Raw genomic sequence first — 109,756 nt, 5'->3', positions numbered from 1 at the left:
TACAGCCAGCTGACCGCTCTGGCGCAGGCCTGCGAGGAGCAGTTCGGTGGTATCGACATCATCGTCAACAACGCCGGTGTCGCCTCTGGCGGCTTTTTCAGCGAGCTGTCGCTGGAGGACTGGGACTGGCAGATCTCGATCAATCTGATGGGCGTGGTCAAGGGTTGCAAGGCATTCCTGCCGCTGCTGGAAAAGAGTAAGGGCAAGATCGTCAACATCGCCTCGATGGCGGCCCTGATGCAGGGGCCGGGCATGAGCAACTACAACGTCGCCAAGGCCGGTGTGGTGGCGCTGTCGGAAAGTCTGCTGGTAGAGCTGCGTCAACTGGAGATCGGCGTGCACGTGGTCTGCCCATCCTTCTTCCAGACCAACCTGCTGGACTCCTTCCGTGGCCCTACTCCGGCGATGAAGGCCCAGGTCGGCAAGCTGCTGGAAAGCTCGCCGATCAGCGCAGCAGATATCGCTACTTACATTCATGACGAAGTGGCCAAGGGCAGCTTCCTGATTCTGCCGCATGAGATGGGCCGTATGGCCTGGGCACTGAAGCAGAAGAATCCGCAGGCGCTGTACGACGAGATGGCCAGCATGGCCGAAAAAATGCGCGGCAAGGTCAAATCGATCAGCTGACCACAGGGTCAGCTATTTTCACCGGCAGGCTTGCCTGGTGTGGCCTCCGGGGGTAGGGTGGCCGCCCCGGCCTGCCTGCCGTAATGACTTCGGATACCTCGTGAAACCAGTCCCTCGGGCCCTACTGCTAGTGGCCCTGGTGCTGGCGGCGATCAATTTGCGCCCCGGCATCACTTCCCTTGCACCGCTGATCGAACGCATCGCTGCAGAGCTGTCGCTGAGTCGCAGCTTCATCAGTCTGACCACGGCCTTGCCGGTGTTGTGCATGGGCCTGCTGGCGCCGCTGGCGCCGCGCCTGGCGATGCGCTGGGGGCTCGAGCGCACCATCGTGCTCTGCCTCGGGCTGATCGGCCTGGCGCTGCTGGCACGTCTGGCCGCGCACCAGAGTGCGGTGTTGATCGGCAGCGCCATTGCCCTCGGCGCTGCCATCGCGGTCGCCGGGCCGTTGTTGTCGGGATTCATCAAGCGTCACTTCGCCAGCCAGATGGGGCGCGTGGTGGGCTGGTATTCACTGGGCATGGCCATTGGCGGGGCCGGTGGCGCAGTGCTCACCGCGCCGGCCACCGCGTTGTTCGGTGACGCCTGGCACCTGGGCCTGGCGGTATGGGCGGCGCCTGCGCTGTTCGGGGTCATGCTCTGGCTGTGGCTGCCCAACCAGGCGGGTGCTGCCAATGAGCAGGAAAGCGGTGGCCTGCCCTGGCGGCGGCCGCGCGCGTGGCTGATCAGTTGCTTCTTCGCCATTCAAGCGGGCTTGTTCTATGCCATCGCGACCTGGGCTGTGGCGCGTTATCACGAAGCGGGGCTGAGCATGCTGCGCAGCAACTCGCTGCTCAGTCTGGCCATGCTCATGGGGCTGCCCAGCTCGTTCCTGCTGCCCTGGCTGGCGCAGCGCTACAACGCGCGTTATCCGCTACTGTTGGCTTGCGGTGCGGTCACCTGCGGTTGTCTGGCGATGGTCACCTTCATGCCGCGTTTCGTTCCGGAACTGTGGGCGGTGATCTTGGGTTTTTCGCTGGGTGGCTCCTTCGCCCTGTCGCTGGTGCTGCCGCTGTACGAGGCCGGTTCGCCAATGGCCGTCAGCCGCTGGACGGCGATGATGCTGTTCACCGGTTACAGCCTGGGTTGCCTGACGCCCATTCTCACCGGCTTGGCGCGCGACCTGTCCGGCAGCTACCGTCTGCCGTTTGCAGTGCTCACTGCGCTGGCGCTGGTGATGACGCTGGTGGCGTGGTTGCTGGGGCGTAGCAGACGTCAGCCTCGCTGAAGAATTGGCAGCAGTTCCTTTCTTGCCCAGGCGTGCTGTGTTAGAAGGCGTTCTGCTTTTTCAGGAGTGCCGGTGTGGAGTCCGAATCCATCGTCTATGGCTGTATCCGCGACTGGCCCTCGGATGACCCCGAGCAACGTCGCCTGCGCCGTGAAACCAATCATGGCGTGCTGGCCGAATTGCCGGCTGGCGAGCTCTGGCCGTTCCTTGGTCGTGAAATGTTCTCCTTCTGCGACCAACCCGGTGCCGGCCTTTACCAGACCCAGGTGATCCACTTCGGCGCCAGCTATGGCGCGATCGAATACGAATGGAACCTGTGGATCGAAGCCTTCGAGGCGCTGCTCAAGCGTCTGTACTGGGCCAGCGCAGTGGTGCATCTGGAAACCGAACTCAACGGTATGCATACCTTTCGCTGGGAGTCCGATAGCGGCTTTCATAGTCCGCAGGAAGGTGGGCTACGCGTGCGTTGCGCTTGGGAGCGCGAAGGCGCCTTGCGCGGTTAGGGGGCGAGAATGATCAACTATCTATGGTTTCTGTTGGCGGCCCTGTTCGCGATCGCCGGTTGCTATGCCTTCTGGATGTGGCTGCGGCTCGATCGCAGCGCCTGGTGGATCGCGCCCGGGCTGCTAAGCCTGGCGCTGTTCGCGCTGATTCTGACCCGCGTCGAAGCCTCTTTCGCCGGCCGCGCTTATGCAGCCTATGGCGGTGTCTATATCGTCGCTTCGCTGGTGTGGCTGGCGTTGATCGAAAAGACCCGGCCAATGCTCAGCGACTGGTTGGGCGCTGCGCTGTGTCTGGCGGGTGCTTCGATCATCCTGCTGGGACCGCGGCTGCACTCATCCTGATCTGCTTATAAGCATCGGAAGTAAAAAGTTCCGTTGTCATCAAATCTTTATATATCGGCAACTGCGCTGAAATAAGCCCTCGCCAAGATTCCCCCCAACACGAACGAGCCCATTGCTCGGGTGTTTTCAACACTTAAAGTCCAACAGGGGAATCCTCGATGATCCGTAAGCACTTCGCCGGTTTCGCAGCCAGCGCCCTGGCTCTGGCCGTCTCCGCCCAGGCTTTCGCCGGTACCGTCACCACTGACGGCGCTGACCTCGTGATCAAGACCAAAGGCGGCCTGGAAGTCGCCACTACCGACAAGGCGTTCAGCTTCAAGCTGAGCGGCAAACTGCAGTGGGATGCTACTCAGTTCGATGGCCTGATGGCCGCTGACCAGAACAAGCCGTTCGACGATACCTTCAATACCTTCATCCGTCGCGGTGAGTTCGGCCTTGAGGGTACCGCCTACAGCGACTGGGATTGGGGTCTGCGCCTGAGCTACGACGAAGCCGATGACACCAGCGTCGACCGTGCCTTCATCGCCTACACCGGCTTGGATATCGGTACCTTCACTGTCGGTCGTTTTGGTGTCGACTATGGTCTGGAGAACTCCACCAGCTCCTCCTGGATCACCGCCATCGAGCGTCCGTTCATGTACGACTTCCTCAATGGGGACGAAGACACCCAGTTCGGCGTGAACTTCAAACACTCTGGCGACAACTATGGCCTGATGGCTCAGGTTGCCACCTACGAAGGTGACAACAACTACAAGAGTGAGGACAACGACGAGCTGTACGGCTATACCCTGCGCGCTCACTGGGCTCCCTACCTCAATGGCACTGACGTCATTCACCTCGCTGCCAACTACCACAACAGCGAGTCCGACGATAACCGTGCCCGCGCTCGTACCCGCATGGGGATTCGCAGCGACAACGACTTCCGCCTGACCTTTGGCGACGTGCGCGTGGCTGACAAGGACGTTGAATGGGTGCTGGAGTCCGGTGCTCAGTTCGGTGCTTTCCGTGCGCAGGCTGAGTACTTCCAGCGTCAGATCAGTGGCGAGACTCTGGCCGGTGCGAAATCCGATGTTGACCTCAGCGGTTACTACGCTCAGGTTTCCTACATGTTCAACGGCGTGCGCCAGTACAAGGCTGCTGACGGTAAGTGGGACAAGCCGGACAACATGAAAGGTTCCTGGGAAGTCTTCGCCCGTTACGAAAGCACCACAATCGATTCCGATGCGGGCGCCATTCCCGGCAACCTGGGCCTGGCCGGTATCGTGGCTGACGACGTGAACGACGAGTTCGAGACCAAGGCCATGGTAGTGGGTGTGAACTACTTCGTGACCCCGTCCGTCCGTACCAGCCTGAACTACATCGATTATCAGGTGGACAACATCAACACCTCTAACCAGGTTGGTGGCAAGAGCGTGCAGGATGACGGCAAGGCAATCGTAGGTCGCCTGCAGTACGTGTTCTAAGCAATACCTTCATCCGTTGCTCCTGATTGAGCCCCGCCAATGGCGGGGCTTTTTTATCGCCAAGTCCTTTGGAGATGTTTCGATGCGTCAAATCACTTTGATACTGGTTGCGCTCGGCCTGAGTTCGACCGTCCTGGCCCAGGATTACAGTGCAGCCAAGCCCGGTGAGTTGCTTCAGGTGCCGCTGCAAGCGTTGCACCCGACCCAGGCTGCGGTTGGGTATGACCAGATCTACTACAAGCTCGGCCGCTTCGCGCAAGAGCGCAATAAACTGTTCGACGAATATTGCGAGGCCAACGGGCAGGGCGAGAGTGCCAATGTGCCAGGTGACGCCGACCTGCGGAAACCGGAAAGTTTCACCTGCCAGGATAAGGTCGGTGCTCGTAGCAGCGAGATGAAAACCGTGGTCATTGGTCCCGAAGGCAAGTTGTTCCTTACCGATGGTCATCACACTTTCACCGTGCTTGTGGAGCATCCCAAGGGTGGCGAAAACCTGAACATGTGGGTGCGGGTGACTGACAACTTCAGTGACAGCGCTGACATGGCCAGCTTCTGGCAACGCATGGCGCAGGCGCGCAAGGTCTGGCTCAAGGACGGCAACGGCCAGGTCATCGATCCTCAACAGATACCGAGCCAGCTCGGTTTGCAGCATCTGGCCAACGACCCCTATCGAGCGCTGGTGTACTTCACTCGCGAGGTGGGTTACGACAAGCCGCGTTCTGGCGAAGTGGCCCCTGAGTTTCTGGAGTTCTATTGGGGCAACTGGCTGCGTTCGGTGATGTCGCTGGATACATATGACCTAAGTGACCGTGGCGATTACCGCGATGCGGTCGAAACTGCTGCGAAGAAGATGGTGGCGCTCGCGCCGGAAGAGGAAGTCGGCAGCAGTGGATTCAAGGCCCGTGAGTTGGGTGTTTATTCGTCGATGGACCGCAAGGAGTTGAACAAGGTGGCCGGCCGCAAGCTCAACTACGCCACCAGCTACAAGAAGGCTCTGGCCGGGAAAAGTTGAAGGCTGTGATTGAAAAGGCCCAGCACTTGGCTGGGCCTTTTCGCGGTTTGTCAGTTGTTCTTTTTGTAGTTGTCCAGGGCCATCTGGATCATCTGGCGAGCTTCGGCGGCGCTGCCATAGCCGTTGAGTTCGACTTTCTTGCGGCCTTCTGGCAGTTGCTTGTAAACGCGGAAAAAGGCCTCGATGCGCTGGCGCTCGATCAAGGGTAGGTCATCGATGTCCTTGATGTTGTCGTAAGTCGGATCGATATCGCTGCTGGGCACGCCAATGATCTTTTCATCCGCTTCACCGCCGTCGATCATCTTCAGATAGCCGATCGGACGGAACTTGATAAGGACGCCTGGATGAAGAGGCTCGCGAGTTAGCACCAGGCCGTCCAATGGGTCGTTGTCGCCACCCAGCGTGCGAGACAGCGAACCATAGTTGGCAGGGTAGACAACAGGCATGGACTGGAAGCGGTCGACGAAAACCAGACCTTCTTCGTTGATCTCGTACTTGGTGAGGCTGCCTGCTGGAATTTCCACCGCCATGTGTACGTTGTTCGGTGCATCTTCTGCCTGGGTTGCGTGAAAAGGATGAGTAATCGACTGCTGGGCGATGGCCGTACCGCTGCCGAGCAATAACGCGATTCCGAGGGCGAGAAGGGACTTTTGCATGGTTAACTCCTTTACAGAGCTCAAAGTTATAAGGGTTGGCCTTCTCATATTGCAGGTGCATTGTTAGAGATATATTGCAGTCTGGCTTCTGGAGCTCAGCTCATGTCCGTCACCATCATCGACTCCCTTCACGCAGTGTCGGCAGAGACCTGGGATGCTCTGTTACCGCAACAACAGCCGTTCCTGCGTCATGCCTTCCTCAGTGCGCTGGAGGACAGCGGCAGCGTTGGCGGTCGCAGTGGTTGGCAGCCCTCGCACCGGCTCTGGTGCGATGAGCACGGCAAGGTGCAGGCGGCGTTGCCGGCTTATCTGAAGCAGCACTCTTACGGCGAATACGTCTTCGATCACGGCTGGGCTGACGCCTGTCGGCGCGCCGGTATCGCCTACTACCCCAAACTGCTGGGCGCCGTACCGTTCTCTCCGGTGACCGGAGCGCGTTTGCTCGGCGACGCCGGTGCGGCTGCCGAGCTGCTCGATGCGTTGGCAGCCGAATTGAGCGATGAAGGCTTGTCGAGCCTGCATATCAACTTCACCAGCCCGGCTTGCGACACTGTGCTGATGCAGCGGCAAGGCTGGTTGGAGCGCATCGGTTGTCAGTTTCACTGGCACAACCGTGGTTATCGTGATTTTCAGGACTTTCTCGATACGCTCAGTTCGCGCAAACGCAAGCAGATGCGCAAGGAACGGGAGCAGGTGGCGGGACAGGGCATCGAGTTCGACAGGCGCCTGGGTCATGAGCTGGGCGAGGCGGACTGGGATTTCGTCTACCACTGCTACGCCAACACTTACCACGTGCGTGGTCAGGCGCCCTATCTGACACGGGACTTTTTCAGCCTGTTGGCCGAGCGCATGCCCGAGATGATTCGGGTGGTGTTCGCCACGCAGCATGGTCGTGCGCTGGCGATGGCCTTCAGCCTGGTCGATGGCGATACCTTTTATGGCCGCTATTGGGGCTGCCTGGCCGAATTCGACCGGCTGCATTTCGAAACCTGCTTCTATCAGGGCATGGAGTTGGCCATCGCCGAAGGTCTGCAACGCTTCGATGCTGGCGCGCAGGGTGAGCACAAACTGATTCGCGGTTTCGAGCCGGTCATCACTCGCTCCTGGCATTATCTCTGCCATCCTGGGCTGCATGCTGCGGTTGCCGAGTTTCTCGAGCAGGAGCGCTCTGGCGTGCGGGTTTACGCTGAGGAGGCGCGCAGTTATCTGCCTTTTCGCCAGGCCAGTGGGGGCTGATCGAGCGATCAGGTTCTCGGCGCAAGGCCGAAACAGCTGTTTGCCGGAAGTTCCCCGTGCCGGAGATTTCTGTAAAAACTCCAGAGCTTTCAGCAAGAAGCCCGCTCACGTCTGCCACTAAATTCCGCCCTTCACTTTCGTTACGACCGTTTTTGTCTGCGTCGATTGGTCAGACCAGCTTTGCTGGGCTAGACCGATAATAGAAGTGCATGCAGCCGAAGTAGGGTGGTAACGCGATTCGGTGGCCGCAGGCGCAAGCCAGGGAGGTCAGGGAAAGTGCTCAGGCACGTGCCGATGCTGTGACGAAGTGGTGGAGATTTCACTGCGCCGGTATCTGCCCCTGAACGTGCTCACCAGACATCGGTGTGACGAGGAAGAGAGACCGGAGCCCGCATCCGCAAAAAACGGGTGCGCTTTGCCAAGCTGGGCACGGTGCCCAAGAACAACAAACGAGAGGGGAGCCCCCCAAATGACAGCTAGTACTCCAATGCTCGTCACCTTCGTGGTGTACATCGCAGCCATGGTGCTGATCGGCTTGATCGCCTATCTGCGTACCAAGAACCTTTCCGACTACATCCTCGGTGGCCGCAGTCTCGGTAGCTTCGTTACCGCACTGTCCGCCGGCGCTTCCGACATGAGTGGCTGGTTGCTGATGGGCCTGCCTGGCGCGATCTTCGTCGCTGGCATCTCCGAAAGCTGGATCGCCATCGGTCTGGTCATCGGCGCCTACCTCAACTGGTTGTTCGTTGCCGGTCGTCTGCGCGTGCAGACCGAGCACAACGGCAATGCCCTGACCCTGCCGGACTACTTCACCAACCGTTTCGAAGACAACAGCCGCATCCTGCGCATCTTCTCGGCGCTGGTGATCCTGGTGTTCTTCACCATCTACTGCGCCTCCGGCGTGGTGGCCGGTGCTCGCCTGTTCGAGAGCACCTTCGGCATGTCCTACGAGACCGCGCTGTGGGCCGGCGCTGCTGCGACCATCGCCTACACCTTCATCGGTGGCTTCCTGGCAGTGAGCTGGACCGATACCGTACAGGCCACCCTGATGATCTTCGCGCTGATCCTGACCCCGGTCGTGGTGATGATCGCCACAGGCGGCTTCGATCCGGCCATGGTCGCCATCGAGGCGGTCGACGCGACCAACTTCGACATGCTCAAGGGCGCGACCTTCGTCGGCGTGATCTCGCTGATGGCTTGGGGCCTGGGCTATTTCGGCCAACCGCACATCCTGGCGCGCTTCATGGCCGCTGATTCGGTGAAGTCGATCCCGGCTGCCCGCCGCATTTCCATGACTTGGATGATCCTGACCCTGGCTGGCGCCGTTGCTGTCGGTTTCTTCGGTATCGCCTACTTCGCAGCGCACCCTGAAGTCGCCGGCCCGGTCGCTGAGAACCCGGAGCGCGTGTTCATCGAGCTGGCCAAGCTGCTGTTCAACCCGTGGATCGCCGGCATCCTGCTGTCCGCCATCCTGGCGGCGGTGATGAGTACCCTGAGCTGCCAGTTGCTGGTGTGCTCCAGTGCGCTGACCGAAGACTTCTACAAGGCTTTCCTGCGTAAAGACGCTTCGCAGACCGAGCTGGTTTGGGTCGGCCGCGCCATGGTGCTGCTGGTGGCACTGATCGCCATCGCTCTGGCTGCCAACCCGGAAAACCGCGTTCTGGGCCTGGTGTCCTACGCCTGGGCTGGCTTCGGCGCTGCGTTCGGTCCGGTGGTGATCCTTTCCCTGCTGTGGAAGGGCATGACCCGCAACGGCGCCCTGGCCGGTATGCTGGTCGGTGCTGCCACCGTGATCGTATGGAAGAACTGGATCGGTCTGGGCCTGTACGAGATCATCCCGGGCTTCATCCTCGCGACCCTGGCCATCGTCATCTTCAGCCGTATCGGTCAGGCGCCGAGCCAGTCGATGCTGAGCCGCTTCGACAAGGCCGAGAGCGAATACAAGTCGGTGTAACTCTGCTGGCTTGAAGCGAAGGCGATGATTGCTACGCAGTCATCGCCTTTTTCGTTTCTGGCTCTAAGATAGGCGCACTTTTTTTAACGGATGCTCTCATGACCAGCAATGACCCGCTCCATGGCCTGACCTTGCAGGCGATTCTCACCGCCCTGGTGGACCGCATCGGTTGGGATGGCCTTGCCCATCAGGTCGACGTGCGCTGTTTCAAGCATGAGCCGAGCATCAAGTCGAGTCTGACCTTCCTGCGCAAGACGCCTTGGGCACGGGCCAAGGTGGAGCAGCTCTACCTGCAGCACTTCAGTTAAGTTCGAGCCCCAGAGCCCGCAAGGCCTGGCGGTAGCTGTTACCGGCCATGCGCAGGCTGTTGTTGTGGTTGGCGCCGTCGATCAGCAGTAACTGCTTGGGCTCGCTGGCCGCGTCGAACAGCGCCTGGCTGAAGCGTGACGGTACGTAGCGGTCATCGCGACCATGAGCGATCAGCACCGGGATGCCGACATCGCCGATCTTGCTCAGTGAATCGAACTCCTGCGACAGCAGCCAGCGCACCGGCAGCGAGGTGTTGGTAACCGCGGCCGCCACGTCGCCCAGATTGGTGAAACTGGACTCGACGATCAGCCCGGCGGCCTGCGCGGCTTCCTCTTCACTTGCCAGCTCGTGCGCCAGGTTGACGGCTACGGCGCCACCCAGTGAATGACCATAGATGAAGCGTTTGTTCGCCTCGGGCTGCAGGCGCACCAGGTGCTGCCAGGCGATCAGGGCGTCCTGGTAGACGCTACGCTCGGAGGGCAAGGCGCCACGGCTTTCGCCGAAGCCGCGGTAGTCCACCGCCAAGACCGAGAAGCCCATGGCATGCAGCTGTTCGATGCGAAACAGCTGGCCGGTCAGGTTCCAGCGTGAACCATGCAGATAGAGCAGCGTTGGGGCATCCTTGCGGGGGGCCGGCCACCACCAGGCATGCAGGCTCTCATCGGCAGTGAGGTCGGGGGATTGCAGTTGCACGTCCTCGACGCCTGCAGGCAGGCCGCTGAACCAGCGGGCGGTGCCGGGCTCGATGCGAAACACCAGCTCGCGCTCGGTCTGCTCCAGTTTGGCGCAGCCTATCGGCAGCAATACCAGTAGGCAGCCCAGAAACATCAGGCTCAGGCGACGACGGCGCAGCAGGGCTAACCAGGGTGAGGGCATCGGCGTACTCATGAACGGCAACGGATAATGCAGCCATGGACTGCATATCCGATGCCGGGTTTCGCCAGGGGCCGGCCGCTGTGGTTACCAGGTATTACCGCCGGCTGATCTGTGGTGGGCTCATCGGCGTATCGCACAGGGTGGCGCTGCCGGCTTCGAGGTAGGGTGCAAGGATCGGCGCCATGCCCTTGAGCACCTGCACCGGCAGCGCCGAGGTGAAGGTGAAGCGTTCGGCCTCGCGTCCTGGTACGAACGCTGTCAGGGTGCCGTAGTGCCGCGGACCGAGAAAGAACACGAAGGTCGCCGTGCGGTTCATCGCGCGCGAACTGATTACCCGGCCGCCAGGGCCGACGCTCTCGATGCGGTTGTCGCCGGTGCCGGTCTTGCCGCCTAGCGTCAGGCTATGGCCGTCCTGTAACTGGAAAGTACCTTGCAAGCGCCGCGCAGTCCCGCCCTCCACCACTTGCGAGAGGGCATTGCGCAATGCAGCAGCTACTTCGGACTGCATCACCCGCTTGCCGCCGTGGATATCCCGTTCGACTCGTGTCTCATAAGGCGTATCGGCGGCGAAATGCAGTTCGTCGATGCGCAGCACCGGCTGGCGAATGCCGTCGTTCTGGATGATGCCCATCAGCTCGGCCAAGGCCGCTGGCCGGTCACCGGAGCTGCCCAGTGCGGTGGCCAGCGAGGGCACCAGATATTGGAAGGGATAACCCAGGTTCTGCCAGCGCCGATGAATGTCGGAGAAGGCTTCGACCTCCAGCATGATACGGATGCGGCTGTCGCGGGCACTCTTGTGTCGACTACGGAACAACCAGCCATAGACTTCCTGGCGCTCGTCGATGCTGGCAGCTACAGCGTCGCTGAAAGTCGCCTGCGGGTTGCTGATCAGGTAGCCCAGCAGCCAGAGTTCCAGCGGGTGGACGCGGGCGATATAGCCCTGATCCGGCAGGCTGTAAGCGCCCGGGCCGTAATCCTGATACAGGCGCGCGATGCGTTGGTCTGTGAGTTTCTCCTGTGGCAGTTGCGCCCGCAGAAAAGCAGCAAAGGTGGCTTCGTCAGCCTGCGGCAGCAGGTAACGGTGCACGGCGCTCAGGCGTACCGAGGTCTGGCGTAGGCCGCTGATGAACGTCTCTAGGCGCTGCGGTTCCGGCTGGCCTTGATACTTGCGCCAGAAGCGCAGAAGGAAGGTGCGCCCCTCCTGATCGGCAAAGCGCTGCAGGTATTCCTGGCGGCGTGGGTCTTTGTCGTCCTTGAGCAGTTCGGCGCTGTTCTGGTAGGTGCTGTAGCGCACCAGGTCACGCATCAGGCGCACGAAGGGCAGGTTGATCGACTCGCGCAGGGATTCACGCAGGGTCGGGTTACGGCCGTTGTCCTCGCGGCGGAAGTTGCCGAAAGTGTGCAAACCGCCGCCAGTGAAGAAACGCTCGTTCGGGTTGGCCGAGTAGCGCCGCTCCAGCGCGGCGTCGAGCATGCTGGCCAGATCCGCCCCCGGGTTGGCTTGCAGGTAGCCCACGGCCCAGCGGCTCAGGTAGTCCTGATCGGCGATGTCGACTTGGCGCAACTCGGCCGGGCTCTTGTTCGCGTGGCGCTGATGCAGCTCGGCGATGATCTCCAGATAGGTGGCCAATACGCGCAGTTTGGCGGTGGAACCAAGCTCCAGCTTACTGCCCTCGTTGATGTCGAAGGGTTGGTCGGTGCTGTCGGTCTGCACCCGTACCCGGCTGCCGGTTGGGGTGCGTTCGAACAGGGTGAAGCTGTAGCGCACTTCCGCGGTTTTCTCCGGTGACAGCAGGCGCTCGCCGAACAGGCCGATCTTGCCGGCGAACTCTGGATCGGCCAGGTTCAGCAGGTAGGTACTGGTCTGCTGCTGCAGGTCGCGTTGCAGGGTGCTGCGTGCGGACAGGTCGAGGCGATCGAGATCGTAGAGTGGCATGCCCAGCAGATTGGACAGGCGCGAGCGCGCCACGCTGATGCCTTTGTCGCTCTCCACTGCGCGCAGATTGGGCTCCTGTTGCCAGTCGCGGTACTGCAGTTTCTGTGTGAGAGCGGCGTCGCGCAGGTCGGCATCGATCAGACCGCCGTTGGCGAGCAGGCGTATGTGGCTTTCGGTCAGCGCCTCCATGTCACGGCGCCCTTGTGCGAGGTAGTAGGAGGGCCGGCGTTGGGCGATCATCAATGACAGCATCTGCCGCAGGGCCAGGCCGCGCTCGGCAAGGCTGGCGTCGGGCGAGCGACGCGGATCGAGCAGGGCGTTACTGCGCTCGAAGTCGGCGCCGTACCAGATGCGCAGGCCGTCAGCCAGGCCGTTCACCTCACCATGACCGGGTGCTGCAGACAGCGGCACACTATTGAGGTAGTCGCGGACGATGCGTTGACGCGCTTCGAGCGTTTCCGGGCCGTGTTGATAAGCGCGCACGCTGGCGGAAATCATCTGCCGCAGCTTTTCTCCTGCGGATAGCGTCAGCCCATCCGGGGAGTGGCGGTACTTCTCCAGTTGCGTGGCCAAGGTGCTGCCCCCGGCGGATTGGTCCTGCACATCGAGCATCTTGCCAAGCTGCGACAGCGCTGCCATGGCGAAGCGTGGCCAGTCCACCGCCGGGTTGGCCAGCGGTTGCGCGGGGTCGAGCAGCTCACGGTTCTCGATGAACAGCAGGCTGCTGACCACCAGCGGCGGGATGCTGGCGAAGTCGGCGTACCCCTGTTGCGGATAGCGAAATTCGTAGAACGGCGTACCGCGACAATCGCTGATGCTCAGGCCACTCTGGCTCTTCTCGGTAAACGGCGGGAACAGGCCGCGGCGACTGTAGGCCATCAATTGTTCGGAGAAACGCGACTGCTCGGTGACCTGATAATCGCGTTGCTGTAGGCGTTCCAGCATCAGTGGCAGGTAGGCATAGCCCTGGCGTTTGTCGAAGGGACCATCGGTCGGGTAGATGATGCGCTCGCTGGGGCCTGGTTCGACCTTGTACGTGAGGTCAGCAGCATAGCGACTGAGCTCGCGTGACTGAAAGTGGGCGCTGCGCGACTCGAACACCAGCAGGGCGGTAACCGCGAGCACCAGCAGGACCAGTAACAGATAGATTGTCAGGCGCCAGTGATGCCTTCCAACATTGGCCGACTTCGTCCTGCCCTGCGTGCTCGCCGAGGAGGTGAGGTCAGGTTGCTGTGGATTACGTTGCCATGATGCGCCCATAAATCACCGGCCTGGCCTGTCAGCATCATTCAAAGCCGCGAGATTGCCTCTTGCCGGATGCTGACCTTGGGCCGGCTGGGCTGCGGTTGTCTCGTCTGTCTTGTTATCAGCTTAGACCCTTGCGCGCCGTCTGGCTGGCCGTTTCCACTCATTGCCTGGGTTGTACCTGGATGATGGGCTGGCCTGCTAGACTCGCTGCAACGCACAGATGCAGGGAATCGGCATGCAGCGCGACCATCGAGAACAGCTCCAGCAAAGCTGGCAGGCCAATGCCGATGCCTGGGCTGCCGCAGTGCGTGAACAGCGCATCGAAAGTCGCCGCCTGGTCACCGATGCTGCGATCATCCAGGCTGTGCTGGCGCTGCAACCCAAACGCGTGCTGGATATCGGCTGCGGCGAGGGTTGGCTGTGCCGCGGGCTGGCCGAACATGGTATCGAACCGGTCGGTGTGGACGCTTCGGCGCCGTTGATCGAGGCGGCTCGTGCAGCCTGCGACGGGCGCAGTCAGTATCGCGTCTGCGGCTATGCCGAACTGGAAGAACACGCCGAGCAACTCGGGCGTTTCGAGGTGCTGGTCTGCAACTTCGCCCTGCTCGAAGAGCCGCTACAGCCTATTCTGCGCAGCCTGCAAAAGTTACTAGTGCCTGGCGGCAGCCTGCTGATTCAGACACTGCACCCCTGGCGTGCCAGTCATGGCGAGCCTTACCAGGACGGTTGGCGGGTGGAGGACTTCGTCGGCTTCGGAGAGGGCTTTCAGGCGCCCATGCCTTGGTTCTTCCGCACTCTGCAATCCTGGCTGACGCTGATCGCTGAAACCGGCTGGCGTCTCGAATGGCTGCAGGAGCCGCTGCACCCCGAGAGTGTTCAGCCGGTGTCCTTGCTGCTGTTGCTCAAGCCGCTCTGATCATGCAACTGCTGCTCAACCTCGATGTTCCCGATCTGCCAGCGGCAGTTGCCTTCTACCAGCAGGCGCTTGGCTTGAGCGTCGGGCGCAGGTTGTTCGACGGAACGGTGGTGGAGATGCTAGGCGCTGCCGTGCCGCTCTATCTGCTGCATAAGGCGGATGCCAGCCAGGCGTGCGCAGAGGCGCACGTGCGGCGCGATTACCATCGTCACTGGATGCCGCTGCATTTGGACCTGGTGGTCGATGATCTTGACTCTGCATTGGCGCGGGCAATCGCTGCTGGCGCTCGGCAGGAGGGTGACATTCATGAGTATGACTGGGGACGGCTGGTCACGCTGAGCGATCCCTTTGGCCACGGCTTGTGTTTCGTGCAGTGGCGCGATGAGGGGTACGACCTGGTAACGACCTGTACGGGAGAAATCGATGCGCAAAATTGACTTGGCCGGCGTACAGGTGCCGGTGATAGGCCAGGGGACCTGGCGCATGGGCGAAGACCGGCACCAGCACGCGCGTGAGGTGGCAGCGCTACGTGAAGGACTGGACCTGGGTTTGAGCCTGATCGACACCGCCGAAATGTATGGCGAGGGTGGCGCGGAGCAGGTGGTGGGGGAGGCCATCGCCGGTCGTCGTGACGAGGTGTTCCTGGTCAGCAAGGTTTACCCGCACAACGCCAGTCTGCAGGGTGTTCAGGCCGCCTGTGAGCGCAGCCTGAAGCGTCTGGGATGCGAGCGTATCGACCTCTACCTGCTGCACTGGCGTGGGCGCTATCCGCTTGCCGAGACGGTCGAAGGTTTCGAGTTGCTGCGAGCTCAGGGCAAGATTGGCGCCTGGGGCGTTTCCAACTTCGACCTGGATGACCTGCTGGAGCTGGATCAGCCGGCATGCAGCGCCAACCAGGTGCTGTACAACCTGGAGGCGCGTGGCATCGAGTATGACCTGATGCCCTGGCAACAGCGTGCCGACATGCCGCTGATGGCCTACTGTCCGCTCAGCCAAGCTGGCGCACTGCTGCACGAGCCTACATTGCTCGAGGTGGCCCAACGGTATGAGGTAACGCCGGCTCAGCTGGCATTGGCCTGGACGATCAGGCAGGACGGCGTGATTGCCATCCCCAAGGCTGTCGGCAGCGCGCACCTGCGCGATAACGCAGCGGCAGCTTCGATAACCTTGAGTGTGGATGACCTGGCCCTGCTCGACGCGGCCTTCCCGCCGCCGCGTCGCAAGCAAGCATTACAGATGGTATAGCAGCGAGCAGCGCTGCCCGGTTGTATGCGCCGTGCTGAGGGCCTGGATTACCCTGGTGCGATCAGTTGGCTGGGTCGGCAGCCAGACGCCCTGCATCCTTGAGCAGTGCCTTGAGGAAGGCATCCTGCAGCTCAGGGTCGTTGCGGGTCAGTTCGATCAGGCTCTGCTCCAGCTCGCTGGCTTCCTCTTCCAGACCCAGATCGGAAAGGCGCTTGACCCGGTGTACCCACTGGGCGACATCGCCACCCTCGAGGTCGTCGAAGATCAGGTCATGCGCTTCACGCAGCTTGCCGCGCAAGGTATGACTGACCATGAGGGTCGTATCGGCGCGTGCGACATCGTCACCAAGGCGGTCTTCGACGCTTAGCTGCAGCGTGTTCAGGCGTGTGATGTCCTGTTCGGTGAAGGGGCTGTCCAACAGATTGAGGCGCAGCACGCCGCTGCTGTCGGTGAGCAGCTCGAACTGCTGGTCACCTGCCTTGACCTGCACAGGACGCTCGGACCAGGGCAGGTTGGTGTATTCCATGCGACGGTCGCGCTGCAGCTCATCGATACTCGCCAGGTTCTGTTCCGCGCGGCCGTTGGACTCGACGTTCATGAACGGGTTGAGGCCGGCCATGCCGTAGCTGATCCAGTCACGGGTCGCGGTTTCCGGCAGGCTGCCGAGCAACACGACGTTGAGTATGTTGGCGCCCACGCCGGCCACCACCGCGACTGCCCCCATCGGTACTTCGTAGATCTCGCGCCAGGGTTGGTAAGGCGTGTAGCGGTCGTAGCGACGGGTCACCTCGAAGGCTGTGACCTCGTAGCTCTTCTGGTCATGCACACGCACGCGGCGCTGCGGTAGCTCCAGCACCTTGGGTTCGCCAGCATCGATCTGCAGTTGGTGATCCAGCAGCTTGCGCTCGACGCGCTCCTCATGCTCGCTACGCTGCGGCAACTGGTTGGCGCAGCCGCTGAGAAAGAGGGCGCCGCACAGGGCGGCGCCGATGAGGTGAAGGTTGTTGCTCGTGTGCATGATGTCTCGGTAAGGCGTGATCAGCGGCTGATACGGGCTTGCAGGAAGGACAGAATGTCGGCCAGCGGCACCGCTTGCGCGTCGGTTTCGGCGCGGCTCTTGTACTCGAGGTTACCCTCGGCCAGGCCACGGTCGCTGACGACCACGCGGTGCGGAATGCCGATCAGTTCCATGTCGGCGAACTTGATGCCGGGGCTGGTTTTCTTGTCGCGATCATCCAGCAGCACTTCGTAACCGGCGGCAGTCAGCTCGGCATACAGCTTGTCGGTGGCTTCGCGAACCTGCTCGGTTTCATAGCGCAGCGGCACCAGGGCGATCTGGAAGGGCGCCAGGGCGTCGTTCCAGCGAATGCCGCGCTCGTCGAAGTTCTGTTCGATGGCTGCAGCCACGACGCGGGATACACCGATGCCGTAGCAGCCCATGGTCAGGGTTACAGGCTTGCCGTTCTCGCCCAGCACCTGGCAGTTCATGGCCTCGCTGTACTTGGTGCCGAGCTGGAAGATGTGACCGACTTCGATGCCGCGCTTGATTTCCAGGGTGCCCTGGCCATCCGGGCTGGGGTCGCCAGCGACGACATTGCGCAGGTCGGCAACCTCAGGCAGCGGCAGGTCGCGCTCCCAGTTGACGCCGAAATAGTGTTTGTCTTCGATGTTGGCACCGGCAGCGAAATCGCTCATCAGCGCTACGCTGCGGTCGATGATGCAGGGGATCGGCAGGTTGACCGGGCCCAGCGAGCCAGGGCCTGCACCGATGGCCGCACGGATCTCTGCTTCATTGGCCATCTGCAGCGGGCTGGCAACCAGCTCCAGGTTGGCAGCTTTGATCTCGTTCAGCTCGTGGTCACCACGGACGATCAGGGCGATCAGCTTGCCTTCTTCGGCAGCGTGCACCACCAGGGTCTTGATGGTCTTCTCGATGGCCAGGCCAAAACCCTGAACCAGTGCGTCGATGGTCTGGGTGTCGGGCGTGTCCACCAGGCGCATGTCTTCGGTCGCAGCGCCGCGCGCTGTCTCACGAGGGATGGCTTCGGCCTTCTCGATGTTGGCGGCGTAGTCGGAGACATTGCTGAAGGCGATATCGTCTTCGCCGGAGTCGGCCAGTACGTGGAATTCGTGCGAGCCGGTGCCGCCGATGGAGCCGGTATCGGCCTGTACCGGGCGGAAGTTCAGGCCCAGGCGGCTGAATACGTTGCAGTAGGCCTGGTGCATGCGGTCATAGGTTTCCTGCAGGGAAGCCTGGTCGGCATGGAAGGAGTAGGCGTCCTTCATGATGAACTCGCGGCCACGCATCAGGCCGAAGCGCGGACGGATCTCGTCACGGAACTTGGTCTGGATCTGGTACATGTTGATCGGCAGCTGTTTGTAGCTGTTCAGCTCGTTGCGGGCCAGATCGGTGATCACTTCCTCGTGGGTCGGGCCGACGCAGAACTCGCGATCATGACGATCCTTTACCCGCAGCAGCTCGGGGCCGTACTGCACCCAGCGACCGGATTCCTGCCACAGTTCGGCAGGCTGAATGGCTGGCATCAGCACTTCCAGTGCGCCGGCTGCGTTCATTTCTTCGCGCACCACGGTCTCGACCTTGCGCAGCACGCGCAGGCCCATCGGCAGCCAGGTGTACAGGCCGGAGGCCAGCTTGCGGATCATGCCGGCACGCAGCATCAGCTGGTGGCTGATCACCACGGCATCGGAAGGGTTTTCTTTCAGGGTCGAGAGCAGGAACTGACTGGTACGCATGTTTGGCCGTTCTGTCGGTTGCTAGGGCTTGGGGTAGGCCGGCATTGTACGGTGCCTATACAGTGGCGTACAGGACGGGCGCAGGCGCGAAAGTGCTACTGCGCGTGCCGGGAGGATTGAAGAGTGGGATTGACTGCACTTGAGGTTCAGAACCTGATTCGTATGGGGCTGCCGATGGCCGAGGATATCGATCTGCGGATCGACCGGCTGGACGAGGAGAGTGTGCTGGCACGCGTGCCTTTTCACGCCAAATTGGTGCGTCCGGGCGGTACGCTTTCCGGGCCGACCATCATGGCGCTGGGGGATGCGGCGATGTATGCGGTGGTGCTGGGGCGTCTCGGTCGCGTGGAGATGGCAGTGACGTCCAATCTCAATATCAACTTTCTGGTCAAACCCAAACCGGTGGATTTGTTGGCAGAGGCGCGAATACTGCGCTTGAGCCGGCGTCAGGCAGTTTGCGAAGTCTCGTTATATTCGCTTGATAATGAGAATGAATTGGTGGCACATGTGACGGGGACTTATGCGTTGCCTCTTTAAAGTACCGAGGCATAAATAAAGAAACCCGGCCAAGGCCGGGTTTCTTTTATACCGCTATCGAGTAGCGCTGAAGTTACAGAACGCTCAGCGGGTATTCGACGATCAGGCGCAGGTCGTTGTTGTCTGAGCCGTTTACCGAGTTGTACGCGCTGTTGGCACGCCAGATGGCGCTACGAACGCGGAACGACAGGTCTTTGGCGGCACCATCTTGAATGACGTATTTGGTTTCGAAGTTGAACTCGTGTTCTTTGCCTTCCTCAGCGAAACCTGCAACGTCGATATTGTCGCCATAGATGTAGCGAGTCATGAAGCTCAGACCCGGTACGCCATACTCGGCCATGTTCAGGTCGTAGCGAGCCTGCCAGGAGCGTTCGTCCTTGCCATTGAAGTCGGAGTATTGCACGGAGTTGGCAAGCCAGACGGTACCGCCGCCGTCTACACCATATTCATAGCCACGATCACCGCTCGAGCGTTGGTGAGCCAGAGTGAAGGTGTGAGCGCCCAGCGAATAGGCAACAGCAAGACTCCAGATGGTGTTGTCTTCGTCACTGGCAGTATTGGTGTAGGACTTGTCGTAGTCGGTCTTGTAGACGTTGAAATCGAAGTTCAGAGCCTGCTCTTCGGCCAGCGACAGGTTGTAGTTGACGTTGCCGTAGTACTTCTTCCAGTAGTCTTCTACGTCGGAAGCATGGAATGCGGCACTCAGATCATCGGTGAACGAGTAGGAAGCACCCACAATATTGGCGTACTTCAGGCCAGCTTCACCTTTGCCGTTGATGTCGTCGCGGCTGGTGCCGGTCTGGCTGCTCAAGGCAGTGAAGCGACCGGCGCTCAGTTCCAGGCCTTCAATTTCGTTGCTTACCAGATAGGTACCGGTGGTGACTTCTGGCAGGATGCGGCTGTCATCGGTCGAGAATACCGGGCTGGCGGTGAACTGACTGCCATACTTCAGAACAGTGTCGGAAATACGGAGCTTGACAGCGCCGCCGACTTCGGTCTGGGTGTCGTCGCCACGGCCTTCATCAGTCTGGGCGAACTGGCCGGTACCGTAGCGGCCACGACCGCTGTCCAGCTTGATGCTGCTTAAGGAGTGCGCGTCAAAGCCGACACCAACGGTACCTTGGGTGAAGCCGGATTCGTACAGCAGGCGGATGCCCAGGCCAGTTTCTTCACGGTAGCCAGCCGGGTTGGCGGAGGTGCTTGCGCCGTTCGAGGCACCGTTCTTGAAATCGCGGTTCATGTAAAGAACGCGGTTGAAGATGTTGAAGCTGCTGTCTTCGATAAAGCCATTCGACTCGGACTGGCTGGACGCCACGGCCATTTGGCTGGTGCCCGCGGCTACTGCCAGGGCGATTACGCTCCACTTCATCACTTGCATCGTGATTGCTCCTTGGGTTTAGAAGAGTTGCGCTGCCCACTGTTTTGTTATATGGACAGCTCTTTCTTTTTGTGTCGGCGATAACTTATAGCACGCAGCCAATATTGGCGATAGTTGCAGTCTATTCATTACGACTTCGTTCATGCTGGTGTCGCATAGCGTGAAGATGAATGTCGCAAATCTATAGCTCTGTACTTGCGTTTCGTTGCGCCGACGCTTCCGCGGTTCTGAGGTGCCTGGGACCGCTTGATTGATCGACTGCACGGCTTGCCGGGCATTGCTTTCACAGTTAGCAAAAGTCGTGCTCAAAACCTGCCTGTCTTGCTAAAACCTTGATTTTTAGGCGCAGGGCAGCGCTCGCGGTAGCGCCGGCGCTGCTTTTGGTGCTGATTCGTCAGGGGTTGTCGAGGCCTGCGGTTAGCTGTCAGCAGGTGCCGTTAGCTCATTGCCTGCGCATTAACCGGTAACGCTTGGCATTGTCCATTACGGGAAGAAACAAAATGGTGCACGCCTGCGGTGCGTATGTGTTCAAGCTGCCTTGGGTTGGTGCGTGGTCGTCGGGTGAACTCTCGGCTGAGCCAGCGTATGCTGCGCGCCATTGCTCCCCTCCCTCTGGGGTTACGCTCTATTAATAAGGAGGATCATCATGTTCGCTCTGGATTCACGCCTTCAGCAGGATTGTCTGGTGATCGGGGACTTTCCCCTGTGTCGTTTGCTGCTGATGAATGACTCCAATTACCCTTGGTTCATCCTTGTCCCTCGGCGTGAGGAGGTCAGTGAGTTGTTTCAGCTAGACGCTGATGATCAGCGACAACTGTGGCAGGAAACCACGCTTCTGGCCGAAACACTGAAGGACATCTTCGAGGCCGACAAGATGAACGTCGCCATGCTTGGCAATGTCGTCAGCCAGTTACATATGCATGTGATCGTGCGTCGGCGGGAGGATGCTTCGTGGCCTGCTCCGGTATGGGGGCGGCATCCGGCGCAGCCTTACAGTGAGCAGCAGGCGGGTCAGGTCGTCGATAAGCTGCGCTCGGTGTTGGCTGAGGACTGTCAGTTCGCCGGAGCCTTTGCATGAGCCTCGAATCGCGAATCATGGAGCTGGAGAGCCGTCTGGCTTTTCAGGATGACACCATTCAGGCGCTGAACGATGAGCTGGTCGAGCAGAGCAAGCGCATCGAGCGGATGCAGTTGCAGTTGACGGTTCTGGCGCGACGCCAGGAAGAGCTGAGTAGCCAGGCGGGTACTGCCGAAGATGAGGCCCCGCCACCGCACTATTGATATGAAAAAGCCCGGTTTCCCGGGCTTTTCTTTGCGTACCGCTCAGCGCCGTGAAGGGGCTGCTGCGATCACGTCTTCAGCCTGCAGACCTTTGTCGCGCTGCATGACCGAGAACTCCACGCGTTGGCCTTCGACCAGGACGCGGTGGCCCTCGCCACGAATGGCGCGAAAGTGAACGAAGATATCGTCACCCGAGTCGCGGGAAATGAAGCCGAAGCCCTTGGAGGTATTGAACCACTTGACCGTGCCGGTCTCGCGATCATCCTGGGGAGCGCTGGTGCTGGCGCTAGCTTGTGGTGCGGGCGGGCGTTGTTCTGTGCTACGCGGCTGCCTGCTCAGTTGTGCTGCAAGGCTCAGCGCCACGGCGATAACCAGGGTCAGCAGCGGCAGCCAGATGGCGGGCTGGCTGCCGATGCTGGGCAGCGGGGCAAGCAGGATCAAGCTCTGTACCACGGCAGCCAATATCAATAGAGCCGAGGACAGCCCCAGCAGTTGTTGGCGCGCGGCGGGGAGAGTCTGTTGCTGCGATGCGGCAAGCAGGTTGAGCAAGCCGGTCAGGGCCAGATAGATGGCATCCGGCGTGGTAAGAAAGGAAGTGGACAAACCGGGTACGGCAGACAGCAGTAGGGCTGCGAACCCTGTCACGAGATGGGCAATCTTCAACATCTTTGATGAACTCACTGATCGAATGATGACTCACGGTGCTGCGGAGAGAGCGCACGTTGCTAATGGCCAGCTGAACGGCCGTGGCGCGCCTGTAAACAAGGTTGGTGGCGCCGCAGGATGATAACGCGGCGCGCGAGGCTATTTAACAGCAAAGCCGAGGGCTTCTCAAATCAAGCGCTTAGCATCGTTTCGCTGGTAATCGGGTGAACCTGATTGCGCCCGGCGCGTTTGGCCTGATAAAGGGCGTCATCGGCGCGCGTGAGCAGCGATTCGAATGTGTCGTCTTCTTCGGCCATGGCGCAGCCGAAGGACGCAGTTATGCTGTCCAGAACCTGGTCTGTGCGCCTGACCTTGATTCTCAGCGACTGAATCTTGTGGCGCAGTTGCTCAGCGAAATCGAGAACTTCGTTGAGGTTGGCGCAGTTGCGCAGCACCACGCAGAACTCTTCGCCACCGTAGCGTGCGGCAAAGGCCTGCGGTGGCAGCAGGTCGCGCAATAGTTGTCCGACGTGTTGCAGTACGCGGTCACCCAATGGATGGCCGTACTGGTCGTTGAACTGTTTGAAGTGATCGATATCCAGAATCACCAGGGCCAGGCCCTGTTGTGATTCGTCCAGTGCGCGTTCCAGTAAGCGGGTAAAAGCATGGCGGTTGAATACGCGGGTCAGGCTGTCGAGCGTTGCCGCAAGATGGGCGCGTTCCAGCTGGCCGCGCAGGTGAGTGATTTCTTGCTGTGCGGCGCGCAGGCGATAGAGGAATTTTTCCTGCTGGTCCTGCATCAGCTGGGTGCTTTCCTGCAGTTCGCTGAGCACGCTGGGTAGGTCATCGATGATGGGCTCCTGCAATGCGCTCAGGCCATGGCTAAGGCTCTGCTGGTAATGTTGGCCGCCGATCACGCTACGTGAGACGTCGCCTTCGATGTCATCGACCAGTTCGATTACCTGCTGCTGGCCTGCGCGAGCTTCTTCCAACTCGCCGCGGATAATGTAGTCGCGGAACAGCCGGCTGGCGGTTTCCGGCGGGAATACGTCGAAGTCTTCGACCACCTTGTCCAGGCGGCGGTTAAGCTCGGGTTCGCTGCCTCTGCTGTAGGTGTACCACAGTGCATAGTGCACTGGGTTTGGTGGGATGTCGTGACGCATCATCAGTGGCACGGCTTGCTTCAGGAGTTCGGCCGCCTCGCGGGTTTCCTCCGGATACAAGTCGATGATGCTGGGCGGTTTGGCTGGCTGACTCATGAATGTTGGAAACTCAATGACGATTGGCCAGAGCATAGATCAGGGCAGGGCTGCATGCCTAATGAAAAGGCCCGGATTACCGGGCCTCTGAGCATCTCAAGCAGCTAGCAGGCTGCGCAGCATCCACGCGGTTTTCTCGTGCACCTGCATGCGTTGGGTCAGCAGGTCGGCAGTCGGCTCGTCGCTGACCTTGTCCAGCAGCGGGAAAATGCCGCGCGCAGTGCGTACGACGGCCTCTTGGCCCTGGACCAGTTTCTTGATCATTTCGTCCGCGCTGGGTACGCCTTCCTCTTCCTTGATCGACGACAGGCGGGAGTACGCGGCGTAAGTGCCTGGAGCTGGGAAGCCCAGAGCACGGATACGTTCTGCGATTGCGTCAACCGCCAGGGCCAGCTCGGTGTACTGACCTTCGAACATCAGGTGTAGGGTGTTGAACATCGGGCCAGTGACGTTCCAGTGGAAGTTATGGGTCTTCAAATACAGGGTGTAGGTGTCAGCCAGCAGGCGCGAGAGGCCTTCGGCGATGGCGGCGCGATCCTGTTCGGCGATTCCGATATTGATTTCCATGGCTTTTCTCCTTTCAGGTGAGCCCAGGGTGTCTATCCCGCAATGTTGATGAGAGCCTAACACGCAGGGCGTCGGGGTGATCTTGGCTTATATCAATGAAAGCGATGATTAGAGGCTATTGATAGCGGACGGTTCAGCTGGGGCCAATAAAGCTTGCCCCTGGCTGGGCGTCAATCTTGTATGCAGCAAAATGCTTGCTGCGCTGAAACTGCTTGGCTGGGGCCGGGCGGAAATCCTCCTGCAGAGCGTTGGGGCAGCTCGTTGCGAGGGGCTTGGTCCATGGTCGTTCTCCAGGCGGGAGGCGCTCTTCATTTATAGAAGGCATCTGCCGGGCGGCTGCGTCATGACGATTTACGCTATATAATCCCGCTCTTTATCGAAGCGCGGCGTACGGTTGGACGTTCGCTGCGGTGTAGCTCCTGCCCAGGGCGTTGGGGGCTGCCTGACCTATCCAAGACCTCAGAGAAGCGAAACACGATCATGATGCGCAGCCACTATTGCGGCCAGTTGAACGAGAGCCTGGATGGCCAGGAAATCACCCTTTGCGGCTGGGTACACCGTCGCCGTGACCATGGCGGGGTGATCTTCCTCGATATCCGTGATCGTGAAGGCCTGGCTCAGGTGGTATTCGATCCTGATCGTGCCGAGACCTTCGCCAAGGCCGACCGTGTACGTAGCGAATATGTAGTCAAGATCACTGGCAAGGTGCGCCTGCGCCCGGAAGGCGCGCGCAACGCCAACATGGCCAGCGGTGCCATCGAAGTGCTGGGCTACGAGCTGGAAGTGCTCAACGAGGCGGAAACCCCGCCGTTCCCGCTCAACGAATACACCGACGTCGGTGAAGAAACCCGCCTGCGCTATCGCTTCATCGATCTGCGTCGCCCGGAAATGGCCGAGAAGCTCAAGCTGCGCTCGCGCATCACTTCGAGCATCCGTCGCTACCTCGATGACAACGGCTTCCTCGACGTCGAAACGCCGATCCTGACCCGCGCTACCCCTGAAGGTGCGCGCGACTACCTGGTACCGAGCCGTACCCACGCCGGCAGTTTCTTCGCCCTGCCGCAGTCGCCGCAGCTGTTCAAGCAGTTGTTGATGGTCGCCGGCTTCGATCGCTACTACCAGATCGCCAAGTGCTTCCGCGACGAAGACCTGCGTGCTGACCGTCAACCGGAATTCACCCAGATCGACATCGAGACCAGCTTCCTCGATGAAAAAGACATCATGGACATCACCGAGACCATGGTGCGCAACCTGTTCAAGGAAGTGCTGGACGTCGAATTCGGCGAACTGCCGCACATGACCCTGGCCGAAGCCATGCGCCGCTTTGGTTCGGACAAGCCGGACCTGCGCATTCCGCTGGAACTGGTGGATGTGGAAGATCAGCTCAAGGACGTCGAATTCAAGGTATTCGCCGGCCCGGCCAACGATCCGAAATGCCGTGTCACCGCGCTGCGCGTTCCGGGCGGGGCGAGCATGCCGCGCAAGCAGATCGACGACTACACCAAGTTCGTCGGCATCTACGGTGCCAAGGGCCTGGCCTACATAAAGGTCAACGAGCGCGCGGCCGGCGTTGACGGTTTGCAGTCGCCGATCGTCAAGAACATCCCGCTGGACAACATCAATGTCATCCTCGATCGCGTTGGCGCTGTCGATGGCGATATCGTGTTCTTTGGCGCCGACAAGGCCAAGGTCGTCAGCGAGGCCCTGGGCGCGCTGCGTATCAAGCTGGGTCATGATCTGAACCTGCTGACCTGCGAGTGGGCGCCGCTGTGGGTCGTCGACTTCCCGATGTTCGAGGAAAACGACGACGGCAGCCTGACCGCCATGCACCACCCGTTCACCTCGCCGAGCTGCAGCCCCGAGGAACTGGAAGCCAACCCGTCCGCCGCGTTGTCGCGTGCCTATGACATGGTGCTCAACGGCACCGAGTTGGGTGGCGGTTCGATCCGTATCCACGACAAGGCCATGCAGCAGACCGTGTTCCGCGTGCTCGGCATCAGTGAAGAGGAGCAGCAGGAGAAGTTCGGCTTCCTGCTCGACGCACTGAAGTATGGTGCGCCGCCCCATGGTGGCCTGGCCTTTGGCCTGGATCGTCTGGTGATGCTGATGACCGGTGCTTCGTCGATTCGTGAAGTGATCGCCTTCCCGAAAACCCAGAGCGCGGCCTGTGTTATGACGCAGGCGCCGGGCATCGTCGACAACAAGTCTCTGCGCGAGCTGCATATCCGCCTGCGCGAGCAACCCAAGGCCGAATAAGCCTGCAAAAGAAGCCTGGAGATCCCAGGCTTCTTCGTTATGGGGTGGGGAGACTCTAGCGCTCTTGCCCCGGGAATTGTGAAAACCGTATAGATGGAGTGAGTTATGGCCGGTCATTCCAAGTGGGCCAACATCAAGCACCGCAAAGGGCGTCAAGACGCCAAGCGCGGCAAGATCTTCACCAAGCTGATTCGTGAGCTGACGGTCGCCGCCAAGCACGGTGGCCCGATTCCTGCGGACAACCCGCGCCTGCGTCTGGCCGTGGACAAGGCGCTGACCAATAACATGTCGCGTGACGTGATCGACCGCGCCATCGCTCGCGGTGCCGGCAACAACGAGGCCGACAACGTCGTCGAGTTCAGCTACGAAGGTTACGCGCCAAGCGGCGTGGCGATCATCGTCGAGGTGATGACCGATAACCGCAATCGTACTGCCGCCGAAGTGCGCCATGCCTTTACCAAGTGCGGTGGCAACCTGGGCACTGATGGTTCGGTCGCCTACATGTTCGACCGCAAGGGTCAGATCAGCTTCGCGCCGGGCGTCGATGAGGATGCCCTGATGGAAGCTGCGTTGGAGGCTGGTGCTGACGACGTGGAAATGGGCGAAGACGGTTCAGGCCTGGTGTCGACCAGCTTCACCGAGTTTCATGCCGTCAACGAAGCGCTGAGCGCAGCTGGTTTCAAGGCCGAGGAAGCGGAGATCGCCATGATCCCTTCGATCAGTGCGCCGATCGCCGATCTGGAAACTGCGCAGAAGGTATTCAAGCTGATCGACATGCTCGAAGATCTGGACGATGTGCAGAACGTCTACCACAACGCCGAAGTGGCCGACGAGATCATGGAGCAACTGAGCTAAGCAGCATGTCGCCCAGAATGCGTGGGATGGGCCGGGCGGCGATCCGCTTTAGGCCACCATGTAGCGTGACCTTGGTGGGCTGAAGCCCGCCCTGCGCCGTCCTGCGGTTTTCTATGCCTGCACCGGTGCGTCACGAGTGACGGCGCATTGGCAGCCCCGTATACTCGCCAACTGGATAAATAGACAGTTGCAGATATGACCCTGATTCTAGGCATCGACCCGGGTTCGCGTATTACCGGCTATGGCGTGGTGCGCGATACCGGGCGCGGTTGCGAGTACGTGGCATCGGGCTGCATTCGTACCGGTAACGGGCCGCTGGCCGAGCGCCTGCAGATCGTCTTTCGCGGTGTCAGCGAGGTGATTCGTACCCATGGTCCGGTAACCATGGGTATCGAGCAGGTGTTCATGGCGCGCAATGCCGACTCGGCGCTCAAGCTCGGGCAGGCGCGAGGCGCCGCTATCGTCGCCGCGGTGGAAGCCGGGCTGGAAATCAGCGAGTACACCGCCACTCAGGTCAAGCAGGCCGTGGTTGGCACCGGGGCAGCGGACAAGCAGCAGGTGCAGATGATGGTCATGCACCTGCTCAAGCTGGTGCAGAAGCCGCAGATCGACGCCTCCGATGCCCTGGGTATCGCCTTGTGCCATGCGCACCATCGACAGAGTCTCATTCCCCACGGGCTGGCCGGCGCCAAGCGGCGCGGTGGTCGCCTTCGTTTGTAATCGAATCAAAGGAAAACAGCGGTGATCGGACGTTTGCGCGGCACCCTGGCGGAGAAGCAGCCGCCGCATTTGCTTCTGGATGTGAATGGCGTCGGTTATGAGCTGGAAGTACCGATGACGACCCTTTATCGTCTGCCTGCGGTGGGCGAGCCGGTAACCCTGCATGCTCACCTTGTGGTGCGTGAAGATGCGCACCTGTTCTATGGCTTCTACGAAAAGCGTGAACGTGAGCTGTTTCGCGAGCTGATTCGTCTCAATGGTGTCGGCCCCAAGCTGGCGCTTGCATTGATGTCGGGGCTGGAGGTCGATGAGCTGGTGCGTTGCGTGCAGGCTCAGGACACCGCGGCGCTGGTCAAGGTGCCTGGAGTCGGCAAGAAAACCGCAGAGCGTCTGCTGGTCGAGCTCAAGGATCGCTTCAAGGCCTGGGAGTCGATCCCGTCCATTGCGCCCTTGGTGGTTGAACCTCAACTGGCTCAGGCAGTCTCAAGCGCGGAGAATGACGCCGTCAGCGCGCTGATCTCCCTCGGTTACAAACCGCAGGAAGCCAGTCGAGCCGTTGCTGCCGTCAAGGAAGATGGCATGAGCAGTGAAGATTTGATCCGACGCGCCCTGCGCGGCATGGTTTAGTGGAACCCTATTGATGATCGAAGCCGATCGCCTGATTACCGCCAGCCCACGTGAGCGCGAAGAACAGCAGGATCGTGCCATTCGCCCGTTGCGCCTGGCCGATTACATCGGTCAGCCCGTCGTGCGTGAACAGATGGCGCTGTTCATTCAGGCTGCGCGGGGTAGGGCCGAAGCGCTCGACCACACGCTGATCTTCGGCCCGCCAGGGCTGGGCAAGACCACCTTGGCCAATATCATCGCCGAAGAAATGGGCAGCTCGATCAAGAGCACCTCCGGCCCAGTGCTTGAACGCCCGGGCGATCTGGCTGCGCTGCTGACGAACCTGGAAAGCGGCGATGTACTGTTCATCGACGAGATTCACCGCCTGTCGCCGGTGGTCGAGGAAGTGCTGTATCCGGCGATGGAGGATTTTCAGCTCGACATCATGATCGGTGAAGGCCCAGCGGCCCGCTCGATCAAGCTGGATCTGCCGCCCTTCACCCTGGTTGGCGCCACCACCCGTGCCGGCATGCTGACCAATCCGCTGCGTGACCGCTTCGGTATCGTTCAGCGCCTGGAGTTCTACGGTATCGACGACCTGGCTACCATCGTCTCTCGCTCCGCGGGTATTCTCGGCCTGCCCATCGAAGCCAAGGGCGCCTATGAGATCGCCCGTCGCGCGCGTGGCACTCCGCGTATCGCCAACCGTCTGTTGCGCCGTGTGCGTGACTTCGCCGAAGTGCGTGGTAACGGCCATATCACGCAGTTGATCGCCGATCAGGCGCTGAATCTGCTGGATGTCGACGAACGCGGTTTCGATCATTCCGATCGCCGCCTGCTGCTGGCCATGATCGAGAAGTTCGACGGCGGTCCGGTGGGGCTCGATAGCCTGGCGGCAGCGATAGGTGAAGAGCGCCATACCATCGAGGACGTGCTCGAACCGTATCTGATTCAGCAGGGTTACATGATGCGCACGCCGCGCGGGCGCGTGGTCACTCGTCATGCCTATCTGCACTTCGGGCTGAACATCCCCAAGCGCGCTGGCGAGCAGGTCGCTGGCGATCTTTTCGCGGCAGGTGACGAATGACGAAAAAATTGTTACCAGCCCGGATTGGCAAGCAGCAGGCCGGGGACTAGAGTATGCGCGCGCAAAACGGAGTCCAGCCGTTCAGCCACCATTGCCGGGTCTATTACGAAGACACCGATGCAGGCGGCATCGTCTACTACGTCAACTATCTCAAATTCATGGAGCGGGCTCGCACCGAGCGCCTGCGTGAGCTGGGTTATGCCCAGTCGACGCTTGCCGGTGAGGGCCTGTTGTTCGTCGTGCATTCGGCCGAAGCGCGTTACCACGCGCCGGCGCGACTGGATGACGAGCTGGTGATCAGCGCCGATGTGATCGAATTGAACCGTGCCAGCCTGCGCTTTCGTCAACAGGTCAGGCGGGCTACGGATGATGTGCTGCTCTGTGAAGGGCAGTTTCTGGTGGCCTGTGTGCGCGCCGACAACTTGAAACCCCGGGCTATCCCCGAAACCCTGCGACATGCGTTCGCCGGGACGCAGGCGCCGGGTTTAATTGCAGCAGGAGAGTAAGCGTGGAAGCTAACGCCGTTGACCATATGTCGATGTGGAGTCTGATCAGTAACGCCAGCTTTGTGGTGCAGCTGGTCATGCTGACCCTGGTGGCCGCCTCGGTCATTTCCTGGGTGATGATCTTCCAGCGCAGCAATGCCATCCGCGCCGCCAAGCGTGCGCTGGACAACTTCGAAGATCGCTTCTGGTCCGGCATCGACCTGTCCAAACTGTACCGCCAGGCGGGCAGCAACCCGGACCCGGATTCCGGTCTGGAGCAGATTTTCCGTGCCGGCTTCAAGGAGTTCTCCCGTCTGCGTCAGCAGCAGGGCGTCGACCCGGATGCGGTGATGGACGGTGTGGCGCGCGCCATGCGTGTGGCCATCTCCCGTGAAGAGGAAAAATTGGAGACCGCTCTGCCGTTCCTGGCAACCGTCGGTTCCACCAGCCCCTATATCGGCCTGTTCGGCACCGTATGGGGCATCATGAACTCCTTCCGCGGTCTGGCTCAGGTGCAGCAAGCCACGCTGGCTACCGTGGCACCGGGCATTGCAGAAGCGCTGATCGCTACCGCCATCGGCCTGTTCGCAGCAATCCCGGCGGTCATCGCCTACAACCGCTTCTCTGCCCGCAGCGAAATGCTGATCGGCCGTTACTACACCTTCGCCGACGAGTTCCAGGCCATCCTGCACCGCAAAGTGCACACCTCGGAAGACTAAGGCGAGCGAAGAGGACAGGTTTTAACCATGGCGAGAATTCGCAACAGACGCAAACCGGTCGCCGAGATGAACGTGGTGCCCTACATCGACGTGATGTTGGTACTGCTGGTCATCTTCATGGTCACCGCGCCGATGCTCAATCAGGGCGTCAAGGTCGATCTGCCCAAGGTCAGCAGTGAAGCGCTGCCGCAGGATAACGACGCCCAGGTGCTGACCATTTCCATCAAGGCTGACAAGACCTACTACTGGAACATGGGCAGCGAGGTCGACGTCGATACCGAGCAGGAACGTGCTTCGACCCTCGAGCAGATGACTCAGGCCGTGTCGGCGATCATTGCCGAGAACCGTCGTCAGGGTAAGCAGGTGCAGGTATTCGTGCGTGGTGATCGCACGGTCGATTACGGCACTGTGATGTCGGCCATGGGCGGTCTGCAGCAGGCCGACGTGGGCAACGTCGGACTGATTACCGAGGCTCCCTGATGCAGCAAACCGAGCGTTCGCAATCGGAAAGCTACTTCTGGCCCGTGGTTTGGGCGGTGGGTCTGCACGTCCTGATGTTCGCGATGCTGTTCGTCAGTTTCGCCTTCACCCCGGAACTGCCACCGGCACGCCCAGTGGTGCAGGCTACGCTGTATCAGTTGCAGTCGCAGAGCCAGGCCACCACGCAGACCACGCAGAAGGTTGCAGGCGAAGCGCAGAAGACTTCGGCGCCACAGTTCGAGACCGAAAGGCTGGAACAGAAGAAAGCCGAAGAGCAGAAGCAGGCCCAGGCCGAAGCGCAGAAGGTAGCCGCGGCCAAGAAAGCCGAGGAACAAAAGCAGGCCGAAGAAGCTCGAAAGGCCGAAGCGGCGAAGAAAGCCGAGGCCGAGAAGGCCGCCGAGCAGAAACGCCAGGCCGATATCGCCAAGAAGCGCGCCGAGGAAGAGGCGAAGAAAAAAGCCGCTGAAGAGGCCAAGAAAAAGGCCGCTGCAGACGAGGCTAAAAAGAAGGCGGCAGCCGCCGAGGCAGCGAAGAAGAAAGCTGCCGAGGATGCCAAGCGCAAGGCTGAAGATGCCCGACGCAAGGCGGCAGAAGACCAGAAAGCGGCAGCGTTGGCCGAGTTGCTGTCGGACAACGTACAGAACCAGCAGGCGCTGGCTGAAACCCATGGGGATCAGGTGGCCGGTAACCTCGATGATCTGATCATCAAGCTGATTACCGAGAACTGGCAGCGACCGATGTCGGCGCGCCGCGGCATGAGTGTCGAGTTGTTGATCCAGATGCTGCCCGACGGCACCGTGACCAACGCCAGCGTATCGCGCTCCAGTGGCGATGCACCGTTCGACAACTCGGCCGTTGCAGCTGTACGTAACGTCGGGCGTATTCCCGAGATGCAACAATTGGATCGCGCTACCTTCGACAGTCGGTACAGGCAGCGTCGCGTCATTTTCAAACCGGAGGATTGAGCTCTGTGAATACCCTGATTCGTATCGCCCTGCTGGGGCTGGTCATGCTGGTCGGTAGTGTCCAGGCGGCCGATCCGCTGGTGATTTCCCAAGGCGCTGACCGTGCCACCCCGATTGCCGTCGTGCCGTTCGGCTGGCAGGGTGGTTCGGTGCTGCCCGAGGACATGTCGCAGATCATCGGCAACGACCTGCGCAACTCCGGCTACTTCGAGCCCATCCCGCGGCAGAACATGATCAGCTTGCCTACCCAGGCCAGCGAAGTCATTTACCGTGACTGGAAAGCACTGGGTGCCCAGTACGTGCTGGTCGGTAACATCGTGCCCAACGGCGGCCGGTTGCAGATTCAGTACGCGCTGTTCAACGTCAACACCGAGCAGCAGGTCATGACCGGAAATGTCGGTGGTGGTACCGATCAGCTGCGCGACATGGCTCACCATATCGCCGACCAGTCGTTCGAGAAGCTCACCGGCGTCAAGGGAGCATTCTCCACGCGCCTGCTGTATGTCACTGCCGAGCGCATGGGCACCAACAACACCCGTTACACCCTGCAGCGCTCCGACTACGACGGTGCCCGTGCGGTAACCCTGCTGCAATCGCGCGAGCCGATCCTGTCGCCGTCGTTCGCGCCGGATGGCCGCCGTATCGCTTACGTCTCGTTCGAGCAGCGTCGCCCGCGCATCTTCGTACAGCACATCGACACCGGGCGTCGTGAGCAGATCACCAACTTCGAAGGCCTCAATGGCGCGCCGGCCTGGTCGCCGGATGGCAACCGCCTGGCCTTCGTGCTGTCTCGCGATGGCAACCCGGAAATCTACGTGATGGATATGGGCAGCCGGCAGATGCGCCGCATTACCAACCATTACGCCATCGATACCGAACCCTTCTGGGGTAAGGATGGTCAGACCCTGTACTTCACTTCGGATCGTGCGGGACGTCCGCAGATCTACAAGACAAATATCAATAGCGGGGCAGTGGAGCGTGTGACCTTCGTCGGTAACTACAACGCCAACCCGAAATTGTCGGCTGATGAGAAGACCCTGGTGATGATTCATCGTCAGGACGGCTTCACCGTGTTCAAAGTGGCTGCACAGGACCTGGAAACCAACCGTTTGCGCATACTTTCAGACACAAGTTTGGATGAGTCGCCCACTGTTGCGCCCAATGGCACCATGCTAATCTACGCCACCCGCCAGCAGGGCCGGGGAGTCTTGATGTTGGCGTCCACCAATGGACGCGTGAGGCTCCCTCTTCCTACCGCTCAAGGCGAAGTTCGAGAGCCTTCTTGGTCCCCTTACCTGAACTGATGCGGCGCTACACCTTTTTTGCTTAACACAACTGGGGTTCATTAGGAGTTATATGATGGAAATGCTGAAATTCGGTAAGTTCGCTGCACTGTCCCTGGCTCTCGCCGTTGCTGTAGGTTGCTCCTCCAAAGGCGGCGACGCTGCTGGCGAAGGCGCTGTTGACCCGAACGCTGGCTACGGTGCCAACACTGGCGCTGTTGATGGCAGCCTGAGCGAAGAAGCTGCTCTGCGCGCTATCACCACCTTCTACTTCGAGTACGACAGCTCCGACCTGAAAGCCGAAGCCATGCGCGCTCTGGACGTACACGCCAAGGACCTGAAAGGCAACGGCGCTCGCGTCGTTCTGGAAGGCCACGCTGACGAGCGCGGTACCCGTGAGTACAACATGGCTCTGGGCGAGCGTCGTGCCAAGGCCGTTCAACGCTACCTGGTTCTGCAGGGCGTTTCCCCGGCTCAGCTGGAACTGGTTTCCTACGGCGAAGAGCGTCCGGTTGCCACTGGCAACGACGAGCAGTCCTGGGCTCAGAACCGTCGCGTAGAGCTGCGTAAGTAAGCTGCCATGCGAGATTGCCGCCGTATCCTGACCCTTCTGACACTCGCCTTGCCGCTCGCGGCGATGGCGGAGGTTCCCGTACTGGAAAGCAGCTCCATGCAACAGGGCAGCAGCTATCCACCGGCGGGTTATGGTACGGCCGGCTCCTCCGCCGGAGCGGGTGCGCAAGCACCCGCTTCTGCGCAGGGTATGCTGTTCAACCAACTCGAGCAGATGCAGCAGGAAATTGCGCAACTGCGGGGCATGGTCGAAGAGCAGCAGAATGAAATCCAGCGCCTCAAGCAGGAAGGCCTGGAGCGTTACCAGGATCTGGACCAACGCATTTCTTCCGGTGCTGCTGCCGGTGGAGCTCCCGCACAGAATTCAGCCGATGGCGCGGTAAACGCCAATGGCACCCCGACGCCACCTGCCGCACAGCAGCAGGCCAGCGCCGAGCCGGGTGATCCGGCCAAGGAAAAACTCTATTACGACGCCGCCTTCGACCTGATCAAGGCCAAGGATTTCGACAAGGCATCGCAGGCGTTTGGCGCCTTTCTCAACCGTTATCCCAGCAGCCAATATGCGGGTAACGCCCAGTACTGGTTGGGTGAGGTGAATCTGGCCAAGGGCGACTTGCAGGCAGCCGGTCAAGCCTTTGCCAAGGTCAGCCAGGCTTATCCGAGCCACGCCAAGGTGCCGGATTCACTGTTCAAACTGGCTGATGTCGAGCGTCGCCTGGGTCACAACGACAAGGCTCGTGGCATTCTTCAGCAAGTCATCGCGCAGTACCCGGGTAGCTCGGCCGCCCAGCTGGCTCAGCGCGACCTGCAACGGCTGTAGATCGACACTCGATGAATAAACCCGCGCCCGTCGCGGGTTTTTCTTATCTGGCTTCGCGTCATCCATTAGAATGCGCGCTCGCATGCGAGGCGGGGTTTCAGCTCGGCTGATGTCCTTGTCGCCATGCCTTGTCGAATGTCGGCCGACGCCGGCGTTCCTGTCTTTCACGCAACGGAGGCGGATGGCCTGTTTCGTCATCACGCCCGTGGCTCCCATGCAAGAAACCCTGCGCATCACCGAGATTTTCTACTCGTTGCAGGGGGAAACGCGTACCGCCGGCTTGCCGACAGTATTCGTGCGCCTGACCGGCTGCCCCCTGCGCTGTCAGTACTGTGACACCGCCTACGCCTTCAGTGGCGGCGAGATCGTCACCCTGGACAGTATCCTCGACCAAGTGGCTGCCTATCGGCCGCGCTACGTCTGCGTGACCGGCGGCGAGCCGCTGGCCCAGCCGAACTGCATCCCCTTGCTCACGCATCTGTGCAATGCCGGTTACGAGGTGTCACTGGAAACCAGTGGCGCGCTCGATGTATCGGCAGTCGATCCGCGCGTCAGCAAGGTGCTCGACCTGAAGACCCCAGGCTCTGCCGAAGTGCAGCGCAATCGCTACGAGAATATCCAATGGCTGACTGGTAATGACCAGGTCAAGTTCGTCATCTGCTCGCGTGAAGACTACGACTGGGCAGTATCCAAACTGATCGAGTATGACCTGGCCGCGCGTGCCGGCGAGGTGCTGTTCTCGCCCAGCCACAAACAGGTCGATGCACGTGCGCTGGCCGACTGGATCGTGACCGATAACCTGCCAGTACGCCTGCAACTGCAGCTGCACAAGATTCTCTGGAACGACGAGCCGGGACACTGAATATGAACGACAAGAAAGCGGTCATCCTCCTTTCCGGTGGCCTGGACTCGGCTACCGTGGTCGCCATGGCCAAGGCCGAGGGCTACAGCTGCTACAGCATGAGCTTCGATTACGGGCAGCGCCATCGCGCCGAGTTGCAGGCCGCCGAGCGCGTGGCGCGGCAGCTGGGTGTGGTCGAGCACAAGGTGATCGGCCTGAACCTCAACGGCATCGGCGGTTCGGCGTTGACCGATAGCAGCATCGCCGTGCCCGAATCGCCCACTGAAGGTATACCCGCCACCTACGTGCCAGCACGCAATACGGTGTTCCTGGCGCTGGCGTTGGGCTGGGCCGAGGTGCTCGAGGCACGCGATATCTTCATTGGCGTCAACGCGGTGGACTACTCGGGCTACCCGGATTGCCGCCCCGAGTTCGTCGACGCCTTCGAGCGTATGGCCAACCTGGCGACCAAGGCGGGTGTGGAGGGGCAGGGCTTTGTCATTCGCGCACCGCTGCAGCAGATGAGCAAGGGCGAGATCATCCAGGCCGGTATGCGCCTGGGTGTGGATTACGCACTCACGGTCTCTTGCTACCAGGCCGATGATGACGGCCGCGCCTGTGGCAAGTGCGACAGCTGTCGCCTGCGTGCAGCCGGTTTCACCGCAGCCGGCGTGCCTGACGCTACGCGCTATGTGTGAAAAAGTTTTCGCGAAGTGTTGATTTCCTGAATTAAATCAGTATCATGCGCCTCGCGTTGGGTCGTTAGCTCAGTTGGTAGAGCAGTTGGCTTTTAACCAATTGGTCGTAGGTTCGAATCCTACACGACCCACCAGATCGCAAAAGCCAGTCGTGAGACTGGCTTTTTTTTGCTCTCGGAAAAGCCCTCTGGCCGATGTTGCCCTGCCTGTGGCGATGGTCAGCCAGGGGGTATACTCGCAGCTCGCTCAAGAGCGCCGCAGGTTCGATGATATGACGCAGATTTCCGAACGCCTTCTGGTTCAAGCCCACCTCGATGCAAAGCAGCCCAAACCGCTGACTGCCGAGGAGGAAGCTTTCTATCGCCGTGAAATCGCCGCCGAGCTGAAGAAGCAGAATGCGGTGCTGGTGGCGCACTATTACTGCGATCCGGTCATCCAGGCGCTGGCTGAGGAAACCGGTGGCTGCGTTTCCGACTCTCTGGAAATGGCCCGCTTCGGCAATCAGCACCCGGCGCAGACCGTCGTGGTGGCCGGGGTTAAATTCATGGGCGAGACGGCGAAGATCCTCAACCCGGAAAAGCGCGTGTTGATGCCGACCCTGGAGGCGACCTGCTCGCTCGACCTGGGTTGCCCGGTGGACGAATTTTCGGCCTTCTGCGACCAACACCCGGAGCGCACCGTGGTGGTTTACGCCAACACCTCGGCCGCCGTGAAGGCGCGCGCCGACTGGGTGGTGACGTCCAGCTGCGCGTTGGAGATTGTCGAAAGCCTGATGGACAACGGCGAGACCATCATCTGGGCGCCGGACAAGCATCTGGGCAACTACATCCAGCGCGAGACCGGCGCCGACATGCTGCTGTGGGATGGCGCCTGCATCGTGCACGAGGAGTTCAAGTCCAAGCAGTTGTTGGACATGAAAGCCCTGTACCCGGATGCCGCCATTCTGGTGCACCCGGAGTCGCCGCAGAACGTGGTTGAGCTGGCCGATGCCGTGGGTTCCACCAGCCAGTTGATCAAGGCGGCGCAGACCCTGCCCAACTCGACCTTCATCGTTGCCACCGACCGCGGCATCTTCTACAAGATGCAGCAGCTGTGCCCGGACAAGACCTTCATCGAAGCACCAACTGCCGGTAACGGTGCGGCCTGCCGCAGCTGCGCGCACTGCCCGTGGATGGCGATGAATACGCTGGAGCGCGTGCTGACCGGCTTGCGTCAGGGCTCCGGCGAGATTCATGTTGATCCGGCGCTGATCCCGAAGGCGATCAAACCGCTCAAGCGTATGCTGGATTTCACCCAGGCTGCGCGGATGAAGGTCGCGGGCAACGCCTGATCGGCATGTAATACAAAAGAAGCCCGGCACACGCCGGGCTTTTTGCTTTCCAGGGTTCGAGTCAGCTCGCCCAGTTATCCGGTTCATTGACCACATTGAGCAGCGCGCGCAGGCGTCCATAGTCGCGGCCGTTGAAGGCAAAAGCCAGGCGGGTCAGGTCGCACAGTTCCGGCTCGTCGCGCTCCTGCTCGCAGTAGGGTTGCTGGGTAAAGCCACCTTCCTTGCACAGGCTGGCGAAGTCGCTGTCCAGCTTGGCCAGAGCCGCCTCGTTGAGCGGATGATTGAGGCGAATCACGAAGCGATCCTTGAGCCAGCGGCTCGAGTGGAAGTTGCGGTAGAAGCGGGCGATTTCGTCCACCGCTTCTTCGGCGCTGTAGACCAGGTGCATCAGGTTGAGATCGGTAGGCAGGATATAGCCGTTATCGCCAAGCTGACGACGGATGAAGCCTAGCGCGTCCTCCCAGTAGCTGCCGCCCGGTTGGTCGAGCAGTACCACGGGCACCAGTGGGCTCTTGCCGGTCTGGATCAGGGTCAGCACTTCCAGCGCTTCGTCGAGAGTGCCGAAGCCGCCGGGGCAAAGCACCAGACCGTCGGCCTCCTTGACGAAGAACAGCTTGCGCAGAAAGAAGAAGTGGAACGACAGCAGGTGATGACTACCGCGCATGGTCGCATTGGCGGTTTGTTCGAAGGGCAGGGTGATATTGAAGCCCAGGCTGCTTTCTGCGCCGGCGCCTTCATGAGCGGCGGCCATGATGCCGCCACCGGCACCCGTGACCACCATCAGATCGCGGTGTGCCAGTAATGCGCCGAGCTCACGTGCCTGCCTGTACAGGGGATGATCGGCTGGCGTTCGTGCCGAGCCGAACACCGTGACCTTGCGCCGCCGTTTCAGTTGTTCCAGCACGCCGAAGGCATGCTCCATCTCACGCAGGGTCTGCATCATGATCTTGGCGTCCCAGCGGTTACGATCCGCCTGGGCCATGTGGATCACCGTGGTGAGCATCTCGCGGTACAGCGATAGGTTGGGGCTGTTGCTCGGGGTTGCCAGAGCGACCAGCTCTTCCACCTTGCTGCTCAGGTCGACCTCGCTGGTTTGCACGTGGCGCGACAGATAGTCGTCCGGTTCAAAGGGCATGGAAACTCTCCTCTTCTTGGCCTGTGAGAGGCGAGTAGCCTCTCGCGGTGGCCGGTTCCTTGATTATGGAGTGTTGAGCAGCTTGCCGCAGGCAGTCTGCCGTTTCGTTGCCGCCTTTTCGTAAGAACTTGTTCACGATCTGCTGCGCGTCGGCCCTGCGGCGTTAAAAACTGGCTGGAACGCCAGCCCGGTCGGAATGCTCATTTACAACTCGTAAAGTCGCACGCGACTCCGACCGTTCCTCGCCTATTTTTGTGGGGCCGCCATCGGTGTTGCAGTGCTCTAGCTCGCGAGATCGTGAACGGGTTCTAAGCACCGGTTACAGGGCGATCTGTTCACCAGGTTCGGGAATGTTGGCGATCCAGTTGAGGCGTTCGCGCAGAGCGGCTTGCAGGGCCTGCATTTTTTCCAGTTCGCCATGTACGAGATACAGCTCGGGGTGATGCTCGAACTGGCTGGCCCAGTCGAGCAACTGCGATTGCCCGGCATGGGCGGAGAAGCCGCCCAGAGTATGCACCTTGGCTTTCACCGCGATGCGCTGGTGCAGCACCTTGACGGTTTCGGCGCCGTCGACGATCAAACGGCCTAGCGTGCCCTTGGCCTGGAAGCCGGGGAACACCAGATGGCAGTTCTCGCGCCAGAGGTTGTGCTTGAAGTGATGAACGATACGCCCGCCATTGCACATGCCGGCACCGGCGATGATGATCGCGCCGCTCTTGATCCGGTTGATCGCCATCGACTCTTCGGCCGTCGGCGTGCAGCGCAACACTGGCAGCCAGTCCTCGACTCGCTTGACACCCTTGGCTGCCAGCGCCGCGCGATCGGTAGCCGCGAACTGGTCATGAAAGCGGCTGTAGATGGCGTTGGCGCGGATCGCCATGGGGCTGTCGAGGAACACGGCCTGCTGTGGCAGACGGCCTTCCTGATAAAAGCGGCCGAGGTAATAGATCAGGTCCTGGGTGCGGCCAACGGCGAAGGAGGGGATCAGTACATTGCCACCCTCGCTATGGGCTTGCTGCAGGATGTCGGCCAGCTCTTCCAGGGTTTCGTCGCTGGGGCGGTGATTGCGGTCGCCGTAGGTCGACTCCATCAGCAACACGTCCGCCTGATTCAGCTGGGTTGGCGCCTGCATCAGCGGCGAGCAGGTATTGCCCAGGTCGCCGGAGAACACCAGATGACGGTGCAGGTGATGATCCTCTACCTGCATCTCGACGATGGCCGAACCGAGGATGTGGCCGGCATTGTGGAAGGTGACCTGCACGCCCTTGGCAACCTCGACCGCTGTGCCGTAGGCATGCGCACGGCGCTGGCTGAGCGCCTGTTCGGTATGGGCGATGGTGTAGAGCGGTTTGATTGCTGCCTTGCCCTGGCGTGCGCGCCAGCGGTTTTCCCATTCGGCGTCCTTCTCCTGGAGGAAGGCCGAATCCAGCAGCATCAGCTCGAGCAGTTCGCAGCTGGCCTCGGTGGCGTGGATCGGGCCTCGATAACCTTCGGCGACCAGGCGCGGCAGCAGCCCGCTGTGATCGAGGTGGGCGTGGGAGATCACCACCGCATCCAGGCTGCGTGGGTCGAAAGGAAATGCACTGCGGTTCAGATCCTCCTCCTGGCGGCGTCCCTGGTGCATGCCGCATTCGAGCAGCACCTTGGCGCCATCGCGGCTCTCTACCAAGTAGCAGGAGCCCGTGACTTGCTGGATCGCGCCGATGAAGGTGAGCAGGGCCATTGTTCTATCCTCGTCGTGATGATGAGGCGAGTCTGTCGTTTTTGTCCGTTGCTGGCCTTGATGCAGGTCAGCCAGCCTGCGGGGCGGTTTTCTCAGCATAGTTGGCCTATGCCCTGCCGTTTGTCTGAGCGCACAAGCTCGGGTCAGGCTTCTGATTTACTTGTACAGAGCAGGCTGTGTTCAGTGCTGTGATCGCTGCAGCGCAGCCATGGCGCTGGGCTCAGTGTTATGCATCAATCGCTCATCAACTGCTGCTGAAGTGCTTCGCTCAAGACTGGTGGGCGAAAAACAAGTGACCCCGACGGGCTGGTGGAACCTCACCTGCCAGGTCGAGTCTGCTGTGTGGTCAATAGGAAGGGAGGGGCAGGTATGCCCAAGCTGATTCTGGAGATCGAAACAGACCTCTATCGCATGTTGCAACAAGCTGCACGAACCAACCAGTTGAGTCTGGAGGATGAGTGCATGCGTCGCCTTGAGGGTGGCGTACGGCGCTCGCGCTACATGGAGGCTTTGCTCGCCGAGCTGCGCGCCGATGACGCGCAGCGCCGAGCGGAAAGGGACTGATGTCAGCCTCAGGTCAGAGGCCGCAGTCGCTCTTGTCGAACACTTCGACGGTCACCGGGCGGTTGTTGCGGTATTCGCTGAACTGGTAGCGCAGTTGTGCCCCCTGGGCCAACAGGTTGCGATAGCCGGGATTGCGACAGACGCTGGCGGCCAACTGAGCGCGCACGGTGTCGGGGTTGCCGCGCATCTGCGCCGCATGCGCTTCACGCACGCTGAGATGGTTGATCAGCGTGTGCCCTTCCACGGTATAGCCCTGATCGAGAATGTCCTCATTGATCGCCCGCGGCGTGCCCTCGCTACTCTGCCGGGCGACTTGCTCCAGGGTGCGAGTCAGTTCCATCTCCTTCAACGAGGCTGCCTGGGCAGTGGGAAGCAGCAGGCTGAACGCGAGAGCGGGGAGGATGTAACGCAGCATGTCTTGTGACTCCTGAAAGCGTGAACCTGGGTTGGACAGGGGCTCGCGGCGAATGTTCGCGTCGCCGGCTATTTGCCTGCATGAAACAAAGTGTTACCGATGGGGACATACTGGCCTCCGGCCTGTGCCCGTCATCACGACCAAAGGCCGGGGATCATAGGCCAAACCTGCACGTCACAGACTGTGAGCCGCCGTTGTAGTCGGATGTCGCCAGTACGGACCTGCCTGAAGTCTGCCTCTGGTTATCGCCGAGCTGCACGGTGTTCAAGCAGCGTGCAGGAGAATAACAATGACAATGCTCTTTCGGCGCTGGCCATCGCATGTGGTGGTCGGCAGTTTACTGGTTTTGCCCGTTACGCAGGTGCAGGCATCCGGTTATCACTTTGGTTCGCAGTCGGTGGCGGCGCAGGGTTCGGCGCATGCCAACGGTGCCGAGGCCGCCGACCCCTCGACCATTTTCTACAATCCGGCCGGCCTGGCCCGGCTCAAGGGTACCCAGGTCACCTCTGGATTGAGCATTCTGCTCCCGGATGGCAAGTACGAAGACAAGGGCAGCAGCGATGTATTCGGCAATCCTGTGTCGGGGGATGCGGGCGAGTTCCTGCCCGATGCCGCCGCCGCCCCCAACTTCTATTTTTCCCACGAGATCAACGACCGGGTGACGATCGGCCTGGGGATCTTCACCCCGTTCGGCGCCAAGCTCGATTACAAAGAGGATTGGGCCGGCCGCTACGGCATTCAGTCGGCCAGCCTGGAGACGGTGACCTTCAATCCGAGCATTTCCTACCGTTTCAACGAGCACCACAGTGTCGGCTTTGGCGTGTCGGCGCAGTACATCAAGTCCATTCAGCGCGGTGCGGCGGATGTCAAAGGTGCTTCGCGGCAGTTGGCGGGGCAGTTCGTCGATGCGAACTATGACAGCACCAGGAATGCTGCCGATCCCATTCTCGGGCCTATCGTGGGTGGTATCGCGGGGGTTCCTGTACCGGATGAAATCACTTCCTGCCGCGGTGTTGCCGATAGGGACGGATTCGTCGATTGTGTTGCAGGCAACTTTGCCGATAACGTTCGGGGCGACGGCTATTTTCGGGTCAAAGGCGATGATTGGGGCTTTGGTTGGAACATTGGCTACTTGTGGGAGCCGACCGAATCGACGCGCTTTGGCGTGTCCTATCGTTCCAATATCCGCCACACCCTCGAAGGGGAGACCAAGTGGAGCTTCGCCGATGTGCAGGGTAGCGTTCCCTCACCGGATACCTCGCTAGAGGGCGGTGTCACCATCCCTATTGTCGATATCTACGTGCCTCCGACCGATGCCCTGCAGGAGTTGTTCGATCAGGGCAACTGGGTCAATCCCGGGGAGTTCGCTGCGACTCGGTTGCATCCCAACTCCAAGGGCAAGACCGCTATCGATACGCCGGAAATGCTTTCCTTCAATGCCTTCCACCAGCTCAACGATAAGGTGGCGCTGATGGCGGATGTGACCTTCACTCGCCATTCACGGCTGGACGAAGTACGCATTGGCATCGATCAGGTCGCCGGCTATCCCTACTTCAATGGCGTTACCGAGGGCGACCTGAACGTCAAGCAGGACTGGAAGGACAGCTACAAGATCTCCCTTGGCATGAACTACCAGTACAGCGATGACCTGCTGTTGCGTACCGGTGTTGCCTACGACCGCTCGCCGGTCAATTCGCCGCAGTTGCGTCATCCGGCCTTTCCCGATGCGGACCGCTACTGGCTGTCGTTCGGTGCCAACTACAAGGTGACGCGCGATACCTCGCTGGACTTCGCCTACAGCTACGTGCAGTTCTCCAGCGGCAAGATGGACTACCAGGACGGCTGCTCCCCGGCCGGCTGGGTGCCAGGTTCCGGCGGGCTGTACCAGGACAGTGGCGTACGCTGCACCGGCAACGGTGGCAACTTCAAGGGCGAGTACGAGACGCGTATCCACTTCATTGGGCTGGCGTTGAACCACAGCTTCTGAGTCGCCTTGACAGCGAACGGGGATGCTAGACTCGCGCCCCCGTTCGTTGTCGCTCCCGCCATGACCCATCCAGCCCCACATGCCGTCGCCCGCCTGCGCACAGAGCGCCTGGCGCGCAGTCTCAAACCCTTCGTTGCCCGTGGTTCGCGTGCCGAGCGTTGCCCGCACTGCCGGGTGCAGCCGACCCATTGCCTGTGCGCCTGGCGCCCGCAGGTCGAGGCCAATGCCGCCATGTGCCTGGTGATGCATGACATTGAGGCGCTGAAACCGAGCAATACCGGCTGGCTGATTGCTGATGTGGTGCCAGAAACCCACGCCTTTGGTTGGACGCGCACGGCCGTCGATCCGGCGCTGCTGGAGCTTTTGGCCGATCCGCAGTGGCAGCCGTATCTGGTCTTTCCCGGTGAATACGTAGCGCCGCAGCGCGTGGTCGAGGAGGTGACGCTGGCGCCCGGCAAGCGTCCGCTGTTCGTGCTGCTCGACGCCACCTGGACCGAGGCGCGCAAGATGTTTCGCAAGAGCCCGTATCTGGACGCGCTGCCGGTGCTCAGCCTGACGCCGGCGCAGCTATCGCGTTATCGCCTGCGTCGTTCTACCCGTGGCGAGCACCTGTGCACCGCCGAGGTGGCCGCCATGTGCCTGGAACTGGCTGGCGACCTGCGTGCTGGTGAGGCGCTGGACGATTATCTCGACGTCTTCAGCCAGCACTACCTGGCTGCCAAACGGCGTTTGCCGCTGGATCTCAACGACGCTCTGCACCAGCGTTTGCAGACGTACCGCTGAGTTCGCTGGGCAGTGGCTTGGGCCACAGCTGCGCCAGCAGCATGCCGCCGAACATCAGCGCACAACCCAGATAGCCGCGCGGTGCCAGCACTTCGCTCAGCAACAGGGCGCCGGCGATGGCAGCGAACACCGCCTCCAGCGAGAGGATGATCGCCGCGTGCGAGGCGATGGCATGCTGCTGCGCCACTACCTGCAGGGTGAAGCCGATCGCCACGCCGAACACGCCGCCGTAGAGGATCGCCGGACCGGCGGCAATGATGCCGTCCAGTGTCGCGGTCTCGAAAACCAGTGCCAGCAACAGGCTGATCACCGCGCAGGTGGCGAACTGGATGAAGGCCAGGCGCAACGGGTCATGACGGCCGGCGAAGAAACCTACCAGCAGCACATGAATGCCCCAGACGAAGGCGCCAGCCAACTGCAGCCAGTCGCCCGAGGCCACGGTAAAGCCTTCGCCGACGCTTAGCAGGAACATGCCGACCACTGCCAGACTGGCGCCCAACCAGATGCCCGCGCTGCTGCGCTGGCCGATCAGCAGGCCGAGAATCGGTACCACGATCACGTACAAACCGGTGATGAAGCCTGAGTTGGTCACCGTAGTGAACAGCAGGCCGACCTGCTGCAGGTTGATCCCTAGCGACAGCGCCAGCCCCATGATCACACCACCCACCAGCAGGCTGCGATTCAGTGGCGCAGTGGGCCGCTGTTGGCGACGCTGCAGCAACGCCAGCACCGGCAACAGAACCAGGCAGGCGAGGGTGAAGCGCAGGCCGGTATAAAGAAAGGGGCCGATGTTATCCATGCCCAGACGCTGGGCGACGAAGGCGCTGCCCCAGATCATCGCGGTAATCAGCATCAACAGGTCGGCGCGCAGGGCTTGGCTTCGCATTGGGGCGTCTCGGCGGGAAAGTTGCGCATCCTGCCGCAAAGCATTGAGCTTGACCACCCCGTCACAGCTCGGCATGCTGAGCGCCGCCGTCGGTCCGAGTGGGGAGTCTGTGATGCTCATTGAGCAGGCTTGAGCGGGTCGTCAGGCGAAAAGCACTGCCATACTCACCTCAGTGCCACTTATAACAAGAACAGGATCTGCCAATGGCCGCCTACGAAATCCTGATTGCTGACGACCACCCGCTGTTTCGCAGCGCGCTGCAACAAGCTCTGACCCTGGGCCTGGGGCCTGAAGTGCATCTGGTAGAAGCTGCCAGCATCGCAGAGCTTGAAAACCACCTTGCCGCCAAGAGTGATTGGGACCTGGTCCTGCTTGACCTCAATATGCCCGGTGCCTACGGTTTTTCCGGTCTGGTATTGCTGCGTGGGCAGTACCCGCAGATCCCTGTGGTGATGATCTCCGCCCAGGAAGAAGCCTCCGTGGTCAACCGCTCCCGCGAATTCGGGGCCAGTGGCTTTATCCCCAAATCCAGCCCACTGGAAACCCTGCAGCAAGCGGTGCGCCATGTACTCGATGGTGACACCTGGTGGCCGCCGCTGGCCGAGGAGGGGGCGCCGGTTTCCGCCGAGGCCAAGGCAGCCAGTGCCGGCCTGGCCAGCCTGACACCGCAGCAGTTCCGCGTCTTGACCATGGTCTGCGAAGGGCTGTTGAACAAGCAGATCGCCTACGAATTGAGCGTGTCCGAAGCGACGGTCAAGGCGCATGTGACGGCGATCTTTCGCAAGCTGGGCGTGCGCACCCGCACTCAGGCGGCGCTGCTGTTGCAGCAGATGGAATCGATCCCCGCGCAGTGAGCTGCGCATCGGCGCTGCGTTGAATGCAGGCTCGGCCTGCTCATTTACAGCCCGTAAACTGCGCCGCCTCACTTGCTATCGTTTAGCTCGCGATCTCGCATATAGGTGCTCGCGCTGCGGATGCAGTAAGCTGCGCGCCTCTTCCAGAAGGGGTGAGGCGCATGTCGCCATTCAAGGGCCAGACCGGCCTGAAACGTATCCTCAACGCCGCCAGCTATTCGCTCGATGGCCTGCGCGCCGCGTTCTTCGGCGAAGCAGCCTTTCGCCAGCTGGTGTTGCTCAATCTGGTGCTGATTCCATCGGCGTTCCTGCTCGACGTCAGCCGCGGTGAGCGTGCGCTGATGGTGGCTGTGTGTCTGCTGGCGCTGATCGTCGAGTTGCTCAACTCGGCGATCGAGGCGGCCATCGACCGCATTTCTCTGGAGCGCCATCCGCTGTCGAAGAATGCCAAGGACATGGGCAGCGCCGCGCAGTTCGTGGCGCTGGGCATGATCGCCTCGGTCTGGGCAGTCATCCTGCTTGGCTGACGCTCAGACGATCGGCGGCAGAACGATCTGATCGCTGCGACTGACGCCGGCGGTCAGCGCACGACACTGTTCAAGAAATTCGCGCATCGCCGCTGTCTGGTACTTCTGCTTGTGCCAGATGAAGTAGAACTGCCGGCGCAGGTCCAGCTCTGGCGTTTCCACCGGCATTAGGCTGCCGCGACGAAAGGCGTCGCGCAGCGCCAAGCGTGAGATGCAGCCGATGCCCAGACCGGATTCCACGGCGCGCTTGATTGCCTCGGTGTGTTCCAGCTCCAGGCGAATGTTCAGATTGCGCGGGTGATGACGCATGGCCTGATCAAAAGTCAGTCGTGTGCCTGAGCCCTGCTCACGCAGAATCCAGGCTTCGTGCGTCAGCTCTTCCAGGCTGGCACTGCCGCGTTGGGCCAGCGGGTGTTGCGGCGCGCAGAACACCACCAGTTCGTCCTCGACCCACGGCTGCACCTCGATATCCGGGTGCTGGCAGTCGCCTTCGATCAAGCCCAGGTCCAGCTCGTAGTGGGCGATTTGCTGCACCACATGGGCGGTGTTGTGGACCTGCAGCTTCACCCTGCATTCGGGGTGGCGCTGCATGAAGCTGCCAATAAGCAGGGTGGCCAGGTAGTTGCCCACCGTCAGCGTGGCGCCGACGTGCAGTGAGCCATAACCGCTCTTGCCGCCCAGCAGGCGTTCGATTTCGCGCGCCTGGTCGATCAGCGCCACAGCCTCGGGCAGTAGCTGTCGGCCCAGGGCATTGAGCGCCAGACGCTTGCCGGCGCGATCGAACAACTGGCAGTCGGATTGGCGTTCCAGTTCGGTCAGCGAAGTGCTGGTCGCAGACTGCGACAATGCGAGCGATTGCGCGGCGCGCGAGACGCTTTCATGCTGCGCCACGGCAACGAACACCTGAAGTTGTCTGAGAGTAAATCGCATATCGATATAACCGATAACCTATATCTTGATAATCCACTTAACAGATATTGTTGCCGCGAATAGAATGCCGCGCAATCGCGCCTTTGGCGCTGAAGTTCTTCGAGGAAATCATCATGAGCAATATGAACGTCGAGCGCGTGCTCAGCGTCCACCACTGGAACGATACGCTGTTCAGCTTCAAGTGCACCCGCGATCCGGGTCTGCGCTTCGAGAATGGTCAGTTCGTGATGATCGGCCTGCAGCAGGAGAGCGGCCGCCCGCTGATGCGCGCCTATTCCATCGCCAGCCCGAACTGGGAAGAACACCTGGAATTCTTCAGCATCAAGGTGCCGGACGGCCCGCTGACCTCGCAGCTGCAGCACTTGAAGGAAGGCGACGAGATCATCATCAGCAAGAAGCCCACCGGCACGCTGGTGCTCGATGACCTCAACCCCGGCAAGCACCTCTATCTGCTCAGCACCGGCACCGGTCTGGCACCGTTCATGAGCGTGATTCAGGACCCGGAAACCTACGAGCGCTTCGAGAAGGTGATTCTGGTTCACGGCGTGCGCTACGTGAACGAAGTGGCCTACCGCGAGTTCATCACCGAGCACCTGCCGCAGAACGAATTCTTCGGTGATGCGCTGAAGGACAAGCTGATCTACTACCCGACCGTGACCCGCGAGCCGTTCGAGAACCAGGGCCGCCTGACCGACCTGATGCGCAGCGGCAAACTGTTCGCCGATATCGGCCTGCCGCCGATCAACCCGCAGGACGACCGCGCCATGATCTGTGGCAGCCCGAGCATGCTCGACGAGACCAGCGAAGTGCTCGACAGCTTCGGTCTGAAGATCTCCCCGCGTATGCGTGAGCCGGGGGACTACCTGATCGAGCGCGCCTTCGTCGAGAAGTAAGCCGTCGATCTGCTGCGCGTCGGCCCTGCTGCGTTAAAAACAGGCTCGGCAGGCCGCTTGCGGCCAACGCACTTTAGTGCGGCCCCGTAGGGGCGAGCGAAGCGAGTCATGCTCATGTGCTACAGCACACTCCGCTTTCTCGCCTGTTTTTGTGGGGCCGCCATCGGTATTGCATGACTCTAGCTCGCGAGATCGAATGAAAAGCCGCCCAATTGGGCGGCTTTGTCGTTCGTGGGGCTCGTAGCCCGGATGCAATCCGGGGAGGGTGTGTTGCAACTCCCTGATTTCATCCGGGCTACGTCAGTGTCCTAAAGACGCTTGGCGTCGATGATCAGCACTGGCTCGCGCGGTACGTTCTGGTGCATGCCGCGGTTGCCGGTGGGGACCTGGGCGATCTTGTCCACCACGTCCATGCCGCGGGTGACCTTGCCGAATACGGCGTAGCCGAAGTCACGCGAGCTGTGGTCGAGGAAGGCGTTGTCCTTGTGGTTGATGAAGAACTGGCTGGTGGCTGAGTCGCGTACCTGAGTACGGGCCATGGCCAGGGTGCCGCGCACGTTGTGCAGGCCATTGTCGGCCTCGTTCTTGATCGGCGTGTTGGTGTCCTTCTGGCGCATGTCGGCATCGAAACCGCCGCCCTGGACCATGAAGCCCGGAATCACCCGGTGGAACTGGGTGCCGTTATAGAAGCCACTGTCGACGTACTTGAGAAAGTTCTGCGTGCTGATTGGCGCCTTGTCGGCGGCCAGCTCCACTTCCACTTCACCCAGGCTGGTGGTCAGCAGGACCTTGGGATTTTCTGCGGCCAGCAGGCTGGAGGACAGCAGCAGGGCGCCGGTGGCGAGAACGAGTTGCTTGAGCATGATGGTCAGTTTTCCTTGTTGGCGGTCTCGCCGAGAAAGGCGAGCAGGGCGTTATTAAAGCGTTCTGGTTGATCCAGTGGTGTGGCGTGGCGCGAGTTTTCGATGACCAGCAGGCGCGCGTTGGGCATTTCTGCCACGTATTCGCGCTTGCGTTCAACGGGCGTGTAGTCGCGGTCGGCGGTGATCACCAGGGTAGGACAGGTGATGCGATCGAGGCGTTCACGCACGCCCCAGCCGATGATCGCGTCAAGACTGGCGAGGTAGGCGCGTTTGTCGTTCTGCGGCCAGCGTTCTTCGACCTTGCGACGCAGTTCGGCCTGCTCCGGTTTGGGGAACAGCAGCTTTCCCAGCGCCTTGGCGATGGTGTCCAGGCTGAGCAGACGCGAGAGCGTCCAGCGTTTACCGATTTCCAGCCAGTCGCGTGCGCTCTTGGCCTTCACCTCTGGGCCGCTGTTGACGATGGTCAGACTGCGCAGTAGTTCGGGGCGGTCTACGCCGAGCTGGAAGCCGATCATCCCACCCATGGAGATGCCTACCAGGTGCACGGGTGCAAGCTGCAGGTGGTCGATCAGGGCGGCGACATCCTCAGCGAAATCGGCGATGCGATAAGCCTCGCGCGGCTTGTCCGAGCGGCCGTGGCCGCGCACGTCGAGGGCGATGACCCGATAGTGCTGGGCGAGCACCGGGATCTGGTATTCCCAGTCGCGCGTGCTCGAACCCAGGCCATGCACCAGTAACAGGGGCGTGCCGTGGCCGTAGTCTTCGTAATGCAGTTGGCAACCGTCGTTGTCGAAGTAGGACATGGGCAGGCTCTCAGTTGGGCGACTGCGGCGCGGCAAAGGCGGCGTCCAGCGGCGCCGCGTCGAAGTTCTTGATCAGCTCGATGAGAATCTGCGTGGCCGGACCGAGCACGCGCTCCTTGTTGCTGTAGAGGAAGAAGCGCGGCTTGCGCAGGCCGCCCTGGGTCAGGGGCAAGGGTTTCAGCAGACCTTCCTGCAGTTCGCGAACGATCAGGTGGCGTGGTAGCCAGGCGAAGCCCAGGCCGCTGCTGACGAAGGTGCGTGCGGTCGGCAGGCTGCCCACTGTCCAGCGCTGTTCCGCGCCCAGCCAGCCGGCGTCGCGCGGCTGCAAGCGGCCACTGTCACGGGTGACCACCTGCATCTGACCTTCCAGGTCCTGAAAGCTCAGTTCGCGTTGCAGGCGGTGCAGGGGGTGTTCCGGGTTGGCGACGGCGACAAATTCCACCTCATTGAGCTCGATGCCCAGGTGACCGGTGATGTTCAGCGCACTGATGGCCAGGTCGGCGGTGCCTTCGAGCAGCACCTCCTCGACGCCGGACAGCACTTCCTCGCGCAGGCGTACGCGGCAACCGCGGCTTTGCGGCATGAAGGCGGTCAGGGCACGGACGAGGTTGGCGGTGGGGTAGGCGGCATCCACCACCAGGCGCACTTCGGCTTCCCAGCCCTGTTCCATGTGGTGGGCCAGGTCTTCCAACTGACTGGCCTGCTTGACCAGTTGCCGTGAGCGGCGCAGCAATACATCGCCGGCTTCGGTGAGCACGGCCTTGCGACCGTCGATGCGCAGCAGTGGTACACCGAGCTGTTCCTGCATGCGTGCCACGGTATAGCTGACCGAGGACTGCGAGCGGTGCAGCACGTCGGCAGCCTGGGCGAAGCCGCCCTGATCCACCACGGCCTGCAGCGTGCGCCATTGATCCAGGGTTACGCGAGGAGCTTTCATCACATCATCCTGCCTGAGTCGGCTGTTATCGCCGACGATCTCCACCTACACTGGCGATCCCATGTAGGAGAGCACCGATGAAAAAAATAATCTGCTTGCTGCTGGCCTGTATGCCGTTGGCTGCCCATGCCTACCCCATCGAGGTGGAAAAACAGTTCAACGGCGCCGAGGTCTCCGCCACCACTCAGGAAATCGACCACAACATGGCGGCCCTGATGCTCTACAACTACGGTCAGAGCGAAGCCGAGTGCAGTGCCGTGTTCCAAAATGGCCCCGAGGCACCGCGCATCCGGCGTACCGTGTTGGCGCCTGGCGCCAGCAACAACATGGCGGTCAAGTTCACCCGTAGTGTGATTCGTCTGCGGATCAAGCTGACCTGCAACCTGAAGTGATGAAAGCCTAGATGCGACCAGTCGATAAATCAAATTAGTCGATATATGTAAGCGGATATTTACGCTTTTTAATCGAAAGTCGCATCTCTATTCTCTGCTCCATCGACTCTTGTTCACCTTGATGGAGCCTCAGACATGTCCCGTATTCTCGTAATCGAAAGCAGCGCCCGCCAGCAAGGTTCGGTCTCCCGCGAGCTGACCCAGCAATTCATCGCCAATTGGCAGGCTGCGCACCCGGCTGATCAGGTCCAGGTGCGTGATCTGGCGGCCGAACCGGTGCCGCACCTCGACGCCACGCTGTTGGGTGGCTGGATGACCCCGAGCGAGCAGCAGAGCGATGCCGAGAAAGCTGCCCTGGCCCGCTCCAATCAACTGACCGATGAGCTGCTGGCCGCCGATGTGCTGGTGCTGGCCGCGCCGATGTACAACTTCGCCATCCCCAGCACCCTCAAGGCCTGGCTGGACCATGTGCTGCGCGCTGGCGTCACCTTCAAGTACACCGAAACCGGTCCGCAGGGCCTGCTGACCGGCAAACGTGCCTTCGTGCTCACGGCTCGTGGCGGTATCTACGCCGGCAGCGGCCTGGATCATCAGGAGCCCTACCTGCGTCAGGCGCTGGCCTTCATCGGTATCCACGATGTGCAGTTCATTCATGCCGAAGGCCTGAATATGGGCGCCGAGTTCAGCGAGAAAGGCCTGGCCCAGGCCAAAGCCAAGCTGGCTGAAGTGGCCTGATCCGAGACTCTCCTGGCGCCTGGGCTCCTGGGCGCTTCTGCCGGGCATTGCGCAAGCAATGACCGGCTTTTTTACGTGGGCCTGGCGACGCGCTCTTGCCCGGTGGCGACGGCTTGCACGTGAGGCCGGTGGGGTTCGCCTGCTGTCGATTGTACGTCCGCGATGAACGCGCTAAGGTCGCCGCCTGTTCCTGAGGTGACCATGCGCTATCTGTTGATCGTGACCCTGCTGTGGGCGTTTTCCTTCAGCCTGATCGGTGAGTACCTGGCCGGCCGGGTCGACAGCTATTTTGCGGTGCTGACGCGCATCGTCATCGCCGGCTTGCTGTTCGTGCCGCTGACCCGTTGGCGCGGTCATGCTCCGGCGTTCGTGCGCGGCATGTTGCTGATCGGCGCCCTGCAGTTCGGCATCACCTACGTGTGCCTGTACCTGAGCTTCTCGGTGCTGACGGTGCCGGAGGTGCTGCTGTTCACCATCCTCACACCGCTGCATGTAACGCTGATCGAGGATGCGCTGAACCACCGGTTCAACCCCTGGGCACTGCTGGCTGCGCTGGTGGCGGTGCTGGGTGCCGGGATCATCCGCTACGACGGTATCAGCAGCGGCTTTTTGCTCGGATTCCTGTTGCTGCAGGTGGCCAACTTCACCTTCGCCGCCGGGCAGGTGCTGTACAAGCATCTGCTGTTCAAACACCCCTCCACCGAGCCGCAATACAGACGCTTTGGTTTCTTCTACCTGGGTGCGCTGCTGATCGCGCTGCCGGCCTTCCTGCTACTGGGCAACGGCGAGCGACTGCCAAGCAGCGCACTGCAGTGGAGCGTGCTGGTCTGGCTTGGTGTGGTGGCGTCCGGATTGGGACTGTACTGGTGGAACAAGGGCGCCAGCCTGGTCGATGGCGGCACCCTGGCGGTGATGAACAATGCACTGGTGCCGGCCGGTTTGCTGGTCAATCTGCTGATCTGGAATCACGACGCCGATCTGCTGCGCCTGGCTCTGGGCGGTGCGGTGATTGCGGCGTCGCTGCCGCTGGTCAATCTGGGACGCGCGCGTCGTACGCCCGCCGGGGTGCACTGATGCAGCTGTCCGGGCGGGGTGTGGCGCTATCGGTTGGCGCGTCGATGCTGTTTGCCGTGCTGCCTGGCTACGTGCAGTGGCTGACGCCGCTCGATGGCGTGCAGATATTCGCTCAGCGCGTGCTCTGGTCGATTCCGTTGGTTCTGCTGCTGGTGCTGCTGGCAGGGCAGACCACCTTGCTGCGCGAGACCTTCGTGCGTCTGCGCCACGAGCCGCTGTTGTTGGCTGCCTGCCCGCTGGCGGCGGCCTTGATTGGCGTGCAGTGGGGGCTGTTTCTCTGGGCGCCCTTGGCCGGGCATATGCTGGAAGTGTCCATGGGGTACTTCCTGCTGCCGTTGGCAATGGTGCTGACCGGTCGGCTGTTCTACGGCGAGCGCCTGCGTCCGCTGCAGCGCTTGGCAGTGACCTGCGCCATGCTCGGCGTGCTGCACGAGCTGTGGCGCATCCAGGCGTTCTCCTGGCTGACGCTGATCACTGCGTTGGGGTATCCGCCTTACTTCATGCTGCGCCGCTGGATGCGCCTCGATGCGCTGTCCGGTTTCGTGCTGGAGATGCTGATGCTGGCGCCGTTGGCGATTTGGCTGATCGTTGCCTACGGGCCGGTTGGCGCATTCGCTGAGCGTCCGCTGCTGTGGTTGCTGGTGCCGGTGATGGCGCTGATCGGTACGCTGGCCTTCGCGGCCTACATGGCATCCAGCCGGCTGCTGCCTCTGGGGCTGTTCGGCATTCTCAGCTATGTCGAGCCAGTGCTGTTGTTCGCCGTGGCGCTACTGGTGCTGGGCGAGACCTTCGATGCGGGGCAGTGGTTGACCTACCTGCCGATCTGGGCGGCTGTGCTGCTGGTCGGCTGGGACAGTGCCCGGCTGCTGCGCAAGCAGCAGCGCGAGAACATCAGGCCGCGTTGATGCGCGGCGCGGGGATCTGCGTTGGCATGCTGGCCTGCTTCTGCACCTGGTAGTGCACTTGCAACGTGCCGTTGTTGAAGCGGCGTTGCTCGCTCAGCGTCAGGCTGCGTTCCATGCCGGTGGCCAGCAGTGGAATACCGGCGCCGAGCAGGTGCGGTACCAGGTTGATCACCACTTCGTCGATCAGTCCGGCGGTGTAGCAGTTACCCGCCAGCAGGCTGCCGCCGACCAGCCAGATGCGCTGGAAACCGGCCTCGTTCAGTGCTGCCACGGCTTGAGCCGGTGTGCAGTGCGTCAGCTGTATTTCGTCCGCGGCGCGCGGCAGAGCGAGGCGAGTCAGCACCACGCAGGGCTTGCCGGGATAAGGCCAGGGACCGCCACGCTTGAGCAACGCCTCGTAGGTACCGCGGCCCATCAGCAGGGCATCGATGCCGGAGTAGAAGTACTGAAAGGCGTACTCTTCATCGGCCTCCCGTGGCGAATCGAACCAGTCGATGCGGCCATCGGGGCGCGCGATATAGCCGTCGAGGCTCGACGTGACGTGGTAGATCAGCGAAGCGTTCATGGTGCCTCCGCACGCGGGTTATCTGACAGATAGATCGATGGCCGCAGAACAAGTTCGACAGAGGGCGTGCCACTCGTCGGCGCGTTCGCTGATCAGTCCAGCACGTTACGCAGGATTTCGTAGACGATCCCGGTCGCGATGGCGATCAACACAACATCTCGGCCGATCTGCTCCTGCCGGATAGCGACTCCAGGCGGCCGCCCGTCGTCGCCTGAACGCGAGTTTCATGCAAAGAAATTCGGCCCCGGCGGCGGAAACCGTTAGGCTATGCACCGTTTTGTCGATTTCTCTGAGGTAGTGCCCCCGTGTTTGCCCAATTCGCCCTGCATGAACGCCTGCTGAAAGCCGTGGCCGAGCTTAATTTCGTCGAGCCGACTCCGGTGCAGGCGGCAGCGATTCCGCCTGCGCTGGAGGGCAAGGACCTACGGGTGATTGCCCAGACCGGCAGCGGCAAGACCGCCGCTTTCGTTCTGCCGCTGCTCAATCGCCTGCTCGGTGACGGCAACTCCAAGCAGCGTCTGAGCATTCGTGCGCTGATCCTGCTGCCGACCCGCGAGCTGGCCCAGCAGACGCTCAAGGAAGTCGAGCGCTTCGGCCAGTTCACCTTCCTCAAGGCCGGTCTGGTGACCGGTGGCGAGGACTTCAAGGTGCAGGCCGCGATGATGCGCAAGATCGATATTCTGATCGGCACGCCGGGCCGCCTGATCGAGCACGCCAACGCCGGCAATCTGCCGCTGGACGAGGTCGAAGTGCTGGTGTTCGACGAGGCTGACCGCATGCTCGACATGGGCTTTGCCGAAGACGCCCAGCGTCTGGCCGAGGCTTGCGGGCCGCACCAGACCCTGCTGTTCTCCGCCACCACCGGCGGCAATGGCCTGCGCGAGATGGTCGCCAAGGTACTCAAGGAGCCGCAGCACCTGATGCTCAACAGCGTCAGCCAGCTCAATGAAGGTACCCGTCAGCAGATCATTACGGCCGACCACAACTACCACAAGGAACAGCTGGTCGACTGGTTGCTGACCAACGAGGCCTACGACAAGGCCATCGTCTTCACCAACACCCGTGTGCAGGCCGACCGCCTCTACGGCAAGCTGGTGACCGCCGGGGTCAAGGCGTTCGTGCTGCATGGCGAGAAGGATCAGAAGGATCGCAAACTGGCCATCGAGCGCCTGCGCCAGGGCGCGGTCAAGGTGCTGGTGGCCACCGACGTTGCCGCGCGCGGTCTGGACGTCGAAGGCCTGGATCTGGTGATCAACTTCGACATGCCGCGCTCCGGCGATGAGTACGTGCACCGCATCGGCCGTACCGGCCGCGCCGGTGGCGAAGGCCTGGCGGTGTCGCTGATTTGCCACACCGACTGGAACCTGATGTCGAGCATCGAACGCTACCTCAAGCAGCGTTTCGAGCGTCGCACCATCAAGGAACTGAAAGGCGTATACCAGGGGCCGAAGAACCTCAAGGCGTCCGGCAAGGCCGCTGGCAGCAAGAAGAAAAAGACCGAGAAGAAAGACCCGAAGAAGGCCGCCGCGCCCAAGCGCAAGACCGGTCCACGCCCGGCTGGCAAGCCATCGTCGTTAGTCAGTGAAGACGGCAGCGCGCCGCTCAAGCGCAAGAAGCCGGCTGCGGAGTAATCTGGCTGTTGTGGGAGGCGCTTTCGGCTCTGGCATCCTGCTTCGCTCTACCTCCTGCATCCATGCAGTCGTAGCGACGAGTCGCGGCTGAAGCCCCTCCCGCAGTTTTACTCCACTCCGACGAAACCACCGGTCTGATGCTGCCACAGGCGTGCATACAGACCGCCGTGGGCAATCAGCTCGGCGTGGGTGCCGGTTTCGATGACCTGGCCCTGGTCGATCACCACCAGGCGATCCATCCGTGCGATGGTCGACAGGCGGTGGGCGATGGCGATCACCGTTTTGCCTTCCATCAGGCTGTCCAGGCTTTCCTGAATGGCCGCTTCCACTTCCGAATCCAGTGCCGAGGTGGCTTCGTCCAGCACCAGGATCGGCGCGTCCTTGAGCAGTACGCGGGCGATGGCGATGCGCTGGCGCTGACCGCCGGACAGCTTCACGCCGCGTTCACCGACCTGCGCATCCATGCCACGGCCGCCCTGGCTGTCGTCGAGGGTGGGGATGAAGGCATCGGCGCGGGCCTTGCGTACCGCCTCCCACAGCTCCTCGTCGCTGGCAGCGGGCTTGCCGTAGCGCAGGTTGTCGCGGATCGAGCGGTGCAGCAGCGAGGTGTCCTGGGTCACCACGCCGATGTTGGCGCGCAGGCTCTCCTGGGTCACCGTGGCGATATCCTGATCGTCGATCAGGATGCGGCCGCTTTCCAGGTCATAGAGGCGCAGCAGCAGGTTGACCAGGGTCGACTTGCCGGCGCCGGACGGACCGACCAGGCCGATCTTTTCGCCGGGGCGAATATCGATGCTGAGGCCGGCGATCACGCCGCCGCGCTTACCGTAGTGGAAGTGGATGTCGTCGAAGCGCACGCTGCCCTGCTGCACCTGGATCGGCTTGGCGTCGGTGCGGTCGAGCACCTGGCGTGGCTGCACGATGCTCTGCATGCCGTCCTGTACGGTGCCGACGTTCTCGAAGATGCCGTTGACCACCCACATGATCCACTCGGCCATGTTGTTGATGCGGATCACCAGGCCCAGCGCCAGGGCGATGGCGCCGGTGGTGATCAGCGACTGGCTCCACAGCCACAGGGCCAGCGCACCGGTGCCGACGATCAGCACGCCATTGAGGCAGGTGATGAGAAAATCCAGCGCAGTGATGGTGCGCGACTGCAGGCGGAACTTGTCGAGCAGGTCCTGCATGGCTTCACGGGCGTAGCTTTCCTCTTCCTGTGAGTGGGCGAACAGCTTGAGCGTGGCAATGTTGCTGTAGCCATCGACGACCCGACCCATGACTTTCGAGCGCGCCGAGGAGGCGGCGGCCGAGCGCGCCTTGATGCGCGGCACGAAGTACCAGAGCGCCGCGCTGTAACCGACGATCCACAACGCCAGCGGCACCACCAGGCGCAGATCGGCGGCGGCGAACAGGTACAGCGCGCTGCCGGCATAGACCACCACATGCCACAGTGCGTCGATCACCTGCATCGCCGAGTCGCGCAGCGAGGGGCCGGTCTGCATCACGCGCTGGGCGATGCGGCCGGCGAAGTCGTTCTGGAAGAAGCTCAGGCTCTGCTTGAGTACGTAGCGATGGTTCTGCCAGCGAATCAGGTTGGTCAGGCCCGGATTGACCGCCTGGTGGGTGAGCAGGTTGTGCAGGCCGAACACCACGGGGCGGATGACCAGCGCCACCAGCAGCATCCACAGCAGCTCGCTCTGGTGCTCGCTGAAGAAGCTGCTGGCATCCGTGCTGGCCTGGGCCATGTCGATCAACTGGCCGAGGAAGGCGAACAGCGCGACCTCGATCAGGGCAGCGAAGAAGCCGATCACCAGCACGGCCAGCATCAGCGGCCACACCTGTTTCAGGTAGTGACCGTAGAAGCGCAGCATGCCAGCGGGCGGGGCGACGTCAGGGCTGGGTTTGAAGACGTCGATCAGGGATTCGAAGCGGCGAAACAACATTGCAGGCGTCCTGCCTCGGCAGAGGAAACGCCGATAGTAACGCCGTTAGTGCAAGCGAGTCTCAGTTAAAAGCGGTTTCTGCAACTCACCAGCCCAGGCCAGCAATGGAATCTCCAGCTGCGGTTGCCAGATGCGTTTGAACAGCAGTGCCAGGTGTTCGACCTCGCCGCGTTCGAAGGGCAGTCGGTCGATGCGTTCATGCACCTGCCATTGGCCGTCCTGCAGATGGGCAAAGTCGAAGCGGAAAGGATGAAAACCTGTCATGCCCAGGCGCAGGTCGGTGACGATCAGTCGGTCGCCGACCTGGTCGTAGCGCAGCACGCCGCCGGTGAACCACTCCAGCCGCTGGTGCATGGGCGAAGCCGTCAACTGCTCGCGCAGGTGCGTGCCGCGCGGCAGGCGTTGCAGTTGCGGTGGCTGGTCGTCGAACCAGCCGACCAGGGCTTCGTGATAGTCCTCGCCATCGAGCACGATGACGCGCCACAGCAGCGTATTGAGTGGCGTCGGTGTGGTGAACAGCTGTTCGGCCTGGATGCCCTGGCGCGCCAGCTCGCGCTCCACGCGCTGCTCGGCCATGAATTTGCCGGCCAGGCTGAAACCGATGTACAGCGTCGAGACCGCCAGCGCCACGGCCGGTACGCGCCAACTCTGCTCGCGCAACCCGGTGAACAGGCTGATCAGCACCGCTGCAATCAGCGGCAGGGTGTAGAGCGGGTCGATGATGAACAGGCTTGACCAGGCCGTAGGTGTCGGCATCAGCGGCCAGAACAGTTGGGTGCCGTAGCTGGTGAAGGCGTCCAGTAGCGGGTGAGTGATCAGCACCAGCCATAGCGTCAGCAACAAACGATTGGCCGAGTAACCCGGGTGAGGACGAAAGCGCCTGGCCAGCCAGGTCAGCAACAGGGCAAAGCCGCTGAGTACAAACAACGAGTGGCTGAAACCGCGGTGGTAGGTCATGTTGGCCACGGCATCGCCGTATTCCATGACCACATCCAGGTCGGGAACGGTGGCGAGCATCGCGCCGTAGAGCAGCGCCTTGCGCCCCTGCCAGCGGCCGAGCAACGCGCCCTGGATGCTGGCGCCGAGTACCGCCTGGGTTATGGAGTCCATCGAGTGCTTCCGAAAAAAGACAGGCTGCTACGTTAGCCGAGCCACCGCGCGAATGCCGTGGGGAAATTTCAAGCAAAGATTACAGCTATGGCGGGTATCCTGATGGTCATGCTTTCCAAGAACTCATGGCCATGCTGATCGTCTCCAACAGTGTTCACCTTCCCGATGAAGAAATCGAACTGACCGCCATCCGCGCTCAGGGCGCCGGTGGGCAGAACGTCAACAAGGTGTCCAGTGCCGTGCACCTGCGCTTCGACAGTCAGGCCTCGTCGTTGCCGCCGTTCTACAAGGAGCGTCTGCTGACGCTCGCCGACAGCCGCATCACCGCTGATGGAGTGGTGATCATCAAGGCGCAGCAGTACCGCACTCAAGAGCAGAATCGCGCCGACGCCTTGGAGCGCCTTGCCGAGTTGATTCGTAGTGCTGGCAAGGTGGAAAAGAAACGCCGCCCGACCAAACCGACCCTAGGCTCGAAGAAGCGTCGCCTGGACGGCAAGAGCAAGCGCGGGGCGATCAAGGCGGGGCGGGGCAAGGTGGATTTCTAGAGGATGAAGGCGGCCTCACGTAGGGTGCGCCATGCGCACCTGACTGGTGATGGCCTAGGTGGCCCCGCGACACCCTACCCGCGAGCCGCCAGATAAGCCTGATAGTCGGGAATGCGGTATTCATGCTGCTGCTCCAGCAGGCTGCTGCTGAGCATGTAGTCGGCACTGCTCTCGTTGCAGGCTACCGGGATGTTCCACACCGCCGCCACACGCAGCAGGGCCTTGATGTCCGGGTCGTGTGGCTGTGGTTCGAAGGGGTCCCAGAAGAACACCAGCATGTCCACGCGTTGCTCGGCGATGCGCGCGCCGATCTGCTGGTCGCCACCCAGCGGTCCGCTGATCATGCTCTCCACCGGCAGATCCAGACGTTTGCTTAGAAGCAGGCCGGTGGTGCCGGTAGCCAGCAGCTCATGGCGCGCCAGCTTGTCTCGCTGACGCTCGCACCAGTCCAGCAGAAAGCCCTTGCAGTGGTCGTGCGCCACCAGGGCGATACGCTTGCGCGCCGGCAATTGGGCATGAGTGAAGCTGATACGGCTCATCGAGCCTCCTCGTTCAGTGCAAGCGGGCCAGGACCAGGCAGTTGTCCAGCATGCGGTTGGAGAAGCCCCACTCGTTGTCATACCAGGCCATGACCTTGAGCAGCTTGCCGCTGAGCTTGGTGTGGTTGGCATCGAAGATCGATGACAGCGGGTTGTGGTTGAAGTCGCAGGACACCAGCGGCAGCGCGTTGTAGCCCAGCACGGCAGACTTCTCGCTGGCAGCCTTGAGCAGGGCGTTGACTTCCTCGGCAGTGGTCTCGCGCTTGACCTGCAGGGTTAGGTCGACCAGCGAGACGTTGATTACCGGCACTCGAACTGCCATGCCGGTGAGCTTGCCAGCCAGATCCGGCAGTACCAAACCGACCGCTTCTGCGGCACCGGTCTTGGTCGGGATCATTGACTGGGTCGCCGAGCGCGCGCGGTATAGGTCGCTGTGGTAAACGTCGGACAGATTCTGATCATTGGTGTAGGCGTGGATGGTGGTCATCAGCCCCTGCTCGATGCCCAGCTCACGGTGCAGCACCTGCGCCACCGGCGCCAGGCAGTTGGTGGTGCAGGAGGCGTTGGAGATGATCTGCATGTCAGGCGTCAGCACCTGCTCGTTGACGCCATACACCACGGTGGCGTCGGCGCCCTTGGCTGGTGCGGAGATCAGCACCTTGCGCGCCCCGGCGGCGAGGTGCGCGGCGGCCTTGTCTCGCTCGGTGAACAACCCTGTGCATTCCAGCACCACATCGACCTGATGGGTTTTCCAGGGCAGCTCTGCCGGGTTGCGAATGGCGCTGACGGCGATGCGATCACCCTTGATCCACAGGCTTTCGCCGTCGACTTTAACTTCTTCAGGGAAATGGCCGTGGACGCTGTCATATTGCAGCAGGTGGGCATTGATCGCGCTGTCGCCCAGATCGTTGATGGCCACGATCTGCAGGTGCTGGCGATAATTCTGGGTATAGAGTGCGCGTAGCACGTTGCGGCCGATGCGGCCGAAGCCATTGATGGCGATTCGTAGTGTCATGGTGAGGGTCTCGTCAATTTGTTGTTGTAATTACAAGATTATTCCCATTGCTATAGAAATCAAGCCCGCTGAGTGGCAGTATTTTGTTGTAAATACGAACAGACGCTAGAAGCTAGCCTGGAGATTCCCCATGCACCCCCGCGTTGTTGAAGTTACCGAACGTCTTGTCGAGCGCAGCCGCGCCACGCGTCAGCGCTACCTGGAGATGATCCGTGCCGCCGCCAGCGAAGGGCCGCAGCGTGGCAAGCTGCAGTGCGCCAACTTCGCTCACGGCGTCGCCGGTTGCAGTGGTGACGACAAGCAGACCCTGCGCCTGATGGATGCCGCCAACGTGGCCATCGTTTCTGCTTACAACGACATGTTGTCGGCGCACCAGCCCTACGAGACCTTTCCCGAACAGATCAAGCAGGCTCTGCGCGACCTGGGTTCGGTAGGCCAGTTCGCCGGTGGCGTACCGGCCATGTGCGATGGCGTGACGCAGGGCGAGCCTGGCATGGAATTGGGCATTGCCAGTCGCGAGGTGATTGCCATGTCCACCGCGGTGGCGCTGTCGCACAACATGTTCGACGCCGCGTTGTATCTGGGCGTGTGCGACAAGATCGTGCCGGGCCTAGTGATGGGCGCGCTGCGTTTTGGTCATCTGCCGTCGATGTTCGTGCCGGCCGGGCCGATGACCTCGGGCCTGTCCAACAAGGAGAAGGCCGACGTGCGTCAGCGTTACGCCGAAGGCAAGGCGACCCGCGACGAGCTGCTGGCGGCGGAAATGGCCGCCTATCACGGGCCAGGTACCTGTACCTTCTACGGTACGGCCAATACCAACCAGTTGCTGATGGAGGTGATGGGCCTGCATCTGCCGGGCGCATCCTTCATCAATCCGGGCACACCGCTGCGTGATGCGCTGACCCGCGAGGCTGCGCAGCAGGTCACGCGGCTGACCAAGCAGAGCGGCCAGTTCATGCCCATCGGCGAGATTGTCGACGAGCGCTGCCTGGTCAACTCCATCGTCGCCCTGCATGCCACTGGCGGCTCTACCAACCATACCCTTCACATGCCGGCCATTGCCCGCGCCGCCGGCATTCTGCTGACCTGGCAGGACATGGCCGATCTGTCCGAAGTGGTGCCGACCCTTGCGCACGTCTATCCCAATGGCAAGGCCGACATCAATCACTTCCAGGCTGCCGGCGGCATGGCCTTCCTGATCCGCGAGCTGCTCGACGCCGGGTTACTGCATGAAGAGGTCAATACCGTGGCCGGGCGCGGTCTGTCGCGCTACACCCGCGAGCCCTTCCTCGAGGGCGGCAAGCTGGTCTGGCGCGACGGACCGACCGAGAGCCTGGAGGAAAGCGTGCTGCGTCCCGTGGCGCGGCCGTTCTCGGCAGAAGGTGGCCTGCGCCTGATGCAGGGCAATCTCGGCCGTGGAGTGATGAAGGTGTCCGCGGTGGCGCCCGAGCATCAGGTGGTAGAGGCGCCGGCGCTGGTATTCGAGGATCAGCTGGATCTGGTCGAAGCGTTCAGGGCCGGCAAGCTGGAGCGCGATTTCGTCGCCGTGGTGCGTTTTCAGGGCCCGCGCAGCAACGGTATGCCGGAGCTGCACAAGATGACGCCTTATCTGGGCGTGCTGCAGGATCGCGGTTTCAAGGTGGCGTTGGTCACCGACGGGCGCATGTCCGGTGCCTCGGGCAAGATTCCGGCGGCGATTCATGTCTGCCCGGAATCCTTCGATGGCGGGCCGCTGGCGCGGGTGCGCGATGGCGATCTGATTCGCGTCGATGGTCAGAACGGTGAGCTGCTGCTGCAGGTCGACGAGGCCGAGTTCGCCTCACGCCAGCCGGCAGCGCGGCCTGCTCCGGCCAGTGGTTGCGGGCGCGAGCTGTTCGCCTTCATGCGCCACAACTTCAGCACGGCGGAGCAGGGCGCCAGTGCCTTTACCGAGAGCCTCGAGTCGCTGGTCTGAGCGGGTAGGGTGGACAGCGCGAAGCTTGTCCACCGTCAGTTCGAATGGTGGATGAGCAAAGCGTTAGCTGCGCGCCCCGATCCACCCTCCAGGTCATCAGATCCCCTGCGGAATCTCTTCGCCGCCCAGCGCGGTGAACAGCTCCGGCAGGAACTCCACCAGGGTCATCATCATCAGGATGAAGCTGGCGTCCTGCTGAGCCAGGGCGTCGTCACCGCCATCCTGTTCGGCCTGCTCCTGCAGCACGTCTTCGAAGCGCAGGCGCTTGATGGTCAGCTTGTCGTCGAGCACGAAGGACAGTTTGTCCTGCCAGGCCAGCGACAGTTGGGTGACCTGCTTGCCGGTGGACAGGTGCAGCTGGATTTCCTCGCTGGTCAGGTCCTGGCGCTTGCAGCGCACCACGCCGCCATCTTCATGAGTGTCACGCAGTTCGCACTCGTCGAGCACGAAGAAGCCTTCGGCGGCGCTCTGGTTCTTCAGCCAGTCGGTGAGGGTGGCGGTCGGTGCGATCTTCACTGACAGCGGGCGCACCGGCAGCGAGCCGATGGCTTCACGCAGGGTAGACAGCAGGTCTTCAGCCTTCTTGGTGCTGGCGCTGTCGACCAGAATCAGGCCCTGCTTCGGCGCGATGGCGGCGAAGGTGCCGGATTTACGGATGAAGGCGCGCGGCAGGAAGGTCTGGACGATCTCGTCTTTGATCTGGTCGCGCTCTTTCTTGTACACCTTGCGCATCTGGGTGTTTTCGATCTCGTCGACCTTCTCCTTCAGCGCATCACGTACTACCGAACCCGGCAGGATACGTTCTTCCTTGCGCGCACCGATCAGCAGGAAATCGCCGCTGACATGCACCAGCGGTGCATCGGCGCCTTTGCCAAAGGGAGCGGTGAAGCCGTAGGTGGTCAGCTCCTGGCTGGCGCAGGGACGTGCCGGCTTGCTGGACAGTGCGGTCTCCAGCGCTTCGGCGTCGAAAGGAATGTCCTGGGTGAGGCGGTAAACCAGCAGGTTACGAAACCACATGAGCGGGTGATTCTCCATTGATGATGAAGTCGCAGGGTGGCGCCATCCTTGGGCTCTCTCGAGCCGGCGCGCAGCGACGGATGAAGGTGGCGGGCCATCAACAGGATCATGATCGGTCCGCCGGCACAGAGCGCGCATTATTCTCCGCTGGCGTGCTCAGGCCAACCCTGACAACGAGCCACTGAGGAAATTCGCTGGTCTCGCCTAAGTTCTTGCTGCGTCGGTAAATTTTTTTGCGAAGAGGGCTTGCCAAGGCCCGGATCGCTCTCTAGAATGCGCCCCACTTCGAGAGTGAAGGGTGATTAGCTCAGCCGGGAGAGCATCTGCCTTACAAGCAGAGGGTCGGCGGTTCGATCCCGTCATCACCCACCAATCTCGCAGTTACGCGCAGCGGTAGTTCAGTCGGTTAGAATACCGGCCTGTCACGCCGGGGGTCGCGGGTTCGAGTCCCGTCCGCTGCGCCATTCTTCTCCTCGCTTCATCCCCTCCTGTGACAACTCTTCGGCGTCCGCCGAAATCTTCGAAAAATCCTTTGTTTGCTTGAACTTATGCGCATTGCTCGGCTCCTATGCCGTAGCCAGTGATCGCGGCGTACTGCTAAGCTCGCGCTTTCACACGACGGCCTTCGGGCGCATCTACAAGGAACAAGCATGAAACAGCATCGTTTGGCGGCAGCGGTTGCCCTGGTGGGCCTGGTGCTTGCCGGTTGCGATTCGCAAACCAGCGAAGTCGAACTCAAGAGCCCAGCGCAGAAAGCCTCTTACGGCATCGGCCTGAACATGGGTCGCAGCCTGTCCGAAGAGGGCATGGATGATCTGGATTCCAAGGCCGTCGCTCAGGGTATCGAGGACGCGCTGGCGAAGAAGGAGCCACGCATCAAGGACGAAGAGATGGTCGAAGCCTTCTCTTTCCTGCAGAACCGTGCTGAAGAGCGCATGACTGCGCTGAACAAGGAAGCCGCTGAAGCCGGCAAGAAATTCCTTGAAGAGAACGGCAAGCGCGAAGGTGTTGTCACCACCGCTTCTGGCCTGCAGTACGAAGTAATCAAGAAAACCGACGGTGCCCAGCCGAAGGAAAGCGACGTAGTGACCGTTCACTACGAAGGCAAACTGACCGACGGCAGCGTGTTCGACAGCTCCGTTGCTCGTGGCAGCCCCATCGACCTGCCGGTTGGCGGCGTGATCCCGGGTTGGGTCGAAGGTCTGCAACTGATGCATGTTGGCGAGAAGTACAAACTGTACATCCCCAGCGAGCTGGCCTACGGTGAGCAGAGCCCGTCTCCGGCCATCCCGGCCAACTCGGTACTGGTGTTCGATCTGGAACTGATCGGCATCAAGGATCAGGCCGCCGCCGAGCCGACCGAGCAGTAACACTCGGTACTGGTGTACAACGCCCCGTCTTGACGGGGCGTTGTCGTTTCTGGGGAGCTGTAAACCAGGATGTGGTGATCAGGGTGTTACGCTTATGCACATCATGGGAAACATTCCTAACAAGTCTGAGCTACAACTGAGTTGTGCTCGTGTCAATCAGCAACTTGTTGATTTTCATAGATTTTATATGCTGTATAAAAAATATCCGATCTAACTCGAGGCCCCGTGGCACGGGGCTTTGATAAGCTTGTCGAAAGACTTTGCACAGATTTATCCACAGCTTCGGTGGATAAGCGAGGTGAGCCCTGATACTGCCTGGCTTGCCGAGGAGGCCGAATGAAAACTCCCTGGAAATTGACGCGTTACCTGCCGCTGGCTGCCCGCTTTCTGCGTGAAGGCCGGTTACCGGAGTTGCTCCGCGATCTGGCAGACAAGCGGACACCGCAAGGACAACGCTTCGCCGCCCTCAAAGAGGACCTGCAACTGCTGCGTGCACTCAGCCTGGCCTGGTTCAAGGGTGAGTACCGGCAGATCAGCAGTCAGGCGCTGTTGATGGTGGTGGCTGCTCTGCTGTACTTCATCACCCCGTTCGATGCCATTCCCGACTGGCTGGTCGGGGTCGGTTTCGTCGATGACCTGGCCGTGCTGGCCTGGGTGATGCGCACCTGGCATGGCGAGCTCGAAGCGTTCAAGGCGTGGCGCGAAAGGCAGAGTCCGGAGCGCCTGGCGCTGATCGAGCAGTTACCGGCTGCGGAGCGGGTCGATCCGCTGCATTCCTGATGATTCGTTCGGCCATTGCGGGGCCTGCCGGCTGAGTCACTGAGTCTTTCGGGCCATGCGTCCAGCGGGCTGCCGACTCACTCGGTCATGGCGAGTACCGCATCTTGCTACCTTGGCAGCATGGATCACGCCCTGGCGGCAGACGCCTGTTAAGATGGCCGCTTGCAAGGAAGGGGTCGAGGCTGTCGGCCCTGCTTTCCAACGGAGAGACTCATGAGTGTGCAAATCATTGCCCGTGACGGCGAGCCGGAATACGCCGTGCTGCCCTGGGCCGATTATCAGGCCTTGTTGCAAGCCGCAGGTCGCCAGGAGGTTGCCACGGCCGTTGCGCCATCGCCAACGCCTTCAGCCAATCGCGCACCTCTGGCGCAATTGCAAACGTTACGCGAAGCCAAGGGCCTGAGCGCGGAAGCGCTGGCTCGCAGCGTCGGCATCAGCCCTCACTATCTAGCCATGATCGAAAGTGGCGAACGTCAACCTGACGCTGCGATTCTGCGTTCGCTGGCCTGGGAGCTGGGGCTGGAGGGCTGGTCTTGAGCGTGCGTATCAGTCGCCAACACTGGCAGGCATTGCTGACCGAGCTGGACGACGCCCGTCGTCAGCGCCACCTGCTCACCTACCGGGCACTGATCGAACGTCTCGATCTGCCGACGCCAGCCATGCAGACTCTGACCGCTGCACTGGAGCACCTGGCTGCACTGGATGCACGCGCCGAACGACCGCTGCGTAGCTCACTGGTGATCAGCCAGGGTGCCAGCCGGCTGCCGCGTACCGGATTCTTCGACTGCGTGACACGTCTGGGACGTTTCAGCGGCGCCTCCGATGGCGTGGCAGCCGCCTCCTGGCACGCTGCCGAGGTGGTCAGGGTGTTCGAGTTCGACTACCCAGCCGATGTCTAGGTGGCTCTGGCAACTGCGCGCGCAACTGGGCTACTGGCTGGCCCGGCGTCTGTTTCACTGGCCGGCGGCGTTGCGTCAGCCGCGTCTGTGGCAATGGATGCAGGGCCAGTACGGGCGCATGGCCAATCTCGGTGACACCGCTGCGCAGAGTTTCTACGGTCATATCCTGCTGTTTCGCGGCCAGGGTCTTGGCGCGCGCGAGGAAGGGCTGAGGTTGTTGCGCTTGGCCGCCAATGGCGGTGACGACAAGGCCGCTTATCAGTTAGGTGTGCAGGCGCTGCAGGGCGATACCCGGCAGGCGCCGGATGCCTCGCAAGCAGTGCGTTGGTGGGAGATGGCCTTGGCTGCCGGTCATCCTCTGGCCGCCAACCGCCTGAGCCTGCTCTACCGCGACGGTGCGCCGGGACTTGAGCCGGACCCGCAAGCCGCAGAGCGCTATGCCGCCATGGCCAACCAGGGGCTTCCCTCAGGCCGCTGAACCTTCGAGGATATGCAGGCTGTACCCAGGCACGGCCTTGGCCTGGCGCTTGGCTTCGGAGGCCAGCTCGGCCAGACGCGAGGCATCGAGCTGCGCGCAGTCTTCCGTTCTCACGTGCACCACGCCAATCGACAGTGACAGCAGCGCGTATTCCTGGCGTTGTCCATGGCGGTTGTGGGCGATAAAGCAGCCGGCCTGCAGATGCTCGTCACGGTAGAAGCGTCGGCACTGATTTTGGAAGTCCTCGATCAGTTTGCCGAGTTTTTCGCGCCAGTCGGATGAGCCAAGCACCAGCATGAAGTCGTCGCCACCGATATGCCCGACGAAGTCGCGTGCCGGATCGACCCGATCGTTCAGGCATTGCGCCAGGCACAGCAATACCTCGTCGCCCTTGGCGTAGCCGTAGAGATCGTTGAAGGGTTTGAAACTATCGAGATCCACGTAGCACACCGCAGCTTCGCGCTGCTGTTGCAGCAGGCGACTCAGGCATTGCTGGATCGGCACGTTGCCTGGCAGCAGGGTCAGCGGGTTGGCGTGACGCGCCTGCTGCAGCTTTTGCTCGGTGATCAGTTTGAGTACGTCGATGACCCTGCCCAGGCCCAGGTAGCGGCCGTTCTGGATGATGATGAAGTCTTCCTCGATACGCTGGCGTGCACGGCTGGTGAGCAGGCGACTGACCTTCTGCAGTGACTGCGTCAGCTCCACGGCAAGAAAATCCTGGCTCATCAGGCGGCTGATGGGTTTGCGTGCGAACAGGTCAGTGGCGAAGGGCTTGAGCAGCGCCTCGGACAGCGAGTGGCGGTGGACGATCCCCACCGGCTGACGCTGCGCATCCAGTACCGCCAGGGAGTTGAGGTTGGCCTGGGCACGGAAGACATCCAATACCTCGGCGATGGCTGTGTGCTGGTCGACTGCGGGTTGGTCGTTGAGCAGGGCACTGAGGTCATGACTGTCTTCACCGAGGCTGGCTTGATTGCTTTGCACCTGGGGCAGCAGTTGGCGAGCATCGCGTGGCGGTTTTTCCTGCGGCCTGCTGAGCAGGTAGCCCTGCACCAGGTCGACCCCCATTTCCGCCAGTACGGCCAGTTCTTCGGGTAGCTCGATCCCTTCGGCAATCACCTGGGCCCGAGATGCTTCTGCCATTTTCAGGATCGAGCCGACGAACTCGCGCTTCACTGCATCCTGATGAATGCCATCGATGAAATGGCGGTCGATCTTCACGTACTCCGGGCGCAGCTCCGACCACAGGCGCAGGCTGGAGTAACCGGCACCGAGGTCATCCAGAGCGATGGAAAAGCCCATCGCGCGGTAGTGGTGCAGGGCGTTGTCGAGCAGGGCGAAGTCTTCGGTGGGCGACTGTTCGGTGAGTTCGATCACCACCTGGCTGGGTGGGATGCCGAAAGCCTGCAGCAATTTCAGGGTGCGCCCTGGTTGGTGGCTGGGGTCGAGCAGCGACTCCGGCGAGACGTTGAGAAACAGCTTGCCGTCCAGGCCCTGTGCGCTGAAGCCTCTGCAGGCACTCTTGCGGCAAGCCATTTCCAGCTCGCTCAGGCGCCCTGCGTGACGGGCGACAGCGAACAGCGTCAATGGCGAGTGCAGTGGACTGTTGGAAGGGCCACGGGTCAGTGCCTCATAGCCGAGGATGCGCTGTTCGGACAGCGAGACGATAGGCTGGAACAGGCTACTGAGGTCGCCGTGAGCGAGGATGTTGCCCAGCGCGCTCAACTGCTCGGTGACGGTCATGATGTTCTCGATCTGTAGAAAAACGAAGGGCCGGCTTATGGCCGGCCCTTCATTTCACGACAGTTCGATGACGATATGATGACGCTCGATGAGTCGTCTCAGTGCAGCGCCAATGAGGGGTTCAGACCCAGGTAGTCGAGCAGGATGCGCCCACTTTCCGAGAGGTAGGCGTCGTCTTCCGGCGTGCTCTTCTCATCGGCGACTGGCAGTGCATCTTCGTCTTCCTTGGCCAGCTCCTTGAGTGGCTCTTCACCCTTGGCCTGGCGGCGGTTGTTCTCCAGCGCCAGTTGCTTGGCTTCGACTTCGGCCTGGCGCGCACGGCGGGCTTGCTCGTTGAGGCTGACGGTGGTTTCTGCCATCAGTTTCTTGGCCAGGGTAAGGCGATCGCGGGTGAAGACGAAGTCCGGGTCCTTGATGGTGCGCTGATCGTGACGGGCTTTCAGCTCGGTCAGGAAGGGCTTGATCGGGTCCAGTTCGGGGGTGATCGCCGGGCGGATGCTGTCCCAGGGCAGCGCAGCGGGCAGGGCACTTTCGCCGATGTCCTTGGTGTCCATGACGTCTGGATAGAGGATGTCGGGGATCACGCCCTGATGCTGGGTGCTCTGGCCGGACACGCGATAGAACTTGGCCAGGGTCAGTTTCAGTTCGCCATGGTTGAGCGGCTGGATGGTCTGCACCGTGCCCTTGCCGAAGGTCTGGCCGCCGAGAATCAGCGCGCGGTGGTAGTCTTGCATGGCGCCGGCGAAGATTTCCGAGGCCGACGCGGACAGGCGGTTGACCAGCACGGCCAGCGGGCCGGTGTAGTAGATGCCCTTGTTCTCGTCAGCGAGCACGTCGACGCGGCCGTCGGCATTGCGCACCAGTACGGTGGGGCCTTGCTCGATGAACAGGCTGGTCAGCTCGGTGGCTTCCTGCAGCGAGCCACCGCCGTTGTTGCGCAGGTCGATGACCACGCCGTCGACCTTCTCGGCCTGCAACTCATCGAGCAGGCGTTTGACGTCACGGGTGGTGCTCTTGTAATTCGGGTCGCCAGCGCGGAAGGCCTTGAAGTCGAGGTAGAAGGCTGGCAGTTCGATCACGCCAAGCTTGTAGTCACGACCATCATGCTTGAGTTCCAGGACCTTTTTCTTGGCTGCTTGCTCTTCCAGCTTGACCGCTTCACGGGTGATGGTGACCACCTTGCTGGTCTGGTCGCTGGGTGGATTGCTGGCCGGGATCACTTCCAGGCGTACGGTGGAACCTTTCGGGCCACGAATCAGCTTGACCACTTCGTCCAGGCGCCAACCGATCACGTCGACCATATCGTCGTTGCCCTGGGCAACGCCGACGATCTTGTCGGCTGGAGCGATCTGCTTGCTCTTCTCGGCCGGGCCGGCAGGCACCAGGCGTACTACCTTGACGTGCTCGTTATCGCTTTGCAGGACGGCGCCGATGCCTTCGAGCGACAGGCTCATGTTGATGTCGAAGTTTTCTGCGTTATCCGGCGACAGATAAGTGGTGTGCGGGTCGTAAGTGGTGGCGAAGGCATTGATGTAAGCCTGGAACACGTCCTCGCCACGGGTCTGCTTGAGGCGCGCCAACTGGTTCTTGTAGCGCTTGGTCAGCAGTTCCTGGATGTCCTTGGTTTCCTTGCCAGCGATCTTCAGGCGCAGCACTTCGTCCTTGACGCGTTTGCGCCACAGCTCGTCGAGTTCAGCGCGATCTTTGGCCCAGGGTGCTTTCTCGCGATCGACCTGCAACTGTTCGTCGACAGTGAAGTCGATCTTGTCGACGCCCTTGCCGAGTTCCGCCAGCGCGTAGTTCAGGCGCTCTTCCATGCGGGTCAGGTGGCGGCGATAGATGGTGAAGCCCGGCTCGAGGTCGCCGCTCTTGAGCAGGTCATCGAACTTGGTGCGCCACTGGTTGAATTCGCTGATATCAGCCGCGGTGAAGTAGCTGCGAGACGGATCGAGCAACTTCAGGTAGTTGTCATAGATCTGAATCGAACGCTCGTCATTGAGCGGCGGCTTGTTGTAGTGGTGGCGCTTGAGCAATTCCACTACGTTGAGGCTGGCAATCACCTGGTCGCGGTCCGGCTGCAGGTAGTCCCAACTGGTCGCTGTGGTGGTCTTGGCCGCCAGCGGCAGGGCACTGAAGCCGAGTACGAGGGCGAGGGCGGTGCTTGCTAGAGATCGCTTCATGCTGATTCGACGTAGTGGCAGGTGATAACGCATATTAGGCCGTATCTGAGGGCGCCAGGTTCCGTTGGCGCTAGACAAAAGCCCAGCGGTCAGCGCTGGGCTCGGTTCACTTGCACTATGGAGGCAGCATGAAGGCATTGCAAGGCGTCGAAGGGCGTGCACAGTGGCTGGAACAACCGGCGCAGACCTGTGACGCAGGACAGATTCGCGTGAAGGTGGCCGCCGCTGGGCTCAATCGGGCTGATCTGTTGCAACGCGCCGGGCTCTATCCGCCGCCTCCAGGCGCGAGCCAGGCGCTCGGGTTGGAATGTTCGGGTGTGGTTGTCGAGGTCGGCGCCGGCAGCGCCTGGCAGGTGGGTGATCGGGTCTGCTGTCTGCTCGCTGGCGGTGGTATGGCCGAGGAGGTGGTGCTCGATGCACGCCACGCCATGCCGGTGCCCGAGGGGCTGAGCCTGGTCGAGGCTGCTGTAGTGCCGGAGGTTTACGCCACGGCCTGGCTCAATCTGTTCCAGCTCGGCGCCCTGCGCCCGGGTGAAAAAGTCCTGCTGCATGCCGGCGCCAGTGGCGTCGGTTCGGCAGCGATCCAGCTTTGCAAGGCATTCGGCAGCCCATGCTGGGTCAGCGTTGGCTCGCCAGAACGACTGGCCTATTGCGAGGCGCTCGGTGCTCAGGGCGGTGCTCTGCGTGGTGACGACCTGCAAGCGCTGCGCGATTTCGGGCCGTTCGATGTGATTCTCGATCCGGTCGGCGGGCAGTACGCGGCACTCAATCTGGAGCTGCTGGCCCGTGATGGCCGTTGGATCAATATCGGTTTGATGGGCGGGCGCGAGGCCACCCTGGACCTGGCTCAGGTCCTCGGCAAGCGCATTCAATTGATCGGCTCGACCCTGCGCAATCGTGACGACTCGTTCAAGGCCGACCTGCTGCACGATCTGCAGCAACAGGTCTGGCCGCTGTTCGCCGAAGGGCGATTGAAGCCGCAACTTGAGCGCAGTTTCCCCCTCAAAGACAGCGAAGTGGCGTTCGAGACACTCGCCGGTAATCAGGTTGCGGGTAAAATCGCGCTGCTTATCGACCCCGATCTTGCCTGAGCGAGAGCTCCAGCCCGCGTCTGGCGCGGGCTCGGCCAGTGATTGGCTCATTCAATCAATATCATGGCCGTAATCAATAAGCTTTTTTTCGTTAGGTCGCTAAGATACGTCCTGTAGATTTCAAACCCTCACAGAAACCTCAGAAGGAGTCAGAGATGTCCCTGATCAATACTCAAGTTCAGCCGTTCAAGGCTAACGCTTTCCACAACGGCGAATTCATCGAAGTCACCGAGCAGAGCCTGCAAGGCAAGTGGTCCGTGCTGATCTTCATGCCGGCTGCCTTCACCTTCAACTGCCCGACCGAAATCGAAGACGCGGCCAACAACTACGCTGAGTTCCAGAAGGCCGGTGCCGAGGTCTACATCGTGACCACCGACACCCACTTCTCGCACAAGGTATGGCACGAAACTTCGCCGGCCGTTGGCAAAGCACAGTTCCCGCTGATCGGCGATCCGACCCACCAGCTGACCAACGCTTTCGGCGTGCACATCGCTGAAGAAGGTCTGGCTCTGCGTGGCACCTTTGTGATCAACCCGGAAGGCGTGATCAAGACCGTTGAAATCCACTCCAACGAAATTGCTCGCGACGTCTCCGAGACCCTGCGCAAGCTGAAGGCCGCTCAGTACACCGCCGCTAACCCGGGTCAGGTTTGCCCGGCCAAGTGGAAAGAAGGCGAGGCCACTCTGGCTCCGTCGTTGGACCTGGTTGGCAAGATCTAAATCTGCCGACTTCCTTTCCGGCCTGTCTCAGATCGGAAAGGACCAACTCTGCGCTGTTTGGGCCAGTAACCGGCCCTTGTGGTGCCCGATGCCCGGGCGCGATCCGTCCGGGCATTTTATTGCCCGAATTTTCGTATTTGAGGAATTTCCGCCATGTTGGACGCCAATCTTAAAGCCCAGTTGAAGGCCTACCTGGAAAAGGTCACCCTGCCGTTCGAGATCGTCGCGTCCCTCGATGACAGCGCGAAATCTCAGGAACTGCTGGGCATGCTCCAGGACATCGTCGGTCTGACCGACAAGATCACCCTCAAGACCGACGGTAGCGATGCCCGCCGTCCGTCTTTCGCCCTGAATCGTCCGGGTGAAGACACTGGCGTTGCCTTCGCCGGTATCCCCATGGGTCACGAGTTCACCTCGCTGGTGCTGGCGCTGCTGCAGGTGGGCGGCCATCCGTCCAAGCTGGACGCCGATACCATCGCGCAGATCAAGAGCATCGAAGGCAAGTTCGAGTTCGAGACCTATTTCTCGCTCTCCTGCCAGAACTGCCCGGATGTGGTTCAGGCGCTGAACCTGATGGCCGTGCTCAACCCCAATATCCGCAACGTCTCCATCGACGGTGCGCTGTTCCAGGACGAAGTCGAGCGTCGCCAGATCATGGCCGTGCCGAGCATCTACCTGAATGGTGAGGTCTTCGCTTCCGGCCGTATGGACGCGAAGGAAATCCTCGCCAAGATCGATACCGGCGCGGCCAACCGCGACGCCGAGAAGATGAGCGCCAAGGACGCCTTCGACGTGCTCGTGGTCGGTGGTGGCCCAGCCGGCGCTGCAGCGGCCATCTACGCCGCGCGTAAAGGTATTCGTACCGCGATTGCTGCCGAGCGCTTCGGCGGTCAGGTACTCGACACCATGGCCATCGAGAACTTCATCTCGGTGAAAGAGACCGAAGGCCCGAAACTGGTGCGCGCCCTGGAAGAACACGTCAAGGAATACGAAGTCGACGTGATGAACCTGCAGCGTGCTTCGGCGCTGGTGCCGGCCAGCAGCGAAGGCGGCCTGCACGAGGTGAAGTTCGAGAACGGCGCTTCGCTCAAGGCCAAGACCGTGATTCTCTCCACCGGCGCACGCTGGCGCGAGATGGGCGTGCCTGGTGAGCAGGAATACAAGGCCAAGGGCGTGTGCTTCTGCCCGCACTGCGACGGCCCGCTGTTCAAGGGCAAGCGTGTGGCGGTGATCGGCGGTGGTAACTCCGGGGTCGAAGCGGCCATCGACCTGGCTGGCATCGTCGCCCATGTGACCCTGCTGGAATTCGCCGACACCCTGCGTGCCGATGCCGTACTGCAGAAGAAGCTGGGCAGCCTGCCTAACGTGACCGTGATCAAGAGCGCGCAGACCACCGAGGTCAAGGGCGACGGCCAGAAGGTCAACGGCCTGGTGTACAAGGATCGCACCACCGAGGAGCTGCACACCGTCGAGCTGGAAGGCATCTTCGTACAGATCGGCCTGCTGCCCAACAGCGACTGGCTCAAGGGGAGCGTGGAGCTCAACCGCTTCGGCGAGATCATCGTCGACGCCAAGGGCGCGACCAACATCCCTGGCGTGTTCGCTGCCGGTGACGTGACCACTGTGCCGTACAAGCAGATCGTCATCGCCATGGGCGAAGGTTCGAAGGCATCGCTGAGCGCCTTCGACCACCTGATCCGCCATAGCTGATCGCAACGCTGGAACGACAAAGGCCACCTTCGGGTGGCCTTTGTCGTTGGTGTATCTGTGGGAGGCGCTTTAGCGGCGACAGCTTCGCGGCTAAAGCCCCTCCCACAAGCTCTCCGATCATCAGCGCTTCAGGCCGCCCAGGGTCAGCGGCATCTGGCGGTTCACATCCTTGTACAGCAGGTAGCGGAAGCGGCTCGGGCCGCCGGCGTAGCAGGCCTGCGGGCAGAAGGCGCGCAGCCACATGAAGTCACCAGCCTCGACCTCGACCCAGTCCTGGTTCAGGCGATATACCGCCTTGCCTTCCAGCACGTACAGGCCGTGTTCCATGACGTGGGTTTCGGCGAACGGAATCACGCCGCCTGGCTCGAAGTTGACGATGTTGACGTGCATGTCATGGCGCATGTCGCTGATCTCGACGAAGCGCGTGGTGCTCCAGCGGCCTTCGGTGCCGGGCATGACGATCGGCTCGATGTCCTGCTCGTGGGTGACGAAGGCTTCCGGATACGGCACGCCTTCGACCGGTTGGTAAGCCTTGCGCAGCCAGTGGAAGCGCACGGCTTCGCTGCCGTTGTTGCGCAGCGACCAATCGCTTTCTGGCGGGATGAAGGCGTAGCTGCCAGGACGCAGGGCGTGCTGGGTTCCGTTGAGGCTCAGGTCGCAGGTGCCTTCGACGACGAAGATCACGCCTTCGGCGGTCGGGTCCAGCTCAGGCTTGTCGCTGCCGCCGTTCGGGCCGACTTCGACGATGTATTGCGAGAAGGTCTCGGCGAAGCCGGTCAGCGGGCGAGCGATGACCCACATGCGCATGTTGTCCCAGAACGGCAGGTGGCTGGTGACGATGTCACGCATCACGCCTTTGGGGATCACGGCGTAGGCTTCGGTGAACATGGCGCGGTCGGTCAGCAGTTGATCCTGACCTGGGTGACCGCCATGCGGTGCGTAGTAGTAGGGCGATTTGCTCATCGAGAGGTTGCCTCGGCGGGTGAAGGGCTCGGGGTTCGATCCCCGAGCGGAAAATTGGCTCCCATGCACTATAGGAATTCGCGGCTGGATTCGGAAATTAAATAGTAGAATGCCTGTCAGTGGGTTTCATGATGGATGGCGCTATGCTCGATCCGGTGTTGTTACGCAGTTTTCTGACCGTTGTGCAGACCGGTGGCTTCACCCGTGCGGCTGCCAGCCTGCACTTGACCCAGTCCACGGTCAGCCAGCAGGTGCGGCGCCTGGAGGAGCAGCTCGGTGCTGAGCTGCTCGACCGCAGTGGCCGCTACGTAGTGACAACCACCGAGGGTGAACGCCTGCTGGGTTACGCCAACCGCATCGTCGCACTGATGGACGAAGCCATGCTGGCGCTGGGGCAAAGTGCGGTGGAAGGCGAGGTGCGCCTCGGCGTGCCGGACGATTTCGCCGCCAATAGCCTGACCCCTTATCTGGCCGATTTCGCCGACGCGCATCCGGGCATTCGCCTGGAGATCACCAGTGGCCTCAGTCATGACGTCTGGCGCGCGTTCAATGCCGGCGAACTGGACCTGGCGTTGATCAAGCAGCGCGCCGGCAGTGCCAAGGGCCTGGCCAGCTGGGCTGAGCCGGTGGCCTGGCTCGACAGCCGCGCGCGCCCGGTGCTGGCGCGCAACCCGGTGCCACTGGCGGTGTTTCCCCCTAACGGCCTGTATCGCCTGGAGATGACCCACGCGCTGGATGCCATGGGCAAGCCCTGGCGTATCGCCTATGTCAGCAGCAGTTTGCCCGGCGTCAGCGCCGCGGCCGAAGGAGGCCTGGGCCTGACCCTGCTGCCGCGCCGGTTGATCACCGCTGCGCACCGCGAATTGGGTGAGGCCGAAGGCTTCGCCCCGGTGGCGCCGGTGGAAGTGGCCTTGCATGCGCGCAACCAGTTGCCCGGCTATGCACGGGAACTGGCGGCGGCGTTGATCGAGGCCTGCGAAGGGATCATGAGCCAATAGGGCGTCACGGGGCCGGGTAGGGTGCGCCATGCGCACCTTGAAACCAGTGTTTCGCGTACACGTCGACGGACGCCGGTGCGCACGGCCTGGGCGGCTCCGCGACACCTTACGACAGGCTCAGCGCCAACTGAGAATCGGCCAGCCAGCCTGCTCGGCATGGGCGCGCAGAGTCGGGTCGGGGTTGACGGTGAAGGGCTTGTCGACCAACTGCAGCAGCGGCAGGTCGTTGCGCGAGTCGGAGTAGAAGCAGGCGCCAACGAGGCTTTCGTTCTGCTCGGCGAGCCAGGCATGCAGACGTGTCACCTTGCCTTCGCGATAGGTCAGCACGCCTTCGGTGCGACCGCTATAGAAGCCGTGCTGCAGCTCCAAATCGATGGCTAGCACCTCGTCGATGCCGAAGCGTTCGGCGATGGCGCTGACCAGAAAATGCGCCGAGGCGGAGATCACCAGCAAGCGGTCGCCGGCGGCGCGGTGCGTGGCCAGGGTGCGGCTGGCGTCGCTGTAGAAGATCGGCTCGATCACGTCCTCGACGAAGGGTTCGACCACATGGGCGACCTCCTCGGGCGTGCGGCCAACCAGGGGCGAAAGGGTGAAGGCCATGTAATCCTCCATGGCCAGGGTGCCGGCGGCGTACTGACGCATCAGTTCCTGCTCGTGGGCCAGGAAGGACTCGCCATCGGCCCAGCCGATCTTGACCATTTCCTGTGTCCACAGGCTGGCGCAGTCGCCATGAATCAGGGTTTCGTCGAGGTCGAAAATCGCCAGGGCCATCACGCCACCTCCCGGATCGCATCGGCACCAATGGCCAGGCTGACACTCTGGCCATTGTGGTGCAGGTCGGCGGCGGAGCGATTGAGCACGTCCACCAGCAGTTGCACGCCGCGGACCTCGACCCGGTAGCGCACGACGTTACCCAGCAGGCTGTGGCTTACAATGGTGCCTTCGATTCCCACCCCACCGATCTGGATCGCCTCCGGGCGGATTGCTACACGGCTGTTGACCGGGCGCAGCAACAGGCGGCTGGCGGCATCGGCCTCGAGCAGGTTGTAGTTGCCGATGAACCCGGCGGCGAAGGCATCCACCGGCGCGGTGTAGAGAGTTTCGGCGTCGCCGCTCTGGACGATCTGGCCGGCATTCATCAGGAAAATACGATCACTCATGGTCAGCGCTTCTTCCTGATCGTGAGTGACGAAGATGGTGGTCAGGTTCAGTTCCTGCTGGATGGCGCGGATCTGTTCGCGCAGGTGTTTGCGGATACGTGCATCGAGAGCCGACAACGGCTCGTCGAGCAGCAGCAGGCGCGGGCGGGTGACCAGCGAGCGGGCCAGGGCCACGCGCTGGCATTGGCCGCCGGAGAGCTGGTGCGGATAGCGCGCGGCGAAGTCGCCCAGCTCGACCATCTCTAGAGCCTCGCGCACGCGCTGCTCGCTTTCGTCCCTGGCCACTTTCTGCATGCGCAGGCCGAAGGCGACGTTCTGCGCCACGCTCATGTTGGGGAACAGCGCATAGCTCTGGAACACCATGCCGATACCGCGTTTTTGCGGCGGTAGGGGCACCAGGTCTTCGCCACCGAGATTGATCTGCCCGCCGTCGACGTCAGTCAGCCCAGCGATGCAACGCAGCAGGGTGGACTTGCCGCAGCCGGAGGGGCCGAGCAGGGTGACGAACTCGCCCTGACCGATCTCGCAGTTGATGTCGCTGAAGATACGGGTGTCGCCGTAGCTTTTATGCAGGTTATGGATGCTCAGCAAGCTCATGCCTTGTCCCTGTTCAAACGGTTGGCCGCCCAGGTGAATACCAGGACGAAGAAGAAGTAGGAAATCACCAGTGCACTGTTGAAGTGGCCGCTGCTGTTGCGCATGTTGTTCAGGTACACCTGCAGGGTTTCATAGCGGGTGCCCACCAGCATGTTGGCGAAGACGAACTCGCCGAACAGGAAGCTGAAGGAGAGGAACAACGACACCATCAGGCCCTTGCGCAGGTTCGGCAGCACCACCAGAAAGGCCGCCTTCCAGGTACTGGCGCCAAGCAGGTGAGCAGCGTCCATCAGGTCGCGCAGGTTGATCGCCTGCAGGTTGTTGGCGATGGCGCGGTACATGAACGGCAGGGCAATGGTGAAGTAGCAGCCAAGCAGAATCCACGGCGTGCCGGTCATCGCCAGTGGCCCGGAGCCGTAGAGCTGCAGCAGGCCTACCGAGGACACCACCGGCGGCACGGCGAACGGCAGCAGGATCAGCACGTTCATCAGCGTGTCGAGCTTGGGGAAGTGGTAATGCACCACGAACATCAGCGGCAGGATCAACACCACTGATAACGCCAGGGCGCCGAAGCACACCAGCAGCGATTGACCGAAGGCGCGCAGGAAGCGCTCATCACTCCACAGCGCGGCGTACCACTTCAGCGTCAGGCCGTCCGGCAGGATGGTCGCCGACCAACTGGTGGATAGCGAGTAGAGCAGGGTACCGGCCAGCGGCAGCAGCAGGATGAGGAACAGCAGCCAGACCACGATACGGTGATAGAGGCTGGCGGTGGGGGCATCAGCGCGTGACATGCTGGCTCCTTTTCAGCAGCAACTGGTGGACGGCGGTGATCAGTACCATCAGCCCGACCAGGATCATCGACAGGGCGCTGGCCAGGTTCGGGTCCAGCGAGATGTCGCCGGAGACCATCGCCGCGATGCGGATCGGCAGTACGTTGAAGTTGCCGGTGGTCAGGTAATACACCGTGGCATAGGCGCCCAGGGCATTGGCCAGGAGGATGACGAAGGTGCCGAGCAGCGCCGGGGTCAGCACCGGCAGGCCGATGTGGCGCCAGAAGTCCCAGGTGCCGGCACCGAGCAAGGCTGCGGACTCACGCCAGTCCTGGCGCAGGGCGTCGAAGGCGGGGTAGAGCAGCAGCACGCCGAGCGGAATCTGAAAATAGGTGTAGAGCACGATCAGGCCGTTCTTCGAGTAGAGGTTGAAGCCCTCGATCAGGCCAAGCTGGATCAGCAGCAGGGTCAGCGCGCCGTTGAAGCCGAGCAGGATGATGAAGGCGAAGGCCAGCGGCACCCCGGCGAAGTTGCTGGTCATGTTGGAGAAGGCGATGACGAAGTCGCGCAGCTTCGAGTCCACCTGGCGCAGCGAGTAGCTGCCGAGGATGGCGATGGCCATGCCGAACAGGCTCGACCAGAAGGCGATTTCCAGGCTGTGCTTGATCGCCTGCATATAGAACCTGGAGGCGAAGATCTTCTCGAAATTGCCCAGGCCCCAGCCAGCTGGGCTGTTCAGACTGTTGACCGCCACCCACACCAGTGGCGCCACCTGGAACACCACGAAGAACAGGGTGAAGGGCAGCAGGCACAACAGCGGCAGCCAGCGTCGCAGGGAGGATGGCGCGCTCATTTCAGCAACTCCGCGCAGTAGGGTTTGTCGTGCGGGACACCGAGCAACTGGCAGATGCTGCCGCACAGTTCGAGCTGGCGTGGGCGCGCATTGGCATCGAGGCTGAAGGCGTCGCCGATGACGAACAGTGGCACCTGGCGCTCTTCTGGCAGCAGGCCGTTGTGCGAGCGGTCGACGTTCATGCCGTGGTCGGCGGTGACCAGCACCTGATAGCCGGCATCGACCCAGTTCTGCAGGTAGTCCGCCAGCAGCACGTCGGCCATCCGTGCGGCGTTGCGGTACTGGGAACTGTCCAGGCCGTGCTTGTGGCCGGCGTCGTCGATGTTCATCGGGTGCACCAGCAGCAGGTCTGGCGTGTGCTGCAAACGCAGGCTCTCGGCGTCGACGAACAGGTGCGAGTCCGGGTAGTGGTCGGCGTAATAGAAGTGGCCATGCTGGATCGGCAGCGATTCATCGCAGGTATGCCGGTCGCGCACGGCGACGAAGGGCGAGCGGTTGTACAGCTCGCTGACCCAGTGATAGGCCGCGGCGGCGGTGCTCAGACCGGCATCGCGGGCGTAATGAAAGAGGCTGCGTTCGCGCGACAGACGCGAAACATCGTTGTGCACGATGCCGCTGTCGATGGGGCGCTCGCCAGTGAGGATGGCCTCGTAGAGCGGGCGCGACAGTGCCGGCAGCTCGCAGTCGAGGCGGTAGAAGGCCGCGCGGCCAGCGTCGCACCAGGCGTGCAGATGGCCCATGGCGTGTTGCGCCACCGAGTGGCTAAGGCCGTCGAGCACGACGAGGATGACCTTGGAAGGCATGGGGAATCCTGAAAAACGATGGAAGCGTTTCGCGGCTGAAGCGGAATGCCGCCCAGCCGCTCCTGCAGGTATGGGCTGCGGGAGCAGCTTGTGGGAGGGGCTTCAGCCGCGACTGTCGCCGCTGAAGCGCCTCCCACCGAGCCCGGGTTATTCCATATTGATGATCACGTTCTCCTGCCACATCTGTGGCAGTGCCTTGGAGGTGGTTTCCCAGGCAGCCGCGTCGGCGATTGGCTTGACCTTGGCGTATTGCTCGTTAGGCAGCAGCTTGGCCTGCACCTCGGCCGGCAGGGTCAGGTGCTCGGCGCGGATCGGTCGGGCATTGCCTTTGGCCAGGTTGATCTGGCCAGCGTCGGAGAGGATGTACTCACGCGCCAGCTTGGCCGCGTTGGGGTTCTTGGCGTACTTGTTGATGATGGTGGTGTAGCCAGAGATCACCGAACCATCGGAGGGGATCAGCACCTCGAAGCGGTTGGGGTCGATCTGGTCGCGGTACGACAGGCCGTTGAAGTCCCAGACGATGCCGACTTCCACTTCACCCTTTTCCAGGGTCTGGATGGTCGGGTTGGACAGCGACAGGCGGCCCTGCTCGGCGATGGTGGCGAAGAAGTCCAGGCCGGGTTGGATGTTCTTCTCGTCACCGCCATTGGCGATGGCGGCAGCCAGCACGCCATTGACGGCCTGGGCTGCAGCGCTGACGTCACCGATGGCGACGCGGTACTTGCCATTCTTCAGGTCGGCCCAGGATTTCGGTACATCCTTGACCAGTTGCTTGTTGACGATGAAGGCGATGGAGCCGGTGTAGGCCAGCATCCAGTGGCCATCGGCGTCCTTGGCCCAGCTCGGGATCTGTTCCCAGGTACTCGGCTTGTACGGCTGGGTCACACCCTGTTGCACTGCGATAGGACCAAAGGCGGCGCCGACGTCGCCGATATCGGCGGTGGCGTTGTCCTTCTCGGCGGCGAACTTGGCGATCTCCTGCGCCGAGCTCATGTCAGTGTCTTGATGCTTGAGGCCGTAGAGTTTGGTCAGGTCGGTCCAGGTGTCTTTCCAGTTGGCCCAGCTGTCGGGCATACCCACGCTATTCACCGCGCCTTCGGCGCGTGCGGCCTTTTCCAGTGCCTGCAAGTCGGTGCCTTCGGCCATGGCGGAAGTCGCCAGGGCGATGGCCGAGCCCATCAGTGAAGCCAGCAGCAGTTGTTTCATTGGAAACTCCTTTGCAGTGAGAGTGTTGGTCTAGATCAGCAATACCCGAGCCAATCTAAGCGCCTTCAATGACAGTTTTATGTCCGGCCAAAAGTGGCAGATGTCTAGGTGCAGTCAGCTGGCGCACTCATCAAGCGTAGACCATGGATAAGTCCCTGATTTAGCGGGCTGCGAGTGGATGTGGCGATGGCATGCGGCGTGCTTGCAGGACGCTTGTCATCTATCAGTCATCTAGACTGCCTAGTCTTGTAACCCGTCTGAGCAAGTGACTTTTGCCCCGTGATGGGGCTGGACTAGTCCAAAAGGGGAAATTTTGATGCGCGAAGAAGCGCCACGGGCCGTCACCATCATCTGCCGCGCGTTACAGGAGCAGATCGACCAAGGCCTGTTGCCCTCCGGCAGCAAGTTGCCGGCCGAGCGCAAGCTCAGTGAGTTGTTCGACACCACGCGCATTACCCTGCGCGAGGCGCTCGGCCAGTTGGAGGCGCAGGGGCTGGTCTATCGCGAGGAGCGCCGTGGCTGGTTCGTTTCACCTACGCGGGTGGCCTACAACCCCCTGGTGCGTACCCACTTTCATGCCATGGTCGCCGAGCAGGGGCGAGTGCCGGCTACCGACGTCCTGAGTGCGCGCTTGATGCCGGCCCCCGCGCAGATCTGCCAGGTGCTGGAGTTGCCGGCGTTGTCGAGCGTCTATCAGGTGTGCCGCGCGCGGCGTATCGACGGGCGTCTGGTGTTGTATGTCGAGCACTATCTGAATCCGGCTTACTTCCCCGGCATTCTCGAGTTCGACCTGACGCGTTCGCTGACCGACCTCTATGCCAGCGAGTACGGCATTCACTATGGCCGCGTGCGTTTCGACATGGTGCCCACCGCGCTACATGCCGAGGCCGCTGCCAGCCTCAAGGTGGCGCCGGGCAGTCCGGCGCTGCGCATCACCCGGGTCAACCGCGACCAGCACGGGCGCATCATCGACTGCGACCTGGAGTTCTGGCGCCACGACGCCATTCACGTCAGCGTCGAAGTGCCGGAATAGGGGCGCCGTGCGCATCTAGGTGGCTGGCGACGTCTAATCGCCAGTGCGCAAGCCGGGAAGGCTGATGCGCGCGGCACACCCGACCGTTCGTCGGCCTCGACGATATTTTTCCGGCCAATGTCGAAACGCGCTCGCTGCGTTCGACTATCCAGTATCCACCGTCGAGGAACTGGAGCGCGCCATGAAATACCTCTGCCTTGTTTACGCCAACGAACAGGAGCTGCACAGCTCCCCCAACAGCCCGCATGACAGTGAGTGCCACGCCTACGCCCAGCGTGTGCAGGAGAGCGGGCGCATGCTTGCAGCCGAGGCGTTGCAGTCGGTGCAGAGCGCCACCACGGTGCGCATGCGTGGCGGCAAGCTGGCCATCACCGATGGCCCTTTCGCCGAAACCAAGGAGCAGCTCGCCGGCTTCTATCTGATCGAGGCACGGGATCTCAACGAGGCCATCCAGCTGGCCGGAGATATTCCCGCCGCCCGTGTCGGCTGCGTGGAAGTGCGGCCGATTCGCCAACTGGATGTCGACCCGGCTGCACAGCACTGAGCCGTCCTCATTAACTCGGCAGGAGAACCTTCATGGACCGCCGCTATATCCCCGAAGTCGCCACGCGTGAGCAATGGCTGGCCGCGCGCAAGGCACTGCTCGAACAGGAAAAGGCCCTGACCCGCCAGCGCGATGCGCTCAACCGTGCCCGCCGTGCCTTACCCATGGTGCTGGTTGAGGAGGATTACCGCTTTCAGGGCCCGCAAGGTGAAGTCGGCCTGGGGGCGTTGTTCGACGGGCGCAGCCAACTGATCGTCTACCACTTCATGTATCACATGGACCGTGGCGAGGGCTGCGACGGCTGCTCCTGCCTGGTGGACAACATCGGCCATCAATCGCACCTGCACGCCCGCGACACCAATCTGGTGCTGGTGTCGCGGGCGCCGCTGGCCGATCTCGAAGCCTTCAAGCGGCGCATGGGTTGGACGCTGCCCTGGTACAGCTCGTACGGCAGCCGCTTCAACTACGACTACCACGCCACCACCGACGAGCAGGTTGCACCCGTCGAATACAACTACCGCGACAAGGACGAGTTGCAGCGCCTGGGGTTGAACTACCACGTCCAGGGCGAGCAGCCCGGCGTCAGCGTGTTCCTGCGTGACGCTGGGCGCATCTATCACACCTATTCCACCTATGGCCGAGGCGTGGAGATCCTGATGAGCAGCTTCCATTTCCTCGACTTCACGCCTTTTGGCCGCAGCGAGGGTTGGGACGGCATGCCCGATCTGGACGGCAAGGGGCTCAACTGGACGCGTCTGCACGATGAGTACGAACAGCGCGCGCCCACCCACGACTGCTGTGGCCATAAGGCCTGAACCTCAGCGAAGGAGAAACCACATGAGTCAGCATGAACTGCAAGATGCACTGAACAGCTGGGCCGAAGCCTGCCGCAGCAAGGATGTGGCGCGCATCATGGGCCACTACATGGACGGCGTGGTCGCCTACGATGCCGTGGGGCCGCTGCGCTTCCAGGGGCGCCCGGCATACCAGGCGCATTGGCAGGCCTGCATGGAAATGTGCAGCGGCGAAGGCCGTTTCGAGCCGCACGAGCCGACGTTTACCGCCGACGGCGATCTTGGCGTCACTCATTACCTGCTGCACTGCGGCGGCACCAATGACAAGGGCGAACTGGAGACCTGCTGGATGCGCGTGACTCAGTGCCTGCGCCGCCAAGGCGGTCGCTGGCTGATCTTTCACGAGCACTTCTCCGCGCCTTGCGATATGGAAAGCGGCAAGGCGCTGTTCGACCTGCAGCCCTGATAACCCGTTCAAAGCCTGCTGCGCGTTTGCCATGCTGCGTTGTAACAGGGCACGCGCGCGAGTTGGCTCTGCGGCAACGAGTTACTGACGACCCAGCGCCGTGCAGGAGAGCTCGTAGTTCTGCTGGCAGGCACTCTGGTACAGGCGCTGGGCCTGGTCGGGGTCACGTGCTACGCCGCCTTCGCCGCGTCGGTAAAGGTTGCCCAGCACATGCTGCGCCATCGGGTTGCCCGCAGCGGCTGACTGGTTGAGGTACTTGAGCATATCGCGCTGGTTGGCGAGCTCCGGTGCGTCACGCCCGGTATAGAGGTAGGCAAGACTGACCGCAGCCATGGAGTGACCCTTGTCTGCGGCCTGCTTCCACCAGTACTCGGCTTGCTTGATGTTCTTTTCCGGCTGGCCGACGAAGTAGCTGCTGCCGAGCTGGAACTGGCTTTCCAGATCACCGCGTTGGGCCTGCTGGCGCAGTTGGTCTTGTTCGGTCTGGGTGATGGGCTGGTCGACCTGCGGCTGTTCTTCCGGCGCGGTGGAATCGGGTTCACGTCCGGCGCAGCCCGCCAGTAGCGCGAGGGCGAGCAGGGCGGTGGTGGCGTGACGCAGGTTGATCGGGCTGGGCATGGCAGAAACTCCGTAGGCGAGAAACAGGGCAAGTCGCTATTAGGCTGACCCTGGCCACCATAGTTCGCTGTCGTTGATCAGTCTGTCGCGGTGCGACTTCACACTCGCGCCATGAGCTGCAATCCTGAGCGCTGATTTCGCTTACGAGGCAGTCATGAAAATCAGTGCGGATTTCGACAGTGGCAATATCCAGGTCATCGACGCCAGTGACCCGCAGCGCGTCTTGCTGGCCATGCGCCCGGACCTCAACAGCCACCATTTCCAGTGGTTTCACTTTCAGGTCGAGGGCCTCCAGCTGGGGCAACGCCACGGCTTCAACCTGACCAATGCCGGGCAGTCGGCCTACAACCGCGCCTGGGACGGTTACCAGGCCGTGGCCAGTTACGACCAGCAGGACTGGTTTCGCGTGCCGACCCGCTATCAGGACGGCCAGTTGCACTTCGAGTTGCAGGCCGAGCATGAGCGCGTCTGGTTCGCTTATTTCGAGCCTTACCCGCGAGCGCGGCATGAACGTTTGATTGCCAACGCGCTGGAGCGCGGCGCTGAATTGGTGGCCAGCGGCAGAAGTCTGGAAGGCCGTGATATCCAGTTGCTACGTATCGGTGGCCAGACGGGCGCGCCGCGCAAACTGTGGATCATCGCCCAACAACATCCGGGCGAGCACATGGCCGAATGGTTCATGGAAGGGCTGATCGAGCGCCTGCAGAATCCGCAGGATGCCGAGGTTGTCGCCTTGCTGCGCGAGGCCGAGTTCTATCTGGTGCCGAACATGAACCCGGACGGCGCCTATCGTGGTCACCTACGCACCAATTACGCCGGGCAGGATCTCAATCGTGCCTGGCAGTCCGCCAGTTCCGAGCGCAGCCCCGAAGTGCTGTTCGTGCTGCAGCATATGCAACGTATTGGCGTCGATCTGTTCCTCGATATTCATGGCGACGAGGAAATTCCTCATGTGTTCACCGCCGGTTGCGAGGGCAATCCGGGCTACACCCCACGGCTGGCCGCGTTGGAAGAAGACTTCCGCAGTCGTCTGGTTGCTATCGGCGCCGAGTTCCAGACCCGCTTCGGTTATCCGCGTGATGAGCCGAGCCAGGCCAACCTGACTCTGGCCTGCAACGCCGTTGGCCAGGCCTTCGATTGCCTGTCGTTCACCATCGAGATGCCGTTCAAGGACCATGACGATAGCCCGCAGCCACGCACCGGCTGGAACGGCGCGCGCTCGCAGAAGCTGGGGCGCGATGTGCTCACGGTGTTGGCGCAGATGGCTGCGACCCTGAGGTAGGGTGCGCTGTGCGCACCGCTGCTCCACGCAACAAGCCGGTGCGCACGGCGCACCCTACAGCCATTCAGCGGCGCAGGTCCCAGCCCTGGGATACAGGCAAAAAAAGCCCGTCACGAGGACGGGCGTAAAGTGCCGTTAACACACAGGAGTCAATAGGACGCAGTGATGCGTCCGGTATTACAGAATCGACAGCGGATAGTTGAAGATCAGACGGTTCTCGTGCAGATCAGCACCTACGTCGCGACGCAGGTCGGAGTTACGCCAGCGGATGCTCAGATTCTTCAGCGTACCTTCCTGGATGGTGTAGGCCAGCTCCGACTCACGGCTCCACTCTTCGGCATCGGTACGGCCGCCAGTGTGGATGTTGGAGCCGCTGGTATAGCGGTTCATCAGGGTCAGACCTGGAATGCCCATACCAGCGAAGTTGTAGTCATGGCGAACCTGCCAGGAGCGCTCTTCCGGGGCGTCGAAGGCATTGGTAAAGCCATCGTTGACCAGCAAGCCGCCGCTGGCGCCGTCGATACGCATGAACTTGGTATCGCCGCTGAGCCTCTGGTAGGTCACGGTGAAGGTGTTGTTGCCGCGCTTGGCGGACAACGCGCCCTGATACACCTTGTTGTCCAGGTCGCCGGCCTTGGCCGAGCCTTCTTCTTTACCAGTGACGTAACCGAGGTTGGCGCCCAGTACCCAGTCACCAACCGGTTGGCTGTGGGTCAGTTGTGCGTAGCTCTGCTGGTAAACGTTTTCCAGGCGAGCGTGCCAGACGCCGACCATGGTGTTGTTACCGTTGAAGCGGTACTCACCACCGGCGAAGTTGAAGTCATCACCTTCCACGAGACCAAAGCCGGTACCCGAGTTGAAAGCCATTTCTTCGCGGCTGGCATCATGACGCTGGCTGTTCTTCCAGAACTGGCCGCCGTACAGGGTCAGGCCGTCGATTTCGTTGGAAGTGACCTGCGCACCCTGGAAGGTTTGCGGCAGCGAGCGGCCGTCGTCAGCACGCAGGATCGGCAGCACGGCGAACCACTCGCCGACCTTCAGCTCGGTCTTGGAGAACTTGGCTTTCGCGGCCACGGCGGTACGACCGAAGTCATCGGCCTGGCGCCCATCGTCATGTACCGGCAGCAACTGGCTGCCCGGCGTGCCACGGCCACCGTCGAGTTTCACCGCGTACAGACCCAGTACATCGAGGCCAAAGCCTACGGTGCCTTGGGTGTAGCCAGAGCGGGCATCGAGAATGAAGCTCTGGGTCCAGGCTTCGGCCTGACCCTGACCGCCCTGAGTCTGGTTGAGGAAGTTACGGTTGAAGTAGTAGTTGCGCAGGCCGAGGGTGACTTTGGCGTCGTCGATGAAGCCGGCAGCGTGCGTGGCGGTCGGCATAACCAGGGCCAGAGCCGTGCTGCCGAGCAGGGCCAATGGAATGATGTTGCGTGCGGTCATTGTTGTTGTGCTCCCAGTTTTTGAACGAACCATCCCCTGCCGGTCTGCATCAGGACCTGCATGATGGGAATGTTGTGTTTGCCCCGTAGAGGGCGATAGCCCGGCCGAACGCGGCCGGTCATTGCTGGTGGCTGAAATCAGCCGCCGGCGAATCCGGTGCTATGGCGTGTGGCAACGATGGGGGGCGAGCAGGCGAGGGGCTGCTGTACTGAGGGAGAGGCGAGGACAGTCATGTTATGGCCCTGATTATTGTTGTTATCGTTGTCATATGTCGTCATACAACTTGCTGGATTATCGACAGCCTTTTTGTCGCTTGTCAACGTATGGCTAGACGAAAGTCTGAGTGGTCTTTCCCCATGTAGCGGCGCTATCGGCTATGCCGAGGGTGTTTAGCGCAGAGCCGGTAAACCATCTGGTATCGAATTTGTTGTGTGATAACGTATGACAAATTCACTTACATCAAGGGTTTATCCATGCCGCATTGCCTGATCGAAGCCGCCCGCGAGCTGAGTGAGCTGATCGCGCCGCAGGAGCTGGTGCAACTGGTGCATGATCAGGCGGCTGACACGGGACTGTTCCAGCCCGGCGAGGTCAAGGTGCGCCTGAGTCTGTACGAGCACCACTGCGTCGGCGGCGAGCAGGGAATGTTCGTGCACCTGATCTTCTACGTGCTGGCCGGTCGCAGCGATGACGATAAGCGGGCGCTGTCGCGGCGCGTCGTGCGCGCACTGGTCGAGCGCCTGCCGCAGGTGCCGGCGATCTCCCTGGATGTGCGCGACATCCGCCGCGAGGTGTTCAGCAACAGGCGCAACTGCCTGGACGATTAATCCGTTTCGAGCAAACGCGCGCCAGCACCCTGTGCGCCGAGTTCGTCGCTGGGGTTGCGCAGTGGGCAGTCCTGCATCGACAGGCAACCGCAACCGATACAACCGGTGAGCTGGTCGCGCAGTCGCGTCATTTGCTCGATACGCGCGTCCAGATCGCGTTGCCATTGCGCCGACAGTTGCTGCCAGTCCGCTGCCGTGGGTATGTGATCGCAAGGCAGTGTGCTCAGCGCCACACCGATATCGGCCAAGGGAATGCCCAGGCGCTGCGCCACCTTGATGAGCGCGACGCGGCGCAGCACATCACGCCGATAACGCCGCTGATTGCCGGCATTGCGCTGGCTGTGGATCAGCCCCTTGGTCTCGTAGAAATGCAGCGTGGAAACCGCCACGCCACTGCGCTCGGCTACCTGGCCGACAGTCAGTGGGCGTTCGTGGAAGGAGCGGTGCGTGTCCATGGAAAATTCCTGTTGACCTAAAGTTAAGTTGAGGTTTTACCCTCACAGGCCTTGATCGACAACACCGAGGGTATTTCCATGCAGGACCGCATCCGACTGGTACTGATTTACGGCAGCGTGCGTGAAGAGCGTTTCTGCGACCAGGTGGTGGCCTGGGCGCGGGAACAGATCGAGCAGCGCAGCGAATTCGAGCTGAGCCTGGTCGACCCGGCCGTGATGTTTCGCCAGCCCGGCGAGGCGCAGGAGCTCGCCGCGCAACGCCATCAGTCGCTACAGCAACTGCTGCGTGCCGACGCCTTTCTGATCGTCACCCCGGAGTACAACCACGGCTACCCGGCGGCGCTCAAGCAGTTCATTGACGAGGTGCCGGCATCCTGGGACGCACGGCCGGTGGGGTTCGTCAGCTATGGCGGGGTGTCCGGCGGGCTGCGCGCGGTGGAGCAACTGCGTCAGGTGCTGGCGGAGTTGCATGCGATGACGGTGCGTAGCTCGGTGTGCTTCACCAATGCCTGGGAGCAGTTCGATGAGCAGGGCCAGTTGAGCGAACCACGGCACGCCAACTCGGCGTTGGCGCATACGCTGGTGCAGTTGAACTGGTGGGCGCAGACGCTGCGTGCCGGGCGCGAGCGGGTGCCCTATGAGCGGATCAGGGGGTAGAAACGACGTAGCCCGGAGGCAATTCGGGAGCTTTTCAGGGCATCCCCAGGTTGCATTCGGGCTACGAGATTGGCGGCGCGTAGGGCGGGTGCAACCCGCCAGATCCATACGGCGGGTTTCACCCGCCCTACGTCATTGCCCTTTCCCTCGAGCGGGAAAGTGAGCAAATCAGCCGCGGTAGTAGCGCTGCGGCACGAACGGGGTCTTGGCCACTTTCATCGCCACGCGTTTGCCGCGCACCACGGCCCAGACATCGCTATCGATGGCGACGTGGCTGGCATTGACGTAACCCATGGCCACCGGCGCGCCGAGGGTCGGGCCGAAGCCGCCGCTGCATACCTGGCCGATCACGGTGCCGTCGGCATCGACGATTTCCGCGCCTTCACGCACCGGTACACGCTCCTGCGGCAGCAGGCCGACGCGCTTGCGCGCCGCGCCTTTTTGCTGCTGCTCGAACACGCGCTCGGCGCCCGGGAAGTTGCCGGCACGCTCGCCGTCAGCGCGGCGCACTTTGGAGATCGCCCACAGCAGGCTGGCTTCGATTGGCGTGGTGGCGCTGCTCATGTCGTGGCCGTACAGGCACAGGCCGGCTTCCAGGCGCAGCGAGTCACGCGCGCCGAGGCCGATGGCCTCGACTTCCACTTCGGCCAGCAGGCTGCGCGCCAGGGCTTCGGCCTGATCGACGGCGACGGAAATCTCGAAGCCGTCTTCACCGGTATAGCCGCTGCGGCTGACGATGCATTCGCTACCCAGCAGGCGCACACGGGCGACCTGCATGAAAGTCATCTTGCTCACTTCAGGGGCCAGGCGGGCCAGCACGTCGACCGCTTTCGGGCCTTGCAGGGCGAGCAGGGCGCGCTCTTCGAACAGGCACTCGATCTGGCACTGCTCGCCGATGTGTTTCTTCAGGTGCGCCAGGTCCTGATCCTTGCAGGCGGCGTTGACCACCAGGTACAGCGTGTCGTCACCCAGGTTGGCGACCATCAGGTCGTCGAGGATGCCGCCCTGGGCATCGGTGAACATGGCGTAGCGCTGCATGCCCACCGGCAGGTCGATGATGTCCACCGGCACCAGGGTTTCCAGAGCGCGCGCGGCGTTCTCGCCACGCAGCAGGATCTGGCCCATGTGCGAGACGTCGAACAGGCCGGCGGCGTCGCGGGTGTGCAGGTGCTCCTTCATTACGCCCAGCGGGTACTGCACGGGCATGTCATAGCCGGCGAAGGGCACCATGCGCGCGCCGAGTTCGAGATGCAGGGCGTGCAGCGGAGTCTTGGCGAGAGTTTCAGTGGTCATGTCGATTTCCTGTTGGGTGCGCCGCGCGCACCGGTTGGGGCCGCCGCGCGGCCCGTGGTAAGTCGGGTATCAGTCAGCGTAGACCGGGTAGGTGGCACACAGGTCGGCGACCTGGCCGCGCACGCGCTCGATAACGGCCGGGTTTTCCAGGTCGTCGAGGATGTCGCAGATCCAACCGGCCAAGGTGCGGCATTCGCCTTCCTTGAAGCCACGAGTGGTCACCGCCGGGGTGCCGATACGGATGCCGGAGGTGACGAACGGCGACTGTGGATCGTTCGGCACGGCGTTCTTGTTCACGGTGATGTGGGCATCGCCCAGCGCCGCGTCGGCCGCTTTGCCAGTCAGGCCCTGCTTGACCAGGCTGATCAGCATCAGGTGGTTGTCGGTACCGCCGGAAACCACGTCATAGCCACGCTCGACGAACACCGCGGCCATGGCGCGGGCGTTGTCGATCACTTGCTGCTGGTAGGTCTTGAAGCCCGGCTCCAGCGCTTCCTTGAAGCACACCGCCTTGGCCGCGATCACGTGCATCAGCGGGCCGCCCTGGGCGCCGGGGAAGACGGCGGAGTTGAGCTTCTTCTCGATCTCCTCGTTCTTGCGCGCCAGGATCAGACCGCCACGCGGGCCGCGCAGGGTCTTGTGCGTGGTGGTGGTGACGACGTCGGCGAACGGCACCGGGTTCGGGTACAGACCGGCCGCGACCAGACCGGCCACGTGAGCCATGTCGACGAACAGCAGCGCACCGACCTTGTCGGCAATGGCGCGGAAACGCGGGAAGTCCAGCACGCGCGAGTAGGCCGAGAAGCCGGCGACGATCATCTTCGGCTTGTGCTCGACGGCCAGGCGCTCGACTTCGTCGTAATCGATCAGGCCGTTCTCGTCGATGCCATATTGCACGGCGTTGTACAGCTTGCCCGAGGACGACACCTTGGCGCCGTGGGTCAGGTGGCCGCCGTGGGCCAGGCTCATGCCGAGAATGGTGTCGCCAGCATTGAGCAGCGCGAGGTACACGGCGCTGTTGGCCGAAGAGCCCGAGTGCGGCTGGACGTTGGCGTAGTCGGCGCCGAACAGCTGCTTGGCGCGTTCGATGGCCAGCGCCTCGACCTTGTCCACGTGCTCGCAGCCACCGTAGTAGCGCTTGCCCGGATAGCCTTCGGCGTACTTGTTGGTCAGGCCGCTGCCTTGCGCCTGCATGACGCGCTGGCTGCAGTAGTTCTCCGAGGCGATCAGCTCGATATGGTCTTCCTGGCGCTGTTCTTCGGCCTGGATCGCCGCGAGCAGGGCGTCGTCATAGCCTTGCAGTTGGTCGTGCTTGCTGAACATGGTGAGGCCCTCTTTATCGTTTTTCTCGGGATGAAGTCAGCCCGCCCCGGTGAAGGGGGAGCCGAAAGAAACTGGATGAAGCGAAGAACGGTTCCCTCTCCCCTCGGGGAGAGGGTTAGGGAGAGGGGGCTGCGTAGACAACCGCTTTACCCTCTCCCCCGGCCCCTCTCCCATAAATGGGAGAGGGGAGACAAGCGCGCTTACGCGTCCTGATACGCCTCGATGGACGGGCAGGCGCAGACCAGGTTGCGGTCACCGTAGACGTTGTCCACGCGGCCAACCGGCGGCCAGTACTTGGCCTCGATCAGCGTCGCTAGCGGGTACACGGCCTGCTCGCGGCTGTAGGCGTGGTGCCATTCGCCAACCAGCTCCAGGGCGGTGTGCGGGGCGTTCTTCAGCGGGTTGTCGTCCTTGTCCAGACGGCCCTGCTCGACCGCGCGGATTTCTTCACGGATGGCGATCATGGCGTCGCAGAAGCGATCCAGCTCTTCCTTGGACTCGCTCTCGGTCGGCTCGATCATCAGGGTGCCGGCCACCGGGAAGGACATGGTCGGGGCGTGGAAGCCGAAGTCGATCAGGCGCTTGGCCACGTCGTCGACGCTGATGCCGCTGCTGTCCTTGAGCGGACGGATGTCGAGGATGCACTCGTGCGCTACCAGGCCGCCTTCGCCGGAGTACAGCACCGGGTAGTGCTCTTCCAGGCGACGGGCGATGTAGTTGGCGTTGAGAATCGCCATCTGCGATGCACGCTTGAGGCCGTTGCCGCCCATCATGGTGATGTACATCCAGGTGATCGGCAGGATGCTGGCGCTGCCGAACGGCGCGGCGCTGACTGCACCTTCCTTGCGTGCCATGTGCGCATGGCCCGGCAGGAACGGCGCCAGGTGCGACTTGACGCCAATCGGGCCGACGCCCGGGCCGCCGCCGCCGTGCGGGATGCAGAAGGTCTTGTGCAGGTTCAGGTGGGAGACGTCGCCGCCGAACTGGCCTGGGGCGCAGAGGCCGACCATGGCGTTCATGTTGGCGCCGTCGATGTAAACCTGGCCGCCATTGTCGTGGATGATCTGGCAGATCTCGCGGATACCTTCCTCGAACACACCGTGGGTGGACGGGTAGGTGATCATGATCGCGGCCAGGCGATCCTTGTGCTCTTCGGCCTTGGCCTTCAGATCAGCGATGTCGACGTTGCCGCGTGCATCACAGGCGGTCACCACCACGCGCATACCAGCCATGGAGGCGGTCGCCGGGTTGGTGCCGTGGGCCGACTGCGGGATCAGGCAGATGTCGCGCTGATCGTCGCCACGGCTCAGGTGATAGGCACGGATGGCCAGTAGGCCGGCGTACTCGCCCTGGGAACCGGCGTTGGGCTGCAGCGACACGGCGTCGTAGCCGGTGGCGGCGCAGAGCATGGCTTCCAGCTCAGTGGTCAGCTGGGTGTAACCGGCAGCCTGTTCGACCGGAGCGAAGGGGTGCAGATTGCCGAACTCCGGCCAGGTCACCGGGATCATCTCGCTGGCGGCGTTGAGCTTCATGGTGCAGGAGCCCAGCGGGATCATGCTGCGATCCAGAGCCAGATCCTTGTCGGCCAGCTTGCGCAGGTAGCGCATCAGCTCGGTTTCACTGTGGTAGCGGTTGAACACTTCATGCTGCAGGATCGCCGATTGGCGCAGCAGGCCTTGCGGCAGGCGGCTGGCGACTTGGGCGGCCAGATCGCTGACGGCAGGGGCGGCCTGGTCAGCAGCGAACAGGTTCAGCAGCGCCTCGACGGCGGCCTGGTCAGTGGTTTCGTCCAACGACAGGCCCAGACGCTCGGCGTCGATCTCGCGCAGGTTGATACCGGCAGCACGGGCCTTGGAATGCAGCTCGGCGGTCTTGGCGCCGGTCTTGATGCTCAGGGTGTCGAAGAAGTGCTGCTGCTCGACGCTGTGGCCCAGCTTGGTCAGGCCCAGGGCGAGGATGGCGGTGAAGCTGTGCACGCGCTGAGCGATCTCGGTCAGGCCTTTCGGGCCGTGGTACACGGCGTACATGCTGGCGATGTTGGCCAGCAGCACCTGGGCGGTACAGATGTTACTGGTGGCCTTCTCGCGGCGGATGTGCTGCTCGCGGGTCTGCATGGCCAGGCGCAGGGCCGGCTTGCCGAAGCGGTCGACCGACATGCCGACCAGGCGGCCCGGCATGTCGCGCTTGAACGCGTCGCGGGTGGCGAAGTAGGCGGCGTGCGGGCCACCGAAACCCAGCGGCACACCGAAGCGCTGGGCGCTGCCCAGGGCGACGTCGGCGCCGAACTCGCCCGGCGGGGTGAGCAGGGTCAGGGCCAGCAGGTCGGCGGCCACGGCCACCAGGGCGTTGGCGGCGTGGAAACGCTCGACCAGGGCGCTGTAATCGAAGATGTCACCGTTGCTTGCCGGGTACTGCAGCAGGGCGCCGAAGTAGGCGCTGGCGTCAGTGATGGCGGCTTCGTCGCCGACTTCGATATCGATGCCCAGCGGCTCGGCACGGGTGCGCAGCACGTCGAGGGTCTGCGGGTGGCAGTGCTGGGACACGAAGAAAGTGTTGGCAGCCTTGTTCTTCGACAGACGCTTGCAGAAGGTCATGGCTTCGGCAGCAGCGGTGGCTTCATCCAGCAGCGATGCGTTGGCGATCTGCATGCCGGTGAGGTCGCTGACCAGGGTCTGGAAGTTCAGCAGCGACTCCAGACGGCCCTGGGAAATCTCCGGCTGGTACGGGGTGTAGGCGGTGTACCAAGCCGGGTTTTCCAGCAGATTGCGCAGGATCGGGCTCGGCGTGTGGGTGCCGTAGTAACCCTGGCCGATGTAGTTCTTGAACTGCAGGTTCTTGGCGGCGATGGCCTTGATCTTGGCCAGCGCGTCGGCTTCCGACAGGCCCGGCTGCTCGCCGAGGATGCTGGTGCCCTTGATGCTCTCGGGGATCACGGCACCGGTCAGCGCGTCGACCGAGTCGTAGCCGAGCAGTTCGAGCATGGCGGCGGTGTCGGCATCGCGCGGGCCGATGTGGCGGGCGATGAATTCGTTCTGGGTATCGAGCTTGGTCATGGCGGTCACTCAGGCGTCGGCGTTGGCGTTCAACAGACGATCATAGCCGGCCTTGTCCAGCAGGTCGGCCAGCACGGCGTTGTCGGCCAGGCGCATGCGGAAGAACCAGGCCTTGTCCAGCGGCGACTCGTTTACCAGTTCCGGGCTACCTTCCAGGTCGGCGTTGATTTCAACGATCTCGCCGTCCAGCGGCATGACGATGTTGCTGGCGGCCTTCACCGACTCCAGCACGGCCACTTCCTCGCCCTGGGCGTAGGACTTGGCTTCCGGCAGTTGCACATACACCACGTCGCCGAGCGCGTCCTGGGCGTAATGGGTGATGCCGACGGTAACCAGACCATCGTTGTCCAGACGCAGCCATTCGTGATCGGCGGTGAAACGCAACTCGCTCATGTCAAATCCTCAGGGGTAATGGTGTCCGCTTCTAGGTGGCGGGCAGGTTGCGGGAGCGTTTGCAATGCCGGTGCCAATGTATAAATAGTCAATAAAATCAGTAACTTAACTATATTTTTGGTGGTTGTATACAGTCCTCTGGAACGATATCGCTACGAAACCGGGCGTCGCAAATGGAAAAGTCGAAGTCGCACCAGACGCGGCGCGGCTTTCGCCCGATTGTTGCTTAATCGTTACGGTGTAATGATATCGATACGTCATCTGGCTGGAACCGCTCAAGGGCATTGGGGTCGGTAACTGGGAGGCTTTATAAACAAGGAGATAAACCGACCATGAGACCCCTGATCCCCCTGGCATTCGCACTGCTCGGCGCCACCAGCCTGCAGGCTAGCGAGACGGTCACCGTGACCCTCGAACAGGCCACCGAAAACGGCACAGGCGCGCCTGTCGGCACCGTGACCATCAGCCAGTCGCCCTATGGGCTGGTGTTTACTCCCGATCTTCAGGGCCTGGAGCCGGGCGCGCATGGCTTTCACGTACACACCGAGGCCAACTGCAATGCAGCCGAAGTGGACGGCAAGCTGACACCGGCCGGCGCAGCAGGCGGCCATTGGGACCCGCAGAACGCTGGCCGCCACGGTTTCCCCTGGGAAGACGATGCCCATCTCGGCGACCTGCCGGCGCTGCTCGTCATCGAGGATGGCAGCGCCAGCCAGCCGGTGCTGGCACCGCGACTCAAGCGTCTGGAAGACCTGCATAACCGCTCGCTGATGATTCACGCCGGCGGCGACAATCACGCCGATCATCCGCAGCCGCTGGGCGGCGGTGGGGCGCGTGTAGCCTGCGGTGTGATCAAGGTGCCGACCAGCACCACGCCGATCTGACTCAACGCCGAGAACCGTAGGGTGGGTTAGCGGCGCCAATAGGTGAGCTTTCAGACACTGCGGTCGTGGTGCGCCGCGTAACCCACCGAGCGATATTCCGCTTTGCGCCAATGGTGGGTTACGGCGCATCTGACCCTGCGGGGTGGTCCGTACTCAAAACAAGCGCCTAACCCACCCTACGGAGCGAGTGCGTCAGTGCTTGCCCGGTATCCCGTATTTGCGCAGGCGTTTGGCGATGGCGGTGTGCGAGGTGCCCAGGCGCGCGGCCAGTTGGCGGCTGGAAGGGTGGCTGTCGTAGAGCTTTTCCAGCAGCGCCTTCTCGTATTCGTCCATGGCCTGTTCCAGGCTGGCGACTTCCCCTTCCACCCTTGGCGCCACTTCGGTGCCGGCGATATCCAGGTCGTCCATCTCTACCCAGTTGCTGTCGCAGATGGCGGCGGCGCGGAAGATCACGTTCTGCAACTGACGCACGTTGCCCGGCCAGCGCCCGGCCAGCAGCGCCGGGAAGGTGGCCGGCGCCAGGCGGCAAGGCAGGCGCTGGATCTGCGCGCAGGCCTGGGCCATGAAATGCTGGGCAAGCAACAGGATGTCCTGGCCGCGCTCGCGCAGCGGCGGCACTTCCAGGTTGAGCACGTTGAGGCGGTAGAACAGGTCTTCGCGGAAGCTGCCTTCGGCGACCATCTTTTCCAGGTCACGGTGGGTGGCGCTGAGGATGCGCACGTCCACCTTCACTTCGCGGTCGCCACCGACGCGGCGGAAGCTGCCATCGCTGAGAAAACGCAGCAGCTTGGCCTGCAGATAGGGCGACATCTCACCGATCTCGTCGAGAAACACCGTGCCCTGGTTGGCCAACTCCAGCAGCCCCGGCTTGCCGCCGCGCTGGGCGCCGGTGAAGGCGCCGGGGGCGTAGCCGAACAGCTCGCTCTCGGCCAGGTTCTCTGGCAGGGCGGCGCAGTTAAGCGCCAGGAAAGGCGCAGTGCGACGCACGCTGACGGTGTGGCAGGCGCGTGCCACCAGCTCTTTGCCGGTGCCGGTTTCGCCGTGGATCAGCAGCGGTGCATCGAGCGACGCCACACGCAGCGCGCGGGCCTTGAGCGCACGGATTGGTGCCGACTCGCCGAGCAGAGAATCGAAGCCCTCGGCATGGTCGTGATGCAGTGCAGCCAAACGCTGACCCATGCGGCTCGGGGCATAAAGGGTCAGTAGGCCACCGGTCAGGCGACCGTCTTCGGTGATCGGTTGGGCATCGAGCAGCAGCGGTTGGCCGGCGAAATGCACCTCGCGCAGCGGCTGATGAAAACCGGCGGCGAGTAGCGATTGCTGCAACGCGTCATCGGCGAACAGCGCGGCGATGCTCAGGCCTTCGGGCGGGCGGTTGCACATGTCCACCAGCGCCGGGTTGGCCAGCAGCACGGTGGCGCGGTCATCCACCGCCAGTACCGGATCGGGCATGGCCGCGAGCAGCGCATCGAGCTGCAGGCGGCGGCGCTGGCCGGGCAGAATGTCCACCACCTCGACGCTCTGCACACCGTGCACCTGCAGCAACGCGCCGCGCAGCTCCTCGAGCACGGCGGCGCTCAAGGTCGGTGCGTCGATATAAACGTTTGGCGGTACCATCTCCACCGCATCGAGGTTCAGATTACGCCCGCCAAGCAGCGCCAGGACTTCCTGGGTGATGCCGACGCGGTCGATGAAACTGACGTGGATGCGCATTGATGATGGTCGAAATGGGCGAACAGGCGGCGATTATGCCTGCTCTGCTCGATATGAGGAAAAGGGCTGCACCGTGAGCACAGAAAAACCGAGCCGCGCCGACTACCACCGCGAGCACCAGGCCCGCGCCGAAGCCGAGGCCCAGCGCCTGTTGGCGCGCAAGGCCGAGCTGCAGGGGCGCTGGCTGCCCTGGGTGGCGCAGGAGCTGTACCAGCTCAGCCCGCCGGAATTCGCCAACATGGTGCGGCGCGAGTTGCAGCGCTTTTCGTAGGCCGGATTCAATCCGGGGACTGTTTGAAACATGCCAAAGCTGTCGCGGSTAAAGCCCCTCCCACAAGTCTCCCGCATCTGTGGGAGGGGCTTTAGCCGCGACCCTTAGGGTGCGCCGCGCGCACCAGCCTTACTGCCGTTGGTGCGCACGGCCTAGGCGGCTCCGCGACACCCTAAGTGAAGCCGCCCTACGCCCGCTTGCGCGCACAGCGACTCATATCCACCTTCCCCACATAGGGATTGCCCCAGCCCATCACGCACGCCACCTGCTGGTTGCGCTGCTGCTCCCAGACCTTGGGCGGGTAGGCCTTGCTCCAGGCTTCGTAGAGCTGCCGGTCCTGTTTCGACAGGCGCAGCTTGTAGCGGTCGGACATATAGAAATAGGTGCGCGCGATCATCCCGCGGATGGCCGGGCGCGGCATCACCTTGCGCGCCTTGAAGTCCACCACCGTCTCGCAACGGCCGTATTGATGCGGTTTCTGTGGCAGCCAGGCGAAGCTGTAGTTGCTGCGATCACCATTCACCTCGCCGATGCTCGGCACCAGGTTGTGCAGGTCGGCCTCGGCCCTGCGGAACTGCATGTCGTTGGCTGCGCAGTTCTTGCGACCGCCTTTCTGCCAGCACTGGCGCTGATGGCCGATCACCCAGGCCGGGACAATATGTTCCCACTCGATGCGCTGGGCGCGATTGGCGTTCTTGCGCGGCGTGTAACCACAGGAGCGCAAATCGACCCGATTGCCGCTGTACTTGCAGCCGCAATAGAACTCGGTGGATTGCTGCTCATACAGCGGCCAGGCCAGGCGCTTGGCCTCGGCGAAAGTGGCGGGTGCGGCGTGCAGGGAAAGGGCTGTGAAACAGCAGAGCAGGGGCAGTAGACGTCGAATCATGGGGCGGCAGGGTAGCCGTCACTGCCACCCTTGTGAAGCAGGAAAATTAAGGTTTTTCAAAGGCTTATATGATGGCAAAGCGCCCTCCTCGAACGAGGAGGGCACATGCTTTCAGGCGTTGGCCGAGGCGGTGATGGCTTGTACGCTGTCGCCGCGGTGACGGCTGAACTGTGGCAGCAGTGAGCCGATCAGCATGCCCGCCAGGCTGATCAACAGACCGGCCAGCTGCGGTGGCCAGAAGTCGGTCTCCTGATAGGTCAGCTCCAGAGCGATCCAGCTCGACAGGCCAAGGATGATGGCCAGCAGCGCACCTTGGGTGGTCGCACGTTTCCAGAACAGGCCGGCGAACAGCGGCACCACGGCGGCTACCAGGGTCACCTTGTAGGCGTTGCCGACCATCTCGTAGATGCTGGCCGTCGAGTTCAGGGCGAAGATCGACGTGGCGATTGTCATCGCCACCACGCTCACGCGCATGGCCAGCAGGAACTGGCGGTCACTCATCACTGGCACGAAGTTCTTCAGGATGTTCTCGGTGAAGGTCACCGACGGTGCCAGCAGGGTGCCAGAGGCAGTGGACATGATCGCCGACAGCAGCGCACCGAAGAACATCACCTGGGCGAACAGCGGAGTGCGCTCCATGATCAGGTGCGGCAGGATCATCTGCGCGTCCTCGGCCAGCCACTTCTGCACCATCGCCGGGTCGATCAGCGAGGCCGCGTAGGTGAGGAAAATCGGCAGCATGCAAAACGACAGGTAGAACACCGCGCCTGCCATCGAGGCGCGCGCGGCGATGTTCTCGGTCTTGGCCGACATCACGCGGGCGTACACGTCCTGCTGCGGAATGGAACCCAGCATCAGGGTTATCGCCGCCGCGATGAAGGCGACGATATCCCGTGGCTCGAAGGCATGCATGAAGGTGAACTTGCCCTCGGCCGCTGCGTGGCTGATCACCACGTCGGCGCCGCCGGCCATGTCACCAATCAGCCAAGTCAGGTAGCACAGGCCGGCGACGATGATGATCATCTGCATGAAGTCGGTCAGCGCTACCGACCACATGCCACCGAACAGGGTATACAGCAGCACGATGGCAGTGCCGATCAGCATGCCCTGGGTGGTGGTGATCGAGCCATCCGAGAGCACGTTGAACACCACGCCAAGCGCTGTCAGCTGCGCGGCCACCCAGCCCAGGTAGGAGCCGATGATCACCAGGCTGGTGAGTATCTCCACCTGCGGGCCGTAACGCTTGCGAAAGAAGTCTCCGATGGTCAGCAGGTTCATGCGGTACAGCGGGCGGGCGAAGATCAGGCCCACCAACATCAGGCAACCGAAGGAGCCGAACGGGTCCTCGATGATGCCGGCGAAGCCTTCCTCGATGAAGGTGGCCGGGATACCCAGCACCGCTTCTGAGCCGAACCAGGTCGCGAACACCATGGCTGCGACCAGGGGGAAGGACATGCTCCTGCCGCCGGCGGCGAAGTCCTTGGAGTTCTTGACGCGAGTGGATGCATAGACGCCGACACCGACGGTGAACAGCAGGTAGATCGCAACAAACCAGATCAGCATTGGATGAATACCAGTGGCTCGCCCGTCGTCCGGCGTGGGCAGTGCCCGCTAGGCCGCCTGGACAGACAGCATTATTGTTTTCATGGCGCGTTCTAGCTGGCGCGCGATCCCCCTCAGGCGCTCGCCGTGCCGGGTTCGCGGCCACCTGCCGCAACGGGCGAGCAGTCTGCCAAAGCCGTAAAATATGTCAAACAGATAAAGGCTTGTTCAGCGGAAAAAATGATAAACGATAGGCCCTCTGGGCTGGGGATGCGGCCAAATCAGGCTGTCTGGAATTTTTTGCGGATGGCTGTTGTGGATATTTTACGAATGTGCTTTGTCGTCAGCACCGATATTCGCCGCAACAGCGTCAGGCGTTGCGGGTGAGGCGGGCGAAGGGCGCTGATCAGCGCTCGCCCGCCTCACCATTTTGATGTTGCGAGGCTGGGCTAGCTGAAGCGTGGCAGGCGCCCATCGCTGGTGCTCTCGGTACCCTCGGCCTGCTGCGGCAAACCGGCGACCTTGAGTACCGGCATCCTCTCGCCCACCAGGCGCAGATCGCGGCGGGGCAGGGCGAAGCGCACGTCCAGCTCGCGCAGGGCATCGAGCAGTTGCAGGTTGATCTCCTGCTGAATGTCCATGTACTGGTTGTAGTCCGAGGTCAGCACGATATACACCACCTCGAAGGTCAGCTGGCTTTCATCGAAGCCGAGAAAATGCGCGCGGTCGAAGCGGGCCTTGGGCGTGGCGCGGATGATATCGCCGACCTTTTCCGACACCTGACGCACCTTGGCGCTGGGCGTGTCGTAGTTGATGCCGAACTTGAAGACGATGCGGCGGGTATTCATGCGCTTGTAGTTGTGCACGATCTGGCGCAGCAGATCGGCGTTGGCGCACACCACTTGCTCACCGCTGAGGCTGCGAATACGCGTGGTCTTCAGACCGATATGCTCGATGGAGCCGGCGACTTCGCCGAACACCACGAAGTCACCGATCTCGAACGGCTTGTCGACGCCAATCGATAGCGAAGCGAACACATCGCTGAGTACCGTCTGCACCGCCAGCGCCACGGCGATACCACCGACACCCAGGCTGGCCACCAGCGCGGTGATATCCACCCCCAGGTTGGCCAGGATCGACAGCAACATTACCGACCACACCACGATCAGGATCATGATGCTGATGATGGTGGTCATCACCGGGTTGTAGCTGCCGCCGCTCTTGCCTATCACCAGGCTGCGCGACCACAGGCGTACACCGGTATCGACCCACAACGCTACCTGCAAGGCCAGGGCGACGAACCAGGTATGGCTCAGCGCGCTTTGCCAGGCGAGCGGCAAGTCCGCCAGACGCAACGCCAACAGCAGGGAAAACGCCAACAACAGCACGCGGCTGGTGCGGCCGATGACCATGGCGATGAAGTGCGACCAACTGCTCTCCTGGTCTGCAGACCCGGCTTTCAGACGCTTGTGCAGGGTGTTCACCAGGGTACGCAGCACGCTGTAGATCAGCGCCGTGGCGACCAGGACAATCGCCACGTTGAGCCAGACATCGCGTTCAAGCCAGATATTCCACTGTTCCATCGCCAGGGGCCTCCAGAAAAAAGACATATAGGGTTCTGGTGGCGTTGAGGGGCAGAAGTTCCGGGGAAATGGGTGAGTGGTTTGGGTTCGTTCATTGTTGGGGGAATCGGACCCTTTCCGGCGCCGTGCAGTGATCCGCAACGCCCGGCTTTCCTATCCGTGCAGCCCGCCCACGACGGCATTTTTCCGCTATTTCTCGCAGTGCCTTCGAGACTTTTTCGATACAGCGGCTAGGCATGGTTGAAAGCATGATGCAGCTACGGCGGTTGAGTTGTTTGCAGCTGCAATTGTTGGTGTGTTGCTCGGATTTGTTGTTTATGGCGGATTCTATTCGTTAGGATTGTTGCTTAAGAAAGAAGCAAAAGTTTGAATTCATCTGGCTTGTATTAGTGTCTATGTCTGCCATATTTGGTGCATGGGCAGGTTTCAACTATATACATACGCAAAGGCTTTAATAAATCTGCCCCTCTTTTCGTATGTGTGTTTAATGCGCCAGAGGAGTTTGGCTCTAGCGTATTATTTGGGAAGGTTATTGTGTTCGTGCGTATGGATATGCATTTTTTATATTTGCACTTAAATATGAGCCGTGTGATCCTGCGTTCATTAGCTCTTGGTGCGTGTGCGCAGGAACACCATAATATTCATAAATACTCCCGTTAAGAAATTCAATCTCCAGCGTTTCCGAGTTTGCGTCGTATCCAATCGACGCGATATTGCTTGACCCAACTGGTACGCGTTCCATGTTTATACCTGCTAATTAGATTGAGTTCGCCAATTTTTTATGAGTTCAGCATAGTTTTCTGCGGTTTGAGGTTTTCTCCATTGCTTAGTTACTTCAGGGTCCTTGCTGTTTGGGTATTTGTCTTCTGGTAAAAGATTGAATCTGCATCGAGTTGGTAGTTTTGCTGCCTCGCCAACAATAACGGCCTCGCCGGTTCTTAATACTGGTAGTGAATCTACAATGCCAGCCAATCCCTCTGATATTGCTGATTTTACTATTGAGCGATCGGACGAATTATTGATTCTAAGGGATATGATTGTGCCGCACTGTGAAAGTATTGTCTCGTCTATCTCTGAGGGTCTTTGACTAACTAGCATAGCTCCAACCCCGAATTTCCTACCTTCTTTTGCAATTCGCTGAACCATGTGCTTTGCAAGTCCGCTTTCAGACTTTGATAGGTAGCGATGTGCTTCTTCAAGAACTAGGAGTAATGGGCGTTGACGCATTCCGGCCTCGTTGTCTCTCCCCCATATGGATATTTCAAAAAGAATATCTAGGATTGTTCCGAGTAGTAGGCTTAACGTTGAGGAGGGCATTCCAGATAAATCTAGTATTGTTACGGGCTTATCATGTCCCAGCCAGCCAGAAACAAGGCTGTCTAAGTCCTTCTTGATCGCTCCTTTTTCATCGGGATTCCAGTCGCCTGGTTCAAGCATGAATGAAAATTGAGCGTCTGTTAGTCTGGACTTCATTAGGTCTAGCTGTCTTTTCATTGCTCCTAGCCCTCCCTTATTTGGAGTTGCATTTCCTGGGCTAGGTGGGCGAAATTTTGCTGCGACCAAGTTCTGAAAATCGCCTTGGCCATTTGCCGTGTATGCCGGTATGGTTAGGGCTGCATCATCCCAAGTAACCGAATCATCGTGTGCTAAGTCATACCAGACTTTTTTAATTCTGTAAGGTAAAGGTGTTACGCTTGTTATTTTGTTAGAGTCTATGCCTTGTATTTTGTTTGTGTCGATTGAAAGGATTTTTTCTTCAATTGTTTTGTCTAGAAAAAGAGTTTTGTGAATCTCGCTCATTGGGCCGCAAAGAAATTCAATTAAGTTGTTTGGTGATAGGCACCAGTATGGGATTTCGAGACGATTTTCCGCTTTGGGCATGACTGAGAAAACTTTTGCTATGTCTCTGAGTGCGGGTTCGTACTCTCCGTGAATATCTACAAGTAAAATTCTTGCGCTAGGCAGTTTTAGAGTTTCTTCATTGGTAACGATTGAGCGGATTATGCTTGCTGTACTTGTGGATTTTCCCGATCCAGTCGATCCCAATATCGCTGAGTGCCTTGTGACAAGTTTGTCTAAGTCAAGGCTTACGGATATTCCATCTGAGCTAGAGAGTGTGCCGACTTTGAAATGGCCTTCGGAGGGGGTTCCAAAAACCTTGATAAGGTCCTTGTCAGTTACTATGTGAGCTTCGTTTCCGATGCTTGGGTATTCGCTAATGCCTCTTTCGAAGTCTCCAGCAATAACTTCACCTACTAGCTCTATTTTTATCCATCGCCTATCTGTTCGGATTGGTAAGTTGTCTTCTAATTGTGAGGACTCACTGGAGCCAGCAATTACACCATATAGATGGTTGTATCCTAGTAGTATTTTTACAAAGCTTCCCACTTGGCCTACTCTATAGTTTCTTCCGCCTATAATAACTATTCCTGAGTCTACAGAGTTTGCAATCTCGACGGTTACTGATGAGCCGGTTACTGAACTTACAGTTCCTAGGAGAGTAGAGTGAAGACTCATGCTATTGCTCCATGGCAGGGTTGCCGTCATCTTTATTGTCTTCGTTGGTGGTGAGTTCCTGGGGTGGCACTACTGAACTTCCCGAGAAATCACCTCCGGCAGTAGCCAGGAAGCGTGAGAGTGCTGAGAAATCGCCTAGTAAGAACTCGTTATTATTGTAGTATTCTTTTCTTATGTGCTCCCAGCCTTTGCTTGGAAGGGAGCCTAGCTTCCACTCAGCTTTGACACCATTTATTACTGCGCCATCTCTGCAGTAAGCGCTAATTCCTGGGCACTTTAAAGCTAGTTCGGTAATAAAAGGCTCGTTGTCTAACTTTTGATATTGGAAGGCCAGTAGCGCTGATGAGGGATTGGCTTGAAGGCTTTCTAATAATTTGGATGATATGTGTGCGTCGGCGAATGAAAATCCTGTCGAGATTAGTATTGTGTCCGGCTCAAGTAAGAAATTTTTAAGGCGTTCAAATAAGGATGAAAAAGGTGCTGCTTGTGTTTGATCGTATTTGATGTGTGATGGATACACCATGTTTGCTTTTGGTGATTTCGGTATCCGAACTATCTCGTTCTTATCGTTCTTCTCCCAGCCTATTGAGCCGTGCAGTTTCCAGAGTCTCACCCATCTTGGTGGTAGATCATTTCTTGAAATGCTTGACGGGTCAAAAAAAGCATTGTGCGAGCCACTAAACCCATCGAAGTATGGTGTTTTGGATCTTTCCAAAGCTTGCTCGGCCAAAAGATCATAGTTTGTTGTGAATATTTCTATGCCGTGCTTTCTGTTTACACCATTGATCCATGATACTAATTCGGAGTAGGGTGTTGGCTTTAATGGTAGTTCCTTGCTTACCGCGTCTCGTATAAGGTTGCAAATGTTTTCTGAGAGTGAATTGAATTCAGTGGAGCTGTATCCATGTATCTCTGAATTTCCTATGACTTCAGATAGCGCTCGTATTTTTGAGAGGATTTTTTCTAGGTTTGGGTTTTCTGTAGTCGCCTCTAGGATGTTATATACTGCTAAATCCTCAGATGTTAATTTTCCTTTAACTATTCTTGTTAGGCCGTCTAGGTTCGGTATTAACGACTCCCAGTTCTGGCCTTCTTTGGCAATGTTAATTCCTACTGGTGCGCCTGCTCCAATGAGTATGCCTATTTTCTTTCTGCCATTACTTGCAATCTGCCGGAAGCCAAACATGTATTGGTCAGGATTGTGGGTCGATCTACTCATTGGATAACCTCTAAGTTTCGCTTGTTTAATCTCTATTCACATTCCACATGATTCTTTCTTTTTGGCAGGCGAGCGAGAGCTTGGCTTGTCTTTATTTTGCTTTGACCAATGATTGGCATAAGGAAAAGTGGACAGATTTATTTTCTGCCCGACGCCTTTTCCGCCTGATCGCAAAGCGCCATCTTTCCCGGCTCAAACCCTTGCGGTCAAGCCCTTCAAACGCCAGAAACGAAAAAGCCCCGTCAGTGATGACGGGGCTTTTGCTTGGCTGTCTGGAGCGGGTGATGGGAATCGAACCCTTTCCAGCGCCTTGCTGTGATCCGCAAAGCCCGGCTTTACTGGCCTTGCAGCTCAGCAGCTACAGCATTTTTCCGCTATCCCTTGCAGTGTCTTCGACACTTTTTCGACACGCCGTCTGGACAGTTTTCAAGCCTGCCAGTAGCGTCTGGCCATTACGTTGCCTTGGCTGATCGGCAGCGTTGTCGTTTTCCGCCAACCCGGAGTCGCGTTCCTCGGTCTTGTCTTCATGCGAATCAAGGCTTTACTGCATGACAAGGAACGTTATCCGACCTCGCCAATGTGTGTTGTGCGACAGCAATATCGCCTAATTAATAGCTAGGAGAAATTAAGTGGAGCTCAGAACCTTCGTAAAAGAAACCTTGAAAGATATTATTGGTGGTGTTCAAGATGCACAGAGAGAAATTGAGAGCGGCAAAATTGTTCCAGTCCTTAACGAAGAAACTTGGAATGGTCTTCAAACAGGACTAACCAGCATTCAGGCTGTATCCTTTGAGGTATCGGTTAATGCTGTAGAAAGAGAAGGAAGTGAAGCTAAGTTAAATGTAGTAGCTGCCGTTATTGGCGGAGGTGTTAGAGGAGACAGCTCAACAGCCTCAGAACACACTGCAAAGCTTTCTTTCAAAATACCAGTTCAGTATCCAAAAAGTGAGTGAGCTACGCGCCTAATTCTCCTGGCTAGAGTTCAAGTCGCTCGCTTCGCTCACTCGGGACGGGCTAAAGTTCGCCCCCTTAACCAAACGTTATGCATCAAGGAGTAAGGCTTGAAAGTCTCTGAAAGCTCCACAGATTATGAAAAATTAGCTAAGAAGATTTACGAGGAAATTCTTGCTCTTCAAGGCGTTGAGAATATTGATGTAAGGCATAACGTAAAGATTAAGGGCAAGTCCGGCGTCGAGCATCAAATAGATGTTTTCTGGGAGTACAAGTACGCCGGTATAGTTCACAGGGTGTTAATAGAGTGCAAGCACTATAGCGATGCAGTCAGCTTGTTGCACGTTAGAAATCTGCATGGACTCATCACAGATATACCCAATAGCAGTGGAATTATAGTAACAACTATAGGATTTCAGGCTGGCGCAAAAGAATACGCTAACTTCTACGGAATGGGCCTGAAGCTGATAAGAAAGCCTCGCGGAGAAGATTGGGACGGCTGCATTCAAATAATAAATATCCAAATGAAATTTAACAGAAATCACTATTTTGATTTTAAGGTAGATTTTGACGGAAAGGATCAAGCGACAATCGATCTTGCTAGGCAAGATCCGTCGATAATGTCTATCAATTCAGCAGATATTATTGTGAGAGATGAAGGCCATGAACCCTGTGCTTTTAATCTATGGCTTGATAGACATATTCCGTCAGGTACTGATAGTTTTGGTGTCGAATGTGAAGTAACACTGTTTCCTGAAAAGTCTTATCTCGTAACAGTAGACGGCCGAGAGTTAAAGTTAGGAAGGTTGGTAGTCAAATACATTTCTACTTTTTTCGAGCAAGATCTTGAGATAGATGCCATGAATCTTGTAGAAGCGGTATTGCAAGATTTTAGTAGTGGCGAGGTTGAACATATGCATCATAAAAACTCATAGCAATTGGTTCAATTCGTTCGCTTCGCTCCCTCGGGGGCGGCCTAAAGCCCGCCCCTTAATCAAACGTTATCATCCCAATCGATTTAATCGCACTTGGCTGCATGTGCTCGGGCATACCAGCGCCTAGCTGCTTCCTGGGTGATCGCTATCCCGCGTTGGGTTGGCTCAAGTTTCGGTTGGCTTCGTCGTAGTCTGGGCTGGTCTGGCCAATCTCGGGCGCTATTTGCCCGCTAGCGATCCAGAAGGCGTATTGAGGGAACATCTGCACGATGGCCTCAATGTCCTGCTCATTGGCGCGCCGCT

Annotated in this window: 110 protein-coding genes and 3 tRNA genes (1 of these 113 only partly in view); 67 read left to right on the top strand and 46 right to left on the bottom strand. The window is 61.0% G+C overall.

Going from position 1 to position 109,756, the window contains the following annotated elements; genetic code table 11:
- The 6 genes from RTH74_RS02510 to RTH74_RS02485 all read left to right on the top strand — a co-directional run.
- Positions 1–627, top strand: partial view of an SDR family oxidoreductase gene (locus RTH74_RS02510; RefSeq protein ID WP_017677984.1) — the 3' portion only. It extends 186 nt beyond the left edge of the window; the window shows 627 of its 813 coding nt (coding positions 187–813); its start codon lies off the left edge, out of view; it ends in the stop codon at positions 625–627.
- Between the two features lie 100 nt (positions 628–727).
- Entirely contained in the window at positions 728–1,891 is a 1,164-nt protein-coding gene (locus tag RTH74_RS02505; RefSeq protein WP_316913636.1) for an MFS transporter, read from the top strand.
- A gap of 74 nt (positions 1,892–1,965) precedes the next feature.
- The gene (locus RTH74_RS02500) at positions 1,966–2,394 is read left to right on the top strand and encodes a hypothetical protein (protein ID WP_106733103.1); all 429 of its coding nucleotides are present in this window, start codon (positions 1,966–1,968) and stop codon (positions 2,392–2,394) included.
- 9 nt (positions 2,395–2,403) lie between these two features.
- The gene (locus RTH74_RS02495) at positions 2,404–2,736 is read left to right on the top strand and encodes a YnfA family protein (protein ID WP_316913635.1); all 333 of its coding nucleotides are present in this window, start codon (positions 2,404–2,406) and stop codon (positions 2,734–2,736) included.
- Between the two features lie 158 nt (positions 2,737–2,894).
- Positions 2,895–4,199 (top strand): OprO/OprP family phosphate-selective porin, encoded by a 1,305-nt coding sequence (locus RTH74_RS02490; RefSeq protein WP_179545531.1) that lies wholly within the window; start codon positions 2,895–2,897, stop codon positions 4,197–4,199.
- An 82-nt stretch (positions 4,200–4,281) separates the two neighbouring features.
- On the top strand, positions 4,282–5,211 hold the full coding sequence (locus RTH74_RS02485; protein WP_316913634.1) for a ParB/Srx family N-terminal domain-containing protein: 930 nt from the start codon (positions 4,282–4,284) through the stop codon (positions 5,209–5,211).
- Positions 5,212–5,261: 50 nt separating this feature from the next.
- Here RTH74_RS02485 and RTH74_RS02480 read toward each other — a convergent pair whose 3' ends face one another.
- A complete protein-coding gene (locus RTH74_RS02480; RefSeq protein WP_316913633.1) occupies positions 5,262–5,867 on the bottom strand; it encodes an inorganic diphosphatase in 606 nt (201 codons plus the stop codon).
- A 102-nt stretch (positions 5,868–5,969) separates the two neighbouring features.
- On the opposite strand from RTH74_RS02480, the gene RTH74_RS02475 reads away from it, so the two are divergent.
- From RTH74_RS02475 to RTH74_RS02465, 3 genes are all read left to right on the top strand, one after another.
- The gene (locus RTH74_RS02475; RefSeq protein WP_316913632.1) at positions 5,970–7,103 is read left to right on the top strand and encodes a GNAT family N-acetyltransferase; all 1,134 of its coding nucleotides are present in this window, start codon (positions 5,970–5,972) and stop codon (positions 7,101–7,103) included.
- Positions 7,104–7,572: 469 nt separating this feature from the next.
- Positions 7,573–9,057, top strand: coding sequence for a sodium/proline symporter PutP (gene putP, locus RTH74_RS02470; RefSeq protein ID WP_106733097.1), 1,485 nt, complete (start codon positions 7,573–7,575; stop codon positions 9,055–9,057).
- Positions 9,058–9,155: 98 nt separating this feature from the next.
- Positions 9,156–9,365, top strand: a complete 210-nt coding sequence (locus RTH74_RS02465) for a VF530 family DNA-binding protein (RefSeq protein ID WP_106733096.1) — start codon at positions 9,156–9,158, stop codon at positions 9,363–9,365.
- Here RTH74_RS02465 and RTH74_RS02460 read toward each other — a convergent pair.
- Positions 9,358–10,242: an alpha/beta hydrolase gene (locus RTH74_RS02460; protein WP_179545526.1), complete on the bottom strand. Its 885-nt coding sequence runs from the start codon at positions 10,240–10,242 to the stop codon at positions 9,358–9,360. The two genes, RTH74_RS02465 and RTH74_RS02460, sit on opposite strands and share 8 nt — an antisense overlap.
- 94 nt (positions 10,243–10,336) lie before the next feature.
- Positions 10,337–13,438, bottom strand: a complete 3,102-nt coding sequence (locus RTH74_RS02455) for a transglycosylase domain-containing protein (protein WP_316913631.1) — start codon at positions 13,436–13,438, stop codon at positions 10,337–10,339.
- A gap of 223 nt (positions 13,439–13,661) precedes the next feature.
- Here RTH74_RS02455 and RTH74_RS02450 point away from each other — a divergent pair, with 223 nt between their 5' ends.
- The 3 genes from RTH74_RS02450 to RTH74_RS02440 are packed head-to-tail and all read left to right on the top strand — an operon-like array spanning position 13,662 to position 15,587.
- Positions 13,662–14,342 (top strand): class I SAM-dependent methyltransferase, encoded by a 681-nt coding sequence (locus RTH74_RS02450; RefSeq protein ID WP_099522215.1) that lies wholly within the window; start codon positions 13,662–13,664, stop codon positions 14,340–14,342.
- A 2-nt stretch (positions 14,343–14,344) separates the two neighbouring features.
- Positions 14,345–14,779 carry a VOC family protein gene (locus RTH74_RS02445; protein WP_316913630.1) on the top strand — a complete coding sequence of 145 codons (435 nt, stop codon included), beginning with the start codon at positions 14,345–14,347 and terminating at the stop codon, positions 14,777–14,779.
- Positions 14,766–15,587, top strand: a complete 822-nt coding sequence (locus RTH74_RS02440; RefSeq protein ID WP_316913629.1) for an aldo/keto reductase — start codon at positions 14,766–14,768, stop codon at positions 15,585–15,587. The genes RTH74_RS02445 and RTH74_RS02440 overlap by 14 nt, the downstream gene beginning before the upstream one ends.
- Before the next feature lie 61 nt (positions 15,588–15,648).
- Here RTH74_RS02440 and RTH74_RS02435 read toward each other — a convergent pair whose 3' ends face one another.
- Both RTH74_RS02435 and RTH74_RS02430 read right to left on the bottom strand, forming a co-directional pair.
- Complete coding sequence (locus RTH74_RS02435) at positions 15,649–16,605, bottom strand: hypothetical protein (RefSeq protein ID WP_125879521.1); 957 nt, start codon at positions 16,603–16,605, stop codon at positions 15,649–15,651.
- A 20-nt stretch (positions 16,606–16,625) separates the two neighbouring features.
- Complete coding sequence (locus RTH74_RS02430; RefSeq protein WP_316913628.1) at positions 16,626–18,341, bottom strand: proline--tRNA ligase; 1,716 nt, start codon at positions 18,339–18,341, stop codon at positions 16,626–16,628.
- A 129-nt stretch (positions 18,342–18,470) separates the two neighbouring features.
- Here RTH74_RS02430 and RTH74_RS02425 point away from each other — a divergent pair, with 129 nt between their 5' ends.
- Positions 18,471–18,878: a PaaI family thioesterase gene (locus tag RTH74_RS02425; RefSeq protein ID WP_316913627.1), complete on the top strand. Its 408-nt coding sequence runs from the start codon at positions 18,471–18,473 to the stop codon at positions 18,876–18,878.
- 73 nt (positions 18,879–18,951) lie between these two features.
- Here RTH74_RS02425 and RTH74_RS02420 read toward each other — a convergent pair whose 3' ends face one another.
- Positions 18,952–20,256 (bottom strand): OprD family porin, encoded by a 1,305-nt coding sequence (locus RTH74_RS02420; protein ID WP_316913626.1) that lies wholly within the window; start codon positions 20,254–20,256, stop codon positions 18,952–18,954.
- A 646-nt stretch (positions 20,257–20,902) separates the two neighbouring features.
- Between RTH74_RS02420 and RTH74_RS02415 the strand changes: the two genes are divergently transcribed.
- Positions 20,903–21,334, top strand: a complete 432-nt coding sequence (locus RTH74_RS02415) for an HIT domain-containing protein (protein WP_316913625.1) — start codon at positions 20,903–20,905, stop codon at positions 21,332–21,334.
- Positions 21,331–21,537, top strand: a complete 207-nt coding sequence (locus tag RTH74_RS02410; RefSeq protein WP_099522208.1) for a SlyX family protein — start codon at positions 21,331–21,333, stop codon at positions 21,535–21,537. Before RTH74_RS02415 ends, RTH74_RS02410 begins: the two co-directional genes overlap by 4 nt.
- Positions 21,538–21,579: 42 nt before the next feature.
- Here the strand turns inward: RTH74_RS02410 and RTH74_RS24085 are convergent, their stop codons facing one another.
- The 3 genes from RTH74_RS24085 to RTH74_RS02390 form a co-directional block, all read right to left on the bottom strand.
- Positions 21,580–22,203, bottom strand: coding sequence for a cold shock domain-containing protein membrane protein (locus RTH74_RS24085; protein WP_420713109.1), 624 nt, complete (start codon positions 22,201–22,203; stop codon positions 21,580–21,582).
- Between the two features lie 170 nt (positions 22,204–22,373).
- Positions 22,374–23,441, bottom strand: coding sequence for a GGDEF domain-containing protein (locus RTH74_RS02395; protein WP_179545518.1), 1,068 nt, complete (start codon positions 23,439–23,441; stop codon positions 22,374–22,376).
- A gap of 96 nt (positions 23,442–23,537) precedes the next feature.
- A complete protein-coding gene (locus tag RTH74_RS02390) occupies positions 23,538–24,008 on the bottom strand; it encodes a Dps family protein (RefSeq protein ID WP_099522205.1) in 471 nt (156 codons plus the stop codon).
- Positions 24,009–24,488: 480 nt separating this feature from the next.
- Between RTH74_RS02390 and aspS the strand changes: the two genes are divergently transcribed.
- From aspS to nadA, 16 genes are all read left to right on the top strand, one after another.
- Positions 24,489–26,264 carry an aspartate--tRNA ligase gene (gene aspS / locus RTH74_RS02385; RefSeq protein WP_179545517.1) on the top strand — a complete coding sequence of 592 codons (1,776 nt, stop codon included), beginning with the start codon at positions 24,489–24,491 and terminating at the stop codon, positions 26,262–26,264.
- 105 nt (positions 26,265–26,369) lie between these two features.
- A complete protein-coding gene (locus tag RTH74_RS02380) occupies positions 26,370–27,119 on the top strand; it encodes a YebC/PmpR family DNA-binding transcriptional regulator (protein ID WP_106733084.1) in 750 nt (249 codons plus the stop codon).
- A gap of 195 nt (positions 27,120–27,314) precedes the next feature.
- Positions 27,315–27,839 (top strand): crossover junction endodeoxyribonuclease RuvC, encoded by a 525-nt coding sequence (ruvC, locus tag RTH74_RS02375; RefSeq protein ID WP_072422771.1) that lies wholly within the window; start codon positions 27,315–27,317, stop codon positions 27,837–27,839.
- Positions 27,840–27,860: 21 nt separating this feature from the next.
- The gene (gene ruvA, locus RTH74_RS02370; protein ID WP_316913624.1) at positions 27,861–28,466 is read left to right on the top strand and encodes a Holliday junction branch migration protein RuvA; all 606 of its coding nucleotides are present in this window, start codon (positions 27,861–27,863) and stop codon (positions 28,464–28,466) included.
- Between the two features lie 13 nt (positions 28,467–28,479).
- Entirely contained in the window at positions 28,480–29,532 is a 1,053-nt protein-coding gene (gene ruvB / locus RTH74_RS02365; RefSeq protein ID WP_125833971.1) for a Holliday junction branch migration DNA helicase RuvB, read from the top strand.
- Between the two features lie 53 nt (positions 29,533–29,585).
- Positions 29,586–30,038 carry a tol-pal system-associated acyl-CoA thioesterase gene (gene ybgC, locus RTH74_RS02360; RefSeq protein WP_055983695.1) on the top strand — a complete coding sequence of 151 codons (453 nt, stop codon included), beginning with the start codon at positions 29,586–29,588 and terminating at the stop codon, positions 30,036–30,038.
- 2 nt (positions 30,039–30,040) lie between these two features.
- Positions 30,041–30,736 (top strand): protein TolQ, encoded by a 696-nt coding sequence (gene tolQ, locus RTH74_RS02355; protein WP_099522201.1) that lies wholly within the window; start codon positions 30,041–30,043, stop codon positions 30,734–30,736.
- Positions 30,737–30,763: 27 nt separating this feature from the next.
- Positions 30,764–31,216 carry a protein TolR gene (gene tolR, locus RTH74_RS02350; protein ID WP_021488348.1) on the top strand — a complete coding sequence of 151 codons (453 nt, stop codon included), beginning with the start codon at positions 30,764–30,766 and terminating at the stop codon, positions 31,214–31,216.
- Entirely contained in the window at positions 31,213–32,181 is a 969-nt protein-coding gene (tolA, locus tag RTH74_RS02345; protein ID WP_099522200.1) for a cell envelope integrity protein TolA, read from the top strand. Before tolR ends, tolA begins: the two co-directional genes overlap by 4 nt.
- Before the next feature lie 5 nt (positions 32,182–32,186).
- Positions 32,187–33,485 (top strand): Tol-Pal system beta propeller repeat protein TolB, encoded by a 1,299-nt coding sequence (gene tolB / locus RTH74_RS02340; RefSeq protein ID WP_099522199.1) that lies wholly within the window; start codon positions 32,187–32,189, stop codon positions 33,483–33,485.
- Positions 33,486–33,540: 55 nt separating this feature from the next.
- Positions 33,541–34,038 (top strand): peptidoglycan-associated lipoprotein Pal, encoded by a 498-nt coding sequence (gene pal / locus RTH74_RS02335; RefSeq protein WP_003241687.1) that lies wholly within the window; start codon positions 33,541–33,543, stop codon positions 34,036–34,038.
- Positions 34,039–34,044: 6 nt separating this feature from the next.
- On the top strand, positions 34,045–34,857 hold the full coding sequence (gene ybgF / locus RTH74_RS02330; protein WP_179545515.1) for a tol-pal system protein YbgF: 813 nt from the start codon (positions 34,045–34,047) through the stop codon (positions 34,855–34,857).
- Positions 34,858–35,071: 214 nt separating this feature from the next.
- A complete protein-coding gene (gene queE / locus RTH74_RS02325) occupies positions 35,072–35,719 on the top strand; it encodes a 7-carboxy-7-deazaguanine synthase QueE (RefSeq protein ID WP_316913623.1) in 648 nt (215 codons plus the stop codon).
- A gap of 2 nt (positions 35,720–35,721) precedes the next feature.
- Positions 35,722–36,396 carry a 7-cyano-7-deazaguanine synthase QueC gene (queC, locus tag RTH74_RS02320; protein WP_125833967.1) on the top strand — a complete coding sequence of 225 codons (675 nt, stop codon included), beginning with the start codon at positions 35,722–35,724 and terminating at the stop codon, positions 36,394–36,396.
- A 58-nt stretch (positions 36,397–36,454) separates the two neighbouring features.
- Positions 36,455–36,530 (top strand) — tRNA-Lys (locus RTH74_RS02315).
- A gap of 137 nt (positions 36,531–36,667) precedes the next feature.
- Positions 36,668–37,726: a quinolinate synthase NadA gene (gene nadA, locus RTH74_RS02310; RefSeq protein ID WP_003241694.1), complete on the top strand. Its 1,059-nt coding sequence runs from the start codon at positions 36,668–36,670 to the stop codon at positions 37,724–37,726.
- A gap of 61 nt (positions 37,727–37,787) precedes the next feature.
- Here the strand turns inward: nadA and RTH74_RS02305 are convergent, their stop codons facing one another.
- Together RTH74_RS02305 and RTH74_RS02300 are read right to left on the bottom strand one after the other, a co-directional pair.
- Complete coding sequence (locus RTH74_RS02305) at positions 37,788–38,861, bottom strand: LOG family protein (RefSeq protein ID WP_316913622.1); 1,074 nt, start codon at positions 38,859–38,861, stop codon at positions 37,788–37,790.
- A gap of 319 nt (positions 38,862–39,180) precedes the next feature.
- The gene (locus tag RTH74_RS02300; protein ID WP_316913621.1) at positions 39,181–40,584 is read right to left on the bottom strand and encodes an MBL fold metallo-hydrolase; all 1,404 of its coding nucleotides are present in this window, start codon (positions 40,582–40,584) and stop codon (positions 39,181–39,183) included.
- Positions 40,585–40,953: 369 nt separating this feature from the next.
- Between RTH74_RS02300 and RTH74_RS02295 the strand changes: the two genes are divergently transcribed.
- Positions 40,954–41,148 (top strand): hypothetical protein, encoded by a 195-nt coding sequence (locus tag RTH74_RS02295; RefSeq protein WP_316913620.1) that lies wholly within the window; start codon positions 40,954–40,956, stop codon positions 41,146–41,148.
- A 13-nt stretch (positions 41,149–41,161) separates the two neighbouring features.
- On the opposite strand, the gene RTH74_RS02290 is transcribed toward RTH74_RS02295, so the two are convergent.
- Positions 41,162–41,563: a quorum-sensing-regulated virulence factor family protein gene (locus RTH74_RS02290; protein WP_125879505.1), complete on the bottom strand. Its 402-nt coding sequence runs from the start codon at positions 41,561–41,563 to the stop codon at positions 41,162–41,164.
- 289 nt (positions 41,564–41,852) lie between these two features.
- Here RTH74_RS02290 and RTH74_RS02285 point away from each other — a divergent pair, with 289 nt between their 5' ends.
- Both RTH74_RS02285 and RTH74_RS02280 read left to right on the top strand, forming a co-directional pair.
- Complete coding sequence (locus tag RTH74_RS02285) at positions 41,853–43,550, top strand: OmpP1/FadL family transporter (protein WP_316913619.1); 1,698 nt, start codon at positions 41,853–41,855, stop codon at positions 43,548–43,550.
- Positions 43,551–43,610: 60 nt separating this feature from the next.
- Positions 43,611–44,333: a tRNA-uridine aminocarboxypropyltransferase gene (locus RTH74_RS02280; RefSeq protein WP_099522190.1), complete on the top strand. Its 723-nt coding sequence runs from the start codon at positions 43,611–43,613 to the stop codon at positions 44,331–44,333.
- Here RTH74_RS02280 and RTH74_RS02275 read toward each other — a convergent pair.
- Positions 44,293–45,219: a DMT family transporter gene (locus RTH74_RS02275; protein ID WP_316913618.1), complete on the bottom strand. Its 927-nt coding sequence runs from the start codon at positions 45,217–45,219 to the stop codon at positions 44,293–44,295. The two genes, RTH74_RS02280 and RTH74_RS02275, sit on opposite strands and share 41 nt — an antisense overlap.
- Positions 45,220–45,422: 203 nt before the next feature.
- Between RTH74_RS02275 and erdR the strand changes: the two genes are divergently transcribed.
- Both erdR and RTH74_RS02265 read left to right on the top strand, forming a co-directional pair.
- A complete protein-coding gene (erdR, locus tag RTH74_RS02270) occupies positions 45,423–46,073 on the top strand; it encodes a response regulator transcription factor ErdR (RefSeq protein WP_099522188.1) in 651 nt (216 codons plus the stop codon).
- A 161-nt stretch (positions 46,074–46,234) separates the two neighbouring features.
- Positions 46,235–46,600 (top strand): diacylglycerol kinase, encoded by a 366-nt coding sequence (locus tag RTH74_RS02265; protein ID WP_004423509.1) that lies wholly within the window; start codon positions 46,235–46,237, stop codon positions 46,598–46,600.
- Between the two features lie 3 nt (positions 46,601–46,603).
- Here the strand turns inward: RTH74_RS02265 and RTH74_RS02260 are convergent, their stop codons facing one another.
- Entirely contained in the window at positions 46,604–47,530 is a 927-nt protein-coding gene (locus tag RTH74_RS02260; RefSeq protein WP_125879501.1) for a LysR family transcriptional regulator, read from the bottom strand.
- A 113-nt stretch (positions 47,531–47,643) separates the two neighbouring features.
- Between RTH74_RS02260 and fpr the strand changes: the two genes are divergently transcribed.
- Entirely contained in the window at positions 47,644–48,423 is a 780-nt protein-coding gene (gene fpr, locus RTH74_RS02255) for a ferredoxin-NADP reductase (RefSeq protein ID WP_179545508.1), read from the top strand.
- 308 nt (positions 48,424–48,731) lie between these two features.
- Here fpr and RTH74_RS02250 read toward each other — a convergent pair whose 3' ends face one another.
- The 3 genes from RTH74_RS02250 to RTH74_RS02240 are packed head-to-tail and all read right to left on the bottom strand — an operon-like array spanning position 48,732 to position 51,026.
- Entirely contained in the window at positions 48,732–49,286 is a 555-nt protein-coding gene (locus RTH74_RS02250) for a peptidylprolyl isomerase (RefSeq protein ID WP_179545507.1), read from the bottom strand.
- 5 nt (positions 49,287–49,291) lie between these two features.
- The gene (locus tag RTH74_RS02245) at positions 49,292–50,089 is read right to left on the bottom strand and encodes an alpha/beta fold hydrolase (protein ID WP_316913617.1); all 798 of its coding nucleotides are present in this window, start codon (positions 50,087–50,089) and stop codon (positions 49,292–49,294) included.
- 10 nt (positions 50,090–50,099) lie between these two features.
- On the bottom strand, positions 50,100–51,026 hold the full coding sequence (locus RTH74_RS02240) for a LysR family transcriptional regulator (protein WP_316913616.1): 927 nt from the start codon (positions 51,024–51,026) through the stop codon (positions 50,100–50,102).
- A 77-nt stretch (positions 51,027–51,103) separates the two neighbouring features.
- Here RTH74_RS02240 and RTH74_RS02235 point away from each other — a divergent pair, with 77 nt between their 5' ends.
- The 4 genes from RTH74_RS02235 to rarD all read left to right on the top strand — a co-directional run bounded on the left by RTH74_RS02235 (position 51,104) and on the right by rarD (position 54,132).
- Positions 51,104–51,418 carry a 3-phosphoglycerate kinase gene (locus tag RTH74_RS02235; protein WP_099522183.1) on the top strand — a complete coding sequence of 105 codons (315 nt, stop codon included), beginning with the start codon at positions 51,104–51,106 and terminating at the stop codon, positions 51,416–51,418.
- Between the two features lie 135 nt (positions 51,419–51,553).
- Entirely contained in the window at positions 51,554–52,153 is a 600-nt protein-coding gene (locus tag RTH74_RS02230; RefSeq protein ID WP_179545506.1) for an FMN-dependent NADH-azoreductase, read from the top strand.
- A 201-nt stretch (positions 52,154–52,354) separates the two neighbouring features.
- Positions 52,355–53,227, top strand: a complete 873-nt coding sequence (locus RTH74_RS02225) for a carboxylate/amino acid/amine transporter (RefSeq protein WP_316913615.1) — start codon at positions 52,355–52,357, stop codon at positions 53,225–53,227.
- Complete coding sequence (gene rarD / locus RTH74_RS02220; protein WP_316913614.1) at positions 53,227–54,132, top strand: EamA family transporter RarD; 906 nt, start codon at positions 53,227–53,229, stop codon at positions 54,130–54,132. The genes RTH74_RS02225 and rarD overlap by 1 nt, the downstream gene beginning before the upstream one ends.
- On the opposite strand, the gene RTH74_RS02215 is transcribed toward rarD, so the two are convergent.
- Positions 54,119–54,697, bottom strand: coding sequence for a dihydrofolate reductase family protein (locus tag RTH74_RS02215; RefSeq protein ID WP_106733064.1), 579 nt, complete (start codon positions 54,695–54,697; stop codon positions 54,119–54,121). The genes rarD and RTH74_RS02215 overlap by 14 nt on opposite strands.
- 305 nt (positions 54,698–55,002) lie before the next feature.
- Between RTH74_RS02215 and RTH74_RS02210 the strand changes: the two genes are divergently transcribed.
- Positions 55,003–56,328 carry a DEAD/DEAH box helicase gene (locus tag RTH74_RS02210; protein ID WP_316913613.1) on the top strand — a complete coding sequence of 442 codons (1,326 nt, stop codon included), beginning with the start codon at positions 55,003–55,005 and terminating at the stop codon, positions 56,326–56,328.
- A 107-nt stretch (positions 56,329–56,435) separates the two neighbouring features.
- Here the strand turns inward: RTH74_RS02210 and RTH74_RS02205 are convergent, their stop codons facing one another.
- Together RTH74_RS02205 and RTH74_RS02200 are read right to left on the bottom strand one after the other, a co-directional pair.
- Entirely contained in the window at positions 56,436–58,271 is a 1,836-nt protein-coding gene (locus RTH74_RS02205) for an ABC transporter ATP-binding protein (protein ID WP_316913612.1), read from the bottom strand.
- Positions 58,272–58,316: 45 nt separating this feature from the next.
- Complete coding sequence (locus RTH74_RS02200; protein ID WP_316913611.1) at positions 58,317–59,381, bottom strand: metal-dependent hydrolase; 1,065 nt, start codon at positions 59,379–59,381, stop codon at positions 58,317–58,319.
- Between the two features lie 131 nt (positions 59,382–59,512).
- Here RTH74_RS02200 and arfB point away from each other — a divergent pair, with 131 nt between their 5' ends.
- Positions 59,513–59,926, top strand: coding sequence for an alternative ribosome rescue aminoacyl-tRNA hydrolase ArfB (arfB, locus tag RTH74_RS02195; RefSeq protein WP_074676758.1), 414 nt, complete (start codon positions 59,513–59,515; stop codon positions 59,924–59,926).
- Between the two features lie 74 nt (positions 59,927–60,000).
- On the opposite strand, the gene RTH74_RS02190 is transcribed toward arfB, so the two are convergent.
- A complete protein-coding gene (locus tag RTH74_RS02190) occupies positions 60,001–60,465 on the bottom strand; it encodes a methylglyoxal synthase (RefSeq protein ID WP_143506095.1) in 465 nt (154 codons plus the stop codon).
- Between the two features lie 13 nt (positions 60,466–60,478).
- Positions 60,479–61,480, bottom strand: coding sequence for a type I glyceraldehyde-3-phosphate dehydrogenase (gene gap, locus RTH74_RS02185; RefSeq protein WP_316913610.1), 1,002 nt, complete (start codon positions 61,478–61,480; stop codon positions 60,479–60,481).
- 130 nt (positions 61,481–61,610) lie between these two features.
- Here gap and edd point away from each other — a divergent pair, with 130 nt between their 5' ends.
- Positions 61,611–63,434, top strand: a complete 1,824-nt coding sequence (gene edd / locus RTH74_RS02180) for a phosphogluconate dehydratase (RefSeq protein ID WP_316913609.1) — start codon at positions 61,611–61,613, stop codon at positions 63,432–63,434.
- 96 nt (positions 63,435–63,530) lie between these two features.
- Here edd and rdgC read toward each other — a convergent pair whose 3' ends face one another.
- Positions 63,531–64,451: a recombination-associated protein RdgC gene (rdgC, locus tag RTH74_RS02175; protein ID WP_316913608.1), complete on the bottom strand. Its 921-nt coding sequence runs from the start codon at positions 64,449–64,451 to the stop codon at positions 63,531–63,533.
- 296 nt (positions 64,452–64,747) lie between these two features.
- On the opposite strand from rdgC, the gene RTH74_RS02170 reads away from it, so the two are divergent.
- From RTH74_RS02170 to RTH74_RS02140, 7 genes are all read left to right on the top strand, one after another.
- Positions 64,748–64,823, top strand: a tRNA-Val gene (locus tag RTH74_RS02170).
- A gap of 15 nt (positions 64,824–64,838) precedes the next feature.
- Positions 64,839–64,915: transfer RNA gene (locus RTH74_RS02165), tRNA-Asp, on the top strand.
- A 186-nt stretch (positions 64,916–65,101) separates the two neighbouring features.
- The gene (locus RTH74_RS02160; RefSeq protein WP_099522172.1) at positions 65,102–65,821 is read left to right on the top strand and encodes an FKBP-type peptidyl-prolyl cis-trans isomerase; all 720 of its coding nucleotides are present in this window, start codon (positions 65,102–65,104) and stop codon (positions 65,819–65,821) included.
- A gap of 336 nt (positions 65,822–66,157) precedes the next feature.
- Positions 66,158–66,601, top strand: coding sequence for a YkvA family protein (locus RTH74_RS02155; protein WP_316913607.1), 444 nt, complete (start codon positions 66,158–66,160; stop codon positions 66,599–66,601).
- A 213-nt stretch (positions 66,602–66,814) separates the two neighbouring features.
- On the top strand, positions 66,815–67,138 hold the full coding sequence (locus RTH74_RS02150) for a helix-turn-helix transcriptional regulator (RefSeq protein ID WP_316913606.1): 324 nt from the start codon (positions 66,815–66,817) through the stop codon (positions 67,136–67,138).
- The gene (locus tag RTH74_RS02145; protein WP_099522169.1) at positions 67,135–67,500 is read left to right on the top strand and encodes a hypothetical protein; all 366 of its coding nucleotides are present in this window, start codon (positions 67,135–67,137) and stop codon (positions 67,498–67,500) included. The genes RTH74_RS02150 and RTH74_RS02145 overlap by 4 nt, the downstream gene beginning before the upstream one ends.
- Positions 67,493–67,978, top strand: a complete 486-nt coding sequence (locus tag RTH74_RS02140; protein ID WP_316913605.1) for a sel1 repeat family protein — start codon at positions 67,493–67,495, stop codon at positions 67,976–67,978. The genes RTH74_RS02145 and RTH74_RS02140 overlap by 8 nt, the downstream gene beginning before the upstream one ends.
- Here RTH74_RS02140 and RTH74_RS02135 read toward each other — a convergent pair.
- Both RTH74_RS02135 and RTH74_RS02130 read right to left on the bottom strand, forming a co-directional pair.
- On the bottom strand, positions 67,967–69,721 hold the full coding sequence (locus RTH74_RS02135; RefSeq protein ID WP_316913604.1) for a bifunctional diguanylate cyclase/phosphodiesterase: 1,755 nt from the start codon (positions 69,719–69,721) through the stop codon (positions 67,967–67,969). The two genes, RTH74_RS02140 and RTH74_RS02135, sit on opposite strands and share 12 nt — an antisense overlap.
- 98 nt (positions 69,722–69,819) lie before the next feature.
- A complete protein-coding gene (locus RTH74_RS02130; RefSeq protein ID WP_166432374.1) occupies positions 69,820–71,901 on the bottom strand; it encodes a carboxy terminal-processing peptidase in 2,082 nt (693 codons plus the stop codon).
- A 128-nt stretch (positions 71,902–72,029) separates the two neighbouring features.
- On the opposite strand from RTH74_RS02130, the gene RTH74_RS02125 reads away from it, so the two are divergent.
- From RTH74_RS02125 to ahpF, 3 genes are all read left to right on the top strand, one after another.
- On the top strand, positions 72,030–72,992 hold the full coding sequence (locus RTH74_RS02125; RefSeq protein WP_316913603.1) for a zinc-binding dehydrogenase: 963 nt from the start codon (positions 72,030–72,032) through the stop codon (positions 72,990–72,992).
- A 155-nt stretch (positions 72,993–73,147) separates the two neighbouring features.
- Positions 73,148–73,711, top strand: coding sequence for an alkyl hydroperoxide reductase subunit C (gene ahpC / locus RTH74_RS02120; protein ID WP_099522164.1), 564 nt, complete (start codon positions 73,148–73,150; stop codon positions 73,709–73,711).
- A 153-nt stretch (positions 73,712–73,864) separates the two neighbouring features.
- Positions 73,865–75,421, top strand: coding sequence for an alkyl hydroperoxide reductase subunit F (gene ahpF, locus RTH74_RS02115; RefSeq protein ID WP_179545494.1), 1,557 nt, complete (start codon positions 73,865–73,867; stop codon positions 75,419–75,421).
- 120 nt (positions 75,422–75,541) lie between these two features.
- Here ahpF and RTH74_RS02110 read toward each other — a convergent pair whose 3' ends face one another.
- Positions 75,542–76,384: a bifunctional allantoicase/(S)-ureidoglycine aminohydrolase gene (locus RTH74_RS02110; RefSeq protein ID WP_099522162.1), complete on the bottom strand. Its 843-nt coding sequence runs from the start codon at positions 76,382–76,384 to the stop codon at positions 75,542–75,544.
- Positions 76,385–76,527: 143 nt separating this feature from the next.
- On the opposite strand from RTH74_RS02110, the gene RTH74_RS02105 reads away from it, so the two are divergent.
- On the top strand, positions 76,528–77,382 hold the full coding sequence (locus RTH74_RS02105) for a LysR substrate-binding domain-containing protein (RefSeq protein ID WP_099522951.1): 855 nt from the start codon (positions 76,528–76,530) through the stop codon (positions 77,380–77,382).
- Positions 77,383–77,499: 117 nt separating this feature from the next.
- On the opposite strand, the gene RTH74_RS02100 is transcribed toward RTH74_RS02105, so the two are convergent.
- The 6 genes from RTH74_RS02100 to RTH74_RS02075 form a co-directional block, all read right to left on the bottom strand.
- Positions 77,500–78,153 (bottom strand): HAD family hydrolase, encoded by a 654-nt coding sequence (locus tag RTH74_RS02100; protein ID WP_316913602.1) that lies wholly within the window; start codon positions 78,151–78,153, stop codon positions 77,500–77,502.
- Positions 78,153–79,139 (bottom strand): ABC transporter ATP-binding protein, encoded by a 987-nt coding sequence (locus RTH74_RS02095; protein WP_316913601.1) that lies wholly within the window; start codon positions 79,137–79,139, stop codon positions 78,153–78,155. The genes RTH74_RS02100 and RTH74_RS02095 overlap by 1 nt, the downstream gene beginning before the upstream one ends.
- On the bottom strand, positions 79,136–79,933 hold the full coding sequence (locus RTH74_RS02090; protein WP_037004963.1) for an ABC transporter permease: 798 nt from the start codon (positions 79,931–79,933) through the stop codon (positions 79,136–79,138). The genes RTH74_RS02095 and RTH74_RS02090 overlap by 4 nt, the downstream gene beginning before the upstream one ends.
- Positions 79,920–80,765, bottom strand: a complete 846-nt coding sequence (locus tag RTH74_RS02085) for an ABC transporter permease subunit (RefSeq protein ID WP_316913600.1) — start codon at positions 80,763–80,765, stop codon at positions 79,920–79,922. Before RTH74_RS02085 ends, RTH74_RS02090 begins: the two co-directional genes overlap by 14 nt.
- Positions 80,762–81,568, bottom strand: coding sequence for an alkaline phosphatase family protein (locus tag RTH74_RS02080; RefSeq protein ID WP_316913599.1), 807 nt, complete (start codon positions 81,566–81,568; stop codon positions 80,762–80,764). The genes RTH74_RS02085 and RTH74_RS02080 overlap by 4 nt, the downstream gene beginning before the upstream one ends.
- Positions 81,569–81,715: 147 nt before the next feature.
- Positions 81,716–82,774, bottom strand: a complete 1,059-nt coding sequence (locus RTH74_RS02075; protein ID WP_316913598.1) for an ABC transporter substrate-binding protein — start codon at positions 82,772–82,774, stop codon at positions 81,716–81,718.
- Positions 82,775–83,090: 316 nt separating this feature from the next.
- Here RTH74_RS02075 and RTH74_RS02070 point away from each other — a divergent pair, with 316 nt between their 5' ends.
- The 4 genes from RTH74_RS02070 to RTH74_RS02055 all read left to right on the top strand — a co-directional run bounded on the left by RTH74_RS02070 (position 83,091) and on the right by RTH74_RS02055 (position 85,611).
- Entirely contained in the window at positions 83,091–83,807 is a 717-nt protein-coding gene (locus RTH74_RS02070) for a UTRA domain-containing protein (protein WP_099522155.1), read from the top strand.
- A gap of 181 nt (positions 83,808–83,988) precedes the next feature.
- Entirely contained in the window at positions 83,989–84,351 is a 363-nt protein-coding gene (locus RTH74_RS02065) for a YciI family protein (protein ID WP_316913597.1), read from the top strand.
- Between the two features lie 32 nt (positions 84,352–84,383).
- Positions 84,384–85,166 (top strand): DUF899 domain-containing protein, encoded by a 783-nt coding sequence (locus RTH74_RS02060; protein WP_316913596.1) that lies wholly within the window; start codon positions 84,384–84,386, stop codon positions 85,164–85,166.
- 22 nt (positions 85,167–85,188) lie between these two features.
- Positions 85,189–85,611, top strand: a complete 423-nt coding sequence (locus RTH74_RS02055; protein WP_316913595.1) for a nuclear transport factor 2 family protein — start codon at positions 85,189–85,191, stop codon at positions 85,609–85,611.
- An 81-nt stretch (positions 85,612–85,692) separates the two neighbouring features.
- Here the strand turns inward: RTH74_RS02055 and RTH74_RS02050 are convergent, their stop codons facing one another.
- Positions 85,693–86,229 (bottom strand): tetratricopeptide repeat protein, encoded by a 537-nt coding sequence (locus tag RTH74_RS02050; RefSeq protein WP_316913594.1) that lies wholly within the window; start codon positions 86,227–86,229, stop codon positions 85,693–85,695.
- A gap of 154 nt (positions 86,230–86,383) precedes the next feature.
- Here RTH74_RS02050 and RTH74_RS02045 point away from each other — a divergent pair, with 154 nt between their 5' ends.
- A complete protein-coding gene (locus tag RTH74_RS02045; protein WP_316913593.1) occupies positions 86,384–87,511 on the top strand; it encodes a M14-type cytosolic carboxypeptidase in 1,128 nt (375 codons plus the stop codon).
- Between the two features lie 177 nt (positions 87,512–87,688).
- On the opposite strand, the gene RTH74_RS02040 is transcribed toward RTH74_RS02045, so the two are convergent.
- A complete protein-coding gene (locus tag RTH74_RS02040; RefSeq protein ID WP_316913592.1) occupies positions 87,689–88,951 on the bottom strand; it encodes an OprD family porin in 1,263 nt (420 codons plus the stop codon).
- Positions 88,952–89,424: 473 nt separating this feature from the next.
- Between RTH74_RS02040 and RTH74_RS02035 the strand changes: the two genes are divergently transcribed.
- Complete coding sequence (locus RTH74_RS02035; protein WP_316913591.1) at positions 89,425–89,778, top strand: 5-carboxymethyl-2-hydroxymuconate isomerase; 354 nt, start codon at positions 89,425–89,427, stop codon at positions 89,776–89,778.
- On the opposite strand, the gene soxR is transcribed toward RTH74_RS02035, so the two are convergent.
- Positions 89,775–90,233, bottom strand: coding sequence for a redox-sensitive transcriptional activator SoxR (gene soxR / locus RTH74_RS02030; protein ID WP_099522148.1), 459 nt, complete (start codon positions 90,231–90,233; stop codon positions 89,775–89,777). The two genes, RTH74_RS02035 and soxR, sit on opposite strands and share 4 nt — an antisense overlap.
- Before the next feature lie 78 nt (positions 90,234–90,311).
- On the opposite strand from soxR, the gene RTH74_RS02025 reads away from it, so the two are divergent.
- Positions 90,312–90,890 (top strand): NAD(P)H-dependent oxidoreductase, encoded by a 579-nt coding sequence (locus RTH74_RS02025; protein WP_316913590.1) that lies wholly within the window; start codon positions 90,312–90,314, stop codon positions 90,888–90,890.
- Between the two features lie 168 nt (positions 90,891–91,058).
- On the opposite strand, the gene gcvT is transcribed toward RTH74_RS02025, so the two are convergent.
- The 4 genes from gcvT to gcvH form a co-directional block, all read right to left on the bottom strand.
- Positions 91,059–92,183 (bottom strand): glycine cleavage system aminomethyltransferase GcvT, encoded by a 1,125-nt coding sequence (gene gcvT / locus RTH74_RS02020; protein WP_316913589.1) that lies wholly within the window; start codon positions 92,181–92,183, stop codon positions 91,059–91,061.
- Positions 92,184–92,252: 69 nt separating this feature from the next.
- Complete coding sequence (gene glyA / locus RTH74_RS02015) at positions 92,253–93,506, bottom strand: serine hydroxymethyltransferase (protein WP_106733033.1); 1,254 nt, start codon at positions 93,504–93,506, stop codon at positions 92,253–92,255.
- Positions 93,507–93,706: 200 nt separating this feature from the next.
- On the bottom strand, positions 93,707–96,559 hold the full coding sequence (gene gcvP / locus RTH74_RS02010; protein WP_316913588.1) for an aminomethyl-transferring glycine dehydrogenase: 2,853 nt from the start codon (positions 96,557–96,559) through the stop codon (positions 93,707–93,709).
- Between the two features lie 9 nt (positions 96,560–96,568).
- Positions 96,569–96,952, bottom strand: coding sequence for a glycine cleavage system protein GcvH (gcvH, locus tag RTH74_RS02005; protein ID WP_017361715.1), 384 nt, complete (start codon positions 96,950–96,952; stop codon positions 96,569–96,571).
- A gap of 332 nt (positions 96,953–97,284) precedes the next feature.
- Between gcvH and sodC the strand changes: the two genes are divergently transcribed.
- On the top strand, positions 97,285–97,836 hold the full coding sequence (gene sodC, locus RTH74_RS02000; RefSeq protein WP_099522143.1) for a superoxide dismutase family protein: 552 nt from the start codon (positions 97,285–97,287) through the stop codon (positions 97,834–97,836).
- A gap of 192 nt (positions 97,837–98,028) precedes the next feature.
- On the opposite strand, the gene RTH74_RS01995 is transcribed toward sodC, so the two are convergent.
- Positions 98,029–99,549 (bottom strand): sigma-54-dependent transcriptional regulator, encoded by a 1,521-nt coding sequence (locus RTH74_RS01995; RefSeq protein WP_104727324.1) that lies wholly within the window; start codon positions 99,547–99,549, stop codon positions 98,029–98,031.
- 73 nt (positions 99,550–99,622) lie between these two features.
- Here RTH74_RS01995 and RTH74_RS01990 point away from each other — a divergent pair, with 73 nt between their 5' ends.
- On the top strand, positions 99,623–99,820 hold the full coding sequence (locus RTH74_RS01990) for a hypothetical protein (protein WP_021488394.1): 198 nt from the start codon (positions 99,623–99,625) through the stop codon (positions 99,818–99,820).
- Positions 99,821–100,007: 187 nt separating this feature from the next.
- Here the strand turns inward: RTH74_RS01990 and RTH74_RS01985 are convergent, their stop codons facing one another.
- The 6 genes from RTH74_RS01985 to RTH74_RS01960 all read right to left on the bottom strand — a co-directional run bounded on the left by RTH74_RS01985 (position 100,008) and on the right by RTH74_RS01960 (position 107,567).
- Positions 100,008–100,706, bottom strand: a complete 699-nt coding sequence (locus RTH74_RS01985; protein ID WP_099522141.1) for an endonuclease — start codon at positions 100,704–100,706, stop codon at positions 100,008–100,010.
- 111 nt (positions 100,707–100,817) lie between these two features.
- Positions 100,818–102,269, bottom strand: coding sequence for a sodium:solute symporter family protein (locus tag RTH74_RS01980; RefSeq protein WP_021488396.1), 1,452 nt, complete (start codon positions 102,267–102,269; stop codon positions 100,818–100,820).
- A gap of 428 nt (positions 102,270–102,697) precedes the next feature.
- Positions 102,698–103,831: a mechanosensitive ion channel family protein gene (locus RTH74_RS01975; RefSeq protein ID WP_316913587.1), complete on the bottom strand. Its 1,134-nt coding sequence runs from the start codon at positions 103,829–103,831 to the stop codon at positions 102,698–102,700.
- Positions 103,832–104,360: 529 nt separating this feature from the next.
- A complete protein-coding gene (locus tag RTH74_RS01970) occupies positions 104,361–104,573 on the bottom strand; it encodes a KTSC domain-containing protein (protein ID WP_316913586.1) in 213 nt (70 codons plus the stop codon).
- A gap of 11 nt (positions 104,574–104,584) precedes the next feature.
- Positions 104,585–106,348 (bottom strand): ATP-binding protein, encoded by a 1,764-nt coding sequence (locus tag RTH74_RS01965; RefSeq protein ID WP_316913585.1) that lies wholly within the window; start codon positions 106,346–106,348, stop codon positions 104,585–104,587.
- 1 nt (position 106,349) lies between these two features.
- Entirely contained in the window at positions 106,350–107,567 is a 1,218-nt protein-coding gene (locus RTH74_RS01960; protein ID WP_316913584.1) for an SIR2 family protein, read from the bottom strand.
- Positions 107,568–107,614: 47 nt separating this feature from the next.
- Between RTH74_RS01960 and RTH74_RS01955 the strand changes: the two genes are divergently transcribed.
- From RTH74_RS01955 to RTH74_RS01945, 3 genes are all read left to right on the top strand, one after another.
- Positions 107,615–108,037, top strand: a complete 423-nt coding sequence (locus tag RTH74_RS01955; RefSeq protein WP_316913583.1) for a hypothetical protein — start codon at positions 107,615–107,617, stop codon at positions 108,035–108,037.
- 159 nt (positions 108,038–108,196) lie between these two features.
- Positions 108,197–108,520, top strand: a complete 324-nt coding sequence (locus tag RTH74_RS01950) for a hypothetical protein (protein ID WP_316913582.1) — start codon at positions 108,197–108,199, stop codon at positions 108,518–108,520.
- A 108-nt stretch (positions 108,521–108,628) separates the two neighbouring features.
- On the top strand, positions 108,629–109,453 hold the full coding sequence (locus tag RTH74_RS01945; protein WP_316913581.1) for a restriction endonuclease: 825 nt from the start codon (positions 108,629–108,631) through the stop codon (positions 109,451–109,453).
- The last annotated feature ends 303 nt before the right edge of the window (positions 109,454–109,756 follow it).

The organism is Pseudomonas sp. zfem001, assembly GCF_032621725.1.
Taxonomy (GTDB): domain Bacteria; phylum Pseudomonadota; class Gammaproteobacteria; order Pseudomonadales; family Pseudomonadaceae; genus Aquipseudomonas; species Aquipseudomonas sediminis.
Note: the sequence above shows the minus strand (reverse complement) of the source record. Positions and strands in the feature narration are given on the sequence as shown.

What these genes read in the sequence shown, in the direction of transcription:
- RTH74_RS02495 (WP_316913635.1), top strand. Translation starts at nt 2,404, where the DNA reads ATGATCAACTATCTATGGTTTCTGTTGGCGGCCCTGTTCGCGATCGCC.
- RTH74_RS02490 (WP_179545531.1), top strand. Translation starts at nt 2,895, where the DNA reads ATGATCCGTAAGCACTTCGCCGGTTTCGCAGCCAGCGCCCTGGCTCTG.
- RTH74_RS02485 (WP_316913634.1), top strand. Translation starts at nt 4,282, where the DNA reads ATGCGTCAAATCACTTTGATACTGGTTGCGCTCGGCCTGAGTTCGACC.
- RTH74_RS02480 (WP_316913633.1), bottom strand. Translation starts at nt 5,867, where the DNA reads ATGCAAAAGTCCCTTCTCGCCCTCGGAATCGCGTTATTGCTCGGCAGC.
- RTH74_RS02475 (WP_316913632.1), top strand. Translation starts at nt 5,970, where the DNA reads ATGTCCGTCACCATCATCGACTCCCTTCACGCAGTGTCGGCAGAGACC.
- putP (WP_106733097.1), top strand. Translation starts at nt 7,573, where the DNA reads ATGACAGCTAGTACTCCAATGCTCGTCACCTTCGTGGTGTACATCGCA.
- RTH74_RS02465 (WP_106733096.1), top strand. Translation starts at nt 9,156, where the DNA reads ATGACCAGCAATGACCCGCTCCATGGCCTGACCTTGCAGGCGATTCTC.
- RTH74_RS02460 (WP_179545526.1), bottom strand. Translation starts at nt 10,242, where the DNA reads ATGCCCTCACCCTGGTTAGCCCTGCTGCGCCGTCGTCGCCTGAGCCTG.
- RTH74_RS02455 (WP_316913631.1), bottom strand. Translation starts at nt 13,438, where the DNA reads ATGGGCGCATCATGGCAACGTAATCCACAGCAACCTGACCTCACCTCC.
- RTH74_RS02450 (WP_099522215.1), top strand. Translation starts at nt 13,662, where the DNA reads ATGCAGCGCGACCATCGAGAACAGCTCCAGCAAAGCTGGCAGGCCAAT.
- RTH74_RS02445 (WP_316913630.1), top strand. Translation starts at nt 14,345, where the DNA reads ATGCAACTGCTGCTCAACCTCGATGTTCCCGATCTGCCAGCGGCAGTT.
- RTH74_RS02440 (WP_316913629.1), top strand. Translation starts at nt 14,766, where the DNA reads ATGCGCAAAATTGACTTGGCCGGCGTACAGGTGCCGGTGATAGGCCAG.
- RTH74_RS02435 (WP_125879521.1), bottom strand. Translation starts at nt 16,605, where the DNA reads ATGCACACGAGCAACAACCTTCACCTCATCGGCGCCGCCCTGTGCGGC.
- RTH74_RS02430 (WP_316913628.1), bottom strand. Translation starts at nt 18,341, where the DNA reads ATGCGTACCAGTCAGTTCCTGCTCTCGACCCTGAAAGAAAACCCTTCC.
- RTH74_RS02420 (WP_316913626.1), bottom strand. Translation starts at nt 20,256, where the DNA reads ATGCAAGTGATGAAGTGGAGCGTAATCGCCCTGGCAGTAGCCGCGGGC.
- RTH74_RS02415 (WP_316913625.1), top strand. Translation starts at nt 20,903, where the DNA reads ATGTTCGCTCTGGATTCACGCCTTCAGCAGGATTGTCTGGTGATCGGG.
- RTH74_RS02410 (WP_099522208.1), top strand. Translation starts at nt 21,331, where the DNA reads ATGAGCCTCGAATCGCGAATCATGGAGCTGGAGAGCCGTCTGGCTTTT.
- RTH74_RS24085 (WP_420713109.1), bottom strand. Translation starts at nt 22,203, where the DNA reads ATGTTGAAGATTGCCCATCTCGTGACAGGGTTCGCAGCCCTACTGCTG.
- RTH74_RS02395 (WP_179545518.1), bottom strand. Translation starts at nt 23,441, where the DNA reads ATGAGTCAGCCAGCCAAACCGCCCAGCATCATCGACTTGTATCCGGAG.
- RTH74_RS02390 (WP_099522205.1), bottom strand. Translation starts at nt 24,008, where the DNA reads ATGGAAATCAATATCGGAATCGCCGAACAGGATCGCGCCGCCATCGCC.
- aspS (WP_179545517.1), top strand. Translation starts at nt 24,489, where the DNA reads ATGATGCGCAGCCACTATTGCGGCCAGTTGAACGAGAGCCTGGATGGC.
- RTH74_RS02380 (WP_106733084.1), top strand. Translation starts at nt 26,370, where the DNA reads ATGGCCGGTCATTCCAAGTGGGCCAACATCAAGCACCGCAAAGGGCGT.
- ruvC (WP_072422771.1), top strand. Translation starts at nt 27,315, where the DNA reads ATGACCCTGATTCTAGGCATCGACCCGGGTTCGCGTATTACCGGCTAT.
- ruvB (WP_125833971.1), top strand. Translation starts at nt 28,480, where the DNA reads ATGATCGAAGCCGATCGCCTGATTACCGCCAGCCCACGTGAGCGCGAA.
- ybgC (WP_055983695.1), top strand. Translation starts at nt 29,586, where the DNA reads ATGCGCGCGCAAAACGGAGTCCAGCCGTTCAGCCACCATTGCCGGGTC.
- tolR (WP_021488348.1), top strand. Translation starts at nt 30,764, where the DNA reads ATGGCGAGAATTCGCAACAGACGCAAACCGGTCGCCGAGATGAACGTG.
- pal (WP_003241687.1), top strand. Translation starts at nt 33,541, where the DNA reads ATGGAAATGCTGAAATTCGGTAAGTTCGCTGCACTGTCCCTGGCTCTC.
- ybgF (WP_179545515.1), top strand. Translation starts at nt 34,045, where the DNA reads ATGCGAGATTGCCGCCGTATCCTGACCCTTCTGACACTCGCCTTGCCG.
- queE (WP_316913623.1), top strand. Translation starts at nt 35,072, where the DNA reads ATGCAAGAAACCCTGCGCATCACCGAGATTTTCTACTCGTTGCAGGGG.
- queC (WP_125833967.1), top strand. Translation starts at nt 35,722, where the DNA reads ATGAACGACAAGAAAGCGGTCATCCTCCTTTCCGGTGGCCTGGACTCG.
- nadA (WP_003241694.1), top strand. Translation starts at nt 36,668, where the DNA reads ATGACGCAGATTTCCGAACGCCTTCTGGTTCAAGCCCACCTCGATGCA.
- RTH74_RS02305 (WP_316913622.1), bottom strand. Translation starts at nt 38,861, where the DNA reads ATGCCCTTTGAACCGGACGACTATCTGTCGCGCCACGTGCAAACCAGC.
- RTH74_RS02300 (WP_316913621.1), bottom strand. Translation starts at nt 40,584, where the DNA reads ATGGCCCTGCTCACCTTCATCGGCGCGATCCAGCAAGTCACGGGCTCC.
- RTH74_RS02295 (WP_316913620.1), top strand. Translation starts at nt 40,954, where the DNA reads ATGCCCAAGCTGATTCTGGAGATCGAAACAGACCTCTATCGCATGTTG.
- RTH74_RS02290 (WP_125879505.1), bottom strand. Translation starts at nt 41,563, where the DNA reads ATGCTGCGTTACATCCTCCCCGCTCTCGCGTTCAGCCTGCTGCTTCCC.
- RTH74_RS02285 (WP_316913619.1), top strand. Translation starts at nt 41,853, where the DNA reads ATGACAATGCTCTTTCGGCGCTGGCCATCGCATGTGGTGGTCGGCAGT.
- RTH74_RS02280 (WP_099522190.1), top strand. Translation starts at nt 43,611, where the DNA reads ATGACCCATCCAGCCCCACATGCCGTCGCCCGCCTGCGCACAGAGCGC.
- RTH74_RS02275 (WP_316913618.1), bottom strand. Translation starts at nt 45,219, where the DNA reads ATGCGAAGCCAAGCCCTGCGCGCCGACCTGTTGATGCTGATTACCGCG.
- erdR (WP_099522188.1), top strand. Translation starts at nt 45,423, where the DNA reads ATGGCCGCCTACGAAATCCTGATTGCTGACGACCACCCGCTGTTTCGC.
- RTH74_RS02265 (WP_004423509.1), top strand. Translation starts at nt 46,235, where the DNA reads ATGTCGCCATTCAAGGGCCAGACCGGCCTGAAACGTATCCTCAACGCC.
- RTH74_RS02260 (WP_125879501.1), bottom strand. Translation starts at nt 47,530, where the DNA reads ATGCGATTTACTCTCAGACAACTTCAGGTGTTCGTTGCCGTGGCGCAG.
- fpr (WP_179545508.1), top strand. Translation starts at nt 47,644, where the DNA reads ATGAGCAATATGAACGTCGAGCGCGTGCTCAGCGTCCACCACTGGAAC.
- RTH74_RS02250 (WP_179545507.1), bottom strand. Translation starts at nt 49,286, where the DNA reads ATGCTCAAGCAACTCGTTCTCGCCACCGGCGCCCTGCTGCTGTCCTCC.
- RTH74_RS02245 (WP_316913617.1), bottom strand. Translation starts at nt 50,089, where the DNA reads ATGTCCTACTTCGACAACGACGGTTGCCAACTGCATTACGAAGACTAC.
- RTH74_RS02240 (WP_316913616.1), bottom strand. Translation starts at nt 51,026, where the DNA reads ATGAAAGCTCCTCGCGTAACCCTGGATCAATGGCGCACGCTGCAGGCC.
- RTH74_RS02235 (WP_099522183.1), top strand. Translation starts at nt 51,104, where the DNA reads ATGAAAAAAATAATCTGCTTGCTGCTGGCCTGTATGCCGTTGGCTGCC.
- RTH74_RS02230 (WP_179545506.1), top strand. Translation starts at nt 51,554, where the DNA reads ATGTCCCGTATTCTCGTAATCGAAAGCAGCGCCCGCCAGCAAGGTTCG.
- RTH74_RS02225 (WP_316913615.1), top strand. Translation starts at nt 52,355, where the DNA reads ATGCGCTATCTGTTGATCGTGACCCTGCTGTGGGCGTTTTCCTTCAGC.
- rarD (WP_316913614.1), top strand. Translation starts at nt 53,227, where the DNA reads ATGCAGCTGTCCGGGCGGGGTGTGGCGCTATCGGTTGGCGCGTCGATG.
- RTH74_RS02215 (WP_106733064.1), bottom strand. Translation starts at nt 54,697, where the DNA reads ATGAACGCTTCGCTGATCTACCACGTCACGTCGAGCCTCGACGGCTAT.
- RTH74_RS02205 (WP_316913612.1), bottom strand. Translation starts at nt 58,271, where the DNA reads ATGTTGTTTCGCCGCTTCGAATCCCTGATCGACGTCTTCAAACCCAGC.
- RTH74_RS02200 (WP_316913611.1), bottom strand. Translation starts at nt 59,381, where the DNA reads ATGGACTCCATAACCCAGGCGGTACTCGGCGCCAGCATCCAGGGCGCG.
- arfB (WP_074676758.1), top strand. Translation starts at nt 59,513, where the DNA reads ATGCTGATCGTCTCCAACAGTGTTCACCTTCCCGATGAAGAAATCGAA.
- RTH74_RS02190 (WP_143506095.1), bottom strand. Translation starts at nt 60,465, where the DNA reads ATGAGCCGTATCAGCTTCACTCATGCCCAATTGCCGGCGCGCAAGCGT.
- gap (WP_316913610.1), bottom strand. Translation starts at nt 61,480, where the DNA reads ATGACACTACGAATCGCCATCAATGGCTTCGGCCGCATCGGCCGCAAC.
- edd (WP_316913609.1), top strand. Translation starts at nt 61,611, where the DNA reads ATGCACCCCCGCGTTGTTGAAGTTACCGAACGTCTTGTCGAGCGCAGC.
- rdgC (WP_316913608.1), bottom strand. Translation starts at nt 64,451, where the DNA reads ATGTGGTTTCGTAACCTGCTGGTTTACCGCCTCACCCAGGACATTCCT.
- RTH74_RS02160 (WP_099522172.1), top strand. Translation starts at nt 65,102, where the DNA reads ATGAAACAGCATCGTTTGGCGGCAGCGGTTGCCCTGGTGGGCCTGGTG.
- RTH74_RS02155 (WP_316913607.1), top strand. Translation starts at nt 66,158, where the DNA reads ATGAAAACTCCCTGGAAATTGACGCGTTACCTGCCGCTGGCTGCCCGC.
- RTH74_RS02150 (WP_316913606.1), top strand. Translation starts at nt 66,815, where the DNA reads ATGAGTGTGCAAATCATTGCCCGTGACGGCGAGCCGGAATACGCCGTG.
- RTH74_RS02140 (WP_316913605.1), top strand. Translation starts at nt 67,493, where the DNA reads ATGTCTAGGTGGCTCTGGCAACTGCGCGCGCAACTGGGCTACTGGCTG.
- RTH74_RS02135 (WP_316913604.1), bottom strand. Translation starts at nt 69,721, where the DNA reads ATGACCGTCACCGAGCAGTTGAGCGCGCTGGGCAACATCCTCGCTCAC.
- RTH74_RS02130 (WP_166432374.1), bottom strand. Translation starts at nt 71,901, where the DNA reads ATGAAGCGATCTCTAGCAAGCACCGCCCTCGCCCTCGTACTCGGCTTC.
- RTH74_RS02125 (WP_316913603.1), top strand. Translation starts at nt 72,030, where the DNA reads ATGAAGGCATTGCAAGGCGTCGAAGGGCGTGCACAGTGGCTGGAACAA.
- ahpC (WP_099522164.1), top strand. Translation starts at nt 73,148, where the DNA reads ATGTCCCTGATCAATACTCAAGTTCAGCCGTTCAAGGCTAACGCTTTC.
- ahpF (WP_179545494.1), top strand. Translation starts at nt 73,865, where the DNA reads ATGTTGGACGCCAATCTTAAAGCCCAGTTGAAGGCCTACCTGGAAAAG.
- RTH74_RS02110 (WP_099522162.1), bottom strand. Translation starts at nt 76,384, where the DNA reads ATGAGCAAATCGCCCTACTACTACGCACCGCATGGCGGTCACCCAGGT.
- RTH74_RS02105 (WP_099522951.1), top strand. Translation starts at nt 76,528, where the DNA reads ATGCTCGATCCGGTGTTGTTACGCAGTTTTCTGACCGTTGTGCAGACC.
- RTH74_RS02100 (WP_316913602.1), bottom strand. Translation starts at nt 78,153, where the DNA reads ATGGCCCTGGCGATTTTCGACCTCGACGAAACCCTGATTCATGGCGAC.
- RTH74_RS02095 (WP_316913601.1), bottom strand. Translation starts at nt 79,139, where the DNA reads ATGAGCTTGCTGAGCATCCATAACCTGCATAAAAGCTACGGCGACACC.
- RTH74_RS02090 (WP_037004963.1), bottom strand. Translation starts at nt 79,933, where the DNA reads ATGTCACGCGCTGATGCCCCCACCGCCAGCCTCTATCACCGTATCGTG.
- RTH74_RS02085 (WP_316913600.1), bottom strand. Translation starts at nt 80,765, where the DNA reads ATGAGCGCGCCATCCTCCCTGCGACGCTGGCTGCCGCTGTTGTGCCTG.
- RTH74_RS02080 (WP_316913599.1), bottom strand. Translation starts at nt 81,568, where the DNA reads ATGCCTTCCAAGGTCATCCTCGTCGTGCTCGACGGCCTTAGCCACTCG.
- RTH74_RS02075 (WP_316913598.1), bottom strand. Translation starts at nt 82,774, where the DNA reads ATGAAACAACTGCTGCTGGCTTCACTGATGGGCTCGGCCATCGCCCTG.
- RTH74_RS02070 (WP_099522155.1), top strand. Translation starts at nt 83,091, where the DNA reads ATGCGCGAAGAAGCGCCACGGGCCGTCACCATCATCTGCCGCGCGTTA.
- RTH74_RS02065 (WP_316913597.1), top strand. Translation starts at nt 83,989, where the DNA reads ATGAAATACCTCTGCCTTGTTTACGCCAACGAACAGGAGCTGCACAGC.
- RTH74_RS02060 (WP_316913596.1), top strand. Translation starts at nt 84,384, where the DNA reads ATGGACCGCCGCTATATCCCCGAAGTCGCCACGCGTGAGCAATGGCTG.
- RTH74_RS02055 (WP_316913595.1), top strand. Translation starts at nt 85,189, where the DNA reads ATGAGTCAGCATGAACTGCAAGATGCACTGAACAGCTGGGCCGAAGCC.
- RTH74_RS02050 (WP_316913594.1), bottom strand. Translation starts at nt 86,229, where the DNA reads ATGCCCAGCCCGATCAACCTGCGTCACGCCACCACCGCCCTGCTCGCC.
- RTH74_RS02045 (WP_316913593.1), top strand. Translation starts at nt 86,384, where the DNA reads ATGAAAATCAGTGCGGATTTCGACAGTGGCAATATCCAGGTCATCGAC.
- RTH74_RS02040 (WP_316913592.1), bottom strand. Translation starts at nt 88,951, where the DNA reads ATGACCGCACGCAACATCATTCCATTGGCCCTGCTCGGCAGCACGGCT.
- RTH74_RS02035 (WP_316913591.1), top strand. Translation starts at nt 89,425, where the DNA reads ATGCCGCATTGCCTGATCGAAGCCGCCCGCGAGCTGAGTGAGCTGATC.
- soxR (WP_099522148.1), bottom strand. Translation starts at nt 90,233, where the DNA reads ATGGACACGCACCGCTCCTTCCACGAACGCCCACTGACTGTCGGCCAG.
- RTH74_RS02025 (WP_316913590.1), top strand. Translation starts at nt 90,312, where the DNA reads ATGCAGGACCGCATCCGACTGGTACTGATTTACGGCAGCGTGCGTGAA.
- gcvT (WP_316913589.1), bottom strand. Translation starts at nt 92,183, where the DNA reads ATGACCACTGAAACTCTCGCCAAGACTCCGCTGCACGCCCTGCATCTC.
- glyA (WP_106733033.1), bottom strand. Translation starts at nt 93,506, where the DNA reads ATGTTCAGCAAGCACGACCAACTGCAAGGCTATGACGACGCCCTGCTC.
- gcvP (WP_316913588.1), bottom strand. Translation starts at nt 96,559, where the DNA reads ATGACCAAGCTCGATACCCAGAACGAATTCATCGCCCGCCACATCGGC.
- gcvH (WP_017361715.1), bottom strand. Translation starts at nt 96,952, where the DNA reads ATGAGCGAGTTGCGTTTCACCGCCGATCACGAATGGCTGCGTCTGGAC.
- sodC (WP_099522143.1), top strand. Translation starts at nt 97,285, where the DNA reads ATGAGACCCCTGATCCCCCTGGCATTCGCACTGCTCGGCGCCACCAGC.
- RTH74_RS01995 (WP_104727324.1), bottom strand. Translation starts at nt 99,549, where the DNA reads ATGCGCATCCACGTCAGTTTCATCGACCGCGTCGGCATCACCCAGGAA.
- RTH74_RS01985 (WP_099522141.1), bottom strand. Translation starts at nt 100,706, where the DNA reads ATGATTCGACGTCTACTGCCCCTGCTCTGCTGTTTCACAGCCCTTTCC.
- RTH74_RS01980 (WP_021488396.1), bottom strand. Translation starts at nt 102,269, where the DNA reads ATGCTGATCTGGTTTGTTGCGATCTACCTGCTGTTCACCGTCGGTGTC.
- RTH74_RS01975 (WP_316913587.1), bottom strand. Translation starts at nt 103,831, where the DNA reads ATGGAACAGTGGAATATCTGGCTTGAACGCGATGTCTGGCTCAACGTG.
- RTH74_RS01970 (WP_316913586.1), bottom strand. Translation starts at nt 104,573, where the DNA reads ATGGAACGCGTACCAGTTGGGTCAAGCAATATCGCGTCGATTGGATAC.
- RTH74_RS01965 (WP_316913585.1), bottom strand. Translation starts at nt 106,348, where the DNA reads ATGAGTCTTCACTCTACTCTCCTAGGAACTGTAAGTTCAGTAACCGGC.
- RTH74_RS01960 (WP_316913584.1), bottom strand. Translation starts at nt 107,567, where the DNA reads ATGAGTAGATCGACCCACAATCCTGACCAATACATGTTTGGCTTCCGG.
- RTH74_RS01955 (WP_316913583.1), top strand. Translation starts at nt 107,615, where the DNA reads ATGATTCTTTCTTTTTGGCAGGCGAGCGAGAGCTTGGCTTGTCTTTAT.